114 protein-coding genes and 1 pseudogene (2 of these 115 running past the window's edge) are annotated in these 113,456 nt (G+C 66.1%); 58 read left to right on the forward strand and 57 right to left on the reverse strand.

Annotation, left to right across the window (positions count from 1 at the left end; genetic code table 11):
- Positions 1–441 carry the 3' portion of an esterase gene (locus EV641_RS08565; RefSeq protein WP_054713428.1) on the forward strand. The gene continues 159 nt to the left of window position 1, outside the view, so 441 of the gene's 600 nt are visible here — the last part of the coding sequence; its start codon lies beyond the left edge, outside the window; its stop codon occupies positions 439–441.
- Positions 442–493: 52 nt separating this feature from the next.
- On the opposite strand, the gene EV641_RS08570 is transcribed toward EV641_RS08565, so the two are convergent.
- Together EV641_RS08570 and glpX are read right to left on the reverse strand one after the other, a co-directional pair.
- Positions 494–1,912: a class II fumarate hydratase gene (locus EV641_RS08570; protein ID WP_132471483.1), complete on the reverse strand. Its 1,419-nt coding sequence runs from the start codon at positions 1,910–1,912 to the stop codon at positions 494–496.
- Between the two features lie 84 nt (positions 1,913–1,996).
- The gene (glpX, locus tag EV641_RS08575) at positions 1,997–3,034 is read right to left on the reverse strand and encodes a class II fructose-bisphosphatase (protein WP_054713429.1); all 1,038 of its coding nucleotides are present in this window, start codon (positions 3,032–3,034) and stop codon (positions 1,997–1,999) included.
- Positions 3,035–3,223: 189 nt separating this feature from the next.
- Here glpX and EV641_RS08580 point away from each other — a divergent pair, with 189 nt between their 5' ends.
- Positions 3,224–3,793 carry a DUF4245 domain-containing protein gene (locus tag EV641_RS08580; RefSeq protein WP_132471484.1) on the forward strand — a complete coding sequence of 190 codons (570 nt, stop codon included), beginning with the start codon at positions 3,224–3,226 and terminating at the stop codon, positions 3,791–3,793.
- 15 nt (positions 3,794–3,808) lie between these two features.
- Here EV641_RS08580 and EV641_RS08585 read toward each other — a convergent pair whose 3' ends face one another.
- The 3 genes from EV641_RS08585 to EV641_RS08595 are packed head-to-tail and all read right to left on the reverse strand — an operon-like array spanning position 3,809 to position 6,094.
- Entirely contained in the window at positions 3,809–4,051 is a 243-nt protein-coding gene (locus tag EV641_RS08585) for an exodeoxyribonuclease VII small subunit (RefSeq protein ID WP_054713430.1), read from the reverse strand.
- Positions 4,052–4,061: 10 nt separating this feature from the next.
- Positions 4,062–5,309, reverse strand: a complete 1,248-nt coding sequence (gene xseA / locus EV641_RS08590) for an exodeoxyribonuclease VII large subunit (RefSeq protein ID WP_132471486.1) — start codon at positions 5,307–5,309, stop codon at positions 4,062–4,064.
- Positions 5,306–6,094, reverse strand: coding sequence for a lipid droplet-associated protein (locus EV641_RS08595; protein ID WP_132471487.1), 789 nt, complete (start codon positions 6,092–6,094; stop codon positions 5,306–5,308). The genes xseA and EV641_RS08595 overlap by 4 nt, the downstream gene beginning before the upstream one ends.
- Positions 6,095–6,172: 78 nt before the next feature.
- Between EV641_RS08595 and EV641_RS08600 the strand changes: the two genes are divergently transcribed.
- Positions 6,173–7,171 carry a 4-hydroxy-3-methylbut-2-enyl diphosphate reductase gene (locus tag EV641_RS08600; protein ID WP_054720341.1) on the forward strand — a complete coding sequence of 333 codons (999 nt, stop codon included), beginning with the start codon at positions 6,173–6,175 and terminating at the stop codon, positions 7,169–7,171.
- 18 nt (positions 7,172–7,189) lie between these two features.
- Here EV641_RS08600 and EV641_RS08605 read toward each other — a convergent pair whose 3' ends face one another.
- The gene (locus EV641_RS08605; RefSeq protein WP_241996972.1) at positions 7,190–8,107 is read right to left on the reverse strand and encodes a DUF6542 domain-containing protein; all 918 of its coding nucleotides are present in this window, start codon (positions 8,105–8,107) and stop codon (positions 7,190–7,192) included.
- 24 nt (positions 8,108–8,131) lie between these two features.
- On the reverse strand, positions 8,132–9,295 hold the full coding sequence (locus EV641_RS08610) for a DNA recombination protein RmuC (protein WP_132471488.1): 1,164 nt from the start codon (positions 9,293–9,295) through the stop codon (positions 8,132–8,134).
- A 78-nt stretch (positions 9,296–9,373) separates the two neighbouring features.
- Here EV641_RS08610 and EV641_RS08615 point away from each other — a divergent pair, with 78 nt between their 5' ends.
- Positions 9,374–10,567, forward strand: coding sequence for an exonuclease SbcCD subunit D (locus EV641_RS08615; protein ID WP_054719487.1), 1,194 nt, complete (start codon positions 9,374–9,376; stop codon positions 10,565–10,567).
- Positions 10,564–13,542, forward strand: coding sequence for an AAA family ATPase (locus EV641_RS08620; RefSeq protein ID WP_132471489.1), 2,979 nt, complete (start codon positions 10,564–10,566; stop codon positions 13,540–13,542). The genes EV641_RS08615 and EV641_RS08620 overlap by 4 nt, the downstream gene beginning before the upstream one ends.
- A 7-nt stretch (positions 13,543–13,549) precedes the next feature.
- Here EV641_RS08620 and EV641_RS08625 read toward each other — a convergent pair whose 3' ends face one another.
- The gene (locus tag EV641_RS08625) at positions 13,550–14,791 is read right to left on the reverse strand and encodes an AI-2E family transporter (protein WP_132471490.1); all 1,242 of its coding nucleotides are present in this window, start codon (positions 14,789–14,791) and stop codon (positions 13,550–13,552) included.
- Between the two features lie 162 nt (positions 14,792–14,953).
- Between EV641_RS08625 and EV641_RS08630 the strand changes: the two genes are divergently transcribed.
- From EV641_RS08630 to EV641_RS08650, 5 genes are read left to right on the forward strand one after another with little or no spacing between them, the layout of a single operon-like run.
- Complete coding sequence (locus EV641_RS08630; RefSeq protein WP_241996973.1) at positions 14,954–15,382, forward strand: hypothetical protein; 429 nt, start codon at positions 14,954–14,956, stop codon at positions 15,380–15,382.
- A gap of 36 nt (positions 15,383–15,418) precedes the next feature.
- Positions 15,419–16,498, forward strand: a complete 1,080-nt coding sequence (ychF, locus tag EV641_RS08635) for a redox-regulated ATPase YchF (RefSeq protein ID WP_132471492.1) — start codon at positions 15,419–15,421, stop codon at positions 16,496–16,498.
- Positions 16,499–16,531: 33 nt separating this feature from the next.
- On the forward strand, positions 16,532–16,813 hold the full coding sequence (locus EV641_RS08640) for a type II toxin-antitoxin system RelE/ParE family toxin (RefSeq protein WP_054714993.1): 282 nt from the start codon (positions 16,532–16,534) through the stop codon (positions 16,811–16,813).
- Positions 16,788–17,108 (forward strand): HigA family addiction module antitoxin, encoded by a 321-nt coding sequence (locus EV641_RS08645; protein ID WP_054714990.1) that lies wholly within the window; start codon positions 16,788–16,790, stop codon positions 17,106–17,108. Before EV641_RS08640 ends, EV641_RS08645 begins: the two co-directional genes overlap by 26 nt.
- 42 nt (positions 17,109–17,150) lie before the next feature.
- Positions 17,151–17,456, forward strand: coding sequence for a GNAT family N-acetyltransferase (locus tag EV641_RS08650; RefSeq protein ID WP_277874485.1), 306 nt, complete (start codon positions 17,151–17,153; stop codon positions 17,454–17,456).
- 189 nt (positions 17,457–17,645) lie between these two features.
- Here the strand turns inward: EV641_RS08650 and EV641_RS08655 are convergent, their stop codons facing one another.
- Both EV641_RS08655 and EV641_RS08660 read right to left on the reverse strand, forming a co-directional pair.
- Positions 17,646–19,532 (reverse strand): ABC transporter ATP-binding protein, encoded by a 1,887-nt coding sequence (locus EV641_RS08655; RefSeq protein WP_132471494.1) that lies wholly within the window; start codon positions 19,530–19,532, stop codon positions 17,646–17,648.
- Positions 19,529–21,037 carry an ABC transporter ATP-binding protein gene (locus EV641_RS08660; RefSeq protein ID WP_132471641.1) on the reverse strand — a complete coding sequence of 503 codons (1,509 nt, stop codon included), beginning with the start codon at positions 21,035–21,037 and terminating at the stop codon, positions 19,529–19,531. Before EV641_RS08660 ends, EV641_RS08655 begins: the two co-directional genes overlap by 4 nt.
- A 279-nt stretch (positions 21,038–21,316) precedes the next feature.
- Here EV641_RS08660 and EV641_RS08665 point away from each other — a divergent pair, with 279 nt between their 5' ends.
- Entirely contained in the window at positions 21,317–21,676 is a 360-nt protein-coding gene (locus tag EV641_RS08665; RefSeq protein ID WP_054714984.1) for a zinc ribbon domain-containing protein YjdM, read from the forward strand.
- A gap of 11 nt (positions 21,677–21,687) precedes the next feature.
- On the opposite strand, the gene EV641_RS08670 is transcribed toward EV641_RS08665, so the two are convergent.
- Positions 21,688–22,665 (reverse strand): pseudouridine synthase, encoded by a 978-nt coding sequence (locus EV641_RS08670; RefSeq protein ID WP_054714982.1) that lies wholly within the window; start codon positions 22,663–22,665, stop codon positions 21,688–21,690.
- Positions 22,666–22,823: 158 nt separating this feature from the next.
- Between EV641_RS08670 and EV641_RS08675 the strand changes: the two genes are divergently transcribed.
- The 3 genes from EV641_RS08675 (at position 22,824) to EV641_RS08685 (ending at position 25,153) form a co-directional block, all read left to right on the forward strand.
- The gene (locus EV641_RS08675; RefSeq protein ID WP_199233187.1) at positions 22,824–23,114 is read left to right on the forward strand and encodes a zinc ribbon domain-containing protein; all 291 of its coding nucleotides are present in this window, start codon (positions 22,824–22,826) and stop codon (positions 23,112–23,114) included.
- A 39-nt stretch (positions 23,115–23,153) separates the two neighbouring features.
- Positions 23,154–24,407: a formamidase gene (gene fmdA / locus EV641_RS08680; RefSeq protein ID WP_054713994.1), complete on the forward strand. Its 1,254-nt coding sequence runs from the start codon at positions 23,154–23,156 to the stop codon at positions 24,405–24,407.
- Positions 24,408–24,865: 458 nt separating this feature from the next.
- Positions 24,866–25,153: an alpha/beta hydrolase gene (locus EV641_RS08685; protein WP_132471496.1), complete on the forward strand. Its 288-nt coding sequence runs from the start codon at positions 24,866–24,868 to the stop codon at positions 25,151–25,153.
- Here EV641_RS08685 and EV641_RS08690 read toward each other — a convergent pair.
- Positions 25,141–26,016, reverse strand: a complete 876-nt coding sequence (locus EV641_RS08690) for a chromosome condensation regulator (RefSeq protein WP_132471497.1) — start codon at positions 26,014–26,016, stop codon at positions 25,141–25,143. The genes EV641_RS08685 and EV641_RS08690 overlap by 13 nt on opposite strands.
- A 40-nt stretch (positions 26,017–26,056) precedes the next feature.
- Positions 26,057–26,857 (reverse strand): hypothetical protein, encoded by an 801-nt coding sequence (locus tag EV641_RS08695; protein ID WP_132471498.1) that lies wholly within the window; start codon positions 26,855–26,857, stop codon positions 26,057–26,059.
- 120 nt (positions 26,858–26,977) lie between these two features.
- Here EV641_RS08695 and EV641_RS08700 point away from each other — a divergent pair, with 120 nt between their 5' ends.
- Positions 26,978–28,600 carry a long-chain fatty acid--CoA ligase gene (locus tag EV641_RS08700; RefSeq protein WP_132471499.1) on the forward strand — a complete coding sequence of 541 codons (1,623 nt, stop codon included), beginning with the start codon at positions 26,978–26,980 and terminating at the stop codon, positions 28,598–28,600.
- 53 nt (positions 28,601–28,653) lie between these two features.
- Here the strand turns inward: EV641_RS08700 and EV641_RS08705 are convergent, their stop codons facing one another.
- Genes EV641_RS08705 through EV641_RS08715 form a run of 3 tightly spaced genes read right to left on the reverse strand, consistent with a single transcriptional unit; the run spans position 28,654 to position 30,055 of the window.
- Entirely contained in the window at positions 28,654–28,923 is a 270-nt protein-coding gene (locus EV641_RS08705; RefSeq protein WP_132471500.1) for a GlsB/YeaQ/YmgE family stress response membrane protein, read from the reverse strand.
- A 57-nt stretch (positions 28,924–28,980) separates the two neighbouring features.
- Positions 28,981–29,403 (reverse strand): hypothetical protein, encoded by a 423-nt coding sequence (locus EV641_RS08710; protein WP_132471501.1) that lies wholly within the window; start codon positions 29,401–29,403, stop codon positions 28,981–28,983.
- Between the two features lie 7 nt (positions 29,404–29,410).
- Entirely contained in the window at positions 29,411–30,055 is a 645-nt protein-coding gene (locus EV641_RS08715; RefSeq protein WP_132471642.1) for a DNA alkylation repair protein, read from the reverse strand.
- A gap of 153 nt (positions 30,056–30,208) precedes the next feature.
- Between EV641_RS08715 and EV641_RS08720 the strand changes: the two genes are divergently transcribed.
- Complete coding sequence (locus tag EV641_RS08720; protein WP_132471502.1) at positions 30,209–30,577, forward strand: hypothetical protein; 369 nt, start codon at positions 30,209–30,211, stop codon at positions 30,575–30,577.
- Here EV641_RS08720 and EV641_RS08725 read toward each other — a convergent pair.
- Entirely contained in the window at positions 30,557–31,156 is a 600-nt protein-coding gene (locus EV641_RS08725) for a helix-turn-helix transcriptional regulator (protein WP_132471503.1), read from the reverse strand. The two genes, EV641_RS08720 and EV641_RS08725, sit on opposite strands and share 21 nt — an antisense overlap.
- Positions 31,157–31,204: 48 nt before the next feature.
- Between EV641_RS08725 and EV641_RS08730 the strand changes: the two genes are divergently transcribed.
- Positions 31,205–32,044 (forward strand): class I SAM-dependent methyltransferase, encoded by an 840-nt coding sequence (locus EV641_RS08730; RefSeq protein WP_132471504.1) that lies wholly within the window; start codon positions 31,205–31,207, stop codon positions 32,042–32,044.
- Positions 32,044–33,006, forward strand: a complete 963-nt coding sequence (locus tag EV641_RS08735) for an NAD(P)/FAD-dependent oxidoreductase (protein ID WP_132471505.1) — start codon at positions 32,044–32,046, stop codon at positions 33,004–33,006. The genes EV641_RS08730 and EV641_RS08735 overlap by 1 nt, the downstream gene beginning before the upstream one ends.
- A 21-nt stretch (positions 33,007–33,027) precedes the next feature.
- Here EV641_RS08735 and EV641_RS08740 read toward each other — a convergent pair whose 3' ends face one another.
- Together EV641_RS08740 and zapE are read right to left on the reverse strand one after the other, a co-directional pair.
- Positions 33,028–34,530, reverse strand: a complete 1,503-nt coding sequence (locus tag EV641_RS08740; RefSeq protein WP_132471506.1) for an arylsulfotransferase family protein — start codon at positions 34,528–34,530, stop codon at positions 33,028–33,030.
- A gap of 65 nt (positions 34,531–34,595) precedes the next feature.
- Entirely contained in the window at positions 34,596–35,606 is a 1,011-nt protein-coding gene (gene zapE / locus EV641_RS08745) for a cell division protein ZapE (protein WP_132471507.1), read from the reverse strand.
- Positions 35,607–35,647: 41 nt separating this feature from the next.
- Here zapE and EV641_RS08750 point away from each other — a divergent pair, with 41 nt between their 5' ends.
- The 4 genes from EV641_RS08750 to EV641_RS08765 all read left to right on the forward strand — a co-directional run bounded on the left by EV641_RS08750 (position 35,648) and on the right by EV641_RS08765 (position 38,533).
- Entirely contained in the window at positions 35,648–36,241 is a 594-nt protein-coding gene (locus EV641_RS08750) for a TetR/AcrR family transcriptional regulator (protein WP_132471508.1), read from the forward strand.
- A gap of 16 nt (positions 36,242–36,257) precedes the next feature.
- Complete coding sequence (locus EV641_RS29695; RefSeq protein ID WP_132471509.1) at positions 36,258–36,812, forward strand: hypothetical protein; 555 nt, start codon at positions 36,258–36,260, stop codon at positions 36,810–36,812.
- A gap of 13 nt (positions 36,813–36,825) precedes the next feature.
- A complete protein-coding gene (locus EV641_RS08760) occupies positions 36,826–37,374 on the forward strand; it encodes a GNAT family N-acetyltransferase (protein ID WP_241996976.1) in 549 nt (182 codons plus the stop codon).
- Positions 37,375–37,507: 133 nt separating this feature from the next.
- Positions 37,508–38,533: an alpha/beta hydrolase gene (locus EV641_RS08765; protein ID WP_132471510.1), complete on the forward strand. Its 1,026-nt coding sequence runs from the start codon at positions 37,508–37,510 to the stop codon at positions 38,531–38,533.
- A 3-nt stretch (positions 38,534–38,536) separates the two neighbouring features.
- Here the strand turns inward: EV641_RS08765 and map are convergent, their stop codons facing one another.
- Entirely contained in the window at positions 38,537–39,307 is a 771-nt protein-coding gene (gene map / locus EV641_RS08770) for a type I methionyl aminopeptidase (protein ID WP_132471511.1), read from the reverse strand.
- A gap of 73 nt (positions 39,308–39,380) precedes the next feature.
- On the opposite strand from map, the gene EV641_RS08775 reads away from it, so the two are divergent.
- The 11 genes from EV641_RS08775 to EV641_RS08825 all read left to right on the forward strand — a co-directional run bounded on the left by EV641_RS08775 (position 39,381) and on the right by EV641_RS08825 (position 53,240).
- Positions 39,381–39,656, forward strand: a complete 276-nt coding sequence (locus tag EV641_RS08775) for a helix-turn-helix transcriptional regulator (RefSeq protein ID WP_132471644.1) — start codon at positions 39,381–39,383, stop codon at positions 39,654–39,656.
- Positions 39,657–39,746: 90 nt separating this feature from the next.
- Positions 39,747–39,953, forward strand: coding sequence for a hypothetical protein (locus tag EV641_RS08780; protein WP_132471512.1), 207 nt, complete (start codon positions 39,747–39,749; stop codon positions 39,951–39,953).
- Between the two features lie 96 nt (positions 39,954–40,049).
- Positions 40,050–40,553 carry a DUF2505 domain-containing protein gene (locus EV641_RS08785; protein ID WP_132471513.1) on the forward strand — a complete coding sequence of 168 codons (504 nt, stop codon included), beginning with the start codon at positions 40,050–40,052 and terminating at the stop codon, positions 40,551–40,553.
- 147 nt (positions 40,554–40,700) lie between these two features.
- Positions 40,701–41,915 carry an alpha/beta hydrolase gene (locus EV641_RS08790; RefSeq protein WP_158289138.1) on the forward strand — a complete coding sequence of 405 codons (1,215 nt, stop codon included), beginning with the start codon at positions 40,701–40,703 and terminating at the stop codon, positions 41,913–41,915.
- Between the two features lie 59 nt (positions 41,916–41,974).
- Entirely contained in the window at positions 41,975–42,187 is a 213-nt protein-coding gene (locus tag EV641_RS08795) for a hypothetical protein (protein WP_132471515.1), read from the forward strand.
- 96 nt (positions 42,188–42,283) lie between these two features.
- Complete coding sequence (locus EV641_RS08800) at positions 42,284–42,793, forward strand: SgcJ/EcaC family oxidoreductase (protein WP_132471516.1); 510 nt, start codon at positions 42,284–42,286, stop codon at positions 42,791–42,793.
- A 39-nt stretch (positions 42,794–42,832) separates the two neighbouring features.
- Complete coding sequence (locus EV641_RS08805; protein ID WP_199233188.1) at positions 42,833–43,108, forward strand: RNA-binding S4 domain-containing protein; 276 nt, start codon at positions 42,833–42,835, stop codon at positions 43,106–43,108.
- 108 nt (positions 43,109–43,216) lie between these two features.
- Complete coding sequence (gene recC / locus EV641_RS08810; protein WP_132471517.1) at positions 43,217–46,531, forward strand: exodeoxyribonuclease V subunit gamma; 3,315 nt, start codon at positions 43,217–43,219, stop codon at positions 46,529–46,531.
- On the forward strand, positions 46,531–49,845 hold the full coding sequence (locus EV641_RS08815; protein ID WP_199233189.1) for a UvrD-helicase domain-containing protein: 3,315 nt from the start codon (positions 46,531–46,533) through the stop codon (positions 49,843–49,845). Before recC ends, EV641_RS08815 begins: the two co-directional genes overlap by 1 nt.
- Positions 49,842–51,722, forward strand: a complete 1,881-nt coding sequence (gene recD, locus EV641_RS08820; RefSeq protein ID WP_132471519.1) for an exodeoxyribonuclease V subunit alpha — start codon at positions 49,842–49,844, stop codon at positions 51,720–51,722. Before EV641_RS08815 ends, recD begins: the two co-directional genes overlap by 4 nt.
- An 84-nt stretch (positions 51,723–51,806) precedes the next feature.
- Positions 51,807–53,240: a lipase maturation factor family protein gene (locus EV641_RS08825; protein WP_132471646.1), complete on the forward strand. Its 1,434-nt coding sequence runs from the start codon at positions 51,807–51,809 to the stop codon at positions 53,238–53,240.
- A gap of 24 nt (positions 53,241–53,264) precedes the next feature.
- Here EV641_RS08825 and EV641_RS08830 read toward each other — a convergent pair whose 3' ends face one another.
- The 8 genes from EV641_RS08830 to EV641_RS08865 all read right to left on the reverse strand — a co-directional run bounded on the left by EV641_RS08830 (position 53,265) and on the right by EV641_RS08865 (position 62,274).
- On the reverse strand, positions 53,265–53,849 hold the full coding sequence (locus tag EV641_RS08830) for a hypothetical protein (protein ID WP_132471520.1): 585 nt from the start codon (positions 53,847–53,849) through the stop codon (positions 53,265–53,267).
- Entirely contained in the window at positions 53,846–55,027 is a 1,182-nt protein-coding gene (locus EV641_RS08835) for an NAD(P)/FAD-dependent oxidoreductase (RefSeq protein ID WP_132471521.1), read from the reverse strand. The genes EV641_RS08830 and EV641_RS08835 overlap by 4 nt, the downstream gene beginning before the upstream one ends.
- 100 nt (positions 55,028–55,127) lie before the next feature.
- Positions 55,128–56,759, reverse strand: a complete 1,632-nt coding sequence (locus EV641_RS08840; RefSeq protein ID WP_241996977.1) for a response regulator transcription factor — start codon at positions 56,757–56,759, stop codon at positions 55,128–55,130.
- A gap of 79 nt (positions 56,760–56,838) precedes the next feature.
- Entirely contained in the window at positions 56,839–57,921 is a 1,083-nt protein-coding gene (locus EV641_RS08845) for an ABC transporter ATP-binding protein (RefSeq protein ID WP_132471522.1), read from the reverse strand.
- A gap of 57 nt (positions 57,922–57,978) precedes the next feature.
- Complete coding sequence (locus tag EV641_RS08850; RefSeq protein ID WP_132471523.1) at positions 57,979–58,869, reverse strand: carbohydrate ABC transporter permease; 891 nt, start codon at positions 58,867–58,869, stop codon at positions 57,979–57,981.
- Positions 58,866–59,795: a sugar ABC transporter permease gene (locus tag EV641_RS08855; RefSeq protein WP_132471648.1), complete on the reverse strand. Its 930-nt coding sequence runs from the start codon at positions 59,793–59,795 to the stop codon at positions 58,866–58,868. The genes EV641_RS08850 and EV641_RS08855 overlap by 4 nt, the downstream gene beginning before the upstream one ends.
- 32 nt (positions 59,796–59,827) lie before the next feature.
- The gene (locus EV641_RS08860; RefSeq protein WP_132471524.1) at positions 59,828–61,213 is read right to left on the reverse strand and encodes a sugar ABC transporter substrate-binding protein; all 1,386 of its coding nucleotides are present in this window, start codon (positions 61,211–61,213) and stop codon (positions 59,828–59,830) included.
- A 5-nt stretch (positions 61,214–61,218) separates the two neighbouring features.
- Entirely contained in the window at positions 61,219–62,274 is a 1,056-nt protein-coding gene (locus EV641_RS08865) for a sugar-binding domain-containing protein (protein ID WP_241996981.1), read from the reverse strand.
- A gap of 127 nt (positions 62,275–62,401) precedes the next feature.
- Between EV641_RS08865 and EV641_RS08870 the strand changes: the two genes are divergently transcribed.
- From EV641_RS08870 to EV641_RS08900, 7 genes are all read left to right on the forward strand, one after another.
- Positions 62,402–63,433 carry an NAD(P)-dependent alcohol dehydrogenase gene (locus EV641_RS08870; protein ID WP_132471650.1) on the forward strand — a complete coding sequence of 344 codons (1,032 nt, stop codon included), beginning with the start codon at positions 62,402–62,404 and terminating at the stop codon, positions 63,431–63,433.
- 7 nt (positions 63,434–63,440) lie between these two features.
- Positions 63,441–64,892: a mannitol dehydrogenase family protein gene (locus tag EV641_RS08875; protein WP_241997005.1), complete on the forward strand. Its 1,452-nt coding sequence runs from the start codon at positions 63,441–63,443 to the stop codon at positions 64,890–64,892.
- 13 nt (positions 64,893–64,905) lie between these two features.
- Complete coding sequence (locus EV641_RS08880) at positions 64,906–65,832, forward strand: carbohydrate kinase (protein WP_132471525.1); 927 nt, start codon at positions 64,906–64,908, stop codon at positions 65,830–65,832.
- Positions 65,829–67,232: an FGGY-family carbohydrate kinase gene (locus EV641_RS08885; protein ID WP_132471526.1), complete on the forward strand. Its 1,404-nt coding sequence runs from the start codon at positions 65,829–65,831 to the stop codon at positions 67,230–67,232. Before EV641_RS08880 ends, EV641_RS08885 begins: the two co-directional genes overlap by 4 nt.
- A 12-nt stretch (positions 67,233–67,244) precedes the next feature.
- A complete protein-coding gene (locus tag EV641_RS08890) occupies positions 67,245–67,865 on the forward strand; it encodes a hypothetical protein (protein ID WP_132471527.1) in 621 nt (206 codons plus the stop codon).
- A gap of 69 nt (positions 67,866–67,934) precedes the next feature.
- A complete protein-coding gene (locus tag EV641_RS08895; RefSeq protein WP_132471528.1) occupies positions 67,935–68,408 on the forward strand; it encodes a VOC family protein in 474 nt (157 codons plus the stop codon).
- A 40-nt stretch (positions 68,409–68,448) separates the two neighbouring features.
- Positions 68,449–69,768 carry an MFS transporter gene (locus tag EV641_RS08900; RefSeq protein ID WP_132471529.1) on the forward strand — a complete coding sequence of 440 codons (1,320 nt, stop codon included), beginning with the start codon at positions 68,449–68,451 and terminating at the stop codon, positions 69,766–69,768.
- A 28-nt stretch (positions 69,769–69,796) separates the two neighbouring features.
- Here EV641_RS08900 and EV641_RS08905 read toward each other — a convergent pair whose 3' ends face one another.
- From EV641_RS08905 to EV641_RS08915, 3 genes and pseudogenes are all read right to left on the reverse strand, one after another.
- Complete coding sequence (locus tag EV641_RS08905) at positions 69,797–70,219, reverse strand: VOC family protein (RefSeq protein ID WP_132471530.1); 423 nt, start codon at positions 70,217–70,219, stop codon at positions 69,797–69,799.
- A gap of 94 nt (positions 70,220–70,313) precedes the next feature.
- Positions 70,314–70,763 (reverse strand): annotated as a pseudogene (locus tag EV641_RS08910) (hypothetical protein); the annotation flags it as partial.
- A gap of 134 nt (positions 70,764–70,897) precedes the next feature.
- Positions 70,898–71,857 (reverse strand): ferritin-like domain-containing protein, encoded by a 960-nt coding sequence (locus tag EV641_RS08915; RefSeq protein ID WP_199233190.1) that lies wholly within the window; start codon positions 71,855–71,857, stop codon positions 70,898–70,900.
- 222 nt (positions 71,858–72,079) lie between these two features.
- On the opposite strand from EV641_RS08915, the gene EV641_RS08920 reads away from it, so the two are divergent.
- A complete protein-coding gene (locus EV641_RS08920) occupies positions 72,080–72,709 on the forward strand; it encodes an ATP-dependent Clp protease proteolytic subunit (RefSeq protein ID WP_132471532.1) in 630 nt (209 codons plus the stop codon).
- The gene (locus tag EV641_RS08925; protein WP_132471533.1) at positions 72,706–73,302 is read left to right on the forward strand and encodes an ATP-dependent Clp protease proteolytic subunit; all 597 of its coding nucleotides are present in this window, start codon (positions 72,706–72,708) and stop codon (positions 73,300–73,302) included. The genes EV641_RS08920 and EV641_RS08925 overlap by 4 nt, the downstream gene beginning before the upstream one ends.
- A gap of 20 nt (positions 73,303–73,322) precedes the next feature.
- Here the strand turns inward: EV641_RS08925 and EV641_RS08930 are convergent, their stop codons facing one another.
- Entirely contained in the window at positions 73,323–73,820 is a 498-nt protein-coding gene (locus tag EV641_RS08930) for a hypothetical protein (protein WP_054713229.1), read from the reverse strand.
- A 132-nt stretch (positions 73,821–73,952) separates the two neighbouring features.
- Positions 73,953–74,291, reverse strand: coding sequence for a helix-turn-helix transcriptional regulator (locus EV641_RS08935; protein ID WP_241996982.1), 339 nt, complete (start codon positions 74,289–74,291; stop codon positions 73,953–73,955).
- Positions 74,292–74,477: 186 nt separating this feature from the next.
- Here EV641_RS08935 and EV641_RS08940 point away from each other — a divergent pair, with 186 nt between their 5' ends.
- The 6 genes from EV641_RS08940 (at position 74,478) to EV641_RS08965 (ending at position 81,348) form a co-directional block, all read left to right on the forward strand.
- Positions 74,478–75,746, forward strand: a complete 1,269-nt coding sequence (locus tag EV641_RS08940) for an aldolase (RefSeq protein WP_241996984.1) — start codon at positions 74,478–74,480, stop codon at positions 75,744–75,746.
- A complete protein-coding gene (gene allB, locus EV641_RS08945) occupies positions 75,743–77,098 on the forward strand; it encodes an allantoinase AllB (protein WP_054713230.1) in 1,356 nt (451 codons plus the stop codon). Before EV641_RS08940 ends, allB begins: the two co-directional genes overlap by 4 nt.
- The gene (gene alc, locus EV641_RS08950; protein ID WP_054713231.1) at positions 77,095–78,063 is read left to right on the forward strand and encodes an allantoicase; all 969 of its coding nucleotides are present in this window, start codon (positions 77,095–77,097) and stop codon (positions 78,061–78,063) included. Before allB ends, alc begins: the two co-directional genes overlap by 4 nt.
- Before the next feature lie 126 nt (positions 78,064–78,189).
- The gene (locus EV641_RS08955) at positions 78,190–79,584 is read left to right on the forward strand and encodes a nucleobase:cation symporter-2 family protein (RefSeq protein ID WP_132471536.1); all 1,395 of its coding nucleotides are present in this window, start codon (positions 78,190–78,192) and stop codon (positions 79,582–79,584) included.
- The gene (locus EV641_RS08960) at positions 79,565–80,620 is read left to right on the forward strand and encodes a 2-oxoglutarate and iron-dependent oxygenase domain-containing protein (protein WP_132471537.1); all 1,056 of its coding nucleotides are present in this window, start codon (positions 79,565–79,567) and stop codon (positions 80,618–80,620) included. The genes EV641_RS08955 and EV641_RS08960 overlap by 20 nt, the downstream gene beginning before the upstream one ends.
- Entirely contained in the window at positions 80,617–81,348 is a 732-nt protein-coding gene (locus EV641_RS08965) for an alpha/beta fold hydrolase (RefSeq protein WP_132471538.1), read from the forward strand. The genes EV641_RS08960 and EV641_RS08965 overlap by 4 nt, the downstream gene beginning before the upstream one ends.
- Positions 81,349–81,464: 116 nt before the next feature.
- On the opposite strand, the gene EV641_RS08970 is transcribed toward EV641_RS08965, so the two are convergent.
- Genes EV641_RS08970 through EV641_RS08985 form a run of 4 tightly spaced genes read right to left on the reverse strand, consistent with a single transcriptional unit; the run spans position 81,465 to position 86,139 of the window.
- Positions 81,465–82,493, reverse strand: a complete 1,029-nt coding sequence (locus EV641_RS08970; RefSeq protein WP_241996985.1) for a BMP family protein — start codon at positions 82,491–82,493, stop codon at positions 81,465–81,467.
- Positions 82,494–82,550: 57 nt separating this feature from the next.
- Positions 82,551–83,513 carry an ABC transporter permease gene (locus EV641_RS08975; RefSeq protein ID WP_132471539.1) on the reverse strand — a complete coding sequence of 321 codons (963 nt, stop codon included), beginning with the start codon at positions 83,511–83,513 and terminating at the stop codon, positions 82,551–82,553.
- On the reverse strand, positions 83,510–84,586 hold the full coding sequence (locus tag EV641_RS08980) for an ABC transporter permease (protein ID WP_132471540.1): 1,077 nt from the start codon (positions 84,584–84,586) through the stop codon (positions 83,510–83,512). The genes EV641_RS08975 and EV641_RS08980 overlap by 4 nt, the downstream gene beginning before the upstream one ends.
- On the reverse strand, positions 84,583–86,139 hold the full coding sequence (locus EV641_RS08985; RefSeq protein WP_132471541.1) for an ABC transporter ATP-binding protein: 1,557 nt from the start codon (positions 86,137–86,139) through the stop codon (positions 84,583–84,585). Before EV641_RS08985 ends, EV641_RS08980 begins: the two co-directional genes overlap by 4 nt.
- 128 nt (positions 86,140–86,267) lie before the next feature.
- Between EV641_RS08985 and EV641_RS30095 the strand changes: the two genes are divergently transcribed.
- On the forward strand, positions 86,268–86,840 hold the full coding sequence (locus EV641_RS30095) for an XRE family transcriptional regulator (protein ID WP_054713233.1): 573 nt from the start codon (positions 86,268–86,270) through the stop codon (positions 86,838–86,840).
- An 85-nt stretch (positions 86,841–86,925) separates the two neighbouring features.
- A complete protein-coding gene (locus EV641_RS08995) occupies positions 86,926–87,885 on the forward strand; it encodes a 2-oxoglutarate and iron-dependent oxygenase domain-containing protein (RefSeq protein WP_132471543.1) in 960 nt (319 codons plus the stop codon).
- A 56-nt stretch (positions 87,886–87,941) separates the two neighbouring features.
- On the opposite strand, the gene EV641_RS09000 is transcribed toward EV641_RS08995, so the two are convergent.
- The 11 genes from EV641_RS09000 to EV641_RS09045 all read right to left on the reverse strand — a co-directional run bounded on the left by EV641_RS09000 (position 87,942) and on the right by EV641_RS09045 (position 99,627).
- The gene (locus EV641_RS09000; RefSeq protein ID WP_054713234.1) at positions 87,942–89,432 is read right to left on the reverse strand and encodes an aldehyde dehydrogenase family protein; all 1,491 of its coding nucleotides are present in this window, start codon (positions 89,430–89,432) and stop codon (positions 87,942–87,944) included.
- Positions 89,429–90,307: an aromatic ring-hydroxylating dioxygenase subunit alpha gene (locus tag EV641_RS09005; RefSeq protein ID WP_132471544.1), complete on the reverse strand. Its 879-nt coding sequence runs from the start codon at positions 90,305–90,307 to the stop codon at positions 89,429–89,431. The genes EV641_RS09000 and EV641_RS09005 overlap by 4 nt, the downstream gene beginning before the upstream one ends.
- Positions 90,304–91,854, reverse strand: coding sequence for a GMC family oxidoreductase N-terminal domain-containing protein (locus EV641_RS09010; protein WP_199233191.1), 1,551 nt, complete (start codon positions 91,852–91,854; stop codon positions 90,304–90,306). Before EV641_RS09010 ends, EV641_RS09005 begins: the two co-directional genes overlap by 4 nt.
- A complete protein-coding gene (locus EV641_RS09015; RefSeq protein WP_199233192.1) occupies positions 91,841–92,464 on the reverse strand; it encodes a thiamine pyrophosphate-dependent enzyme in 624 nt (207 codons plus the stop codon). The genes EV641_RS09010 and EV641_RS09015 overlap by 14 nt, the downstream gene beginning before the upstream one ends.
- The gene (locus EV641_RS09020; RefSeq protein ID WP_132471546.1) at positions 92,461–92,961 is read right to left on the reverse strand and encodes a thiamine pyrophosphate-binding protein; all 501 of its coding nucleotides are present in this window, start codon (positions 92,959–92,961) and stop codon (positions 92,461–92,463) included. The genes EV641_RS09015 and EV641_RS09020 overlap by 4 nt, the downstream gene beginning before the upstream one ends.
- Positions 92,962–92,981: 20 nt before the next feature.
- Positions 92,982–93,569 (reverse strand): glutathione S-transferase family protein, encoded by a 588-nt coding sequence (locus EV641_RS09025; protein ID WP_132471547.1) that lies wholly within the window; start codon positions 93,567–93,569, stop codon positions 92,982–92,984.
- Positions 93,566–94,228, reverse strand: a complete 663-nt coding sequence (locus EV641_RS29430) for a Rieske (2Fe-2S) protein (RefSeq protein WP_054719381.1) — start codon at positions 94,226–94,228, stop codon at positions 93,566–93,568. Before EV641_RS29430 ends, EV641_RS09025 begins: the two co-directional genes overlap by 4 nt.
- Entirely contained in the window at positions 94,225–94,500 is a 276-nt protein-coding gene (locus EV641_RS29180) for a hypothetical protein (RefSeq protein ID WP_158289140.1), read from the reverse strand. Before EV641_RS29180 ends, EV641_RS29430 begins: the two co-directional genes overlap by 4 nt.
- Before the next feature lie 209 nt (positions 94,501–94,709).
- Positions 94,710–97,424 (reverse strand): molybdopterin cofactor-binding domain-containing protein, encoded by a 2,715-nt coding sequence (locus EV641_RS09035; RefSeq protein WP_132471548.1) that lies wholly within the window; start codon positions 97,422–97,424, stop codon positions 94,710–94,712.
- Positions 97,421–98,248: an FAD binding domain-containing protein gene (locus EV641_RS09040; protein WP_241996987.1), complete on the reverse strand. Its 828-nt coding sequence runs from the start codon at positions 98,246–98,248 to the stop codon at positions 97,421–97,423. Before EV641_RS09040 ends, EV641_RS09035 begins: the two co-directional genes overlap by 4 nt.
- A 5-nt stretch (positions 98,249–98,253) precedes the next feature.
- Positions 98,254–99,627, reverse strand: coding sequence for an 8-oxoguanine deaminase (locus EV641_RS09045; RefSeq protein ID WP_132471550.1), 1,374 nt, complete (start codon positions 99,625–99,627; stop codon positions 98,254–98,256).
- Positions 99,628–99,768: 141 nt separating this feature from the next.
- Here EV641_RS09045 and EV641_RS09050 point away from each other — a divergent pair, with 141 nt between their 5' ends.
- The gene (locus tag EV641_RS09050; protein ID WP_132471551.1) at positions 99,769–101,253 is read left to right on the forward strand and encodes a PucR family transcriptional regulator; all 1,485 of its coding nucleotides are present in this window, start codon (positions 99,769–99,771) and stop codon (positions 101,251–101,253) included.
- On the opposite strand, the gene pucL is transcribed toward EV641_RS09050, so the two are convergent.
- Genes pucL through uraD form a run of 3 tightly spaced genes read right to left on the reverse strand, consistent with a single transcriptional unit; the run spans position 101,235 to position 102,987 of the window.
- Positions 101,235–102,155: a factor-independent urate hydroxylase gene (gene pucL / locus EV641_RS09055; protein ID WP_132471552.1), complete on the reverse strand. Its 921-nt coding sequence runs from the start codon at positions 102,153–102,155 to the stop codon at positions 101,235–101,237. The genes EV641_RS09050 and pucL overlap by 19 nt on opposite strands.
- Positions 102,156–102,157: 2 nt before the next feature.
- Entirely contained in the window at positions 102,158–102,484 is a 327-nt protein-coding gene (uraH, locus tag EV641_RS09060) for a hydroxyisourate hydrolase (protein WP_054719836.1), read from the reverse strand.
- A complete protein-coding gene (gene uraD / locus EV641_RS09065) occupies positions 102,481–102,987 on the reverse strand; it encodes a 2-oxo-4-hydroxy-4-carboxy-5-ureidoimidazoline decarboxylase (RefSeq protein WP_241996988.1) in 507 nt (168 codons plus the stop codon). Before uraD ends, uraH begins: the two co-directional genes overlap by 4 nt.
- A 264-nt stretch (positions 102,988–103,251) precedes the next feature.
- On the opposite strand from uraD, the gene EV641_RS09070 reads away from it, so the two are divergent.
- A complete protein-coding gene (locus EV641_RS09070; protein ID WP_054719840.1) occupies positions 103,252–103,644 on the forward strand; it encodes a hypothetical protein in 393 nt (130 codons plus the stop codon).
- A 103-nt stretch (positions 103,645–103,747) separates the two neighbouring features.
- On the opposite strand, the gene EV641_RS09075 is transcribed toward EV641_RS09070, so the two are convergent.
- Complete coding sequence (locus tag EV641_RS09075; RefSeq protein WP_132471553.1) at positions 103,748–104,638, reverse strand: sigma-70 family RNA polymerase sigma factor; 891 nt, start codon at positions 104,636–104,638, stop codon at positions 103,748–103,750.
- A gap of 78 nt (positions 104,639–104,716) precedes the next feature.
- Between EV641_RS09075 and EV641_RS09080 the strand changes: the two genes are divergently transcribed.
- Positions 104,717–105,178 carry a carboxymuconolactone decarboxylase family protein gene (locus tag EV641_RS09080; protein ID WP_054719337.1) on the forward strand — a complete coding sequence of 154 codons (462 nt, stop codon included), beginning with the start codon at positions 104,717–104,719 and terminating at the stop codon, positions 105,176–105,178.
- Between the two features lie 71 nt (positions 105,179–105,249).
- Here EV641_RS09080 and EV641_RS09085 read toward each other — a convergent pair whose 3' ends face one another.
- Positions 105,250–106,947, reverse strand: coding sequence for a fumarate hydratase (locus EV641_RS09085; protein WP_054719339.1), 1,698 nt, complete (start codon positions 106,945–106,947; stop codon positions 105,250–105,252).
- Positions 106,948–107,166: 219 nt separating this feature from the next.
- On the opposite strand from EV641_RS09085, the gene EV641_RS09090 reads away from it, so the two are divergent.
- The 4 genes from EV641_RS09090 (at position 107,167) to EV641_RS09105 (ending at position 110,203) form a co-directional block, all read left to right on the forward strand.
- The gene (locus EV641_RS09090; protein ID WP_132471554.1) at positions 107,167–107,916 is read left to right on the forward strand and encodes a CPBP family intramembrane glutamic endopeptidase; all 750 of its coding nucleotides are present in this window, start codon (positions 107,167–107,169) and stop codon (positions 107,914–107,916) included.
- 117 nt (positions 107,917–108,033) lie between these two features.
- The gene (locus EV641_RS09095) at positions 108,034–108,444 is read left to right on the forward strand and encodes a YciI family protein (protein ID WP_054715327.1); all 411 of its coding nucleotides are present in this window, start codon (positions 108,034–108,036) and stop codon (positions 108,442–108,444) included.
- 2 nt (positions 108,445–108,446) lie between these two features.
- Entirely contained in the window at positions 108,447–109,679 is a 1,233-nt protein-coding gene (locus tag EV641_RS09100) for a sigma-70 family RNA polymerase sigma factor (RefSeq protein WP_132471555.1), read from the forward strand.
- Entirely contained in the window at positions 109,679–110,203 is a 525-nt protein-coding gene (locus EV641_RS09105) for a 2'-5' RNA ligase family protein (protein ID WP_054715330.1), read from the forward strand. The genes EV641_RS09100 and EV641_RS09105 overlap by 1 nt, the downstream gene beginning before the upstream one ends.
- A gap of 18 nt (positions 110,204–110,221) precedes the next feature.
- Here EV641_RS09105 and EV641_RS09110 read toward each other — a convergent pair whose 3' ends face one another.
- Both EV641_RS09110 and EV641_RS09115 read right to left on the reverse strand, forming a co-directional pair.
- Entirely contained in the window at positions 110,222–110,437 is a 216-nt protein-coding gene (locus EV641_RS09110) for a hypothetical protein (RefSeq protein WP_054715336.1), read from the reverse strand.
- 88 nt (positions 110,438–110,525) lie between these two features.
- A complete protein-coding gene (locus tag EV641_RS09115; RefSeq protein WP_132471556.1) occupies positions 110,526–111,302 on the reverse strand; it encodes a helix-turn-helix transcriptional regulator in 777 nt (258 codons plus the stop codon).
- 87 nt (positions 111,303–111,389) lie between these two features.
- On the opposite strand from EV641_RS09115, the gene EV641_RS09120 reads away from it, so the two are divergent.
- Positions 111,390–111,728 carry a DUF1330 domain-containing protein gene (locus tag EV641_RS09120; RefSeq protein ID WP_132471557.1) on the forward strand — a complete coding sequence of 113 codons (339 nt, stop codon included), beginning with the start codon at positions 111,390–111,392 and terminating at the stop codon, positions 111,726–111,728.
- Here the strand turns inward: EV641_RS09120 and EV641_RS09125 are convergent, their stop codons facing one another.
- Positions 111,729–112,298, reverse strand: a complete 570-nt coding sequence (locus EV641_RS09125) for a mismatch-specific DNA-glycosylase (RefSeq protein ID WP_132471558.1) — start codon at positions 112,296–112,298, stop codon at positions 111,729–111,731. It lies immediately after the preceding gene.
- 9 nt (positions 112,299–112,307) lie between these two features.
- Positions 112,308–113,456, reverse strand: the 3' portion of a protein-coding gene (locus EV641_RS09130; protein WP_132471559.1) for a carotenoid oxygenase family protein. 246 nt of this gene lie beyond the right edge of the window; the window shows 1,149 of its 1,395 coding nt (coding positions 247–1,395); its start codon lies off the right edge, out of view; the stop codon is at positions 112,308–112,310.

Here is a 113,456-nt window from a genome sequence, read left to right on the forward strand (position 1 = left end):
CAGGGCGATGACGAGACCACCGGCGCCGAGGACACCACAGGCGCTGAGGGGGCGGAAGGCACCGAGCCTGCGGAGGATCAGACCAGTGCAGTTCCCGGGGCGGACGGCGAACCTGTCGAACTGAGTGGGGAAATCCTCGCCAAATACAACGAGGTCGGCGGTGAATCGAGCCCGCTCGGTTTGGCCACCGGAAACCAGGAGGACGTCGGCGACGGCAACATCGCGGAGTTCGAGGGCGGCATCATCGCGTGGAGCCCCGACACCGATGCACACGTCGTGTGGGGTGAGATCCGGGTTGCGTGGGAGGCCGAAGGTGGGGCCGGCGGCGAGCTCGGCTTCCCGGTCAGCGATGAACACCCGATCGAGAACGGGTTGCAGAGCGACTTCGCAGGCGGCAACATCACCTACATCGACGGCCAGACCGAAGTGACGGTGGGATGACCCGAATCCCGGCCCCGGACTTCGGGGCCGGGATGGTCCGTCCCGACATCGGTCACTGCTCGGGTTCGACCTTCGCCATCGCGAGCACGTCGAGGCGACTGTCGAGCTCGTCCTCGCTGAGATTCTCTCCGATGAGCCCGCGGTCGATCACCGTCTGCCGGATCGTTTTCCGTTCCTTCAACGCTTCCTTGGCCACCGCGGCGGCTTCCTCGTAGCCGATCGCCGAGTTCAACGGGGTCACGATCGACGGCGACGACTCCGCGAGCGTACGCAGATGCTCGACGTTGGCGGTCAGGCCCACGATGCACCGGTCGGCGAACAGCCGAGAGACATTGGAGAGCAGCCGAATCGACTCCAGGACATTCCGCGCCATCATCGGGATGTAGACGTTGAGTTCGAATGCGCCCGCAGCGCCTCCCCACGCGACCGCGGCGTCGTTACCGACGACCTGTGCCGCAACCTGCGTCACCGCTTCGGGCAGGACCGGGTTGACCTTTCCCGGCATGATGGAACTTCCGGGCTGCAGATCGGGCAGCTGGATCTCGGCGAGACCGGTCAGCGGACCCGACCCCATCCAGCGGACATCGTTGGCAATCTTGGTCAGCGACACCGCGATCGTGCGTAACGCGCCGGACACCTCCACGAGACCGTCCCGTGCGGCCTGCGCTTCGAACCGGTTCTGTGCCGGTCTCAGCTCATCGACACCGGTGGACTTGACGAGTTCGACGACGACCCGCGGTCCGAAATCGTCCGGAGCGTTGAGTCCGGTGCCGACGGCGGTCCCGCCGATGGGAAGCTCGCCGAGGCGCGGCAACGTGGCCTGCACCCGTTCGATGCCGGCCTCGATCTGGCGTGCGTATCCGCCGAATTCCTGGCCGAGAGTGACGGGCACGGCGTCCATCAGGTGGGTGCGACCGGATTTGACGACGGTCCGCCACTCGGTGGCCTTGTCCCCGAGCGCGCCCTGCAACTGCTCGAGTGCCGGAACGAGATCTGCCACGACTGCTTCGGTGGCGGCGACATGCGTTGCGGTGGGGAACGTATCGTTCGACGACTGCGACATGTTGACGTCGTCGTTCTGGTGAACTGTGACGCCTGCTCGGGCGGCGATCGACGCGATGACTTCGTTGGTGTTCATGTTCGAGCTTGTCCCCGAACCGGTTTGGAACACGTCGATCGGGAATTGGTCGTCGTGCTTACCGTCGGCGATCTCGTGGGCGGCGGCGATGATGGCCTCCGCCTTCTCGGCGTCGAGGAGACCGAGATCCTTGTTGACCTGCGCGCATGCGCCCTTGAGAAGTCCGAGAGCGCGGATCTGCGCGCGGTCGAGGCCGCGGCCGGAGATCGGGAAATTCTCGACAGCGCGCTGTGTCTGTGCGCGCCAGAGGGCATCGACCGGGACCCGGACCTCGCCCATGGTGTCGTGCTCGATGCGGTATTGAGGGGAAGACTGCTCGGAAGTGTCGGTCATACCCTTCACGGTAGGCCCGCCGAGCGCAGTTGTGGGGTGCAGAAACTCGAACACGTTCCCGCACCCCACAAGGGCCTGGTCAGATCACGGCAGCGGCGGCGCAGCGCCGTCGACACCCTGGAAATCGATCGAGGAGAACTCGCCGAGCTTCTTGAGCCGGTGGTAGGCCTCGACCATGCGGACAGTGCCGGACTTGCTGCGCATCACGATCGACTGAGTTTCTGCGCCGCCCGGCGTGTACCGCACACCCCGCAACAATTCGCCGTCGGTGACGCCGGTCGCACAGAAGAAGATGTTCTCGCCCGTCACCAGGTCGGTCGTGGTGAGCACGCGGTCGAGTTCGTGACCGGCGTCCAGTGCCTTCTGGCGTTCGGCGTCGTCCTTCGGAGCGAGCCGGCCCTGCAGCGCACCACCCATACAGCGCATTGCGGCTGCGGCGATGATGCCCTCGGGGGTACCGCCGATACCGAGCAGCATGTCGACACCCGAGCCGGGCCGTGCCGCGGCGATGGCACCGGCGACGTCGCCGTCGGAGATCAACCGGATGCGGGCACCTGCCTCGCGCACCTCGTCGATGATTCCTGTGTGCCGCTCGCGATCGAGGATCGTCACGGTCAGGTCCGGGATCGCGATGCTCTTGGCCTTCGCGACACGGCGGATGTTCTCCGCGACCGGGGCGGTGATGTCGATGACGTCGGCAGCTTCGGGGCCGACCGCGATCTTCTCCATGTAGAACACGGCCGACGGATCGAACATCGCGCCGCGCTCGGCAACGGCGAGCACTGCAATCGCGCCGGGTGCGCCCTTCGACATGAGGGTGGTGCCATCGATCGGGTCCACAGCGACATCGCACAGTGGGCCGTCGCCGTTGCCGACTTCTTCACCGTTGTAGAGCATGGGCGCTTCGTCCTTCTCGCCCTCACCGATCACGACGACGCCCTGCATGGACACCGAGCTCACCATGTGACGCATGGCGTCGACGGCGGCTCCGTCGCCGCCCTCCTTGTCGCCGCGTCCGACCCAGCGGCCTGCCGCCATCGCTGCGGCCTCGGTGACGCGAACCAGTTCGAGCGCGAGGTTGCGGTCGGGAGCTTCGCGGCGCTGTGGGGTGCTGGCCGTCATGGGCTACTGCCTCCTGATGAAAGTCGGTCGGCGCTCGAGTGGCGCCGGCACATATGTGGCCGCCGAGATCGGGGCCGCACGATCGGATGGGTGTATCGCGTGGTCATTGTCTCATCACCCGGGCCGCGATGACGTGTCGGACCCAGGGCAGGCGCACCGTTCATCGGGGTGGGCTGTCAGACTGGATGCGTGGCTTCCAAGAAACCTCGCATCCTGAACGACACCCGCGATATGGCCTGGTCGCTGATTCCGCTGGTTGTCGCAATGCTGGTCATTGCCGGAGTCGCGAGCCAATGCTCCTTCAGCCCCGGTGGGCCGACGGCCGGTCCTGCGCCGACCTTCGACCTCGATGCGGGTCTGAAGTACGACGCGAAGGAGCTGGGCTTCCCCATCCGGCACCCCGAGGTGCCGGAGGGCTGGCAGTCCAACTCGGGGAGCCGCAGCATCATCTCCGGCAACGAAGGCGGCGATTCGAGCACCGTCGGGTTCGTCACTGCCGACGGTCGCTACGTGCGCTTGACCCAGTCCGACGCCGGCGAGGACGAACTCGTCCGGTTCGTGGCCGGCGAATCGCGTCGCGTCACCGGTGCGCAGCAGATCGGCGCCCGGGACTGGACCGTCTACGGGGGCGACGGCGTCGAAGCGCTGTGGGTGTCGGACTTCGGTGACGTCCGCATCCTCGTCGGCGGATCGGGCACCGAACAGGAGTTCACCGATCTCGCCACCACGGTCGGCGTCGCCGAGCCGTTGACGCCCTGACCTGCTCGCACGCGGCTAGTCGTCTTCGTCGTACTCGTCGTCGGGGTCCTCTGCGTGCGCGAGCGTGTTCTCGACACGCTGACGTGCACCGGCGAGGTGCTCCTCGCACCGCTTGGCCAGTGCTTCACCGCGCTCCCACAGAGCGAGTGAATCGTCCAGGTCCAGGCCGCCCTGCTCGAGCATCTTGACGACATTCACCAGCTCGTCGCGTGCGCGTTCGTAGCCGAGTTCGGCAACGTCGGAATTCGTGTCGCTCACAGCGTGATCCTCACTTCTCTCGTCCCATGACGACGGCCCGCACGGCGCCGTCACCCACTCGCACCCGCAGCTGTGTGCCCGGCGGGGCATCGTCGACCGATCGCACCACCTCGGGATCGCCGTCGGCCACGACCCGCTGCACCACGGCGTAGCCGCGAGCGAGAGTTGCCGCAGGTCCGAGTGTGGACAGGCGTGCCCGCAGATGTTCGATGGTCGTTGCCTCCGAAGCAACCGTCCGCGAAATGTCGCGGCGCGCGGCCACCCGGAGTCGTTCGATCTCGTCGGCACGCCGGTCGAGTGCGGCGATCGGATCGGCCAGCACCGGCCGGTCCCGCAGCTGGGCGATCACGTGTTCTTCCCGTCGCACCCAGTTCCGCAGCGCACCGGCTGCCCGGGCTCGCAGGTCGTCGACGAGATCCTGCTCGGCGACGGCGTCCGGCACCACGCGTTTCGCGGCGTCGGTGGGGGTCGCTGCCCGCAGGTCCGCGACATAATCGGACAGCGGACCGTCGGGTTCGTGCCCGATCGCACTGACCACGGGCGTGGTGCACGCGACGATCGCGCGGCACAGGGCCTCGTCGGAGAACGGTAGGAGATCCTCGGGGCTGCCACCGCCGCGCGCGATGATGATGACATCGACGTCGGGGTCCTTGTCGAGCGCGGCGAGCGCGTCGAGGATCTGCGGTACCGCGGTCGGGCCCTGAACCGGGGTGTTGCGCACATCGAACTGCACGGCGGGCCACCGACGCTCTGCGACGGACAACACGTCGCGTTCGGCCGCACTGGCCCGGCCGGTGATCAGCCCGATGCGCTGGGGCAGGAACGGCAGCGGACGCTTGAGCCGCTGATCGAACAGGCCTTCCGCGGCGAGGAGTTTGCGCAGGCGTTCGAGGCGGGCGAGCAGTTCACCGATGCCGACGGGCCGGATCTCGGTGATCCGCAACGCCAGGCTGCCGCGACCCGGCCAGAACGTGATCTTGCCGAACACCACGACGCTGGCGCCCTCGGTGAGCGGGACTTCCGACGCGCGCAGCAGTTGCGGGTCGCAGGTGAGCTGCAACGACATGTCGACAGACGGGTCGCGCAGGGTCAAGAACGCGGTCCGGGTCCCGGGGCGGGCGTTGATCTGGGTGAGCTGCCCTTCCACCCATACGGTCCCGAGCTTGTCGATCCACCCGGAGATCTTCTGCGACACGGTGCGCACCGGCCAGGGGTTCTCCGCCGAGTTGGTGCGACCGCCGGTCTGAGCTGTGCTCACTTGCGTTCGGCGCTGGAGATCCGGTTGGACAGCATCGTGACGAACGGAGCGCGCCCTGCGTTCGCGTTCTCGTAGGCGAGGAGCGCGGTGAGATCTTCGACCGACAATGTGCGGAGCCGGGCGCGCAGCTGCGCGAGCGTCAGCGCGTCGTAGTCGAGGTACTCGGCGATCTCGGCCGGCTGCGTCGGCTTGGATGCCGAGGCAGGAGCCGCCTTCGCAGCAGGCTTGTCAGCCGACTTCTTCGCCGGTGAGGCTTTCGTCACAGCCGACTTCGCGGGGGAGCGTGTGGCGGTCGCCTTCTTCGCGGGAGTCTTCTTCGCTGGAGCCTTCTTCGCTGGAGCCTTCTTCGCCTCGGCCACGGCGGGTGCCTTCGGCTCTGCGGTCGCGGACGACTCCGTCGACGTGGGGGCAGTGGCAGGCCTGCCCTTGCCGGCGACCTCATCCGGCGGTGCGGAGTACAGTGCGAAGCGACCGGCCGCCGATGCGGATGCCGGGGAATCGACGGGCTTCCCGGATGCATCACTGCCGGTGAGAGGCTCTTCGTCCTCGTCGAACACTGCCCACTCGGGTTCCTCGGCCGGCGCCGATCCGAACACTTCGAACAGCTGATCGCCCTTGATCGCCAGACCGGTCATCACCTGCTGCATCCGCATCGCCGTCTGCAGGATCTGGCTCACCGTGGTCATCGGGAGCGCAACGGCAGTACTCGGAAGTCGGAGTGTCTCTTCGTACGCGGTGACGGCCACGCCGGCGGCCACCCGTGCCATGAACGGTGGACGGATCATTCCCTCACCCTGCCTCACGATTGGTGTCTTTGGTAGCCGAGCGGGTCGGTGTGACCGCTCGGCCCGTACTCTGGAGACATGTCTGCGCCTGTCCCGCTCGAAGTAGGAATCACACGGTCACCCGGTACATCGCTGCCGGGGAAGCGCGTCCTTCTCGCCGAGCCGAGAGGATACTGCGCCGGGGTGGACCGTGCAGTGGAGACCGTCGAGAAGACTCTCGAGAAGCACGGTGCTCCGGTCTACGTCCGTAAAGAAATTGTGCACAATCGTCACGTCGTGGAGACCCTTGCCGAGCAGGGCGTCGTGTTCGTCGACGAGACCGACGAGGTCCCGGAAGGATCCGTCCTCGTGTTCTCGGCGCACGGGGTCTCGCCGGCGGTGCACGAGGCTGCGGCCACCCGTAGCCTCCACACGATCGACGCAACGTGCCCGCTGGTGACGAAGGTGCACCAGGAAGCGAAACGATTCGCCCGCGACGACTACGACATCCTGCTCATCGGCCACGAAGGGCACGAGGAGGTCGAAGGTACCGCAGGAGAGGCACCCGACCACGTCCAGCTCGTCGACGGCCCCGACGCGGTCGACGCGGTGACGGTGCGCGACGAATCGAAGGTGATCTGGCTGTCGCAGACCACGCTGAGTGTGGACGAGACGATGACCACCGTGCAGCGCCTGCGCGAGAAGTTCCCACAGCTGCAGGATCCGCCCAGCGACGACATCTGCTACGCCACCCAGAACCGTCAGGTCGCGGTCAAGGCGATGGCACCCGAATGCGATCTGGTGATCGTGGTCGGCTCGCGGAACTCCTCGAACTCGGTCCGGCTCGTCGAGGTCGCGCTCGGTGCGGGCGCGAAGGCCTCGTACCTGGTGGACTACGCCCGCGAAGTCGACCCCGCCTGGCTCGAGGGGGTCGAGACCATCGGCATCACCTCGGGCGCCTCCGTGCCGGAGATCCTCGTCCGTGGCGTGATCGACCTGCTCGACGAGCACGGATTCCACACTGTGCAGTCGGTGACCACCGCGAACGAGACCCTTGTGTTCGCACTGCCGCGGGAGCTGCGGGACGCTCGCCGCTGAGGGAGACGTCACTTCGTCTCAGTCTTCGACGCGATCCCGGTAGCGCACGGCCGGCGGCCGGTACCCCGGGGTCTGCCTCGGCGCACCGGCCATAGGCGTGGGCTGCGGTGCGCGGAAGGAAGCTTCCTCGGGGCGGGGGCGCCGCCGCTGGGGAGCCTCCCGCCTCGGATCGACATCGCCACGGTGCGGCGCAGGTGTTGCGCGCGCCGCCGGGTCGCTCGCCGGGGGAGTCGTGCTCCGACGGCGGGGAGCTGCCGCACGGCCGCGTGAGTCGGCGACGTCGCGGACCGAGGCCTTCGCCATCGGTTGCTCGCCTTCTGCGCGCGCCGCGGGGTTGCGTACCGCGGACGTGCGCGGCGACGAGGCCTTACGGGGAGCGTCGGTCCGTGTGGGTGCGTCGGATGTAGGTCGTTTCGCAGTACTTCGGCGCGCGGTCCGGGCAGCGGTAGCGCGCGCCGGTGCGGCCCTGCGGGACTGCGGGGCGCGCGCACGGACACCCACGTTCTGCTTCGCGACGAAGATCCGTGCAGCACCGATCGCCAGCACCACCACGGTGGCCAGCAACATGGCAGGGAACCGGTTGACCAGTGGGTATGCGACATTCAACGCCAATTCCCTGAGGCCGCTCGTGCTGCCGGACGCAAGGATTTCCTGACCGATCGGTACCGCCACCAGCAGCAACAACGGCGGCTGGGCCATCGCGGTGAACAGTCCGCGATAGCGGACCGCGGCAACGGCCGCGATGCATCCGAGGACGTAGAAGACAGTGAATGTGGACGTCAACTGGTCGCCGCGGGTCGCATCGATCAGCAGCCCGACGAGCGTCACGCCGACAGCGATGAGCGGTGCACCCCACCAAGGGACACCGGGAAGCGACGGGACCAACGACCGCATGTCGAGCGGCACTGCCGAGCGAGCGCGTTGGGATGCAGACACAAGGTAAACAGTAACCCGACAGAATCAGCTTGCTTCGTCGACAGGACCGTCGGTTTCTGCACTTTCTGCGAATGTGCTGCGCCGCGGCCACGAGTCGACGCGCCGGACCTCGGGTACGTCGCCGTCGAAAAGTTCCAGCTCATTGAGCTTTCGGGCCGTGACACCCACCCGTGTCTCCATCGACGACACCGTGAGGTTGAACGAATCGACCGCTTTGCCCAATTGCCCGCCGAGCCGGTCGAAGTGCTCGCCGACCGTGCCGAGTCGTTGATACAGCTCTCTACCCAGCCTGTGGATGGTTGCGGCGTCTCGCGACAGGGCTTCCTGACGCCACGTGAAGGCGATCGTGCGCAGCAGGGCGACGAGGGTGGTGGGGGTGGCGAGGATCACGTTTCGGGCGAACGCGTACTCGAGCAGATCCGGGTCTGCGCCGAGCGCCGCGTCGAGGAACGGGTCGCCCGGCACGAACAGCACCACGAACTCCGGTGTCGGATCGAACGACTCCCAGTACGACTTGGCGGAAAGCTGGTCGATGTGGGTACGCAACTGCCGTGCGTGCCGGGTCAGATGCCGATCGCGCTGGGCCGGGTCTTCCTCCTGCGCTGCGTCGAGATAGGCAGCGAACGGCACCTTGGCGTCCACCACGATCTGCTTGCCGCCCGCGAGGTAGACCAGTAGATCGGGGCGCACACCCTCCTTCGACACCTGCGTGTCGAAATCGCAGTGCCGCACCATCCCGGCCAGCTCGACGACGCGTTCGAGCTGGATCTCGCCCCACCTGCCGCGCACCTGCGGTGCCCGCAGTGCGGTGACGAGTTGCTGGGTCTGCGTCGACAGCAACTGGGAGGTGCGGTGCATACCTTCCACTTGCTCGGTCAGGCCCGCGTACGCGTGGATCCGGCTCCGCTCGACGTTCTCGACCTGCCTGGACAGCGCGCCGACTGCCTCGTGCAATGGCCCGACGAGCCGCGACACCTGCTCGCCGACGGCTCCGGACTGTCGCCGTGCGGCGTCCTCGTTCACCGCGCTCAACGATTGTCGTAACTGTGACTCGTTGGCCTCGAGAGCAGCGAGCTTCGCCTCGGCGCGCGCTGCCCGGTCGCCGCTACGTGATGCGTGCAGCAGCCAGCCGAGCACTACCCCGAGGGAGAGTGCGACGACGAGACCCAGTGCCGTGAGAGCTGACATGAGCCGCATGATGCCGCACCGCGGTGACAACTACCCGGAACCGGAGCGTGTCGGTGTCCTCCTCTACCGTCTGACGACATGCGGATCCTGCACACCTCCGACTGGCACATCGGTCGCACCTTCCACGGTGTCGACCTGCTCGCCGACCAGGCCGCCGCGCTCACCGCCGTCGCGGAACTCGTCGCGGAGCGCGGTGTCGATGCGGTGGTGGTGCCGGGCGACATCTACGACCGCTCCATCCCGAGCGCCGACGCCGTAGCGGTGTGCAACGCCGGGCTCGAAGCGATCCGTGCCGCCGGGGCAGTGATCATCGCAACGTCCGGCAATCACGATTCGCCCGTCCGTCTCGGAGCGGGTGCGGCCTTCGCCGCGCACGGGGGGCTGCATCTGATCACGCGGGTGTCGCAGGTCGCTCGGCCGGTGGTGCTGAACGACGAGCACGGGCCGGTCGCGTTCTACGGCATCCCGTATCTCGAGCCGGAGATCACCCGCACCGAACTCGACGTGCCCGGTGCACGGTCGCACCAGGAGATCCTCGACGCCGCGATGGCCCGGGTGCAGGCCGATGCCGCCGAGAGCAGCGGCCGCACCGTGGTGCTGGCGCACGCCTTCGTCGTCGGTGGTGAGACGACGGAGTCGGAGCGGTCGATCTCGGTCGGTGGTGTCGAGACCGTGTCTGCGGCCACTTTCGACGGCGCCGACTATGTGGCCCTCGGTCACCTGCATTCGCCGCAGACGGTGTCCGAGCAAGTCCGGTATTCGGGGTCGTTGTTGCCGTACTCCTTCGGCGAGCGTTCGCACCGCAAGGCGGTGTGGCTCGTCGACCTCGACGAGACCGGGCTTGCGTCCGTCGAGCGCGTCGACCTTCCGGTGGTGCGAGAACTGACCCAGCTCACCGGCGACCTCGACGACCTGCTCGTGGATCCGGCTCACGAGGCGGCCGAGGACCACTATGTGGCCGCGGTCCTGACCGACCGGGCCCGCCCGGTCGATGCGATGCGGCGGCTGCAGGAACGGTTCCCTCATGCGGTGCACGTCCAGTGGGAACGCCCCGCGTCGGGCTCCGAGAGCAGCTACCGCGAGAAGGTGAGGGGACGCACCGACCTCGAGATCGCTTCGTCGTTCCTCACCGATGTCAGATCCGAGCCGTCCGCACGCGAAACGGGATGGTTCGAACAGTCCCTCCGCGACGGTGATCGCCGCCGCGGCATCGGCGACGAGTCGCGGCGTGACGATTCCGGTCGTGGGGAACGGGCGGACGTGCCGGCATGAGATTGCATTCGATCGAGATCACCGCTTTCGGGCCGTTCGCCGGCACTGTCGCCGTCGACTTCGACGAACTCGGCGCCGACGGGTTGTTCCTCCTGCACGGGCAGACCGGCGCAGGGAAAACGTCGGTCCTCGACGCGGTCGCGTTCGCGCTCTACGGGACGGTGCCCGGTTCCCGCGCCGACGGACGCAGGCTGCTGTCCGACCATGCGCCCGCAGGTGCCGCACCGCAGGTCTGCCTCGAGGCGACGATTGCGGGTCGGCGATTACGCATCGAGCGCAGTCCCGAGTTCGAACGCCCGAAGAAGCGCGGCGTCGGCACCGTCAAACAGCAGGCGAAAGCAACCCTGACGTGGCTCGACGGTACGGGGGAGAACCTGTCGCGCATCCCCGAGATCGGCGACGTGGTCAAGGGACTGCTCGGGATGAGCGCCGAACAGTTCTTCCAGGTCGTCTTGCTGCCGCAGGGCGAATTCGCGAAGTTCCTGCGGGCAGCCAGCGACGAGCGGGGCAAACTCCTCGAGCGCCTGTTCGACACCACGAGATTCGGCGACGTCGAGCAATGGTTCCGCGAGCGCCGCGGATCCGGCGCGAAGGCACTCGCCGAACAGCAGAAGGCCGTCGACGTGCTCGCCGCGAAGGTCGCTGCGGCCGCGGGTATCGAGGCCGGAGCCGACGCCGAGCCGGTCGAATGGGCCCGCAGGTTGCTTGCCGATGCCGCCGATGTTCGCGACGCTACCGCGGTCGTGCACGCGGAGGCCCGCGAACTCGACCGCAGTAACCGCGCAGCACTCGACAGCGCGATCGCGCTGCAGGAGCGGATCCGACGTCGTGGCGAAGCCCTCGAGATGAAGACCCGACTCGACGCCGGAGAGCCGGAGCGCGCAGCGATGGCCGTCGAACGCGACGCAGCGCATCGCGCGGCGCTGGTGGCGGTGCTCGATCGTGAAGCGGCCGGAGCCGCCGCTGAATCGGAGGTTGCGCGCAGTGATCTCGACTCCACCGCAGCAGTTCTCGAGAAGTCGGCCGAGGGCCGTGCGCTGCTCGACGAGGTGCCCGGACAGCCCGACGACAGCGACCGCGTACTGATCCGCCCCCGCTACGAGCAATGGTCGAGTGAGGTGACCAAGCTCGACTCCTTGATCGACCAGCAGCGACGAATCGCCGAGATCACCTCCCGCCGTGAGGTGTTGGCGGAGAGGCGACAGACCGTCGCTGCAGAACTCGAGGGTGTTGTCGCGGAACGCGCTGCACTTCCCGATCGAGTCGCGGAGGCGACGGCCGCAGTTGCGGAATCGGAGAAGGCTGCAGCGTCGCTCCTCGGACTCCGTGATGCCCGCGACCGGGCAGCCGACGCGCTCGCTGCCGCTCGTGAACTGCGCTCGCGCAGTGCAGAACTCGAACAGCTGGAGAAGGTGTCCGCGCAGCGCCATACGGATCACAACCTGGCGCACGAAGCGCTGCTCGATATTCGTGCACGCCGAATCGCGGGGATGGCCGCCGAACTGGCCGCCAGGTTGGTCGAGGGCGATCCTTGCGAGGTCTGTGGAGCGGTGGAACATCCGTCGCCGGCGCAACCCGAACCCGACGCCGCGACCGAGGACGACGAAGAACGTGCCCATACCGTCGAGCGACGTGCGGCGAAGGCGCTCACCGAGGCGCGTGCGGCGGTCGGCGATGCCACGAGCACGGTGGCGATCCTGCGACAGCGCAGCGGCGACACCTGCGAGGACGACCTGGCCGCAGCGCACGCCGACGCCGTCGAGGCGCACGACACCGCTGGGTCTGCGGCAGCACAGCTGGATCGACGTCGCCGCGCGGTCGACGATCTCCACGCGCGCGATCTCGCGCTTCGGTCCCGCGAGCGGGAGGCCGAGACCGTTCTGGCCGCCATCGCTCGCGACGATGCCGTATTCGCATCGGAGGCCGACGAGATCGGTCGCCGTATCGCAGCGGCAGTCGACGGCAGCGAGTCGTTGTCGGCCAAGCGTGAGCGCTTCGCTGCTCTGGTGGAAGCCGCCACCGCGTGGCTCGATGCCCGGCTGCGGGTCGCTCAGGTGCGTTCGGTCGCGCAGAAACGGGCGCGTGAAGCGGAGATCGCGGCCACCGAAGGCGGATTCACCGACCTGGTGCAGGCGCGTGCTGCTCTGCGTCCTGCGTCGAGAATCTCCGAGATCGATCGTGAGATCCGAGATGCCGAGAACCGCCGGGCGATCGTTGCCGCCGTGCTCGCCGAACCGGAGATCCATGCGCTCACCGGCGACGAGGTCGTCGACGTCGAGGCGACGCGTGCTGTGGTCGCATCCGGTGCTGCGGCACTCGAATCCGCACTCGCTGGCGCGACCGAGGCGCACCGCCGTCACACTGATATCGCGACCTATGCGGATCGGCTCGAGCGGGCCTACGAGGCACTGGTTCCGCTACGCGACGAGCAGGCCGAACTCACGGCACTCGCCGATGTCGTCGCCGGTGGGGGAGCGAACAACCGCAAGATGTCGTTGCGTTCCTATGTGCTCGCCGCGCGTCTCGAAGAGGTGGCGGAGTCGGCGTCCGACCGGCTGCGCAGAATGTCCGGTGGACGCTACGAATTCGTGCACAGCGATGCGGCCGGCAGTCATGGCAGGCGAGGTGGACTGGGCCTCGATATCCACGACGAGTACACAGGGGCGGTGCGCTCCACCAAGACGCTCTCGGGTGGCGAATCGTTCCAGGCATCCCTGGCGTTGGCCCTCGGGCTCGCGGACGTTGTCGCCGCCGAAGCTGGTGGTGTTGTGATCGACACCATGTTCATCGACGAAGGATTCGGCACCCTCGATGCCGACGCGCTCGATGCGGTGATGGGGGTCCTCGACGAATTGCGTGCCGGTGGTCGCGTGGTGGGTGTGGTCAGCCATGTCGACGAGCTGCGGCAACGAATCCCGAGCCGTCTGCACGTGCTGCGTGGTCGTACCGGCTCCACCGTGCAGATGGTGAGTTGAGCCGTTCCTAGGAGTTGGTAGGGGAGGCGTTCGGGTCGGGTGCCGAGGTGTCGCCCGGCGCGGGCAAGGCCTTCGTCTCGTCCTCGGTCTCGTCCTCCGCTGACTCCCGCTCGTGCGCACGCGCGTCGATCTGTTCACCGACGTAGCGGATGACCACCGCGGTGACCGCCGCTACCGGCACGGCGAGGAACGCGCCGACGATGCCGAACAGCGACGCCCCGGCTGTCACCGCGAGCAGGACCACGACGGCGTGCAGTTTCATGCTCTTCGATTGCAGCACCGGCTGCAGCACGTTCCCCTCGATCTGCTGCACCGCGATGATCAGGATCAAGACGATGACCGCCGTGGTGAATCCGTTCGCAACCAGTGCGACCAGCACAGCGAGGGCGCCCGCGACGAACGCACCGACGATCGGAATGAACCCACCGATGAACGTCAGGATGGCGAGCACAGGGGCGAGGGGCACACCCAGGATGACGAGGCCGATACCGATGAACAACGCGTCGATGAAACTCACCAGTGCCTGAGTTCGGATGAATCCGCCGAGCGTGGACCACATCCGCATGAGCACCTCTTCGAGGTGACGACCCGCCCGGCGACCGCTCACTGAGTGCAGCCACGGCAGGAACCTCGGACCGTCCTTGATGAAGAAGAACGTCAGCACGAGTACCAGGCCCAACGTGACCAACAGTGATCCCGCTGTGCTTACCCCGGAGAACACGCCACCGGCAATCGAGGCGGCACTGCCTTGCACACGTTCGATGACGACGTGTACCGCGTTGTCGAGCTGTTCGTCCTGCAGATTGATCGGTGGGCCCTGCACCCAGTCCTGCACGGTGTTGATGCCCTCGGTGGCCTTGTTCGCGAGGTCGGGAACCTGCGCCACGACGGACGGGACGATGCCGGCGATGATCCCGGCGACGACAGCGAAGAACAGCACCAGAGTCAGCCCGGCCGCTGCCGCGGGCGGAACCCCACGTTTGGTCATTCCCCGCGTCGGCGGCCACAGGATGGTCGACACGACGATCGCGAGGGCGACCGGCAGGAGGATCACCCACATCTGCTCGATGATCCAGCCGAGCACCACCGCTGCAGCAGCGATGAGAACCAGGCAGCCCGACCACTTCGCCAACCAGATTCCACCGACCCCGATCAAGGCCCCGCGATCGGGCTTGACGGCAGCCTTGTCGCCCGCCTTGTGGTCGGAGGTGTTCTTCGAGTCGCTCAACGGTGGTCCTTCCGCACGCATGTATTCATCGCCTCGATCGATATTCGCCAATCTACGGCCAGAGTGCAGGATCTGCCCTGGGTTGCGCGTTTGCCGGATACGCCCGTGTCCAGTGCGAACGCGTGGCATTCTCGACATATGTCGTTGTGCGTCGAGAGATCCCCTTTTCGCAGGGTTGTATGTGTGATCATCGCCATCGCATGTGCCGGAGTTCTCAGTGGGTGCGGCGAGGACGACTCGGCCACTTCGGAGGACGTGCGTACCTCGGCGGGTGTCGTGGTCACCTCCGTCCAGGACGGCGCGGAGGGTGCGGCTTCCTCCGTGCAGAGCGCGGCGTCCAGTGTCGCCGAACGGGCAGGGGACTGGTTCGACGACGCCAAACTCGGCGCATTCGTCACTGCGTTCCGTGCCGCCTACCCGAACCTGTCGGCCGACCGTGAAACCCAGTCGATCGAAACGATCGTCACCGAAACCTGCCCGCTTATCGAGAGCGGCGCCGACGACGCCGAGGTGAACGCGAAGGTCGGCGAACTCGCCACCAACGGCTCCGCAGAACCGACCGACGATCAGGCTGCGCGTATCGCCCAGTTGGTTCGGGTGGCGTGCGGATGACGCGGCATCGCAAGGACCACGTAGACTCCTGATCCTGTGAGCCTTACCCTCGGAATCGTCGGACTTCCCAACGTCGGCAAGTCGACGCTCTTCAACGCGCTGACCAAGAACGATGTGCTTGCCGCGAACTACCCGTTCGCGACGATCGAGCCGAACGTCGGTGTCGTCGAACTGCCTGATCCGCGGCTGAATCGGCTCGCCGAGATCTTCGGTTCGCAGCGCATCCTTCCGGCCACCGTGTCGTTCGTCGACATCGCCGGGATCGTCAAGGGCGCGTCCGAAGGTGCCGGGCTCGGCAACAAGTTCCTCGCCAATATCCGCGAGGCCGACGCCATCTGCCAGGTCGTGCGCGTGTTCGCCGACGACGACGTCGTGCATGTCGACGGTCGCGTCGACCCGCTCGGCGACATCGAGATCATCGAGACCGAGCTCATCCTCGCTGACATCCAGACCCTCGAGAAGGCTGTGCCGCGCCTGGAGAAGGAAGCGAAGAAGAACAAGGAACTCAAGCCGCAGCATGAGGAAGCGCTCAAGGCGCAGGCCGTGCTCGACGAGGGCGACACCCTGTTCTCGAAGAAGGGCACGCTCGACTTCGGGTTGCTGCGCGAGCTCAATCTCATGACGACCAAGCCGTTCCTCTACGTTTTCAACGCTGACGAGTCGGTGCTCACCGACGACGCGAAGAAGCAGGAACTGCGCGACGCCGTGTCGCCGGCCGACTGCGTGTTCCTCGACGCCAAGGTCGAGTCCGAGCTCATCGAACTCGAACCCGACGAAGCGCAGGAACTGCTCGACTCGATCGGCCAGGACGAAGCCGGCCTGGATTCGCTCGCGCGCGTCGGCTTCCACACCCTCGGCCTACAGACCTACCTCACCGCAGGCCCCAAGGAAGCTCGCGCCTGGACCATCCCGCAGGGCGCGACCGCGCCGCAGGCGGCCGGTGTCATCCACTCCGACTTCGAGCGCGGCTTCATCAAGGCCGAGATCGTGTCGTTCGCCGACCTCGACGACGCCGGTTCGATGGCCGAGGCCAAGTCGCGAGGCAAGGTGCGCATGGAGGGTAAGGACTACGTCATGGCCGATGGCGACGTGGTGGAGTTCCGATTTAACGTCTAGCGTTATTGACGATGTGCGTTATATGCTGGTCGTGTGATCAGGTCGTTCGGCAGCAAAGCCACCGAGCGCATCTGGCATGAGCAGTACGTCAAAGGCGTTGACCGGACGGTGCAGCGAGCGACCTTGCGGAAGCTCGAGTTGATCCATGCGGCGAAGGATGTCGAGGACCTGAGGATCCCGCCGGGCAACCGGTTGGAGCGGCTGGCCGGCGACCGGCGCGGTCAGCACAGCATCCGAGTCAACTCCCAATGGCGCATCTGCTTCGTCTGGAGAGAGGGAGGTGCAGATGATGTCGAACTCGTCGACTACCACTGAAACGGAGTTGATCGCGCCGATCCATCCGGGAGAGATCCTGATGGAGGACTTCATCGAGGGCTTCGGTATCACGCAGAACAAGCTCGCCGTGTCGATCGGCGTCCCGCCGCGGCGGATCAATGAGATTGTGCACGGCAAGCGGGGCATTACAGCTGACACGGCGATCCGGCTGGCGCGGTACTTCGGGACGTCCGAGGAGTTCTGGATGAACCTGCAGTCGAACTACGAGCTGCGGCTCGAGCGGCGTGTGCTGCGTGACAAGGTCGCGGCGATTACGCCGCTGCAGGTCGCGTGAGCGACTTGCCATCGACGCGCCTAGCGTGAAGCCGAGTGGCTGATCGCCGGGCTGACGGTCATTCCTAAGGCGCGCCGGCAGAAGGTCGCGGCCCGGCTGCTGAGCCAGGTGCTCCGAGATGCCTCGAAGCGAGCGCCCGGAGAGTCGATCTTCAGCGTAATCAACGCCAGGAGCCTCGCGTCGATCAATCTGCACCTGGAGCTGGGGTTCGTCGAGGCGTGGCGGTCGGCACGCTATGCGGGGATCGAGTTCACCGGCGGTGAGGGGGTGCTGTTGAGGCACGCGCGACCCCGGGTGTCAGAGGTTGATATGTGTGGCGACGCGGTGGAGTTCCGGTTCAACGTCTAGCAGTTATTGACTGCCGATTCGGCAGGCGGTCGACTTGCATCGGCTGCTCGGGACGTCGCAGGTCGACGCCCGGTCGCCGTCGCGCGAGAACGAGATCGCACTCCGGCAACAGCACGTCGGTCGTCTCCACCACGAACGACGCGAAGTACCGGCCCGCCGCGTCCTTCAGCCGGCTGAGCGGTTACGCCGTCACACCCGAGTGTGCGAGATCGGGGTCGGAATCTCTGCGGTGTGGCCGCCAACCACCTCCGCGTCCGCGGCACCGTGACCGACGTTGCCGACCTCGTGTCGGCCGGCAGTCCATGCGGACCACAATCGGTGGTAGATACCGCCACGAGCGAGCAACTGATCATGGGTGCCCTGTTCCACGACCTGACCCGAGTCCATGACGAGGATGTTGTCAGCGCTCGCCGCCTGGTCCAAGCGGTGCGCCACCACCAGGGCCGAACGATCACGGGTCACCCTGTCGGCTGCATCTTCCAATGCCCCCGCCCCAACCGAGCCCGCCTCGGCGGTCGCCTCGTCCATGATGACGACGGCCGGGTCGAGAAGCAGGACACGAGCCAGTGCCAGTTGCTGTGCAGCCACAGGATCCAGCTGGATGCCCCGCGCGCCGACCACCGCGTCGAGGCCCTGAGCAAGACGATCGAACCACGGGCGCGCATGAACCAGGTCGAGTGCCGAAAGGAGTTCTGCATCGGTGGCATCGGGCTTGGCGAGAATCATGTCCTGGCGCAGGGTTCCGGAGAAGACATGCACCTCCTGGCTGACCATGGCGAGACGGGCGATGCGTTCACGGTCGGACAGCGACGACACGGGGTATCCGTCGACGAGCACCTCACCCGCGTCGGGTACACGTAATCCCGCTACCAGCGCTGCCACCGTGGTCTTTCCGGCTCCGGACGCGCCGACAATGGCGACGGTCTCGCCCGGGTCGATGGTGACATCGATATTGCGTACGGCCCATGCTTCGCTGTAGCTGAAGCTGACGTCGCGCAGCTCGACCCGACCCCGCGGAGCATCGGCACCGCTGTCGGGTACCGGCACCGGCGGGTCGGTGACCACACCCACGACGCGTGCCAGTGAGGCGTACCCGGACTGTACGACGTCGAGCACACGCATGAACGTGTTCAAGGGACCACGCAACCGGATGATCATGAGCACCGCCCCGGTCACGGCACCTACTGTGAGGGCGTCGGTGGACACCAGGTGGTATCCCACCGACAGCGCGATCGTCAGCATGAGGAACTCGGCACCGAGCATCCACGCGTTGAGGCCGAGCATGGTGGTGCGGGCCCTGATGCCTTTGCGGACCACACCCCACGAGGCGTTCTCGATCTCGGTGTGCATGCGGTCCTCCATCGAGAACGCACGCACCGTCGCACGACCCCGGATGGCCTCCAGCACGCGGCGGGCGCGCTCGGCCATGGCAGCGCGTTCGTCGGCGTAGCGCTCGGGAGCCTTGGCGAGGTAGCGGTGCGCGGCGAAGTAGTACACCGGCGCGACGAGCACCGGGATGATCAGGAACTGCCAGTCCAGCGCGAACAGGGCGATGACGGTGGCGATGACCGTGAACAACGAGGTGGACAGCGTCGGCACGGTCTCGGTGACGGCGGCAGACAGCTCGGCAACATCGTCGGTGGAACGGCTGACCAGATCCCCTGTGCCGGCATCCTCGACTCGGTGGGTGGGCAATCCCAGAGCGGTGCCGACCATGTCCTGGCGCAGGTTCGCGATCACGCGCTCGGACAGCCGCGCCACCAGATAGAAGCCACAGGCGCTCATGACCGCGCCGGCGATCGCTGCGGAAATCAGACCGGCGCCGATCGGCCACAGTGATTGCTGGGTGTGTCCCATCACCACGTCCACGATCCGGCCCATCAGCTGTGGAACCAGCACACCGGCATAGGCGCCGAGCCCGAGCAGGACGAGTGCGAGCAGGAACAGCAGCTTCGCGTGGCGGACCCGGCCCAACTGACGCGTCACCTCACGCCGCACCTGCCTCAGCGTGGCCAGAGGGAATCGAAGAGCGGTGTCGGCCTTGACCGGTGGGGTCGTGCTCGTCGGCGAACTCATACGGCGGCCCCTGCCAGTAGTTCCTCGGCTGTGGCCCTCAGATCCTCCACACTCAGGTGGGTGGCCGCGACAGCGTTCCATGCCGGTGCCTCGGCGAGCACGAGCGTGATCTTGCCCGCCCGCTGGTGGGACACCCGTTCGGCGATGTTCTGCTCCGTCACCGAGTCCACCGCGGTGGTCGGATCCTGTAACACGAGGACCTCGGGATCGAAGGCGATGGCGCGCGCCAGGGCCACGCGCTGACGCTGACCGCCGGACAGCATGCGTCCGTTTTCGCCTACGCGCTTGTCGGGGCCTTCCGGAATGTCGTCGCAGCAGGCGACGCGGAGTGCCTCCTCGGCAGTGGCCCGGTCCGGGTAGACGTTGTCGGCGACGCTGCCGTCGAACAGGTCCGCCGCGTGCGGGACGACGATCACCTTGCTCCGGGGCAGCGACTCCAGTTGGGAGATCAGCCCGCGGTCGGTGCCGCGTACCACGGTGAGGCCGGTCGGCAGGGTCTCCATGAACCGGGCGGCTCTGGCGGCGTCGACCTCGGTGGTGCGTTCGAAGCCTGCACCGAGAACCTCTCGGATTCGCCGTCCGGATGCCTCGGCCGAGGCCCAGCGCGAGGCGAGGTTCCTGCCGAACATCGTCATCGGAGTGATGAGGAACTGGGTCAGTCCGACGACCGTGATGAGTTCGCCGATGGTCACGTGTCCGTTGAGTGCGAGCACTCCGGTGGCGATGCCGAGGGCGGAGACGAAGATCGCACCGGCCGCTTCGGTGGCACCGTTGAGGCTCGCTTCGGCCGCATTGGCGCGAATGGTCTTGTGATAGGCGATATCCGAGACCTCGTCATAACGACGCCGGACAGTGACGATCGCACCCAGACCCTTGAGGATGCGCAATCCCTGCACCACATCCGTGGCGGTCGCCGCAGCCTGCGCGATCGCTTGCTGACGTGCCACCGAACGGCTCTGAAGTGGGCGGGCCACCCGGAGGGCCACGACCACGAGGAGGGGGCCACCAATGAGGGTGGCCAGGCTCAGCCAGGGATTGATGGTGAACATCATGATGGCGCCGTAGGTGATGGCCGCCGCCTCGGCCACCGGCATGACCGTCATCATCACGATATCGCCGACCCGGCTGGTGTCGGACGACGCGATCGACAGCAAGCCGCCGGCGGTGCGCTCGCGGCCGGCGAACCCACGCGGATCCTGGATGCGGTCGGTGACCATGGTGCGCAGATCATGGCTGACCAGCTGTTGGCTGCGGATCAGCATGAAGCGTGCAATCCAGTTCACGCCGATGGCGAGCACGAAGAGAAAGCCCAGAATCAGAATCCAGAATCCCAGTCGGTGGGGTGACGAGGTGGCGATGGCTTCATCCACAGCCCGCCCCACGACGACGGGCGTGAGACCGTTGCAGACGAAGGAGACCGCCATGCCGACCGAAGCCACGAAGCTCCACGGCCGCTGCGAGAGCGCAACCTTCAGCGTCCACCCTCGTGCGTCGAGAGCAGGCATCTTGGACTTTCGCGCACCCGGCCCGGGTAGCGCCGAATAATCGACAACACTTCCCTGGTCGGAGGCCTCAGAAACGTCGAGCACAAGCGCAGATATTACAGCCGGACAACCGTAGCCCGGCTGTCGCTCCGCCTCTGGGGGTACAACGCGTGGACGTATCATCGCGTTCTTGGGGGGACGTGCGGTGAGGCCAGTCGACTGCTGGGTCGGCTCGGCCCTCTCAACACTGATTTCCCAAGTGGACGGGCCTTCTGGGTGATGTGATAGCGTCCCGTTCTTATGTCAGATCAGCTTCCGCCGTGCCCCGTCTGTGCCAGCGAGTTCACCTATGAGACCGGCGCGTTGTTGACATGTCCGATGTGTGGTCACGAGTGGTCCACAGACGGCGAGGTGCAGGTCGATAATGCCGAGCGCGTCGTCAAGGATGCTGTCGGCAACGTGCTTGCCGACGGCGACACCGTCCACATCGTGAAAGACCTCAAGGTCAAGGGTGCAGGCGGCGGGGTCGTGAAGATGGGCACGAAGGTACGCGGAATCCGGTTGATCACCGATGGAGTGGGTGACCACGATATCGATGCGAAGGTGCCGGGATTCGGTCAGATGCAGCTGAAGTCCAGCGTGGTGAAGAAGGTCGTCTGAATGCCCCCGAGTTATCGGTGGCGCTGTTCGACCGGCTCCGACTCGGGCGCCTCATCCAGCGTTCGGTGGGTGACGAATCTCCGCGTCGATCCGGATAGCGGATCGGTGAATTCCAGCTCCCGCGCGAGCAATTGGAGGGGGAGAGCATGATCGTCCGGAGCTTCGGGTAGGAGCTCGGGATACCAGCGGTCGCCCAGGATTCCGATACCGAGCGCGGCGAGATGTACTCGAAGTTGGTGCATGCGCCCGGTGCACGGACGCAGGATCGTATGGAGAACAGCGCGTCCCGAGGTGCTCATGCCGGACCCGAGTACGTCGACCACAGTCTGCGAGTTGGGTTCTCGGGCGTCGTCGACGATCACTCGCAACTTGCCTTTACGCGCCTCGATGTGATTCCGATAGGTGACAGGAACGGTGTGCCCCGCAAGTATCGGCGCGTCGGGATTCCAGTCTGCCGGTCGCGCCGACACTGCTTCGTAGACCTTCACGACCTGCCGCTTCTCGAACAGCGATTGATAGGCGCCGCGCGTCAAGGGCCGGGCCGAGAACATGACCAGGCCGGCTGTCGCGCGGTCCAATCGATGAATCGGCGTCAGATCGGGATTGTCCAGACGGATCCGCAAGCGGACGAGTGCAGACTCGCGCAAGTACCGACCGCCCGGAGTGGTGGGGAGGAAGTGCGGCTTGTCGACGACGACGAGGTCGTCGTCGATGTGCAGGATCTCCTCGTGGAACGGCACCGGGACTTCCACGGGCAGTTCGCGGTAGTACCAGATGAACCGATGCGTACCCAACACCGCGCTGCGATCGATCGGACTGCCATCGGCTGCCACGATCTCGCCGTCGTCGAACCGCTGATAGAGGGTGCCTGCGTCCATATGGTCGAATCTCGCCACGACGTACTCGGCGATCGTCGACCAGGGACCGGTCGTCGGCACCCGCAGACGTGTCGGTCCGACCCCGTTCTTGACGGGGAGCGGTGAGGGCATGGGCACGGAAAGATTCTCGCACTGCCGACAGCGCAGATGACCGACGGGACCGATTGCAGCGGCTTTTCCAGGGAGTTACGAATTTCGTCGACGCGGCGCGCGGAACCGCCTGGTCGGTTACGGTTTCGGCAGCTGATCCATTCGAAAGGCCGATGCCGATGCCGTTGTACGACTTCCGGTGCGCCGAGTGTGGTCCGTTCGACGCATCGATTCCGATGAACGACGTCGGCCCGTCCACTGCATGCCCCTCGTGCGGGCAGCACGCGCCCCGCGCGATCACCGCGCCGCGTCTCGGTCGCGGCGCATCCACCGCGATGCGCCTTCACGACGCTACAGCGCGCACGGCGTCCGATCCGGGCGTCGTATCGGGTGCGCTCCCCGGTGGCCCGCGGCGGTCGTCGCGTCCGGTGTCGACCGACCCGAGGCATCGGCTGCTCCCGCGCCCTTGAACGCGCCTTTGACCGAGATCGACCGACCCAGGAGGTCCAGTGCCCGACGTCGTCTTTCCCCTCGACTCGACCCGCCGCTTCACCGATCAGGACAAGATCGGCCACAACCGTTGGCACCCCGACATCCCACCTGTGGCCACGGTGAAGCCGGGGGAGTCGTTCCGGGTGCACTGCCGGGAATGGTTCGACGGGGAAATCCACAACGACGACTCCGCCGACGACATCCGCAACGCGCCGCTGCACACGGTGCATGCGCTGTCGGGGCCGTTCGCGGTCGAGGGCGCGAAACCGGGTGACCTCCTGATCGTCGACATTCTCGACCTCGGCCCGATCCCGCAGGAGGATTCCGGCCCGCTCGCGGGACAGGGCTGGGGCTACACCGGCATTTTCGCCAAGCCCAACGGTGGCGGCTTCCTCACCGACCAGTTCCCGGACGCCTACAAGGCGGTCTGGGATTTTTCGGGCCAGAAGGCGACCAGCCGTCACATTCCGCACGTGTCGTTCACCGGCATCGTGCACCCGGGGCTGATGGGAACGGCTCCGTCGCACGATCTGCTGTCCACCTGGAACACCCGTGAGGCCGCGTTGATCGCGACCGACCCCGACCGGGTGCCGCCGCTGGCGCTACCGCCGGAGCCGAACGGTGCGATCCTGGGCAGCCTCGCGGGGGCGGAGTTCGAGCGTGTCGCGGCGGAAGGTGCACGCACCGCACCTCCCCGCGAGAACGGCGGCAACCAGGACATCAAGAACCTGACCAAGGGTAGCCGGATCTTCTACCCAGTGTTCGTCGACGGCGCGAACCTGTCGGTCGGCGACCTCCACTTCTCGCAGGGCGACGGCGAGATCACCTTCTGTGGCGCCATCGAGATGGGTGGCTTCATCGATCTGCGCGTCGACCTGATCCCGGGTGGAATGGACACCTACGGGGTGAGCGAGAACGCGATCTTCATGCCGGGTAACACCGACCCCCAGTTCTCCGAATGGCTCGCATTCTCGGGGACCTCGGTGACGCTCGACGGTGAACAGCGCTATCTCGATTCGCAATTGGCATATCAACGGGCATGTCTGCACGCCATCGAATACCTCACGAAATTCGGATACAGCCCGGAGCAGGCGTACCTTCTCCTCGGTGCAGCACCGATCGAGGGACGTCTGTCCGGAGTCGTGGACATCCCCAATTCCTGTGCCACGGTCTATCTTCCGACTGCGATCTTCGACTTCCCGCTGTCGCCGACGGTGGACGGGCCGGCCCGGATCGATCCGGGTATGGGGGCGCCGCGTTCTCCTGCGTGAGTCGCGCGATTCCGATCGCGGCGGGATCCGTAGACGTATGGAGCGGCACATCCATGGCTCTACGGCTCACTCCGCGTCCTGGATATGTACGTCATGTAGTACGTGTGTGGAGCGTCGACTCGGCCACGGTGGCGTCACCATCCCGCCGGTCGATTCGGGAGTGATTGCGGTGGTCATGTGCCGCCGCCGGCCGAGTTATGTTCGTCGTATGGGTGAAATGGTCGGGAGGTTCGAGAACGCGCGGTCCGAGGAGCATTTTCTGGGTGCCTTCGACAAGGCGATGGCGAAGTGGCCCGATCGTGAAGATCGTTCGGTGGAGACGAGTTTCGGGTCGACCATGGTCTCGACGGTCTGCAGCTCGGGGACCGGGGACCCGCTCGTGCTGCTGCAAGGTGGGGGCAGCACCGTCGCGGTCTGGGATCGGTTCGCCGAGGGGGGGACGGCTTCCGGAATCCACGATGCTCGACCTACTGATGGCCGCTCGGACCGACTTCGTGCAGCGAGGAACGCCGCGCCCGACACGGCTGACGAAGGACCAGTGGAAAGGCATCCGAACGCCCTTGATGATCATGCTCGGAGGTCGGAGTCGGCTGGTTCCGTCGATCCCGGCGTCGAAGATGGTTCGCGACGTCTCGCCCCAGGCCGAGTTGCACATGCTCCCAGATGCAAGCCACGCGATGCTGGTGGATGAGCCGCAAGCGGTCATCGACCGGGTTCGCGAATTCGTCGCTCGTCACGATCGGTAGGGCTGTTGCGGATGAGGCCGAGATCTGGGTAGCCGGATGTCGTGCCATGCATCGACATCGCATCGACCATCCTTCGGACCACCCGCCGCAACGACTGTGCCATCGGCACGTAGACCGAGCGTATGAGTGGAGCCTGCCGCGACCGCGACGATGCCGTGCCACCCGTGGACGTCGCACTGCCCGTGACTGTTGTCGCCGACGGCGCGAACCCCGCCGCTCGCGAGCACGCCGACGGTGTGATGACTTCCTGCGGCCACCGACGTCACTCCGGCCCACTCGTCTACGTCGCACGCTCCCGACTTGCGTTGCCCGGCAGCGAGAACGGTTCCGTCGGTTCTCAGGCCGACGGTATGGAGGTATCCCGCGGTGATCGCTGTGAGGTTGCGCCAGTCGTCCATCTCGCACTGTCCGAATCGATTGTTGCCCGTGGCGACGGCAGTACCGTCGTTCCGGACGCCGACGGAATGCCAGTCACCGGCGGCGATGTCGACGACCTCGCGCCAGGAGCCGACCAGGCACTGCTGTTCGTTGTTGCGGCCGGCAGCCACAACGATGCCGTCTGTCCGCACTCCGAGCGTGCGGCGCCGGCCTGCAGCGACCGCGACGATTTCGTGCCACCTGCCCACGTCGCACTGCCCGTCGCCGTTCCATCCCGTGGCTACGATGGTTCCGTCTTCCCGCAGGCCGACGGTGTGAGACCTTCCGGTGTTCCGGGCGGTGTGCACATTCCCGGCAGCCACCGCGACGATGTTCCGCCATCCGAGAACGTCGCACTCGCCGGCAGAGCCGTTTCCTGCAGCGACGACGGTTCCATCGGCGTGGAGTCCAACGGAATGACGTCTGCCTGCGGCAAGTCCGGTCATGTGATTCGTGTGAATGGCCACGTGGGCGTATGCATCACGGTCAGCTGCCACGCAATCGGGATTCCAGTTCGTCGAGGAAGACCCGTGCTTGGTCGAGGATCGGGTCGTCGTCCGGTGCACGTCTCACGGCTCCTCTGAGGAGCTTTGCTGCTTGGGCGACGTCCCCCATACTGTCCGCCAGCACGATCGCATTGTGAAGTGCTTCCCCCAACCGGGGGTGCTCAGTGGGCGATTCCTTCGACCCTGATCTCGCCATGAACCGGATCCAGTTCCCCGCCGGATCTACGAGACTGAATCCGGACAGCCCATCCGCGTTCTTTCGTGGCCGTGGACGGGTCATACGTGGGAACCCGGAAACGGGAACACGGCCGTACTCCTCGCGGAGCCCGGTTGCGAAGGTTCCCCAGATCGGGCCGGTGTCGTCGACGGCGATGCCGCAGCTGCTGTGGGAGTTCTCCGGTGTGTGCCCGTCCAAGCCGTAATAGTGCAGATCGAAACCGTGGCCGTTGAGAGCCAAGTACGGATTCGGTCTGAGCTGGCGGTGCGCGACATCGAAACCGAGGGCAACGAAGAAGCCTTCGATCTCGTCGATATTCGAGCAGGGGAGCATCGGAATCGCGCGAGGATCTGCCACGCCTCCATACTGCCAGTGGCGAACGGTCGGTCGGTGCTCGAGGAACGCCGGCGGCTCATAGCAAGGTTCGTACAGCATGATGTTGCCGGCGCCCGGCACCGCGACATCGACGGTGAGACCGTAGCCGTCGTCCCGGACGTCGCGGAAGAACTCTCGTGTTGCTTCGGGCTCGTCGGTGTAGACCGGTGAATGCAGACCGGTGATCATTCCGTGACGCTATCCGGCCGATGCGTGAACTGTCCGTTCCACGGCGCAGCACACCTCGATGGTCCGAAATCGGGTGGCGTACGACACAATGGTCGCGAACCGATCGAAGAGGAGCGATTCATGTTGAGCACCATGCAAGACGCACCCTTGTCCATCGCGCAGATTCTGCGCCACGGCAGCTCCGTTCACAGTGGGGCGGAGGTGGTGACCTGGACCGATGCCGGCGCGCGCCGGCGTAGCTACGCCGAGGTCGGCCAACGGTGTGCGCAGCTGGCACACGCTCTGCGCGAACTCGGCGTCGACGGTGACGAGCGTGTCGCGACATTCATGTGGAACAACGGCGAACACCTCGAGGCGTACCTCGCCATACCGGCGATGGGCGCCGTCCTGCACACCCTCAACATCCGCCTGTTCCCGGAACAGCTGATCCACGTGGCCAACCATGCCGAAGACCACGTGATCATCGTCGATCCGACCCTCGTGCCGTTGCTGGCACCGCAGCTGCCGCAGTTGACCACCGTCAAGCATGTGATCGTGACCGGCGACTCGGACGCCGGACTCGAGGTCCCGGACGGTGTGCAGCTGCACACCTACGAGGGCCTGATCGCCGGCCGGCCCACCGACTTCGACTGGCCCGAGGTGGACGAGCGATCCGCAGCCGCGATGTGCTACACATCCGGCACGACCGGCGACCCGAAAGGCGTTGCATACTCGCACCGTTCGATCTACCTGCATTCGATGCAAGTGTGCACGACGGAAGGGCCTGCGCTTCGCCAGGGCGACCGGGCGCTGGCCGTGGTGCCGCAGTTCCATGCGATGTCGTGGGGGCTGCCGTATGCGGCGTTCATGATCGGTGCATCGCTCATCATGCCCGACCGCTTTCTGCAGCCCGAGCCGCTCGCCGCACTCATCGCTGCAGAGCGCCCGACCTTCGCCGCCGCCGTCCCGACCATCTGGCTCGGACTGCACCAGTATCTCGTAGAGCATCCGCAGGACATCTCCTTCATGAAGGAGGTGCTGATCGGTGGATCGGCGGTGCCGCCGTCGCTGATGCACGCGTTCGAGACCGACCACGAGGTGCAGGTTCTGCACGCCTGGGGAATGACCGAGACGTCGCCGCTGGGCTCGGTGGCGCGACCGCCGGTCGATGCCGAGGGCGACGAGCGGTGGCGCTACCGGTACACGCAGGGACGATTCCCGGCGTCGGTGCAGGCGCGGCTCGTCGGTGACGACGACGAGGTGGTTCCGAACGACGGCGTCAGCATCGGTGAACTCGAGGTTCGCGGGCCGTGGATCGCAGCCTCCTATTACGGTGTCGAGACGCCCGAGAAGTTCCACGACGGATGGTTGCGCACGGGCGACGTCGGGAGCATCACTCCGGACGGCTATCTCACGCTGACGGACCGCACCAAGGACATCATCAAGTCCGGAGGCGAGTGGATTTCGTCGGTCGATCTGGAGAACGCGGTCATGGGGCACCCGGATGTTCTCGAAGCAGCGGTGATCGGTGTGCCCGACGACAAGTGGGACGAACGTCCGCTGGTTGCCGTCGTGCTTCGTGCGGGGGCCGACGCGACCGTCGATACGCTGCGCGACTTCCTGTCGGACAAGGTCGCCAAGTGGCAGCTTCCCGAGAATTGGACCGTCGTCAGCGAGGTTCCCAAGACCAGCGTCGGTAAATTCGACAAGAAGCGCCTGCGGTCGCAGTACCACGATGGTGGGCTGGACGTCACTCGGATCTGACTCGGACCAGAAGGGCCTGTCGCACCGTCAGTGGTGTGACAGGCCCTTCGACGTCAGCCCACGGAGGAGCTCGTACGTCCCTTCCACCAGAACCACGCTGCGGTGACGATGACAGCGCCGACGATCGAGCCGATGATGCCGCTGGGACGGAAATGGAGACCGTCCCCGGCGAACAGACTGATGAGGAGGCCGCCGACGAAAGAGCCGCCGATGCCTGCGGCAAACGCTACTGTCCAATCGATTCCGGACGTGGACTTGCCCAGAATCAGTTGTGCACCTGCGCCGATGAGTATTCCGAACAGGATGATCCCGATGATCAGCATTGCCGGAGTATATGCAGCGTGTTCTTCCCGACGCGGTGTTTCTCGATCGGACGCCGTCTACGTCACCTGGAATGTGGCGATGCCGGGGGTGACCGGGCCGGCCGTTGCCGAGGTCAAGAGGACGGCGACCTGCCCGGCGCCGGTATCGATGGTAGCGAATGCCGGAATACCGTTGAGCCCGTCCGACAGGCGGGCAGATCCGGATTCGCCGGTCGACAGGTTCACCCATTGCACATCCGCGTAGAGGAGACAGCCCCAGCCATCCTCTTTCCCGCCGGTGATCGTCACGACGCCCGACTCTTCGCCGACCACCGCGACGCAGCGGATCGACGGCGCATCGAAGCTTCCGTTCGGATTCCCGTACGGTGCCGGATCGATCTGGAACGGGACGGTCACCGAAGCCGAAGCCACTCCTGCAGCGAGCAGGGCCGAGGTGGCAATGGTGGTGGCACAGACGCCTACGGCGCGCATCAGTTTCATGGTGGCCTCACTTGTCGGTTTTCCGGTTCACCATTTCGGTGATCCAGATGGGTGCGAACGGGGACGTACAGCCAGGGGAGGTCGGGTAGTCCTCGAAGACCTTCGAACGGTGACCGATATCGAGGGCCCGGGCGCGATACTCGGGGTGCTCGATCCCGATCTGGGCGAGACAGGTGTTCATGGCCCACTGCAGGCGTTCCGGAGCATTCCTCATCTGCATTTCGATGGTGTCGAGCAGCCCGGAGAGATCGAGACCCGCGGGCTTTTTCACCACTCGTTCGGATGTCAGGGCCCAACCTGCGCTCGCCACGACCTGGTCCGGATCGTCGAACCACAGCACGCGCAATTCGTCGGCGTGCGGGCTCTTCTTCACGACGTAGTTGACCAGCCAATCCTGGACTTTGGGTACGCGTGCTTCCCGCAACATCGTGTCCAGGGCGTCGCGTGTGAACGCTTTCGGCCGACTGATGAGGATTGCGAGCAGTCTCGCCGCGCTGTCGCCGGTCTCCCAGAGTTCCCCGGCGAGATCCTGCTGGATCTTCAGCCTCTTGGCGATCGCGCGCAGTTGGGTGAGGTTGACCCCGTGATCGTCGCCGTGCTTGACGTTCACCTCACGGATCTTCGGGTCTTCGAGCTCTGCCAGTTCGGCCATCAACTCCGTCACTGACGGCGGTTCCACCGTGGTTCCGGCCACCGTTCGCTCCGTTCTTCTCTGGTTCGGAAATCACACTACGTGCGTTGATCACCCGTTGATCGCGTTACGCTGCCACCGACCGCAATCCGTGGGGATCACGTGGGAGCCGAAATGAACCGGGACGAGCTCGCTCGGGTATTGCTCGGACTCGATGGCGTCGGGTGCGCGGCCGCCGCGGTGGCAGTGTCGGTGGACGAGCGGGCCGTAGGTTCGGTCGACCCGTCGCACCGTGTACGTGTATCTGTTGCTGTTGGACTGGGTGTGACCAGTGTCGTCCTGAGTTGTGCAGCTGCTCGTCGTCCGGTTCGACGCCGCGACCTCGGGATCGCCGGGGTGGTCAACCTCGGCTGGGTGGCAGCGTGCTGCGTCGGATTGTCGAGGGCACCGTCGCGGCTGGGTCGCGGCCTGCTCATCACCACTGCGCTTCTGGACGGTGTCGCGGCGGCTGCGCAGTGGTCTCTACGGCCGAGTGGTCGCTGACGCACTGTTGCCGTGCAGGTGCGCGCGTTCTCCGTTGTGATCGAGAATGGTGAGGATCTCGACGACGCCATCGTGGGCGCTGATCGCGTGCGGCGTCATCGTCGAGAACTCGGCTGCGCTGCCCTCCTGGATGAGGATGGTGCGTTCACCGAGCTGAAGGCGAGCGGTGCCGGTGAGGACCGTGAACCATTCGTGCCCAGGGTGGACCGGCAGCTTGTCCGTCGGGCTGGGGTTTTCGTTGGTGATGCGCATCTTCGCGATCGTGACTCCGTTGAGGGATCGTTCGCGTGAGAGAAGCCAGGTGGTGAAGCCGGGGGTGTCGCACGGTTGCGGCCGGATCACCACATCCTGGTCGTCATCGGATTCGACGAGGTGATCGATCGTGGTGTCGAGTGCGCGCGCGATCGGGACGAGCTGATCCAATGCAATCCTGCGACGGCCGGTTTCGATGCGGCTCAGGTTCGAAGGACTGATGTGGCACCGGGCTGCCAGTGCATCGAGTGTCCATCCACGTGCCAGTCGCAGACTCCGGATGCGCTGCCGGACGACCTGGTCCAGATCGACGTCTTCTTGCTCCATAGGCAAAATGATATGCCAAATCCGCATTGATCGCTATAGCGTGGAGGAATGCATCAGCACAGTCATCATCAAGCGCACCGGCACGGCGACTCCCCGGCAGACCTGCTGGATCTCGATGCGGAGGTGCACCGCGAGTACCTGGACGGCCTGGTCGACTGGGTCGCCGATCGGGTCGATCCCCGTGTCATCGTCGACGTGGGTGCCGGAACGGGGACAGGCACTCGCGCTCTCGCAACACGATTCCCCGAAGCAGAGGTGATCGCCGTCGATCGGTCGCCGGAGATGCTGTCACGAGTGCGCGACACAGCCGGTCAGCACGGTTTTCAGGACCGAGTGAAAACTGTCGAGGCAGATCTGGACGCCGGCTGGCCGGCGGTCGAGTCGGCGGATCTCGTGTGGGCGGCATTGTCGTTGCACCACGTCCAGGAACCCCACGCCTTCCTGCGGCAACTCCACGATTCGCTGAATCCTGGAGCGCTCCTGGTGGTCGTCGAAATGGAATCTCAACCGCGATTCCTTCCCGACGAGATCGGGATCGGCACACCGGGGCTCGAGGCGCGCGCTCACACGCTCGCGGGTGAACGCGGGTGGAACAATCACCCGGATTGGAGCGAGGACCTCGAACGTGCGGGGTTCGACGTCGAAGCTGTGCGCCGCACCGAGATCGACCTCGACGGCACCACACCGACCGCACGGACCTACGCCCGCACGGTGGTGAGCAAGCTTCGAGAAGGACTCGAAGGCGGCCTGTCTGCAGACGATCTCGACACCCTGGCGCAGTTGAGCTCGGAAAACGGGCCCCACTCGGTGATGAGCAGGAACGACCTGAGAGTCCGTGGGGGCCGAACCGTGTGGGCAGCAAGAAAACTCGACCGAGGAGGAAACTGATGAGTTCGACCACCGACCTGCCTGCTATTGCACACTATGACGTTGCGGTGATCGGGGGTGGCGCAGCAGGGTTGAGTGCTGCGACCGCGCTCGCCCGCTCGCGACGCTCGGTGCTCGTCGTCGACGCAGGAGAACCGCGCAATGCCCCGGCCGAAGGTGCGCACAACGTCCTCGGCCAGGATGGTGTTCCACCACTCGACCTGCTCGCCGCCGGACGCAAGGAAGCGCTCGGATACGGGGCAGAGATACGCGTCGACACCGCGATAGCGGCGCGACGCGAGGGTGATGCGTTCGAGGTGGACCTCGAGGAAAGCGGAACCGTCCGGGCACGACGGCTCGTACTGGCATCGGGACTCGTCGACGAACTTCCCGACCTGCCCGGCGTGAAGGAGATGTGGGGCAAGAAGGTGCTTCACTGCCCCTACTGCCATGGATGGGAAGTGCGCGATCAGCGCGTCGGCGTGATCGGGTCGAGCCCGATGAGTGTCCACCAGGCGCTGATGTTCCGGCAGCTCACCGGCGACGTCACGCTGTTCACCCACACGATGCCGGAACTCGACGCCGACGCGACCGAACAGTTGGCGGCGCGGCAGATCCGTGTGGTCGACGTCCGCGTCGAGGGACTCCGCGACGAGGGGGAGAGGGGCGTGACTGTCATGCTCGACGGCGCACCCGAGGCCGAGCAGGACGCGGTGGTGGTTGCTCCGCGGTTCCACGCTCGGGCAGACCTCTACGAACAGCTCGGCGGAACGGTGACCGACCACCCGCTCGGAGAGTTCATCGACTCCGACCCGATGGGGAAGACGGAGGTTCCCGGAGTCTGGGCTGCGGGCAATGCGAGTGACCTGTCGGCGATGGTGATGGTGGCATCGGGGGCAGGTGTGATGGCCGGTGCGGCAGTCAATGCAGATCTCATCGCGGAAGATGTTGCTGCCGCTGTCGATGCGCGCGCCGGACAGTGACGCCACATCGCCGGGCGTGCGTCAACGCGCATCCGACGCTTCGACGGTCTCGGAAGCGCCCAGGACCACACCTGCTTCGTCGAGCGCCTCTACGGTGACGAATGTCGGGGACGCGACATCGGTGGGGTCCGATTCGGCGGGGACAGTGGCAACTGTCTCGAAACCTGTTGCGGCCACCTCGGTGATACGGGTAGGGCCGTCCGATCCAGGCCCGGAGCTGATGCGCCACGCGGCGACCTCGGTGGCGCCGTTCCAGCTCATCGCGACCTCGATAGGTCCGGATTCTGCGGCTTCGTCCCGGTGGGCAACCACCGCGGGCGGCTCGCTCGGCGTTCCGGTCCAATCGAAGAGGTGCGCGCGGTACGAATACATGCCTTCGGGTAGGGATGCGTGCCACAGAACCGACCCGTCCGCGCCGAACTCGGTGGCTGTCGGAACCGAGCCCCAGCCCACGAAGCTGTGGCCGTTTGGCAGCACCTGATGGTTCGCCTGCGTCGCGCTGGTGACCGGGTCGGGGTTCTCGAATGCTCGGATGGTCCGAGCAGAGCGGTTCTGTTCGTCGAGTTCGAGGATGAGCGCACGGGACGGCCTTCCGGCGCTCTCGTCGTCCGACACATTGTCGAGCAGACTGATCCACCCGTCCGGGAGCCAGCGGGCATCGTGCTGCCACGCGAATCGGGCATCGTCGTCGAGTGCGAAATCACTGCGCGGGCCGCCCTGACGCCACAGCACGTCACCTGTACTACGGTCGATCTTGTACAGCGCGTGGGTGTGTCGAGCGGACAGCAGCAGATTGCCGTCGCCGTCCTCATCGACGGAGTTGATGTGGAAGTAGTCATAGTGCTCTTCCGGGTCGTCCGGTTCGGGCACCATCGATTCGGACGGATCGATATGGTCGAGGCTGTTCCATTCGAAAAGTACTGCGCCGGTGCCGATATCGATCTCCTGGACGATCGCCGAGAGGAATGGTCGCCCGCGGTGTTCCTGAACATACGAGGTGAGCAATGCGGTGTCACGCGGTGTGATCACCAGATCGTGGAAATCGGCGGCATGTCCGTTTCCCGTACCGACAGATGCAATGTGCCGGTATGACGAGTCGAGGATCCGGTACGTGCCTTCGCCCCAGCCGATGCCGGGCGATGTCCCCTCCCAGTAGGTGAGCACGGGTTGTCCACGGTAGGTCTGCACGTCGCTGTCGTTGACGTACGTGTCTCCATCCGGATCGTCGTGAGGCATCGTCCACAGCGGGTTGCCCGTGCGGTCCACGATCAACAGCCCGGTGTCCGGGTCGTCCTCGCCCTGCTCGTGGATCCGCGGGGTCAGGAAGACGAGCCCGTCCGAGTCCGTTGGTGGCGTCAGTACCTCGACGATCGGTGGGGCCAGGTCGGGGCGCGACATGTATCGGGAGGCCTGGTACTGAGTGCGGTCGTCGGCCGGGACGGGAGGATCGCCGTTGTTCGCGGTGCAGCTTGCCAGGATCAGGCAGGCGGATACGGGGATTGCCCATCGAGCGGCTCCGCGCACAGTAGATCACCGTCCCCAGTTGGGTAGGGCTGTGGTAAGTGCTGACTGTGAGTTTACGTATCGGATCACGGCTCGGCCAGTGTCGACAATGTGTCGAGTAGGCCGAGCCGGCTCATGATTCGCTCGATGTCGTGGGGGAGCAGTGCGCCATCGGTGAACTCGCTCAGTGGGACCGCCGAGATGAACGTGGTGGTGATGTCGCGGTCGTAGAGAACGTCGACGGCGTTCGCGAAACGCTGAGACGGTTCCCGGCCTGCGGCGCGTAGGTCGGGGATACCGCTGATGACCCAATGCCGGAACTTCTCGGTCAGGGCGAGATAGTCCGACGGCGCGGTGGTGTCGACGCACAGGTCGGAGAAGTCGATCCAGAGAGTGTCACCGGCGCCGCGCCGGAGGCGGATGGGGTGGCCGGCCGGTGTAACTGTCACCGCTTCGTCCGGTTGGGGGTGCGGCTGTGCGGAGTCCGGTGCGATCCATGATCCGGCCGCAAACCCGGTGTCGTGACTCGACACGGTGCGGTAGTCGACGGGACCGTCGACCGCCACGACTGTCAGATGCTGTTCGATCACCTCGATGGTCGGGACGAAATCTTCGTGGAACAACGGATTCGGCATGAGGGCCCGCGGGGGATAGTTCGACGTCAGGACGACTGTGACGCCACGGTGCAGGAGTGCGGGCAGCAGACGCGAGAGGAACTTGCCGTCAGCAGGATCGTGGACGTGGAATTCGTCGAAGCACACCACATCCACTCCGTCGAGCAGTTCGTCGAGAGCAGCGGGGAGGTTGTTTCGGTGGCGTCGGATGGTGGGGTGCAGGCTGCGGAAGAACTCGTGGAAGTGGACCCGACGCTTGCGGTGGGTAGGAAGTGCATCGAAATACATCGACATCAGCCGACTCTTACCGCGTCCGACCGGCCCCCACAGGTACACGCCGCCTTCGACGGTCGAGAGTTCGAGTGCGGCCTGTCGCTGCGCTGCATCCAGGGTGATTCCGAGTTTCTGTGCGGCGGAGTCGAATGCCTCAGGCCTCACCCCGTGAGGTCGGACTGTTCGGGCTGTCCGGCGGAACCATCCCATGGCCGATACTCTACTATCGTAGAGCCAGGAAGGATGGAGACATGCCCCACCGCTCCTCGCGTCGAGACCTCATCTGTGACGCAGCCCTGGATCTCGTCGCAGAGGGTGGAAATCACGCACTCACACACCGGGGTATCGACACCCGGCTCGAACTCGCGCGAGGTTCGACCTCGTACTACTACCGAACCCGTCACTCCTTGGTCTCCGCCGCGATCGCCCACCTGACACGGCGTTCGAGCGAATCCTTCCGCGCCGCGTTGCCCGCGGTACCGCTCCGGACGGTCGAGGAGGCCAGTGCGCTGATCACCGACCAACTCGAAACGCTGATCGTGGACCGGCGCCGAGATGTTCTCGCCAGGTACTCGTTGGCGGTCGATGCATCCGGCGACGACGAATTGCGTGCAGCGCTGGCGTCGTGTCTCTTTTCTCGACCCGCCGCAACGGTCCTGATGGACTCACTGGGAGCCGGGGATCCGGACGGCGCTGCGCGCGACCTGATCACCCTGCTCGAAGGAGTGGTATTCGATCTCACCTACGGGTCGCGGGCGCTCGCCGCCGACACCCGGTTCGCCGAACATCGGCAATCGGTGCAGCGGGCGATCGCGCTGTGGATCGGCGCGCTCTGCCACCGATAGCCCTAGCATCGGACCCATGACCACAGCGCGACAGGTGCGAAAGGCAGCGCTCTACCTTCCTGAGGTGGAGGAGGGGAAGCAATCCGCAACGATCACCTTTTCGGTGCGGAGCAAGCTCTTCGTCTCGATCGCCGACGGCGGTGTCGTCCAACTCCGGCTGCCCGAGAATGTGATCGTCGATGCGCTGGAACGTCATCCGTCCGGCGAGCGGCTCGTGCAGCGGGGCGCCGCGATCGGAATTCGGATACCGCTCGCAGACATCAACGGGCAGGAGCTCAATGGGCTGGTACGTCAGGCGTGGATCTCCCGCGCCCCGAAACGGCTGGCTGCCGCGCTGGTCGACGCCGACTCGGGAAGATTGCCGACCCACAGCGACCTGCCCATATCCATCGGGAAACCCGCGACACAGGCCCTGCTCGGCGCCGGAGTGGTGACGCTCGACGACGTCGCAGTCCGTTCGAAGGCCGAACTCGCGGCGCTCCACGGGGTGGGTCCGAAAGCACTGCGGATCCTCGAGGAGGCAGTGCGAGAGAGCAGCCGGATTCAGACATCGGAGGAGCGGCAGAGATGAAAGAGGATTGTTCGTGAAGATAGCGGCTGCAATCCCATGCGTCGAGGACGACGTCCGGATTCGAATGTTGCAACACGGGGATGCGCGTGCGTTCGCGACAGGCACGGAAGACGAGGACGTTCGCCTGTACGGGCATCTGCCATTGTCCGACTACACCCCCGCGATCGTGGAGGAGCAGATCGACGGGGTCATCGCGGATGGACTGGAGGACGGTTCTCTGGCCGTCCTCGCGATCGCGGATCGCTCCTCCGACGACTTCCTCGGCAGCATCGTGTTGTTCGATGTTCGTGGCGAGCGAGCCGAGGTCGGGTTCTGGTTGGCACCATGGGCGCGCGGTCGCGGTGTGGCGCGCAAGTCGTTGGCTGCAATCGTTCGAGTCGCGGCAGAAGCGGGGCTGTCCGTGCTGGATGCCCGAACGGTTCCGGAGAACGAGGCTTCGCGTCGTGTGCTGGAAGCGGCAGGTTTCGAGCGTAGATGCGATGCGCGCACGGGGACGTCGCCTTCCGGTGCTGCCGTCACGGCGTTGGCATTCGAGCGATCCGTGGTAGGTGGACCTCCCTGATCTCACTGTGGAGAAACTGCGACCTGTCGATAGCATCCCGACGTGTATGTCCGGCGCCCGAGCAGTTCTCCTGCAATGATCGGTTGATGCGCGACTCCTGCTCGTGGGGTCACATTCGGGGCAGGAGACTGCGATGACAGCCGAGCGAACTGTGGCTCGACGTCCGCGACGGCACGTTCTGAGGTGGACAGTGCTAGTCCTCGCGTTGGTGCTGGTGATCGCGGTTGCGGGGTTCGTGCTGAGCCCGACTCCCGGCGCGCTCGTAGTGCGGGCGGTGTTCGAACGCGGCGCCGAGGAGGCGACGGCGAACCTCGAAGAGGGAGCGCCGACGACGGATCTCGTGGCCGACATCGCGTACCGCGACGGCGATCCCGACGCTTACCTCGACGTGTACACGCCACCCGGTACGACGGAAGCACTTCCTACCATCGTGTGGACGCACGGCGGCGCATGGATTTCGGGTAACCGCACCAACTATGCCGGATACTACCGCCGACTGGCCGATGCCGGATTCACGGTGGTGTCCCTCGGTTACTCGCTCGCTCCGGAGCACCGCTATCCGACACCGGTCCACCAACTCGACGATGCGCACGCATACCTGCTCGCGCACGCCGAGGAACTCCATATCGACCCGGACCGAATCGTGCTCGCCGGGGACTCCGCGGGCGCTCAGTTGTCGGCGCAACTCGCCGCAGCGATCACCGGTCCGGATGTTGCTCGCGACCTCGGGCTGGAACCGGCGCTGTCTGCGGATGCACTGCGTGGTGTCGTGCTCAATTGCGGTATCTACAACGTGCCGGCCATGGACGGCGCGGGAGGACTGGTCGGTTGGGGAGTCCAGCAGGCGTTGTGGGCCTACACCGGCGACCGTGAGTTCGCGGCGTCGCAGGCGGCACGGCAGATGTCGAGTCTGTTCGTCGTCACGGAGAATTTTCCAGCGGCGTTCATCAACGGCGGCAACGCCGATCCGCTCACCGCCGATCAGTCGAAACCGCTGGCAGCCAAACTGTCCGAACTCGGTGTCACGGTGGACGAGGTGTTCTACCCGGACGACCACAAGCCCGAACTGGGGCACGAGTACCAGTTCGACCTCTCACTTCAGGACGCCCGCGATGCACTCGACCGCACGATCACCTTCGTTCGGAAGGTGACTGCATAGCCGTCAGGCGGCGGGAAGAGTCAGGACCTGCGCGACGTCGTCGGTGACGGCGATGGTGTGTTCGCTGTGCGCGGTGCGTGATCCGTCCGCTGATCGGATGGTCCAACCGTCGGGGTCGTACACGATCTTGTCGGTTCCCGCCGCGAACCACGGTTCGAGGGCGAGGGTGAGTCCGGGCCGCAGCATCAGGCCTCGTCCTGCTCGGCCTGTGTTGGAGACGTGCGGGTCCTCGTGCATGGTGCGACCCAGGCCGTGTCCACCGAACTCGGTGTTGACCGGGTATCCGTATTCGGCTGCGACCGCGCCGATGGCCGCGGAGATGTCACCCAGCCTGTTGCCCGGCAGCGCGGCCGCAATACCTGCGTCGAGCGCGTGCCACGTCGCGTCGATCAACCGTAGGTCTTCGGCCCTCGGTGTCCCGACGACGATGCTTCGTGCCGAATCGGCGACCCAGCCGTCTATCGAGACTGCGATGTCCATGCTCAGGAGATCGCCGTCGCGCAACGTGTAGTCGTGGGGGAGTCCGTGCAGCACGGCATCGTTGACGGACAAGCAGATGACATTGCGGAACGGGCCGCGCCCGAAAGAGGGAGAGTAGTCCCAGTAGCAGGACACCGCGCCACGCTCCGCGATGAGATCGCGGGCACGCTTCTCGAGGTCGAGGAGGTTCACGCCGGGCTCGGCCCTGTTCGTGAGGTCGGTGAGCAGGTCGGCGATGAATGCACCGGTGACGCGCATGGCGGCAACTTCTCCGGGTGTTTTGAGCTCGAGCATCAGCAGTCCTTCTGACGTAGTCGACAACAACAATACCGGTATTTTAATACCACTACAGTGTAGGATCATGCGTATGGTTCGTCTCCCGCTCACCCCGGAACAGCTTGCCGCCGGTCGGCGCCTCGGTGGCCGTCTTCGCGCGGCGCGCGGCGCGCGCACGCTCGCCGAGGTCGCGAGTGAGGCCGGAATCTCCCCCGAGACTCTTCGCAAGATCGAAGCCGGCCGCATGGCAACACCCGCATTCGCGACGGTTGCCGCATTGGCGCAGGTCCTCGCATTATCCCTCGATGAACTCGCCGAACTTGCGCTCACTGCTCCCGACGAGGAAGCGGTCCGGTCGGCCGGGTAGAACGCGGTCGCCCGTGTTTGGACGGCGCGACGACGGGGAACACGATGCCTCGAACCCTCAGTCGAATGAGTCGAAAGCAGGGATGAAGCGATGGCGACTGCAACACCCGTACGGATCGATACCGCGAGTCGGGAACAGGCTCTGACCGAGAGCAAGACGGCAGGCGTCGTACTTCTGGTGATCATGGTCGTACTCGGCGGCCTTGCAGTGGCCTTCGTTGCGGGTTCTCCGCTCCTGGGGGTCGCGGCGGCCGCGGCGATCGGTGTCGGTGCACCCGTCCTCGCCGCCCTGTTGTGAGGTTCTCGGGGTAAGGTGAGCAAGCGTCACGAGGGCCGGGGTCGAAGCGGTGATCCCGTGGCGGAGCTGTGATGTGGGCGGGCTATTGTTCCCGCCATGTCGAAAGCATTTACCTTCACCACCGAATTCGAGCACGGCGTTGACGCGGTGCACGCTGCCCTGACCAGCGAAGAGTACTGGAAGAGCCGCGTCGGAGCCGACGCCGAAGGCGGCTCGATCGCCGTGTCCGCTCCTGACGGCCCCGGAACGATTCGTGTCGAGATCAGTGGGCGGATGGATCCGGCAGGCCTGCCCGCCGTGGTTCGTGGCATTCTTCGCGGCCCGCTGGAGATGAATCGGGCAGATGAGTGGAGCGCACTCGACGGCGACCGTGCACAGGGCGCGATGACCGGCGGTTCCTCGAGCCTGCCAGTCTCGATCGAAGGGCGCTCCGAGCTGCGTCCGTCTGCATCGGGCGGTTCGGTCGTCGAGGTCACCGGTGAAGTCGCCGTGAAGATTCCGGTCGTCGGCGGTCAGGTCGAGGGTCTTGTCGTCCAGATGGTCGAGAGCATCGTCAACGCAGACCAGAAGGAACTGAACGACTGGCTCGCCGCCGAGTGACGAGGTGGGGCCGTTCCGGCGGCCCCACTTTCCGTATGTTGGGGTGGCATGGGATTTCGATCACGCACTACCAGGCCGCCTACTGATGCTCGACGAGCAGGACCGGAGCGCGCCGCGCACCGCATCGCACAACGGGACGGGCATCGGGTGGACCGACCCGTCGGCGACGGTACCGATACCCGTTTTCGCCTCACCTACGTTCGTACCGGTCCTCGGGGTCGGATCCCGGTTCTGATCCTTCCCGGTGGGCCCGGACTGGCGTCCGCAGTGCCCTACCGGCGGATTCGCGCGCTCGCGGCTCGCGACGGACTCGACGTGATCATGATGGAGCATCGTGGCGTCGGCTTGTCCCGTCGGGACGAACGCGGACACGACCTGCCGGGCGATGCGGTCACGATCGAGCGCGTCGTCGACGATATCGCTGCAGTCCTGGACCACGCAGACGTGCCGCGCGCAGTCGTCTACGGGTCCTCCTACGGGACCTACCTGGCTCAGGGATTCGGGGTGCGACACCCGACGCGTGTCGCAGGCATGATCCTGGATTCTCCGATGCTGTCCGTCGAGCAGGATCTCGAGATGGTGCGTGCGCACCGTCGACGACTGCTTCTGGAAGGCTCCGACCCGGGACTCGCACCGGTCGCGGCCGCGGTCCGGGAGGCGATCGATGCCCGCCTTCCGCAAGACGAGATCAGCGAAATTGTGCAGATCACCTACGAATTCGCCGGACCCGATGTGCTGTGTGCGCTCTTGCGTGAACGCACTCGCGGACAACTGCGTCGAACATGGCACACGGTGAGCCGGCTCGGTCGATCCGAGGTCGGCGGCGCGGGTGTGCCCTATTACGCGGAAACAGATCTCGTGCGGGGCATCATGTACCGCGAACTGGGGTTCGGTCTGCCGGTCGATGGTGAACCGCTCGATCCGCAGTCGATCTTCGCTGCGGCAGGACCACATCCGTCGTTCGTCGCCGAACCGTTCGACCTTCCCTCCCGGATCGCCGAGTTCACCTGGCCCACAGCGGTGCTGTCGGGTGAGCGCGACCTGCGCACACCGCGTCCTGTCGCCGAACGCATCGTGGCTCTCGTTCCCGGGGCGGTCCTCGTCCCCATCGAGGGGATGGGGCACAGCGCACTGGATACGCATCAGCTTGTGGCTGTCAGGGTCTCGGATTCCTGCTCGGAATCTGTGACCGCCAGGGGGTTCGAGAACCTGCGCGCGTTGACGCCCATGCTGTCGAGGTTGCCGAAGAGAGGGATGTCGAACACTCTCGGCCGGTCGATCGCCGCTGCGGTGGGTATAGGCAGACGCGCGGGCTCGGTTGCGGAGCTGATCCGCCCCCGGGGGAAGCTGACCCGGTTGTGATATGCGACACGCCGTTGTCGGTCGTTGCAGGTGGCGCGCAGCGGGAGCAGTATCGGGTCATGTCGGCACCGTGGGATGACGATGGCGGCTTCGCATGGGAGCAACGCGAAGCCGGTCGCACCTGGGATCAGATCGGCGCCGAGCTCGGATGCCCCGCACACGTGGCGCGCGAACTCGGCGAGCGGTACCACGCGGAATACACGGCGTTGGCACTGCGTGATCAGCTCCCACTGTTCGATGTTCCCGGCGGAGGTGGTTCCCGGATGACGTGATCTGGGGGCAGAAATGGGTATTGTCCCGGATGTCTCCAGGGGGTCGCGCGGCGCACAATCGACATCGAGATTCTCCGGCGGCCGAAGGGGTTCGCGATGTCGAAGCAGAGAAATGCACTGTCTGCGTGCGTGATCGGAGTAGCGATGCTCCTCGGTGGTGTTGCAACCGCGGGTGCGGCGCCGCCGTCTGCAGCGCAAGAACTCGCCTCCGACCTCCAGGCGATAGAAGACCTGCGGGTGCGTCAGCACGAGGCATGGAGGAACGGCGACGGCGACGCGTACGCCGCGATCCACACTCACGACGCCGATGTGGTGGCCTTCAGCGGCGACCTGCTGCACGGTCACGACGAGATCGCGTCGGGCATGCAGTACTACTTCGACACCTATGTCGGCGGCACCGAACTGAAAGAAGTCTCCGAGAACATCGCCTTCCCCCGCCCGGACATGGCGATCATCATCCGCACCGGGTGCGTTCTCTGGAACGGCGAGACGGAGTGCAGCAACGAGGCGTTGTCGCGTAATACGAGCCTCGCGCTGAAGACGGATGGACAATGGCTGATCCGTTCGTTCCAGAACACCCGTCTCGATCCGCTCCTGCATGGGTGAGCCCAGTTCGTTGCGAGTTCATCTGATCATCACCGGCCGGTGACCGTGTTGATGCATTGCCCCGCGACCATCGAAGACATGCAGGCACTCGTGCCCGACTCGCTGTTCGGTTTCCTCCAGGAAAGTGGCTTGGCCACCTCCGGAGGTGAGGCCGCGGCGCTCCTCATGGAAGGCGCTGTGTGCGTCAACCATCTTCCCGTGCGGAATCCACGGAAACGGCTGCAGGCCGGAGATGTGGTGGCGGTATCGGGCAGCCGTGTCGTAGCGGTGTTCGGCGCAAAGCCCCTAGCCCTGAAGAAGACAACGCAGTTCTGAAGAATACGCAGCCCCGACGAACGTTCGGACATGCGCAGGTCGGCGATTGTCGGCTCGGTGTGGTAAGCCGTAGCCGACGGATCGAACGACCCATGAGGGGGCCCACGCGTGCTCAGACTGCATCGTGCCGAGCGCACCGATACCTTGGCCGATGCACTCGCCGAACTTCTGTCCACCCCGCCCGCCGACCCGTTCGCTCGCGAGGTTGTCGCGGTACCGGCTCGCGGTGTAGAGCGGTGGCTCACACAGCGGCTGTCCACGGTGCTCGGTGCTGTCGCCGGCGACGGCATCGCCGCGAACATCGCCTTTCCTTCGCCGTCCCGCCTCGTCGACGACGCGTTGTCCGCGGCCGCGGGTACCACCCCAGACGATGATCCCTGGCATCCGTCGCGCGTGCTGTGGGCGCTGCTCGACGTCATCGACGAGAGTCTCGGCCGCCCGTGGTGTGCGGCGCTGACACGGCACCTCGGCCACGGCACCGACGACCACCGGGCCGGACGTCGCTATGCCACCGCCGAACACGTCCGCGACCTCCTGCGCAGCTACGGGCAGCAACGGCCACGCATGCTCACCGACTGGGCTGCCGGGCACGACACCGACGGCACCGGGGCCCCGCTCGACGAGCACCTGCGGTGGCAGGCCGAACTGTGGCGCCGCCTGCGCGACCGCATCGGTGTCGACAGCCCCGCTCAGAGGCTCGACGAGATGTGCCAGCGGCTGCGCGCAGAGCCCGACATCGTCGACCTGCCGGATCGGCTGTCGCTGTTCGGGCCGACCCGTCTCAACCGGGTCCAACTCGAGGTGCTGGCTGCGCTGGGCGCCCGCCGAGACGTCCACCTGTGGCTGCCGCATGCGAGCCCTCGGATGTGGGCCGACCTCTCGGTCTGCGAGCCGGTCTTACGGCGTGCGGACGATCGCAGCGTCGATCTGGTCGGCCATCCCCTTCTCGCCGCGCTTGCCCGCGACGTCCGCGAACTCCAGGGCAGGCTGTCCGGGCTCGGTGCGGTCGAGGTACAACACGAGGTGCCCGCGCCCCCCGACACTCTGCTCGGCAGGGTCCAGGCCGACATCCGGGCAGACCGCACTCCGGAGGCGGCGTCCGCCGAGGCCGACGGCACTGTGCAGATCCACGCGTGCCACGGGCCGACCCGCCAGGTCGAAGTGCTGCGCGAATGCCTCCTGCACCTGTTCGAGGATGATCCGACGCTCGAGCCTCGCGAGGTCATCGTCATGTGCCCGGATGTCGACACCTACGCTCCGCTCGTCGCGGCGTCGTTCGGCCAGGACATCGGTGGACATCCGGGGCACGGTCTGAGGGTCCGGCTCGCCGATCGCGGACTGCGCCGCACCAACCCGGTGCTGTCCGTCGTCGCGGCACTCCTCGAACTCGCGGATGCGCGGGTCACGGCGAGCGATGCACTCGACCTCGCCGCGTCGGCACCCGTGAGGCGCATGTTCTCGTTCGACGACGACGATCTCGAGCGGCTGCAGGAATGGACCGCCGAATCAGGTGCTCGCTGGGGGCTGGGCAAGCGTCAGCGCAGCGCGTTCGGACTCGCGGACTTCCCGCAGAACACTTTCGGCACGGCACTGGACCGGGTCCTGCTCGGCGTCACCGCCGACGGTTCCGGTAGTGAATGGCTCGCCCTCGCTATGCCGCTCGACGACGTCGAGAGCAACGACATCGACCTCGCCGGGCGATTCGCCGAATACGTCGATCGGCTCGACAAGGCGTTGTGGGTTCTGCGTCGGCCCCAGGATGCAGGGCAGTGGGCTGAGGCGCTCACGCACGCACTCGACCTGCTGGTGGATGTTCCCGCTGCCGACGCATGGCAACGCGCGCAAGCACATCGCGAGATCGGTGCTGCCGTCGAACACAGCGGAGATGCCGAGCTGCGACTGGCCGATGTGCGGGCGATGCTCGCCGGTCGATTGGCCGGCCGTCCCACCCGGGCGAACTTCCGCACCGGCGAACTGACGGTGTGCACCATGGTGCCGATGCGCTCGGTGCCGCATCGGGTGGTGGTGTTGCTCGGACTCGACGACGATGTCTTTCCCCGCAGCGCTCACATCGACGGTGACGACGTGCTCACCCAGAATCCCCTCGTCGGCGAGCGCGACCCTCGTAGCGAAGACCGGCAGTTGTTGCTCGACGCGATCATGTCGGCGGGCGAGAAGGTGCTGCTGTTCTACACGGGCGCGGATCCGGTCACGGGGGCATCGCGGCCGCCCGCGATTCCGCTCAGCGAGGTGCGCGATGTGGTCGCCACGATGATCGGCGTCGCAGACGCCGACGCGAATCCGGTGGTCCGCCATCACCCGCTACAGCCTTTCGATGCTCGGAACTTCCTGCCCGATGCGCCCTTCAGTTTCGACGAGACGGCGCTCGCCGGTGCCCGCGCGGCGCAGAACCTGGTCACGGTGGAAGCGACCCCCGCCCTCGCACAGGTGCATCTCGTGCCGTCACCGAACCACTCGCCCCGGTCCGAGCAGCGAGCCGATCTCGACCTCGCCGACCTCGTGTCGTATCTCGTGCATCCTGCTCAGGGATTTCTGCGGCAACGGCTCGGTATCCGGATTCCCGAACTCGACGAAGGCACGGCCGACGCGCTCGACATCGATCTCGACCCGTTGGCTCGCTGGAACCTCGGCGACCGGATGCTCGAATCCCGGCTCGGCGGTGTCTCCGCAGCAGACTTCCGGGCTGCGGAGTGGCGCCGCGGGACGCTCCCGCCGTACGCGCTCGGTGAGAGCGCACTCGACGACGTCACCCATGCGGTCGAAACTCTCGTCTCCGCGTGCGCACCCGTGCACAGTGGTCGGCCCACCACCGTCGATACGATGGTCGATCTCGGAAACGGACGACGCCTCACCGGCACGGTCGGCGGGGTCCACGGCAACGTGATCGCGCGTAGCGTCTTCTCGAAATTGGCTGCCAAGCACCGGATCACCGCATGGGTCCAGCTCTTGGCCGTCGCTGCCTCCGGTCATGACGGGAGGTGGCAGGCCGTGACCACCGGCCGCGGCCGCGGTCGGATGCCGGCGTGGCGTTCGACGATGGTCGCGCCCGACAACGCCCACGAACTGCTCCTGCAACTCGTCGATCTCCGCGACCGAGGTGTGGGTGCGGTGCTGCCGATGACGACCGGGGCGGCCGCGGCGTATGCGGAGCAGCGCGCCCGCGGTGGCTCCGTCGACATGGCACTCGACTCCGCCGGCAACGAGTTCGGTGGAAAGTTCGGAGACGGGAAGGACCGCCACGTGCAGTACCTGTACGGCAGCGGCGTCGGGTTCGGCGATCTCACCGCAGCAGAACCGCTCGCCGACGAACACACCTGGTTCGACGACCCGACCAGGTTCGGTGTGCTGTCACGCCGGTTGTGGGAACCGCTGCTGGCGTCGGAGAAGCAGGGGCGTCCGTGATGGGGAGTGGGATCGTGTCCGAACAGGCAAGAAGCTCGGCCGTGACCGGTTTCGACCTCCTGGGGGAGCTTCCGTCGGGGACGACGGTCCTCGAGGCGTCGGCCGGGACCGGGAAGACCTACGCGATCGTGGGCCTCGCGACCCGGTATGTCGCCGAAGACATCGCCGATCTGTCCGAACTACTGCTCGTGACGTTCAGCCGTGCAGCCACGCAGGAACTTCGGGAACGGACCCGCGCTCGCTTCGCCGAGGTGGTCGATGCCCTCGCCGATCCGGAGGCCGCCGCGGCCGGAAGCGACCGACTGATCCGGTATCTGGCCGCTCACGACGTAGAGAACCGCCGTACCCGCCTACGGCAGGCCCTGTCTGATTTCGACGCCGCGACCATCGCCACGACGCACGGGTTCTGCCAGCGGATGCTCGACGAGCTCGGCATCGCCGGCGAGCGCGAACCCCACGTCACGGTGGTCGAAGACGTCGAGGACCTCACGATCGAGGTCATCGCCGACATCTACCTGCGTCGGTACGGGCGAATCGAGCCACCCATCTCCTATGTGGAGGCCAGGGTCGCCGCCCGCGCGGCGATCTTCGACCAGCAGGCGGCGCTCGCTCCTGCGAGTGCCGACGGAACCCCGGCGGGGGAGCGTGTCGAATTCGCGCAGGAGGTGCGTGCCGAGGTCGAACGCCGGAAGCGGACGACGGGGCTGCGTGACTTCGACGACCAGCTCGCGTTGCTGCACCGTGTGCTGAGCGATCCCGAGCACGGCGCGGCTGCATGCCGGCGGATCCGAGCCCGGTTCGGCGTCGTCCTCGTCGACGAATTCCAGGACACGGACCCCAAGCAGTGGGAGATCCTCCACCGGGCGTTCCACGGCCACAGCACTCTGGTGCTGGTCGGCGATCCGAAGCAGGCGATCTACGCCTTCCGCGGTGCCGAAGTGCTGAGCTACCTCGATGCGGTGAACACCTCCGATGCGCACCGCGAACTCACCACCAACTGGCGCAGCGACGCCGACCTGATCACCGCGCTCGATCATGTGTACGGCGGTGCAGCACTGGGTGATCCGAGAATCGCCGTGCACCGGGTCGACGCCGCCCGCGACGGAACGCGCCTTGCCGGGACGGCTCCGGTGCGGCTGCGTCACCTGCCGCGCACGGGCGCCGGACCACTGGGCAAGTCGGGGTACCCGACGGTTGGGCCCCTGCGAGCCAACGTGGCGCGCGACGTCGCGGCCGATGTGGTGGCGCTGCTCGACAGCAATACAACCATCGAACGAGGCGGGCATCCGGAGCGGGTGGAACCCGGCCACATCGCGATTCTCGTGCGGACGCACGCGCAGGTGTCCCTCGTGTACGAGGAGCTGCAACGGACGGGTGTGCCGTGCGTCCTCGCCGGCGGGACGAGCGTGTTCACCACCCCCGCCGCCCAGCAGTGGCTGTGGACCTTGCAGGCGCTCGAGCAACCGCACCGCACGGATCGGGTGCGTCTCGCAGCGCTGACCCCGCTGCTCGGATACACCGCGGAGGATCTCGTGGCGCGCGGCGACGAACTGGTCGCGCAGGTCGGTGGGGTGCTCCGCGATCTCGCGTTGGTGTTCGCGCAGTCCGGATTCGCGGCCTTGTTCGAACGTCTCGCCACGGTGGGCGAACTCGAGGCGCGCCTGCTCCGAACAGTGTCGGGGGAGCGGCAGCTGACCGACCTGCGGCACATCGCGGAGCTGCTCGACGATGCGGCCACGTCCGACTCGTTCGGCATTGCGGCGCTGACGCGATGGTTCGAAGACCGGATGAACGATCCAGGACGCGGCAGCTCCGACCGCAGTCGTCGCCTCGACAGCGACGACGCTGCCGTGCAGATCCTCACGGTGCACGGCAGCAAGGGGCTGGAGTTTCCGGTCGTCTACGTGCCGTACGCATGGGATGCCGCCAAGAACCCGAACCCCGACACACTGCTGTTGCACGAGGACGGCCGCCGGATCCTCGACGTCGGCGGTGAGGGCAGCCCGGGCTACGGCGAGCGGCGCCGCACCCACGAGGCAGAGGAAGCGGGTGAAGAACTGCGCCTTCTGTACGTGGCACTGACCCGTGCTTGCTGTCAGGTCACTCTGTGGTGGGCGCCGTCCTACGGCACCGCCTGCTCGCCGCTGCACCGAGTGTTGTTCGCGCGTAACCCCGGCAGTGCCGAGGTTGCGCCCGCAGCGGGCATTCCCGCCGATTCGGTGATGGCCGAACAGTTTGCGTCGTGGGCGAAGGCCACCGGCGGTCTGATCTCCGTGGAAGCCACCGGAATCGTCGGCAAGAAGGAGATCACCTGGTCGAAGCCGCAGCAGGACGAAACATCCCTGGTCGCTGCACGGTTCACCCGCGTGCTCGACGGCGCGTGGCGGCGCACCTCGTATTCGGCGCTCACCGCATCGGCGCACGACGGTGTCGGCGTCGGCAGCGAGGTCGAAGAACCGGAGAAGGACGACGAGCCGGAGGAGCCGCCGTTGGCGACGCCCGACCCCGCGGCGGAGGGGATCCCATCGACCATGAACCACCTTCCCGGAGGCACGGTCTTCGGCACCCTTGTCCACGCCGTGTTCGAAATCGTCGACACTTCCGCCGTCGACCTCGAAGGCGAACTCACCGCATGCTGTCGCGACGTGGTGGCTCAGCGACTGTCCGACATCGATCCCGACGAGCTCGCGCAAGCGCTACTGCCCGTCCTGCACACCCCGCTCGGCCCACTCGCGCGCACGCTGGCGGACTTCCCACCGAAGGACAGGCTCGCGGAACTCGACTTCGAGTTGCCGCTCGCGGGAGGTGACGAACCCGCTGCCGTGACCGTCACCCTGGGACAGGTTTCCGACCTGCTCCGACGTCACCTCACACCCGATGATCCGCTGTTCGAGTACGCCGATCACGTGCGTACCCTCGAGCCGGTGCCGCTGCGCGGATACCTCACGGGCAGCATCGATGCCGTCCTGCGCGTCGACGGGCCGCAGTTCGTCGTCGTCGACTACAAGACGAACCGGCTCGCTCCCGGTGAGCTGACCACGGGCCACTACACCCGCGACGCGATGGCAGCGGAGATGATCCGTGCCCACTATCCGATGCAGGCGCTTCTGTATTCGGTTGCGCTGCACCGATACCTGCGGTGGCGCATGCCTGGGTACGATCCGGAGACTCATCTCGGTGGGTCGCAGTACCTGTTCGTTCGCGGTATGGCCGGACCGGGCAGTCCCCCCGGCAGCGGCGTGTTCGACTGGACGCCGCCCGCCGCGCTCGTCACCGACCTGTCGGATCTGCTCGCCGGAAGGGCACTGCCGTGATCGAAGCCCGAATTGCGCAGCGGGGCAAAGGCGCCCTGCGCGAGTTCAACGAGGCGGGGGTACTGGCCGCTGCCGACGTCCACGTTGCGCTGCGACTTGCGAACCTCGGAGGCGAACCGAACGCCGACGTGCACCTGGCCACTGCCCTCGCCGTTCGTGCCGTGCGCTCCGGTTCGGTGTGCCTCGACCTGACGCGGCTGCGCGACGTCACCGTCAACGAGGACGAGGACGGAAACCCGGTGGTCGACCCGGAGTCGTTGCCGTGGCCACACGACGGCGAGGTCCTCGGCGCCCTGCAGCGCAGTCCGCTCGTCATCGGCGGCGACCGCGGGTCGCTGCGACCGCTGCGCCTCGTCGACACCGACGAAGGGCCGTTGCTGTACCTCGACCGGTATTTCCGGCAGGAACAGACGATCCGGGAGGTCCTCGCCGCACGCGGCGACGGCTTCCCGACGGTCGACGACGACCGGCTCACCGTCGCACTCGACGAGTTGTTCCGCGACCAGTCCGACCGCACGAAGCCGTCCCCGGCGCCCGATCGTCAACGTGTTGCGGCTGCGCTTGCCGCCACGCACCGCACCACCGTGATCGCCGGCGGCCCGGGAACCGGAAAAACACACACCGTCGCGCGGATTCTCGCATTGCTCGAGACGATGGAAGGCCCTGGTCTACGCATCGGACTGGCGGCACCCACCGGTAAGGCTGCGGCACGTCTGCAGGAATCTGTACGCGAGCAGGAGTCGGTGCTGCCGTTGCCACCGGGGCTCACTGCCATGACGCTGCACCGCATGCTGGGCTGGCAACGCGGCCGCACCCGTTTCCGCTACCACGCCGACAATCACCTGCCGTACGACGTCATCGTCGTCGACGAGACCTCGATGGTGTCGCTGACAATGATGTGCCGACTGCTCGAAGCGGTCCGTCCCGATACGCGCCTCGTTCTGGTCGGCGACCCCGACCAGCTTGCCTCCGTCGACGCCGGTGCTGTGCTCGCCGACCTGATCGCGCGGCCGGTCTCCGGCGACGTCAACCCGGTGTTCATCAAGGCCGCGGCGCGCGACCTCGAGGCCTCCGACGATCCGGACGAGGCCGCCTTCAGGCCTGTCGAACACGACCGCTTGCGGGGCGGAATCGTGCGGTTGAGCCGCGGTCGCCGATTCGGCGGTGAGATCGCGCGGCTGGCGGTTGCGGTGCGTGACGGCGACGGCGACAAGGCCATGGAGATCCTGAACAGTGACGCGCCGGAGGTCTCGTTCCACCGGCCCGACGACGTCGAGTCGCTGCGCCGTGATGTTGTGGGCTCGGCCCAGGAGGTCACCGCAGCCGCTCTGACCGGCGACATCCACGCAGTTCTCGAACAGTTCGAGACCCACCGTCTACTGTGCGCGCACCGCGACGGCCCGTACGGAGTGCAGCGGTGGGCGCGGCAGGCCATGGAATGGATCGGTGCATCGACGGGTCGCCGGCTCGATCCCGAGCGGTGGTATCCGGGGCAGCCGCTGCTGGTCACGGCCAACGACCACGAGGCCCGCATCTACAACGGCGACACCGGTGTCGTCGTGCGCCGCGACGACGGTGAACTCGTCGCCGCCTTTGCACGCGGCGAGCAGCCGTTCGTGCTTCATCCGAGCCAACTGTCGGCGGTGCAGACCGTGTACGCGATGACGATCCACCGCAGCCAGGGCAGCCAGTACGGCACCGTGTCGGTGATCCTCCCCGACGAACGATCCTCCCTGCTCACCCGCGAACTGCTGTACACCGCGATCACACGTGCGCGGTCCAAGGTGCGGATCGTGGGGACGGAAGCAGCGGTGCGTGCGGGAGTGGAGCGTCAGGTGCTGCGAGCCAGCGGGTTGCGGCGCGAGATCCGGGTCTGACTCTCCGGTCGCCATCAGGCGTGCCATCCTGGAGTGAGACTGCACTCGGCCGACGCTGCGGACCGTCGGCGGGGAGCGACGACTGTGCACTGGTTGGATGCGGACGGATACGTGATCGGGCGACTGTTGGTCACCCGAGGTCTCGCTGCGCTGTATTTGGTGGCGTTCCTGGCCGCTCTGCTGCAGTTTCGTGCACTGATCGGCGAACGGGGAATGCTGCCGGTACCCGACTTCGTCCGCCGACGGTCGTTCCGCTCGGCGCCGAGTGTGTTCCACTGGCGGTTCACCGATCGCACGTTCGCAGTGGTGGCGATCGTCGGTGTCCTCCTGGCGGCGCTGACCCTCGTGGGTGTCACCGAGCGCCTGCCCCTGGTGGCCTGCATGCTCGTGTGGTTCACGCTGTGGGTGCTGTACCTGTCGATCGTCAATGTGGGACAGGTCTGGTACGCGTTCGGGTGGGAATCACTACTGCTCGAAGCCGGAGTGCTCGCGATCTTCCTCGGTAACGCGCAGACCGCACCGCAGTTCCTGGTGCTGATCATGCTGCGCTGGTTGCTGTTCCGGGTCGAATTCGGGGCGGGCCTGATCAAGTGGCGCGGCGACCGCTGCTGGCGTGACCTGACATGCCTGTACTACCACCACGAGACCCAGCCGATGCCCGGCCCGCTGAGCCGATGGTTCCACCGGCTGCCGCGTCCGCTGCATCGGATGGAAGTGGCCGGCAACCATGTGACACAACTCGTGGTTCCGTTCGGATTGTTCCTGCCGCAGCCGGGCGCGGGAATCGCCGCCGGAATCATGATCGTGACGCAGCTGTGGCTGGTGCTCAGCGGCAATTTCGCGTGGTTGAACTGGGTCACCATCGTGCTGGCACTCTCCGTGTTACCCGACAGTTTCTATGCCGCTCTCGCCACCGCGAACCACGATTTCGCTCCGACGCCTGAGCCGTTCACCGCGGCGGTTCTTGCGCTGACCGCCGTGGTCGCCGCTCTCAGCTATCGGCCCGTACGGAACTTGGTGTCGACGAGGCAGCAGATGAACGCGTCGTACAACCCGTGGCATTTCGTCAACACCTACGGTGCGTTCGGTAGCATCACTCGCACCCGTAGGGAGGTGATCGTCGAGGGCACCACCGATGCTGTGGTCACCCCGGCGAGCCAGTGGCACGAGTACGAGTTCAAGGGCAAACCCGGTGATGTGTTCCGCCGGCCTCGCCAATGCGCGCCCTACCATCGACGACTCGACTGGATGATGTGGTTCGCCGCGATCTCCCGGGACTACGCCGTCGGTTGGTTCCCGCGGTTCGCGGCGCGGCTCCTCGACAACGACCCCGACACCCTGCGGCTGTTGCGACACAACCCGTTTCCCGATGCGCCACCCGCCCTGGTACGCGCTCGTGTGTTCCACTACCGGTACACCACGCCTACCGAGCATCGCGCGACCGGAGCGTGGTGGGTCCGTACACCGGAAGGCAACTTCATGCTGCCGGTGTCGCGGCAGGACCTTGCGGGTTTCTGAATTCACCCACGACGACTCAGCGATTCACCACAGTTCGTAGTCGTCGGCGGACACGGTGAATCCGTGGGCGTCCGACTCGCACGTGACACCGGTGCTTTCGTCGATAGTGCAGGTGAACACGCTGATCTTCAACGCTTCCCCGTACGGGAGGACCTGTGCGGTCCGGTTCGGATCCATGAACGCGATATCGCCGATGTTACTGAATTGACCCTCTCCGGATGATTCCACGATCACGACGTTCGCCGGCACCGTCACATCCGCCGCTCCGCTGCCCGGTACGCGGGGCGCACTCGACGGCATGGTGCCCTGGCAGCCCGCGACCGGGTCGGTGTGAGTGAGGATCGCGCACTCGAACTTCCCGCTCTCGGACAGGAAGTAATACACGCCGGGCTGCGAGCCCGCGTACTCCGCGGGATCTACCTGAACCGGTGCCTTCGTCGTGGTGGCGGCCGTTGTCGTGGTCGTCGGTGCGGCCGATGTCGTCTGCGCAGCGGTCGCGGTCGGGTCGGCGGCGGTGGCCTCCCCCGAAACGGTGTCGCCGCAGGCTGTGACGGTGACGAGCGCTGCGGCGAGTGCGATGAACGATGCGGTGGTGCCCCGGCTGATCATGCCGGGAGCATAGCGACCCGTTCAGCCTGGTGTGTCATCAGATGCTGGACCACGAACTGCGCATCGGCGCCGGCCCCGCCGACAAACATGGACCGGAACGACGACTGGAATGCCAGACCGGTGAAGTACAGACCAGGGGCATCCGGGACCACCCCGCGCTGTTCGAGCGGCCAGCCGTCCTCACCGATGACGGGGAGGTCGATCCAGCTGTAGTCCTGATGGAACCCTGTGCACCAGACGATGTTTGTCGCGTCGACGAGCCGGTCGTCACCGAGAACCGCTCGACCGCCGCGGACTCCGGTCATACGGTCGGTGACGCGCTCGACGCCGGCGGCAGTGAGATCCGTCCGCTTGACGCGCAGCGCCGGTGCGCCGTGAAGCCGTCCGTGATTTCGGAGCTTTCTCCCGAGTGGAGTCCGCAGCGACATGACATGTCCCCACACGAACCAGAGGATGGGAAAGAGCACACGCATCCGACGGGATTCCAGCGGAACCGGAATCTGCCCGGTGTCGCGCCCACATAGGATGGTGCGGTGTGTGCTCGCGACTTCGAATGCGATGTCGCAGCCCGAATGCGAGGCGCCCACCACGAGAACAGGACCGTCCTGCAACTGTCCGGGGTTGCGGTATTCGCTCGAGTGCAGCTGGAGGATCGACGGGTCGAGTTCGTGCCCGAAATCGGGGACGGCCGGGGCCCGCCCGAAGGTGCCGGTGGCCACCACGACATTGTGTGCCACGAACTGCACTGCACCGCAGTTGACGAGGTACCGATCGTCGGACGGCATCGACGATGTTGTTTTCGGCAATGCCGTCACACGGTGTACTCGTGTGGAGGTGCGCACCGGCAGGCCGAAAGTCTCGGCGTAGGTTTCCAGGTAGTTCGCTACCTGATCCTTTCCGGGGAACGAATCGGGCTCCGCGGGAAACTTCAGACCGGGCAGACTATCGCGACCGGCCGGGCTGTACAGCCGAAGCGAATCCCAATGGCAACGCCAGTTGTCGCCGAGGCGTGGGTTCGCGTCGAGGATCACGAACCGTCGGCCATGTCGGGCGAGGTGGTATCCGGTGGCCAGGCCGGCTTGTCCCGCTCCGATGATGACGGTGTCGACCGTGTCGGCGGTGTGGGCAGTGTCGGTTTGCGCGGCTGCGCCGGTCGAGGGAAGCGGTGTAGTAGTCATGTTTCGACGGTATGAGCGGGACAGATGCCGCTGCATCGGGCTATGTGTGTAGATGCGTCCCCCGCAGCATGGGTAATTCTGTGTAGGGAACCTGTGTCCTTCACACGAGGTGGTGCTCGTACGCGTACGCGGTGGCGGCCGAACGCGACGAGACGCCGAGCTTGCCGAAGATGTTGCTCAGGTGACGGGCGACCGTCTTCTCGCTGAGGACCAGGCTCTCGGCGATCTCGCGGTTGGTTCTGCCCGCGGCGACCACTCTCAGCACCTCGACCTCGCGCGCGGTCAGTCCGGCGGGCGTCGACGGGCGCGGATCGTATTGACGGAGCTGCCGTAGATCCGGCGCCGCCCCGAGTTCTCGAAAGAGCATCGCGGCCGACTCGAACTCGATCTGCGCGGTGTCCTGGTCGCCGAGCGCGTCGCAGCAGCGTCCCTGCAGCACCCGGACATGTGCGCATGCATAGGGAGCGTCGAGTTCCTGCCACAGTCGCCACGCGGTTCGGAGCCGGTCGAGCGCCCGCCGGGGTTCGCCCTCTTCCAACAGTACGGCACCGAACGCGTGCGCGGTCATGGCGGTGAGCGCTGTCGACTCGGCTTGGGATGCCACCGCTTCGAGTTCTTCGGCGAAGCGACGTGCGCTCCCGACGTTGCCCTCTGCGAGCGCCACGTCGACGGCGGCCTCGAGCATTCGCGGGCGATACAGGGACGTCGACTCGGACAGTGCGCGATCGATTCCGGCGCGAGCACTGTCGAGGTCACCTTGTGCAAGCCGCAGCCGTGCCAGACCCGGATGAACCTCGTGTCCGGCAAGTGCTGCGCGACGATACGCGGCGTCGGCGGCAGAGAACTCACCGCGCACTCGGTGCAGTTCGGCGAGCTCGTAGTGGGCCATGCCGATCGCAGGATTGGCGACCGGTTCGGACAGTCTGCGGCACGCGAGCCGCACCTGCTCCATGGCGTCCTGCCATGCACCGTGGAGATGCAGCATCTCGGCCTGGTGGACGAGACATTGGCCGTGGAACGGCACGAGGTCGGGCTGAGCATCACACCAGTCACCGAGAGCGCGCGTCCACTCGGCGGCGCGGCGGAGCTGATAGGTCTCGTGGCAGGTGATGATCACGGCGCAGTACAGGATCCCGGTTGCGATGGGGGAGACCTCGCCGGTCGTCACCGAAACCATGGTCTCGTCGAGCACTGCCAGACCGGCACGGGCGTCGCCGAGCAGAATCCGTGCCTGACCGACGCCGACACCGCTGAGCGCAATGAGGTCGCGATGCCCGCACTCCACACCGACTTCGCGCGCTGCGGTAAGAGTGGGAAGGGCCGACTCCGGATCGCCTCCGAGCAAGGTTCCGATGGCCTGAGGCACCGTGAGGAGTGCTCGGACCGACCGGACGGCGTCTGTCGGCGGTTCGCCGTCGAGGGCGCGTCGGGCGCGTGCGAGCCACCCCGAGGCGCGTGCGGAGTCTCCCGAGCTCGACAGGATGTAGGCCAACCAGAATGTGCTCTGGCCTGCGGCAGGTCGATCGTCGACGTGTTCGACGACGGCGCGCTCGAGCAAGCGGATGCACTCGTCGTCGTTGCCGGTCAGGTATGCGCACTGCGCAGCGCGATCGAGATCGTCTGCTCCGAGCGGCCGGAGTTCGTCGGCCGCTCGAAAATGTGCGGCCGCATCAGCCCACATGCGATCTCGGAATGCGAGGTGTGCTCGCTCGAACGCGTCGGTAGCGTCCATCCGAGCTCCCATCGCCCATGGTCGCCGGAAAGCTGTCAGGTCCGAATTCTACGCGGATATACCGCGGCGATCACCAAGGTCAGTCGCCCACCCGCTCCCCGGTCTCGGGATGGAACAGGTGCACGGTGCCCTCGCGCTTGCGCAGATGGATTGTGTCCGCCAAACGGGCAGGGGTGCGGGTCAGCGAGCGCGCGACGATCTGATTTCCACTACCGGGTACCCGCGTGTGCACGTACGATTCGCTGCCGAGCTCTTCTACGAGTTCGACTACGGCCTCCACACCCGCACCCTCGGTGATCTCGAAATCTTCGGGTCGGATACCCGCCGTCACCGATGTGATGCCTGCCGAGTGGAGACTGGTGATCCGATCGCGCTCTACGGGGATCACAGTGTTGCCCACGAGAACTCCGTTGTCGGTGACGGTCGCGGGCAGCAGGTTCATTGCGGGGGAGCCGATGAACCCCGCCACGAATGCATTCGCGGGGCGATCGTAGAGTTCGGTGGGCGACGAGAACTGCTGCAGCTGCCCCCTCTTCAGCACCGCCACGCGGTCACCCATCGTCATCGCTTCGACCTGGTCGTGGGTGACGTACACGGTGGTGGTGCCCAGGCGACGCTGGAGGGCGGCGATCTGCGTGCGGGTCTGCACACGCAACTTCGCATCGAGATTCGACAGCGGCTCGTCCATGCAGAACACCTGCGGTTCACGGACGATTGCGCGGCCCATTGCGACACGCTGGCGTTGACCGCCGGACAGCTTGGCGGGTTTGCGATCCAGGTATTCGGTGAGGTCGAGGACCTTGGCGGCCTCCTCGACCTTCCGTCGACGTTCCTCGGCGCCGATCCCGCGCATCTTGAGAGCGAAGCCCATGTTCTCGGCGACAGTCTTGTTCGGGTACAGCGCGTAGTTCTGGAACACCATCGCGATGTCACGGTCCTTGGGCGGCACGTCGGTCATGTCGACGCCGCCGATGGAGATCGAGCCTTCGTCGATGTCCTCGAGGCCGGCGAGCATGCGCAGCGCGGTGCTCTTGCCGGACCCGGACGGTCCGACGAGGACGACGAACTCGCCGTCCTCGATGTCGAGGTTCAGCGAGTCGACGGCAAGCGAGTCGGAGCTCTCGTAGATGCACGAGGCGTTCCGGTAGGTGATCTCGGCCATGATGGAAACCCTTCGTATCAGCAGTGGTTCGAGTGAGGCGGTGCTTCTCGACGTCGGTTATTTGATGGCGCCGAAGGACAGGCCGCGCACGAGCTTGTTCTGTGCGACCCATCCGGCGAGGACGACGGGCAGAGCTGCCATGGTTGCCGCAGCCGACAACTGCGCCCAGTACAGTCCTTCGCCGGTGATGAAGCCGACCATGAACACCGGAATTGTCTGCGCTTGAACAGCAGTGAGGTTGACGGCGAAGAAGAACTCGTTCCACGAGAAGATCACGCAGATGAGCGCGGTCGCGGCGATGCCGGGGGAGACGAGCGGGAGGATCACCTCGCGCACGGAGGTCCACAGACTCGCGCCGTCCATGCTGGCGGCCTCGAGCAGTTCGCCCGGGACCTCGAGGAAGAACGACCGCATCATCCACACTGCGATGGGCAGGTTCATCGCTGTGTACAGGATGATCAGAGCCCAGATATTGTCGAGCAGCCCGATATTCGCGACGATCACATACAGCGGGATGATCGCGGCGACGATGGGCAGCATCTTGGTGCTGATGAAGAAGAACAGTGCATCCTGGGTCCTGCGGACCGGGCGCAACGACAACGCGAACGCCGCGGGAACTCCGAGCAGGAGCACGAACACGGTCGAGACGATGGTGGCGAACGCCGAATTGAGCAGTGCCGTGCTCGCACCGGTCTCGAACACCGACCGGAATTGGTCGAGGGTCGGTGTGAAGAAGAACTTCGGTGGATCGGAGTAGGCGTCCGACTCCTGCTTGAACGCGGTGAGCACCATCCAGAACACCGGGAAGAAGAAGCCGATCGCGGCGATCCACGCGATGACACCCCACGGGTTCATCTTGCGATTCTTGCGTTTGCGTACCGTCCGTGTGGTTTCCCCGGGCGGCAGCGTGGTGTCCGATGCCTTCGGACCCGCAGCTGTGGTACTCATGCTGCTTCCTCCTTACCGGTGAACGACTTGAAGATCAGGCGCAGAGCGAAGGTCGCGATGACGATCGTGGCGATCACGACGACCACGCCCATCGCCGCGGCCTGACCGATGTCGAAACCGAGGAACGCGCGCTGGTAGATGTAGAACGGTAGGTTCGCGCTCGCGGTGCCTGGCCCGCCTTGCGTCATCATGTAGATCGCGTCGAATGTGTTGATGAGATAGATGGCGCCGAGTACGGTGCCCAGTTCGATGAATCTGCGCAGGTGCGGGAGGGTCAGCTCCCGGAACAGTGAGAATGCGCTCGCGCCGTCGACGCGGCCGGCCTCGAGAATGTCGCGCGGCATGGACTGCAGTCCGGCGAGGATCAGCAGCATCATGAACGGGGTCCACTGCCAGATCAGGGCGACCATCACGGTGGGCAGCGGGTATCTACTGATCCAGTCGACTTCGCCGACGCCGAACGGCGACAACACCCAGTTCACGATGCCGAAAATGGGGTCGAACATCGAGGTCTTCCAGACCAATGCTGCTGCTACCGGTGTGACCAGGAACGGCGTGATCAGCAGGGTGCGGACGATTCCGCGTCCGAGGAAGGCACGGTCGAGCAGCAGTGCGAGCAGCAGACCGAGTATCACCGAGATCAGTACGGTTCCGACGATGAGGATCACCGTATTGAGTGCCACCTGCCAGAACTGACTGTCCTGGAAGACGTCCACGTAGTTCTGGAGCCCGACGAACCGGCGCGAGCCGGGATTGACGAGGTTCCAGGACTGGGTGGAGTAGAAGAGGGTGAACAGGAACGGTATCTGCGTCACCACGATCATGAAGATCAGCGCGGGCAGCAGTGGACCGCGCAGTCGCCATCCTTCGGCGCGGGAGACCTTCTCGTCTTTCGCTGCTTTGACACGGCGGATGCGTTCGGCCATATCCGGTGTCGGTTGAGGCACCTCGAGGGCAGTCACTGCGATTCCTCCCGATACGTTGCGCCGACGGCTTCGGCGTACTTCTGGGCTTGATCGAGCGCTTCGGCGACGGTTTGACGGCCGGCGATGGCAGCGCTGATCTGTTGGCTCACCCGGGTGCCGAGGTCCTGGAATTCGGGTATCGCCAAGAACTGGATTCCGGTGTAGGGGACCGGGTCGACCGTGGGGTTCGCTTGGTCGGCGCCCTCGATGGACTCGAGGGTGATGGGCCCGTACGCCTGCGAGGCCTCCTCGTATTCGGGGATCTCGTACGTCGAGAGGCGGCTACCGGGGGGAACACGCTCCCACCCGAGTTCTTCACCGACCAGGCGCATGTAGTTCTGATCGGTCATCCACGAGATGAACTTCCATGCGTCGTCGGCGTTCTCACTGCTCTCCGGGATGCCGAGCGACCAGGTGTACAGCCAGCCGGACGGATCCTTCTCCATGACGGGTGCGGGGGCATATCCGATCTTGCCGACGACATTGCTCGAGGACGGGTCTTCCAGAGTCGAGACCGCGGAGGTCGAGTCGTACCACATCGCGACACGGCCCTGCGCGAGTTGCGTGGCGCATTCGGTGAACCCGCTGGTCGCAGCGCCGGGCTGGCCGTAGGTGCGTACGAGGTCGACGTAGAATTCGACGGCACGCTGCACCTCGGGCGAGTTGAGCTGGGCGTTCCAGTCCTCGTCGAACCAGCGGCCACCGAAGGTGTTGATCACGGTGTCGAGCGGTGCCAGCAGTTCGCCCCAACCGGGCTTGCCGCGGAGGCAGATCCCGTTGATGTCGGGTCCGTCGAGTTGTGCTGCGGCGTCTGCGACCTCGGTCCACGTCGGTGGATCGGACAGGGTGATCCCGGCCTCCTCGAACAGGTCCTGTCGGTACATCAGGAAGGACGACTCGCCGTAGAACGGCACCGAGTACATGTCGCCGTCGTACGAGAGTGCCTCGCGCAGAGACGGAATGAAGTCGTCCTGGTCGTATCCCTCGGTGGCTTCGATGAAGGGGCCAAGGTTGGTCAGCCATCCGTATTCCGCCCACTGCGGCGTTTCGTAGTTGCTGATCATCACCACGTCGAATTCTCCGCCTCCCATGGCGGTGGATGCGGTGATCTTGGCGCGGGCTTCGTTCTCCGACAGGGTGACGAAGCGGAGATCGATGTCCGGATTCTCCGCCTCGAATTGCGACGCGAGCGAACGTGCGTCCGTCATCTGGGAATTGGACACCATCGCGATGGTGACGGTCCGGTCGGATGCGCCGAGGGATCCGGCTCCGGCGCAGCCGGAGAGCGCCAGGCACAGCGCTCCGGCTCCGGCTCCGGCTACCAGCTTTCCGGTGAAACTGAGAGTGCGGGTACTGCTTCCGGGTGGTTGCACGGCCATCTACCTCATTTCGGTGGGATCCTGCCCGAGTCATGCGGGTGGGTGGGGGATCGATCGAGGAGCCATTCTGCGCAGGCGATGTCGCAGACGAGCATGGTTGCGTAACCGCCGCAGAGGGCGCCATGGGCCGCGCGGTGCTTCGACGCGCCGCCGGCGACGAGGATTGTCGAGGGGCATGCGGCGATCTCGGACAACGGTGTCGACATCGTGCGGGTTTCGAGTTCGACGTGGGCGGGCGTTCCGTCCTCTCGGAAGAACCGGCCGCCGATTTCCCCGACCGCGCCCAGCTCGTCGAGCGTGTCGAGCATCGCGGTGTCGAGGAAGCTGCCCTCGAACAGGGTTGTGGAGGAGGACACTGCGCCGACTCCGAACATCATCACGTCGGCTCGGGAGCCCAATTCGAGCGTGCGAGAGATCACCGAGTCGGTGCGCATGGATGCGACGGTCGTGGCATCGGCGTACAGGGGAGTGGGGAGCCGAACCGGCTGCGCCTGAAGTTGTTCGGCGCACCGTCCGAGCACGTATTCGGTGCCGGTCTGGTAGGTGCTCGTGGTGACCGAGCCGTCCAGTTGCACGATTGTCTTGCACGTCGCCACACCGGTCGGAATCGCCTGGGCGACAGCGATGGTTTCGGGCCCCCAGGTGAATCCGAGGGTGTCGGCGGGCCGGAGGCGGCGGGTCAGGAGTGAGGCGGCCGCGCGGCCCAGCACGGCGAAGCTCGCCGAGTTGTCCACCGGCCCCCGGTCGTCGACCCGAACGCCGACGACGACGGCTTCGGTGAGTCCGAATCGCTTCTCGAGCGCGTGCTCGACATCGGCGTGCAGGTCGTCGCGGAGATGGGGAGGTGTGGTGACCTCGATGCGGACGAGGCCATGGGAGCGGGCGCGGGCCACGAGTCGTCCGGCGGTCGCGCGGGAGACGCCGAGTCTGTCCGCAACCTGGGCTTGGGTGAGCCCGTCGAGATAGTAGAGGGTGGCCGCGCGCAGTGCCAGGCGAAGGTCTTCGGGTGCGGCGGTGGTATCGCCGTCCGGTGCCTTCGGTACTGGACTTGGATTCGTCACGGAGGGGCTCCTCTATGCCCGGGCGCATCTGAAATCTAATGAGCAAATGCGCAGGGGTGCGTTCATGTGCTCAGTAGGTTAGCATCGAGGTGTGATCTACACAACAGATTCCACTCTTCCCGCGACGATGCGCGCGGCAGTCCTCGTCGAGCCGGGGCGGATCGAGATGGAGGAACGGCCTGTTCCCGAGCCCGCCCCCGGTGATGTGCTGATCCGCGTCGCCTCGGTGGGAGTCTGTGGATCCGACGCGCACTACTACCGTGAAGGCCGCATCGGCGAATTCGTGGTCGAGTCGCCGCTCGTCCTCGGGCACGAGGCGTCCGGAACAGTCGTTGCCGTCGGTGAGGGCGTACCCGCCGAACGCGTCGGGCAACGGGTGTCGATCGAGCCGCAACGCCCCGACCCGGGCAGTGCCCCGACCCGACGCGGCGACTACAACCTGTGTCCGCATATGCAGTTCTATGCGACGCCACCGGTCGACGGCGCCCTGTGCGACTACGTGACCATCGGCGCGCACTTCGCTCATCCCGTCCCTGACACGGTGTCCGACGACGCCGCGGCGCTGTGTGAACCGCTCTCGGTGGGTATCGCCGCGGTCCGGAAGGCTCGGGTGACGGCCGGGTCGAGCGTGCTGGTCAGCGGCGCGGGCCCGGTCGGCATCGTCACCGTCCAGGTCGCGCGCGCATTCGGGGCCGTCGACATCGTCGTGACCGACCTCGATGAACACCGATGCGAGGTCGCGCGGAGGTTCGGCGCCACCGCCACCTTCGATCCACGATCGGACGACACGTCGGATCTGCGGGTCGACGCCTACATCGATGCGTCCGGATCGCCCGCGGCGGTGGATTCGGGTATCCGTGCCGTCCGCCCCGGTGGCACCGTCGTACTCGTGGGGTCGGGCGCCGAGACGATGCCGATACCCGTGCAGGTGATCCAGAACCGGGAATTGGTGCTCACCGGCGTCTTCCGGTATGCGAACACGTGGCCGACGGCGCTGAGCCTTCTCGAGTCCGGCCGGGTCGACCTCGATTCGATGGTCACCGCGCACTTCCCGCTCGAGAAATCCGTCGACGCCCTCGAATCCGATCGGGTCCCCGGCTCGATCAAGGCAGTTGTACACGTATCACCCACTGTGGAGGCGCAACGTGGAACCGAGTGAAGCGACCCTGCCGGAACTGCGTGTACCTACGCCGACCTATTCCCGGGACGACGTGACCGTCGGCATCGTGCATTTCGGTGTCGGGGGGTTCCATCGTGCGCACCAGGCGATGTACGTCGACCGTCTGCTCGAGCAGGGCCTCGCGAAGGACTGGGGGATCTGCGGGGTCGGCGTGATGCCGGGCGATCGGCGCATGCAGGAGGCACTCGCCGCCCAGGACAACCTCTACACGCTGGTTCTCACCCACCCCGATGGAACGTGGGAACCCCGCGTGATCGGGTCGATCGTCGACTATCGGTACGCGCCCGACGAACCCGAAGCCGTCATCGAGCTCCTCGCCGCACCCAGCACGAAGATCGTCTCGTTCACCGTCACCGAGGGCGGATACAACATCCGCCACGACACCGGCGAATTCGACATCGACAACCCGGCCATCAAGCAGGACCTCAACTCCGAAGGCCCGCCTGCCACGGTGTTCGGTCTGGTGGTCGAAGCACTGGCGCGCCGACGGGCTCGGGGCGTTCCGTCCCCGACACTCATGTCCTGCGACAACATCGAAGGCAACGGCGTTGTCGCCCGCCGGGTGTTCACCTCCTACGCCCGCCTGGTGGACCCCGAACTCGCGGACTGGATCACCCAGAACACCCGTTTCCCGAACTCGATGGTCGATCGCATCACTCCCGTCACCACGCAGAGTGTGATCGACGAACTCTCGTCGCGTTTCGATGTTCAGGACCGCTGGCCCGTGGTGGCCGAGCCATTCACGACGTGGGTCCTCGAAGACGACTTCGCCGACGGGCGGCCGCCGTTCGAAAAGGCTGGTGTACATCTGGTCGGCGACGTCGCGCCGTACGAGCTGATGAAGTTGCGACTGCTCAACGCAAGCCACCAAGGTCTCTGTTATTTCGGGTACCTGATGGGCTACCGGTACGTACACGACGCCGCGCAGGATCCGTTGATCGCGCAGTTCCTCCTGAGCTACATGACCGACGAGGCGATACCCACCCTGAAGCCGGTCCCTGGTATCGACCTCGACGAATATACTCGGACGCTCATCGAGAGGTTCGCCAACCCCGAGATCCGAGACACCATCGCGCGATTGTGCGCCGAATCGTCCGATCGCATCCCCAAATGGCTGCTGCCGGTCATCCGGGAGAATCTCGACAGCGGCGGCCACATCGTCCGCTCCGCTGCGATCGTCGCGTCCTGGGCCCGCTATGCCGAAGGCGTCGACGAACACGGCACACCGATCGAGGTGGTGGACCGTCTCGCCGAGGAACTGGTGCCACTCGCTCGCAGGCAGTACACCCACCCGGCCGTGTTCATCGAGAACACCTCGGTGTTCGGGGATCTCGCTCGGAGCACCCGCTTCGTCGACGCGTACACCTGGGCCCTCAACTCCCTGCACAACGAGGGCGCGAAAGGCACCCTCGAAGCTCTACCTGTGGAGCCGGAATGAACGGGGCGTCGGAATGAACGGCCAGGCACTGATCGTCGGAGAAGCCCTCATCGACATCGTCCGTCGCGGCGACGACGAGCCCGTCGAACACGTCGGAGGGAGCCCGCTGAATGTTGCTGTCGGGTTGGGGCGGCTCGATCGGAAGGTCCGGCTCGCCACGAGCGTGGGCGCGGACGAACGCGGCAGGCGCATCGTCGGACATCTCGATGCATCCGGTGTCGCCCTGACCGACGGCAGCGTGTCGCAGACGAGTACAGCGACCGCGTCCGCGAAGATCGGCGACGACAATGCCGCCACATACGAATTCGATATCAACTGGAGGCCCGAGCTACCGTCGCCGTCCGCCGATCTGCTGCTCGTCCACACAGGTTCGATCGCGACCGTACTCGAACCGGGATGCGATGCGGTCGCCGATCTCGTCGAGCAGCAGGCGCGCACGTCGACGATCAGCTTCGACCCCAACATCCGGCCGGCGCTGATCGGAGACGACCAGCGCGGTCGGGAACGGATTGCGCGTCTGGCGGCACTTTCGGACGTCGTCAAGGTCAGCGACGAGGACCTGGCATGGGTTGCACCGGGACGCGACCCGCTCGACATCGCACGCGACTGGTTGTCGCGAGGGCCGTCGATCGTCGCTGTCACGCGTGGAGCGTCCGGTGCCGTCGCGGTATGCCGCGCCGGTGTCGTCGAGGTGCCTGCGAAGAAGGTCGACGTGGTCGATACCGTCGGTGCGGGCGACGCATTCACCGTCGGCCTGCTCGATGCGCTGTGGGAGCTCGGACTGCTGGGAGCGGAACAGCGCGAGAGGCTGCGCAAGATCGGCGTGGGCGACCTCGAATCCGTATTACACACGGCCTCTTCGATGTCGGCGCTCACCGTCGCCCGTCCCGGCGCGGACCTGCCCACGCGTGCGCAACGCGACCAGGCGGTGACACCATGACGTTCGTAGCCGGTGTGGATTCGTCCACCCAATCCTGCAAGGTGATGGTGTGCGACGCGGACACCGGCGCCGTGGTTCGGGAAGGCCGAGCGACGCACCCGGACGGAACTGAGGTGGATCCTCGCGCATGGTCGACGGCGCTCGACGAGGCGATCGCCGCGGCCGGAGGCCTCGAGGACGTCGCCGCGGTGTCGGTGGGTGCGCAGCAGCACGGAATGGTGTGCCTCGACTCCTCCGGCCAGGTGATCCGAGATGCTCTGCTGTGGAACGACAACCGATCTGCTGTATCGGCGGCGGATCTGGTCCGCGATCTCGGTGGGCCCGAGGCATGGGCGGACGCCGTCGGAGTAGTGCCGGTCGCCTCGATCACCATTGCCAAAGCCCGCTGGCTCGCAGACCATGAGCCCGACAATGCCGCGCGCACCGCTGCTTTGTGCCTACCGCACGATTGGTTGACGTGGCGAATTGCAGGCAGCTCCGACCTCGGCGCACTCGCCACCGACCGTAGCGACGCGAGCGGCACCGGCTACTTCGATGCCACTACCAGCGACTACCGTCGCGATCTGCTCGAACTTGCACTGCGACGGTCGAGTCCGGCGTTGCCGTCCATTGCCGGGCCTGTCGATTCTGTCGGGGAAACATCATGGGGTGCGCTGCTCGGTCCCGGAGCGGGCGACAATGCTGCCGCGGCACTGGCATTGGATGCCCGCGAAGGCGACGTCATCGTGTCGATCGGAACATCCGGTGTCGTATGCGCCGTGTCGGCCACTGCGCCTCGCGACCCCGACGGATACGTTGCCGGGTTCGCCGACGCCACCGGGCGACACCTGCCGCTGGTGTGCACGCTCAACGGGGCCCGGGTGCTCGACGCGACCGCGGCGATGCTCGGCGTAGAGCACGCACAACTGGCCCGGCTCGCGCTGTCTGCTCCCGCGGGCAGCGGCGGACTCGTGCTCGTGCCGTATCTCGAGGGCGAACGCACCCCGAACCGTCCCGACGCGACGGGCGCGATCCACGGTCTACGACTGACGAATTCGACGCCCGCCCACCTGGCCCGCGCTGCCGTCGAAGGGTTGCTCTGCTCGCTGGCCGAGGGTATCGACCACATCATCGGTCAGGGCACACCGGTGCGGCGGGTACTGATGGTCGGGGGAGGGGCAAGGTCCCAGGCCTTGTGCGAGCTCGCACCGGCGATCTTCGGTCTGCCGGTGGACGTACCCGAACCGGGCGAGTACGTCGCCCGAGGTGCAGCGCGGCAGGCGGCATGGGTGCTTCGCGGTGGAGACGAACCCCCGAAGTGGGCGGAGGGCGAGATTCGAGGCTACGAGGCCGACCCGACCCCGCATGTCCGTCAGCGGTACGCCGAAGTGCGAGACCTGACGGACGGTGTCGGCCCCTGAAGCAGGTTGCCGGTGGCAGACTGGGTAAGTATGGGTGCACGAGGCAGACTTCGGCGGGCGTGGGACGAATTCGTCGGACCCGAAGCGGGGCCGGTGGAGAACACCGTCACGGCGGGGTTGTCGGTGCTCGGCGCGGTCGCGGCACCGAGACTCTCGCGTCGATCGCGTGACCTGTCCACTGTCGAATCCCTGACGCTTCGCGCCGTCGCGGTCGACCTGTGGGGTGGGGCGTGGGTGAACAACACTCGTGCGTGTACCCGCTGGTACGAGCGTCCCGCCGCGTCCGACGTCGATCACCTGAAATTTGCTGTACTGCACGTACATCCGTTCTTGTTCGCGTTGTGGGATCGGGATGAGCCGCACCGCATGCCGGTGTGGCTGTGGGCGGGCGCGCACTACGGCTACATGATGGCCGCGACCGTCGCGATTCGTACCGCCCCACGATATCGACGCCCGCTCGGTGCAGCGCTGACCGTGGGCGGCATCGCTCTGGACCGGGTGCTCGGGCCTTCGCGAATCGCACCCTGGTTCGGGCCGGTGTACTACACCAAACTGCTACTCGGTCACGCCGGGGCGAGCCTGTGGCCAGACCGAGCCCTCTATGAGCCGCCTGTGCGAGTCGCCGTCGAGTGAGTGATGAGGTTTCGCTTCGGTGGCGGTCAGTCCATATGACAGCCCCATCGCCTATGAAGGAGCCTTGTGATGCCTGCCGTCACCCCGTGCCTGTGGTTCGATATGAAGGCCCTGGAAGCTGCCGAGTTCTATACCGGTGTGTTCCCCAATTCGAAGATCCTGAGCACCTCCTACTACCCGGAGGACGGGCCGTTCCCGCCCGGTACCGTCCTTACCGTCGAATTCGAACTCGACGGTTCCCGCTTCACCGGTCTGAACGGTGGTCCGCAGTTCACGTTCAGTGAGGCCGTATCGTTCAAGATCGACTGCGGTGACCAGGACGAGGTGGACCACTACTGGAACTCGCTCATCGCCGACGGCGGTGAGGAATCGCAGTGCGGTTGGCTCGAGGATCGGTTCGGGGTGTCGTGGCAGGTGGTGCCGCGACGACTCATGGAACTGCTCACCGACCCCGATCCGAAGGTCGCGGAGCGGGTCAGCGACGTGATGATGAAGATGCACAAGATCGAGATTGCGCAGCTCGAGGAGGCAGCGCGCGGCTGATTGCACCGCAACCGAGTCGCCGGGTGTAACTTCCCGATCCATGACCACGCGCACCCAGCGGCTCGACGAGCTGCCGTTCACCGCCAAACATCGTCGGCTGTTGGGCGGATCCGGCGTCGGGTGGGCGCTCGACGCGATGGACGTCGGTCTCATCTCCTTCGTCATGGCGGCGTTGGCGGTCCAGTGGAATCTGTCGTCCACCCAGTTGTCGTGGATCGGCTCCATCGGATTCCTCGGCATGGCGATCGGTGCGTCTGTCGGTGGTCTACTCGCCGACCGCATCGGCCGCCGGCAGGTGTTCGCCATGACGCTCCTCGTCTACGGGCTGGCGACGGGCGCCGCGGCGTTGTCCACGTCGGTCGCGATGCTCATCGCCCTTCGTTTCGTCGTCGGACTGGGGCTCGGCGCCGAACTTCCGGTCGCGTCGACACTGGTCAGCGAGTTTGCGCCGCGCAAGATCCGTGGTCGCGTGGTGGTGGCGCTCGAAGCCTTCTGGGCTGCCGGGTGGCTTCTTGCAGCACTGATCGGGTACTTCGTCGTGCCGTTGAACGACGACGGGTGGCGGTGGGCGCTTGCGATCGGCCTCGTTCCGGCCGCGTACGCGCTCGTCGTGCGTCTCGGGCTGCCGGAATCGGTGCGGTTCCTCGAGAGCAAGGGGCGCTACGCGGACGCCGAGGCCATCGTCCGTGACTACGAACGCTCGGCGGGAGTCGTGGCCCCGGGAGAGGGGATCGTCGACGCACCGGCCGAGCCCGCGCCGACCGAGGTGCCGCGGCGATCGATCTGGGACGAGGGACTGCGTGCTCGCACCGCCGCGCTGTGGATCGTCTGGTTCGGCATCAACTTCTCGTACTACGGCGCGTTCATCTGGTTGCCGAGCCTGCTCGTCGCACAGGGCTTCGATCTGGTCACTTCGTTCGGTTACACGCTGATCATCACCCTTGCCCAGCTACCCGGCTACGGCGTCGCCGCATGGTTGATCGAGGTGTGGGGCAGGCGCATCACCCTGGCGGCGTTCCTCGCGGGATCGGCCGTGTCGGCGGCCCTGTTCGGACTGGCCGACACACCCGCAACGATCATCGCCGCCGGCATGGCCTTGTCGTTCTTCAACCTCGGTGCGTGGGGTGCGCTGTACGCGATCGGGCCGGAGATGTACCCGACTCCGGTACGCGGATCTGGCACGGGTGCAGCCGCAGCGTTCGGCCGACTCGCGTCGATCATTGCCCCGCTCCTGGTGCCGTTGCTACTCGATGGCGGCGGCAACGCCCTGGTCTTCGGCACCTTCGCGGCGGCGTTCGTCGTCGCGGCAGTCGCCGCGTTCACACTGCCGGAACGTGCCCGGGTAGCGCTCGAGGACTGAGACGTGTCGTGAAACCCGAGGTCCGCCCTCAGCCAGTGGTTCGTGACCGCGACATGATGCGGGGCCGATGGGCTCGAACATCCACAGGGCGTCCATCGGGATCGAAGGTTGTCATCGTCCATTGCGTGGGCAGTGTCTCGATCTGGCCGACCGGCAACCCGGCGCGCAGGATCTGTTCGCGAACCTCACACAGCTGGGCGTGTGTCCGCACGCGCAACCCCCAACCTGCCTTGCCGAGGGAATCGAGGTCCTTTGTGGGGGCGATAGCAGCTTCGACGATCATCAGGTGGTCGTCCCCGCCGACATCGATGACTGCGATCCGAGGACCGGAAGGCGTTGCGGCGCGCTCGAATGCGAGCACTGCGCCGAGTAATTCCGTGTAATACGTCACGAGCCGGTCGAGGTCGTTCGTGGACAGCGTCAGATGGTTGATTCCGAAGAGATCGGGCATGGTGGGCCAACTGTAGTCCAGTGATGGACTGCTCGTGAGGCCCGATTCGGAACTGGTTGTACCGGCTGTCAAGGTGAGACTTCGGCGACGACGCGTCGGCCAGCGGGCGCGACGACGCCGGGTTCTGACCCGTGTACAGGCCTCGGTCGACCACCACGTGTGGTTCCCACGCATCGCCGGACGAGAACAGCGCGCCGGCCTCCTGGAGCCGGTCCTGCCGCACCAGGGGGCCTTGTCGGCGTACCTCCTCGAGGTTCGTGAAGGACGTCAATCGGTAGCCTTCGAACAATCAGCGCCCTCCTGACGCGAACGCGGGCAGCGGCGCTGCGGGTGCGTGGCATACCGTCGCGCCGATCTTGTCGGACTCGACGAAATGCCGCACGAGTTCACCGAATCGTTCGTCGACGGCACGGTGTAGCCGGCCTCGGTGAATGTGGGTGTAGGGCTCCACGAGTTCTTCAGCCCAGAAACCCGTGGGATGACGGGTGCCGTCCTGGAGAGTCCAGTGATCGGCTGCGCTGACGACGAACAGGACATCGGTCATGGAGTTTCCTTTCGCGGGGCGTACGGATGACGTACCCACTATGGGTTCCGGCGACACGGAACAGCCCGAGACGATCGTCGGGTCCGAACCGCAACCCGGCGATCGTGACGGAACTGCCGCTACGCGGGGGGCGATCAGACGCCGACCACGTCCTGCGCAATGGCAGCCAGACGGGTCTGAGCAGCCGAGACAACGCCGTGCCGCGCCTTGTGGGCTTCCTCGTATGCCACGATGGCGCGAATGTCTGCGGGCTCGGTCAGCTCTTTGACCGCCTCCACGGCCTTGGGGACGGTGAGATCGTCGTAGTCAAGGATCGGCAATTCCTCCGGGGCCAGAACTCCCGATTGGCTCCGGACCGTGTGCAGGGCGTCTGCCGCCCCCTGTGCCCCCTCGCGCCGGCTCACGCGCTCGGCTGTCTCGAGGGCCGCGTCGCGCGACGCACCGATCGTCGTGGCTGCGACGTCACCGGCATGCGCGCTGCGCGAGAGCAGCGATTCGATTCGGGGTCGCGTCGAGCGTGCGACATCGATCGCACGGTCGATTCCGCGGGCGGACCAGGTGACCGGCGTATTGACCAGCCGCACCGCCGCACCGGCCGCAGCCTGGAGGAGAGTGCGGCGCAGAGCCGTGGGGCCACCGAGGGCTTCCTCCGCGAGGACGGTGGTCAGCCATTCCACCGTGGCCGTGTGGGGCGTGATCAGGCGGTCGGCCAGCGACACGATGGGCATTTGGTTGTCCGCGGTGGCCAGCGCCTTCACGTATCGGGCACGGTCGAGCAGCTCATGCTCGAGCGCGAGGTCCGACAACAGCGCTTCGTCGAACGGCTGAGCCTGCTCTGCAAGGGTTTTCACCATGACGGCAGCTCGGCCGAGGAACGGCCCCACGACATCCGGGAACCCACCGAGGTCGCGGAGGGCTTCTTCGACGGCAATCGCGCGGATCCGGCAGTTCTCCGCGTTCTCGGTCAGTTCCTTGCGTACCGCTTCGGTACGGGCCTGAGCGACGCGGGTCTCGGCAACCTGAGTCTCGGCATGGGTCAGTTCGTGGAGTGTGCGCAACTGTGTGAGCAACGCGGCGGTACGGTTCTCGGTCATCGTGCGTTCGCCTCCTTCGCACTGGAAGAGTCGGTGATCTACCGACGAATTCACATCGATCGAAAACTCGACGTGACAACTCTCGACTACCCGGATCCGGGCCTCCCAACGCTTGTGTGACCGATGGCACATGTTTCGGGGCGGAGGCCGCGCTCCGGGGGCGCCGTCTGCCCTGGGCGGACAAACGGACCGATTCACGCCGACGGCGGCGAGGGTGGTTGCATGGCAACGAATGGAACATCCACGTATCGCGACACCCTCGTCGAAAGACTCTTCCGGCACCGCACTCTCCTCCTCACCGGCGAAGTCGACGACGAGATGGCCGAACGAGTCTGCTCGGAACTGGTGCTCCTCGCCAACGACGACGACAGGCGCGACATCGTCCTCCACATCAACTCTCCGGGAGGATCGGTCCTCGCCGGGATGGCGATCTACGACACCATGCGGCTGATTCCCAACGACGTCGTCACTGTCGCGGTCGGTTTCGCCGCGAGCATGGGTCAGGTGCTCCTGGCGTCGGGATCGAAAGGTAAGCGGCTGAGCTTGCCGCACAGTCGCATCATGATGCACCAGCCGTCCGCCGGGTTCGCCGGTACGGCAGTCGACATCGCTATCCAGGCCGAGCACCTCGAATACATGAAGCAGCAGTCGCAGCAGATCCTCGCCGACGCCACGGGGCGTTCGGTGGAGGAGATCACCCGCGACAGTGACCGCGACCGGTGGTTCACCGCAGATCAGGCTCGCGAGTACGGCATCGTCGACGCCGTCGTGGGCTCGCTGCAAGAAATCGCCCCGTTTGCGGCGACACGTCCGCTCGGGTTGTTCGCCGATCGGCGGGAGGGCGTCCGATGAACTCGTACACGATCCCCAACGTCATCGAACGCACGCCGGCGGGGGAGAGGTCGTTCGACGTCTTCAGCCGACTCCTCAACGAGCGGATCATCTTCCTCGGCACCGAGATCGACGACGGTGTCGCGAATGTCGTGATGGCCCAGATGCTGCACCTCGAAGCCGAGTCGCCCGACCGGGAGATCGGGCTGTACGTCAACTCGCCGGGTGGATCGACCACAGCGATGCTCGCGATCTACGACACCATGCAGTTCCTGCGGGCCGGGGTCGCGACCTACTGCATGGGGCAAGCTGCGTCGGCCGCGGCTGTTCTCCTGGCTGCCGGCACAAAAGGACGACGGCATGTGCTCGCGCATTCGAGAGTGCTGCTCCATCAGCCATCGTCGCAGGGTCAGGGCACCATCTCCGATCTCGCGTTGCAGGCCGCGGAGGTGATGCGGGTACGCGCACAGACCGAGGAGATACTTTCGGCGCACACCGGGCGCGACGTGGAGCAACTTCGCCGCGACACCGACCGCGACCGCATCTTCGTTCCGGAAGAGGCCGTCGCCTACGGGCTCGCCGACCACATCATCGTCAACCGCGACGATGGCTAGGACAGTGAGAACGAGGCGTGTCAGGGCACTGTGTACTCGGAGGAACAATCGAGTGTGGTGACGTCCTGCCCGTTGTCTGCAGTGTTGGTGACCCGTGCGACGGCGGTGATGCGACCCGGGCCCGTCTCCTGCACCGGCACGGTGAGGGTCGTCTCACCCGCTCCGACTCGTGCTGAGGTGTCGCCGACACCGCTGATCCCGCTGTCGAGATTCGCCCAGGTCACCGACGCGGCCTGTGTGTACGGTGCCGTGGTCTGCGACCGTGTGTGGAACGTGAACCGCACCAGCCCGCCCTCCTGAGAGGAGACCGTCACGTCGCTGGTGTCGGTGCGGTCGAATTGGTTGGGGTCGGGGTATTCGATGCTGCAGAACGGTGTTTCGACGGGATCGGCCGGTGGATCGAGGTCGAGGGACCCCAGAGGGTTCGCGTGGGCGGCGCCTGCGCTCAGTGTCAGAGCAGCAGCAGCGGTGGCGGCGACGAACGAGGTGACGACGAGACCGGGAGCCTTCCGGTACATGCCTCTCCTTCACGAGTCGGCAACGTGAGTTCTCACGTGTGGATGGTTGCTTGCCCTGCCGATTGTGACACTGTGCAACGAATCCGGAGACCGAAGTGTCGAAATCTGTTGATTCGCTTCACGGATCAGCAGTCAGGCCGCGCGCAGTTCCACGGTTGTCTGCTGCGTGGTCCCGATCGCGCGATGTGCAGACATGCGGCGAATTCCCTGCTCGAGGAGCTGCTCCACCGGCATACCCAGCGCATTGCAGACAGAACCGAGTATCTCCGACGACGGGTCTTTGCGCCCGCGCTCGATCTCGGACAGATACTGCTTCGACATCCCCACTGCGCGGGCGACATCGTCGAGGCTGCGGTCCTGGTCGCGCCGCTCGTTGCGGAGGACCTCGCCGTAGACCTGACGCAGAAGCCGCGGCTCCCGGGCGGCGCGCGCGGCTCCGAGATCGACGACGTTCCGTGGCTCCGGTTCCATGCGGTCCATTGTCGCGCCGCGGACCGCGAAGTGGGCTCACTTCCGCTCTCGACGAACACCGATGCACTTCATGACCACCCTGGCCGAGGCTGTAACCGGTCCGTAACGTCAGTTAACGGAACGCATGACCTGCCCTCGATACCGTCGGTGCATCACGCCGTATACAGCGGTGGATGCAGGACAGGAGTGGTCGGCTTGACCGAACTGGATACGCTCGCCGCTGCGCTCGACAATCAGCTCGTGGACGTCGACGCCGCATACGCCGCGACCTACCCCGGCGATACCGGCGCCCGACAACCGGTGCACACCGTGTACGTGCCCGCAGACCGGTACGACGCCGAGATGGTCTCGCGGTGGGGAGCGGAAGCACTCGGCACCCTCGATGCCCATATCAGTGGCCCTTCCGATCTCGCTGCCGTCACCGGCATCGAGCCGGAGATCGCCGACGCGGTCCTGCCCCTGGTCCGAGCGAAACTGCGGAGCGAGCCGATCGAGGACCTGCGGATCGACTTCGAAGACGGATTCGTCCAGCGCGGTGTCGCCGATCGCGACCGGAACGAAGACGAGCACTGCGCACGGGCGGCCGCAGCGCTCGCCGCCGACCCCGGCGTGACCCCCTTCGCGGGAATCCGGATGAAATCCTTCGAGGCCTCGACCCGACATCGCGGACTGCGCACCCTCGATGCCTTCATTGCTGCTCTTACCGAGAAGAATGCTCTCCCCGACGGTTTCATCGTCACATTGCCGAAGGTCACCACACCGGAGCAGGTGAGGGCCATGATCACCGTGTGCGAGTACCTCGATCGGACGTATTCACTCACCGCGCCACTCGGGTTCGAGATCCAGATCGAGACGCCCCAGTCCATCTGCGGTCCCGACGGAACCGCCGCGGTCGCGACGATGATCCGCGCCGCGAACGGGCGATGTACCGCTCTGCACTACGGCACGTACGACTACTCGGCTGCATGTGGCATCGCCGCCGAATACCAGGCGATGGACCATCCCGTCGCCGACCATGCCAAGGCGACCATGCAGGTCGCGGCGGCAGGAACCGGCGTGCGGCTGTCCGACGGCTCGACCAATCGGCTCCCCGTCGGCACCGAGGACGACATCCGCGCGGCCTGGGGACTGCACGCACAACTCGTCGACCGGTCGCTGCGCCGCGGCTTCTACCAGGGGTGGGACCTGCACCCGGCGCAGCTCCCCACCCGGTTCGCCGCGACTTTTGCTTTCTACCGTCGGTCGCTCCCTGTTGCGGGCGCGCGTGTCGGCGCCTATCTCGACCCCGGGAAGAGTTCGGGCTATCTCGACGAACCTGCCACGGCCCGCGCCCTCGCATCGTTCCTGCTCCGTGGGCACGCGTGCGGCGCGATCACCGACGCAGACATATCCGGACACGCAGGTGTGGGGCTCGGCGAACTCATCGCGCTCAGGGCGTCGGGGGCGGTGCAGTGAACACAGTCATCCGCACACGCCGCGCCGTCGTCGGCGATCAGGAACGCAGCTGTGCCGTCCACATCCGCGACGGCAGGATCACCGCTATCGACGAGTACGACAGCGCGTCACCTTCCGGTGCCCGCGAAGTGCTCCTCGCCGACGACGAGGTGCTGCTTCCCGGCCTGGTCGACACCCACGTGCATGTCAACGAACCCGGCCGTACCGAATGGGAGGGTTTCGCGAGCGCCACCCGTGCCGCCGCCGCAGGAGGCGTCACCACCCTGATCGACATGCCCCTCAATTCGATCCCGTCGACCACCGACGTCGGGGCACTCGAGGTGAAGCGGAAGGTCGCGGCAGACAGGGTGACGATCGATGTCGGATTCTGGGGTGGTGCTGTTCCCGGAAATCCGGATGAGCTGGAAGCGCTCTGGGATGCAGGGGTATTCGGGTTCAAATGCTTTCTCGCATACTCGGGACTCGACGAATACCCACCGCTCGACGGGCAGCAGATGCTCGACGCGATGCGCGTCATCGCAGGATTCGGCGGACTGCTCATCGTGCACGCCGAGGACGGCCCGACCCTCGATGCACAAACCCCGCCCGCCGGAAGGAAGTACGACGACTTTCTCGACTCGAGGCCGCCCGTGGCCGAATCCCGCGCCATTGCGCAGGTGATCGAAGGCGCTCGGGAGACGGGCTGCCGGGTCCACATCCTGCACCTGTCGGACGCCGGCAGCCTGCCGCTCCTCGCCGCTGCGAAGGCAGACGGCGTGCCGATCACGGCCGAGACCTGCCCGCATTATCTGTCGCTGTTCAGTGAGGAGATCCTCGACGGGTCGACGCATTTCAAATGCTGCCCGCCGATCCGTGAGGCACGCAACCGGGAGCGTCTGTGGCGGGCCCTCGCCGACGGCACCCTCGACTGCATCGTGTCCGACCACTCGCCGTGCACACCGGAACTGAAGAAGTTCGTCAGCGGCGATTTCGGGGCTGCGTGGGGCGGCATCTCGTCGCTGCAACTCGGTCTTTCCATCGTCTGGTCGGAAGCGCGCAGGCGTGGGCACACCCTCGTCGACGTGTGTCGCTGGATGGCCGGCAGTACAGCGGAACTCGTCGGTCTGGACGACCGAGGAGTCATTGCTGTCGGCAGCATCGCCGACCTGTGTGTCTTCGCGCCCGACGCCGCATTCGTCGTCTTCCCCGAGCGACTGCACCACCGCAACGCCGTGACTCCCTACGCGGAGCGCGCACTCGCCGGTGTCGTCCGGCAGACCTGGCTCGCGGGGGAGCCGCTGACCGTCACCCTCGACCCCACTCGCGACCCGGCGCCGCGCGGCGCCCTCCTGACTCGGAAGGACTACCTTTGACCACCGCGGAGTTTCTGCAGCTGCCCGACCTGGCTTCCCGTGAACTCGCAGGAGCCGTCGTCTACGCGAATGACGAGTTCTTCGCCGGCCGCGAGAATCTCATCTCTCCCGGCCTGCCGACATTCGATCCCGCGGAGTTCGGGCACAAAGGCAAAGTATACGACGGCTGGGAGACCCGCCGTCGCCGGGAGCCGGGCCACGACTTCGCCATCGTGAGACTCGGGGTTCCGGGAATCGTACGAGGAATCGTGGTCGACACCGCCTGGTTCACCGGCAATTTCCCACCTTTCGCGTCGATCGACGGCGTCGCTCTCGACGGGTACCCGACGGAGCAGGAACTGCTCGACGCGCCGTGGGGGCCGATCCTCGACCGTGTGCCACTCCAGGGTGACGCCGCCAACGCCTTCCCGGTGGAAGATGGGCGCAGGTGGACGCATGTGCGCCTCAACATCTTTCCGGACGGCGGGGTGGCACGGTTTCGGGTGCACGGGGAAGCTCGGCCGGACCCGGCTTTCCTGACCGGCACCATCGACCTGGCCGCGCTCGAGAACGGCGCCGACGTCGTCGCGTGTTCCAACCGTTTCTATTCGTCGCCGCGCAACATCATCGCCCCCGGCCGGTCTCGCCACATGGGGGAGGGCTGGGAGAACGCGCGCCGCCGCGACGACGGCAACGACTACGTCGTCGTGCGTCTGGTGGGGGAGGGCCGGGTCGAGCACGTCGAGATCGACACCTCCTACTTCGTGGGTAATGCCCCCGGCTTTGCACGGCTGAGTGGAATTTCCACGGAGGCAGAGCTGTCGGACGAGTCGGCATGGATCGAACTGATTCCTCGCACCGGGCTGCTACCGGATTGCCGACACCGGTTCCGTGTCGATTCCGACGTCCCGGTGAAGTTCGTCCGGCTCGATGTGTATCCGGACGGTGGCATCGCTCGCTTGCGGGTCAACGGGCACCTGAAATAGCCCCTGCCGGGTGGCGGTGAGCCCTTCCTTACGGTTACGAAACAATCGGACTCGAGTTCGAAAACTCCAGGGCCGACGATGTACTCGTCAGCGTATACGGCCCTGTATCCGAACTGGAGCATCCACATGGACACAGCAGTACACCCCGTCGACGCGAAGCTACCGTTCCTCCGGCAGTTCGCGTTCGGGCTCCAGCACGTCCTGATCATGTACACCGGGTGCGTCACGGTGCCGCTCGTGTTCGGTGCCGCAGTCGGACTCGACCGCGACACCATCGCAATGCTCATCAGCGCCGACCTGCTGATCGCCGGCCTCATCACCGTCATCCAGAGCCTCGGTGTGGGCAAGCTCGTCGGTGTGCGTCTGCCCATCATCTGCGGCGCCACCTTCGCCGGCCTGACACCGATGATCCTCATCGCGAACCAGTACGGACTGCAGGCCGTGTACGGGTCGATGCTCGTCGGCGGCATCGTGGGTCTTGCACTGGCCTGGCCGTTCGCCAAGATCGTCAGGTTCTTTCCGCCGCTGGTCACCGGCGCGGTGCTCACGGTGGTGGGCATCTCGCTCATCGGTGTCGCGGGTGGCCTCATCGTGGGCAACGACGTTTCGTCACCGGACTTCGCGTCACCCACCAGCATCATGCTTGCAGGTGTGGTGATCGCCGTCGCGGTGGGGTTCCTGTGTCTCGGCCGCGGAATCTGGTCGCAGCTCGGGGTGCTCATCGCACTTCTCGCGGGCACTGCGCTCGCGTTTCCGCTCGGCATGATCGATGTGGGCGGGGTCTCGGAGGCTGCGTGGCTGGGATTTCCTGCGCCGTTCCACTTCGGTGCTCCCGAGTTTCCCATCACTGCGGTCGTCGCGATGAGCATCGTCATGGCTGTCGTGTTCGCCGAGTCCACCGCGAGCATGCTTGCCCTGAGCGAGATCACGGGGAAGCGGTTGGGTAAAGCCGACATCGCTCGCGGACTCGCCGGTGACGGACTGTCCGCCGTTCTCGGCGGCGTCTTCAACGCCTTCGTCGACACGGTCTTCAACCAGAATGTCGGAGCGGTCGCCACCACACGCGTTCACAGCCGATACGTCACCGCCACGTCCGGCGTGATGCTCATCGTTCTCGGTGCACTACCCAAGGCGAGTTCGGTGGTCGCGGCCTTGCCTCAGCCGGTGATCGGAGGTGTCGGCCTCATCCTGTTCGCAACGGTGGCGCTCGTCGGCATCGAGACCTTGCGCAAGGTCGACATGTCTGACCGGATCAACTCCACCATCGCTGCCGTCGCGGTGGGTGTCGGCCTACTGCCAGAATTCGCCGAAGGACTGTTCGAGCATTTCCCCTCGGCCGCACAGATCATCCTCGGGAGCGGCATCACGCTTGCAGCGATCACCGCATTCTCGTTGAACCTGCTGTTCAACCACACCCGGCTCGGAACGTCGGCTCGCGCCGCCGTTCGTCGCGATACCCCCGTCCCCTCGCCCGAATCCTCTTCCCGGACCGGAGTTGCCAATGAACCCGCACACATCTGACACCTTCGATGTGCCCGCCGTCGACATCGGCCCGTACGTGCGTGCCGGCAGCGATGCCGATCGCACCCGGGTGGCCCGCGAGATCGACGATGCCTGTACGAGAGTCGGATTCGTTCAGATCCTCGGGCATGGAATCCCGGACGACGTAGTCGACGGATTGGCCGGCGCAGTCGACGACTTCTTCGGTCTGTCGCTCGACGAGAAGAAGCAGTACCGGGTCGAGGGCGCCAACCGAGGCTACAGCCCACCCAAGAGCGAAGCACTGAGTCTGAGCCTCGGCGTGGAGTCTGCAAGCAAGATGAACGACTTCTTCGAAGCGTTCAACGTCGGCACCGAGGCACGCTCGTTCGCCGACCTCGACCTGTCGGAGGACGACTACGGCCTCAACCTGTGGCCGGCGGTCGTAGGCTTCCAGGATCGGGTGCAGGCCTACTACGCGGAGGCGTCCAGGGTCGCCGGAACTCTCACGCACATCTTCTCGGATGCGCTCGGCCAGGAGCCGGACTACTTTGCACGGCTGACCGATCACTCGATCGACGTGCTGAGGATGAACAACTACGCACTGCCCGAAGGCACCGTAACTCTCGACGGGGATCTCACCGGTATGGGCGAACACACCGACTTCGGTCTGGTGACCGTCCTGTGGGCCGACCGTGTCGCGGGGTTGCAGGTTCTCGACGGCGCTGGTGTGTGGCACGACGTCGCACCGAAGCCGGGCGCGTTGCTCGTCAACCTCGGCGACCTCACCGCCCGCATCACCAACGACCGTTGGATGTCCACCCTGCACCGGGTCAAGCCGCCCATTGTGAACGGCACGATCCAGCGGCGACGCTCGGTGGCGTTCTTCCACGACGGCAACGTCGACGCGGTTATCTCCACGTTGCCGGAGTTCGTCGACGACGAATGCTACGAGCCGATCACCGTGCGCGACCACATCGAAGCGAAGCTCGCGGGATCGCGTCAGGGCAAGGCTAACACCGCTGCAGTGAGAGAAGCCGCCCGAGTTCTGGCGGCGACGGACGCGATGAACGCATGAGTCATGTCGTACTGGTGCACGGTGCGTGGGCAGGCAGCTGGGTGTGGGACACGGTCCTGGCCCCGCTCCGCGCCGCCGGGTGCACGCCCCACGCGCTGTCGCTACCCGGGGTCGGGGAGTGGGGCGCGGATGACGTCACCCTCGACGATGTCGCCGGAGTGGTCGCCGACTACGTGATCGAGCTCGACGAGGACGTGGTTCTCGTCGGGCACTCCGGCGGCGGCATCGTCGTCACGCAGGTGGTGGAGATGCTGACCGACCGCGTGACCGGTGTCGCGTACGTCGCGGGAATGATGCTGCCGTCCGGTGTCGATTTCGGAATGCTGTGCAGCGGGATGGGACTTCTTCCGCCTGTGGGTATCTCCGCGTGGCTCGAGCCCACACCGGACGGACGCGGCACCGTTGTCCCGCCGGAAGCGGGTGCGGCGGTGTTCTTCCATGAAGCGAGTGCCGCCGATACGATCGGTGCCGCGCGCCGGCTCGTTCCGCAACTCGAGACCGCGCGGCTCATGGCGCCGACGTGGACGGCCGAACGCTTCGGGAGCATTCCGCGCCTGTACATCGAAGCGACACTGGATCGTTCGGTTCCGATCGTAACCCAGAGGGAGATGCAGCGGCTCACACCCGGTGCGTCCGTCGTGACCCTCGAATCGGACCATGCGCCGCAGTTGTCTGCCGCCGATGAGCTTGCCGCCGCAATTGTTCGGTGGTGCTCCTCGCTCGCATAGCAGTCGACGAATTGCCCCCACTTGCCTGGTTTTCCGTTGGTTCGACCAACGGGACGCCGTGCGGGTGGGGGAAACCTTGTTTCCCCCACCCGCACGCCGAGCGGTGCTGAATTTCTCTACTCGCCGCCCTTGTACTCGACCTGGTACTCGCCGGACTTGATCTTGTCGCGGTATTCCTCGAACAGTGCCATCGCCTCGGGTGAGATGCGGTCGGCGAACGCCGGGTTGATCACGACGTCGACGCCGCCCTCAGCGAAGTCCACCTCGTAGTACTTCGCGGGATCGATATCGCCCGCTTCGACGTCGGTGATCATCGCGCGAAGCACTTCGTCGAGGTTCCACACGATGGACGACACGACGTTCTCCGGGGCGAGCGGAGTCTGGTCCATCGCGTATCCCGCGACGTAGGCACCTCGCTGCTTGGCGCCTTCGATGGTGGCTGCGTCGACGCCGCACGTGGTGAACTGGTCGGCGCCCTGGTCTACGAGGGCGTTGACGGCTTCGAGGGTCTGGGCTGCGGCATCGGACCATCCGCCGATGTATGCGGGCTTGAGCTGGATCTCGCCTTCGCCCTGATAGGTCAGCCGCGCGCCGTCGGCGAACGATTCGATCTGGGCCTTGCACACCGGGATCTCGAAACCGGCGGTGCCGGCGAGGATGCCCGATTCAGTGAGATCACCGGCGAGGATGCCGGAGAGGAAGGCGCCCTCGTAGAACGGCTGGCTGTAGTCCGCCAGGTTCTCGGTGATGTCCCCGAAACCTCCCGCATACGCAAACAGTACGTCCGGATAGTCGGCGATGATGCCCTTGATGGGTTCGCCGTAGTTGAACGAGTGCCCGACGATGAGCTGATTACCGTCCTCGGCGAGGTCGGTGACGATCTGTGCGATCTGCTCGGACGTCGCACCCGAATCCTGCTGGACTACCGTAAGATCCAAGAGTCCTTCGGCTTCGAGCTTCTCGGCGCCCTCGACCATGCCCTGATTCCAGCCCAGATCGTTCACGGGGCCGGAGGTGACGATGGCAGCCTTGACGACACCATCGGAAGACGTCGACGAATCGTCGCCGGAATCGGAACTCGAACATCCCGTGACGGCCACACCGACAACGGCTGCTGCGGCGATGGCGGTACCCAGTTTCTTCACTGATTCTCCTAGAGGGGCACGACGGATTCGACGGTGTGAATCCGATTGACGGGACATCTATTTGGCAGGAACGAAAGGAACCCCGAGTGCTTTCGGGGCATTACCGCGGGCAAACCACACGGTGGTCACGACGACGGCGAGCAGCGTCACCACGTACGGCATCGCTTGGAACAACTCGTAGGGCACCGATGTGGATTGTCCACCCGATGCGGCCTGAACCCGCAGCTGGAACGCGTCGACGAGACCGAACATGAAGCCTCCGGCCATGGCGCCGAGCGGATTCCATCGGGCCAGGATCACGACACCGAGTGCGATCCAGCCGCGACCCCCGGTGATGCCGTCCTGGAAGAAACGTAGGCCGTCGACGACCAGGGCGCCGGCCATGCCGGCTGCCGCACCGGAGATCAGCAGCGTGATCCACCGCGTACGCGCAACGGAGATGCCGACCGAGTCGGCGGCATCCGGGCTCTCACCCGCCGCGCGCACCGAGAGACCGAACGCCGTGCGGGAGAGCAGCCACCACAGCGCGACGACCAGCAGCAGCGCGATGTGCACGAGCGGGGATTGTGAGAACAGGATCGGGCCGAGGACGGGAATGTCGGACAGCACGGGCAGATCGAGCGGTGCGGTGCCTTCGATGCGAGGCGGCGTGCCGGTGATGCCGAACACCTGGAGATACAGGAAGGCTGCCAGACCCGAACCGAGGATCACCACTGAGATGCCGGTGATGATCTGGTCGATCGCCATTGTGATGGTCAGGTATCCGACCAGCACAGCCGTGAGCAGGCCCGCCACAGCACCGGCCACGGCTCCGATCATCGGTTGCCCGGTGTAGTAGGTGGTGATGAAGGCCGCGACCGCACCGACCATCATCTGTCCCTCGATACCGAGGTTCATCAGGCCGGAACGTTCGGCGAGGCAGGCTCCTGCCGCAGCGAGAATGATGGGGGCGGCCAGCCGCAGTGCCGCGGTGAGCAGCGGGACGAGCGCACCGACGCCCAGGACCTCGGACCAGTTCATCGGGCACGCTCCACGATTCTGTTGGCGAGCAGCACCGTCACGATCATCACGGCCTGCACGACGGTTCCGATGGACGCCGGGATCTCCTGGGTTCGCTGCACGGCCTGGCTGCCGAGGGTGAGCCCCGAGACCAGAGCCGCCGCGAGGACGATGCCGAAGGGATTGCGTCGGCCGAGCAGCGCCACCACGATCGCGGTGAACCCTATGCCCGACGACACCGCCAGCGACAGACGGAACTCGCTGCCGAGCAACATGATCGCCCCTGCGATGCCACCGAGTGCGCCGCTGACCAGTGCGGAGGTGATGATGATCCGGGACACGGGGATGCCGTTGGCTGCGGCGACAGAGGGACTCTCGCCGACCACCTGCGACGCGAACCCGAACCGCGTCGAGCGCATGAGCCACCACACGAGCGGCACCGCGGCGATGGCCACGAACACTCCGAGGTGGATGCGGGTGCCGGGAATGGTCGCGAGCATCGCCCAATCGGGGATGCGTTCGGACTCCGGGGTGAATCCGTTCGGATTGGCGAGCGGTTTCCGTACCGCCCACGCGAGGCCGTAGAAGACCAGGTAGTTGAGCATGAGCGACGAGATGATCTCGTTCACGCCCAGCCTGGCCTTGAGGACGCCGGCGATCCCACCGACGAAAGCACCCGCGGATGCCGCGAGGACGGCGACGACGGGGATCGCGACCCAGCCCGAGTTGAGCGGGACTGTGAGTACCACCGCCGCGGCCGTGATCGCACCGATGTCGTAGTGCCCTTGCGCGCCGATGGTGATGAACCCGGTGCGGTAGGCGATCGCGTATCCGAGGCCGATAAGCACGAGGGGAGTCATCCCTGTCAGGAGGCGCCCGAGCTCCGTGTCGCCGCCGAGTGCCGCGTCGAGCATCGTCGCGTAGGCGTCGATCGGATTTCCGCCTGCGAGAAGGATGAGGACGGCGCCGACGGAGAGGCCGGCCGCCACGGCGAGCAGCGGGATTGCGGCCGAGGCGGCGAACCTCTTGGGTCGCGATGTCGTTGCGGGATCGGTGACCGGCGCCGATCCCGGTGGAGTGAGAGTGGCGGTCATGCAGCAGCCTCCTGGAATCCGCCCATCGCGGAGCCGATGGCTTCGCGATCGAACGGTCCTTCGTCGAATTCGGCGACGATGCGCCCGCGGTAGAGGACGACGACGCGGTCGGCGAGACTGCAGACCTCGTCGAGGTCCGAGGAGATCAGAAGGATCGCGGCGCCGCGGGAGCGGTGTTCCACGAGGGTGTCCCACACGAATTCGGTGGCGCCGATGTCGAGGCCTCGGGTGGGCTGTGCGACGACGAGGACGTCCGGTTCGCCGTCGAGGACCCGGCCGAGCACGACGCGCTGGGCGTGGCCGCCGGACAGTGTTCCGGCGAGGGTGCGCGGGCTCGGGGCTTTCACCGACAATGCCGAGATGATCCGCTCGGCGTGTTGTCGAATGACGGTGCGCGACACACGTCCCCACCGCTGTGCCAGAGGGGGCGTGGTGTAGCTGTCGACGGCGAGGTTGATATCGATGCCGAGGGACTTGACCAGTCCACGGGTATAGCGGTCGGCGGGCACGACGCCGACACCGGCCTCTCGGAGGTCGCGCGGGCTGGACGTGTCGATCTCACGCTCGTCGATGCAGACTGCGCCGGACGAGTCGGCCGCAAGGCCGGAGAGCACGTCCTCGAGCGCGGACTGGCCGTTGCCCTCGACCCCTGCGACCGCGACAAGTTCGCCTGCGCGGACCCGCAGGTTCACATCGTCGAGCTGACCGGGCACCGACACGCTCACGAGTTCGAGCATGCGGTGACCCGCCGGCTCGGCGGCGGCTCGGCGGATTCCGAGCCCGACATCGCGGCCCACCATGTCGCGGGCGAGTTCCGCGGTCGTGACATCGGCGACGGGCTTCTCGGAGACGAGCTTGCCCCCGCGCAGCACACCCACGCGGTCGGCGGCCTCGATGACCTCTTCGAGATGGTGCGTGATCAGCACGATTCCTACACCGAGATCGGTGGCAAGGCGTCGTACCTGCGCAAGCAGTGAATGTATCTCTGTGGGAGCAAGATTCGCGGTGGGCTCGTCGAGGAGTAGGTAGCGGGCCCCCAGGTGCAGGGCGCGGAGGATCTCGACACGCTGCTGCTCGCCGACCGACAGCGTCTCGACGCGGGCGTCGGGCGTGCATGCGAGACCGGCGTCGTCGGCCAGCGCGGCGATGTCCTCGCCCATCCTGCGCAGGCGACTCCGCCCGACGACGCCGCGAGACCGTCCGAGCAGGAAGTTCTCGGCCACGGTCATGCTGGGCACGAGCATGAAGTGCTGGTGAACCATGGCGATGCGGTCGCGCCCGCCGGCGGCGAGGGGCAGGCCGTCGACAGCGATGTCGCCGGTATCCGGGGGGAGCAGGCCCGTGAGAATGCGCATCAGCGTGGACTTTCCGGCGCCGTTCTCACCGAGAAGTGCATAGACCTCGCCAGGATGGATGTGCAGCGACACGTCGCGCAGGACGACGTTCTCGCCGAACGAACGATGGATGCCGTGCATGACGACTCCCTCGGCGTGGCCGGGGCTCTCGATGTCGAGGGTGTCGGTGGTGCCGGCCGGGGATACTGCTGTCACCATGCGATGAGACCTTCCAGGTAATCGCTATTCGTTAAGTTGGAACTCTGCAGGTGCATAGTTGACCGGCGATGACCGAATCGTGACGATTGTGTTTCGGACGTCATGTGCGGATGAAGCGGAGGGGTGTTGTGCCGGAAGAGGATCGCGTCGCGCGAATCGGAGTTGCGATTCGCGCCGCCCGTAAGCGGGATGGTCTCAGTGCCAGGGCATTGGCGGAGCGGGCGGGCGTCAGTCAGGCCTTTCTCAGTCAGGTGGAGCGGGGACTGAACGCGCCGTCGCTCGCGACCCTGTACAAGATCGCCGATGCGCTCGGGCGATCACCGTCGAGCTTCCTGGACCCCGCGCCCGACGCGGATGTCCTGGTGGTGCGCGCAGAGGGGCGCATTCCGCAGGCAGTGACCGGTACTCCGACCGCACCCGTGACGTGGCTGGCGCGCGGGAACGGCGTGATCTCCGAGGTCTACCAGTATCTCATCGGATCGGACGACGACGTCAGCGGCTGGTTCCGTCGCGCGGACGACCTCGTCGTGGTGGTGACAGGTGGCAGTCTCGAGGTGCAGGTACGAGACCGTGAACCCGTCGTTCTCGTCGCGGGGGATTGCTTGTTCGCCGCGGCTGGAACCGAGATGCAATGGGCCCACAGGGGTGCGGAACCCGCGCACGTCGTGCTGTGCGTGGGAGCGGCACCCGAACATCCGTAACGCGGATCTCACAGGAACGAGACGAGGCGGTAGCGCCGCAAGAATTAACTGATAGCGATCATTCGCCTCGTGTCTGGAGAACGCCATGGACTCGCTTCCCATCATCGATCTGCGCCCGCTACGCGACGGGGCTGACCCCCTCGCGGTTGCCGATACTCTCGATGCAGCCTGCACCGACCTCGGATTCTTCGTCGTGACGGGTCACGGACTCGCCTCCGAGCTCCGCGCTGCGATGATGGAGCAGGCGCGACGGTTCTTCGCGCTGCCGGCAGACGAGAAGATGCAGATCTGGATCGGTAAGTCGTCCTGCCACAGTGGATACGTTCCTCCCAAGGCCGAAACTCTCAATGCTGCACTCGGAGCGGACAGCAAGGAAGCGCTCGACATCACCATCGACCGCGGCCCGGACCATCCGGACGTCATGGCGGGCACACCCCTGCACGGACCCGCCCAGTGGCCTGACTCGCTGATGCCAGAATTCAAGGGAGTCGCCGAGGAGTACTCGAATGCCTGTCTCGATATCAATGCTCACCTGATGCGTGGACTTGCCCTCGCCCTCGGCCTGGAAGCCGATACGTTCGAGCCGGTGTTCACCGATCCCATTGCCTCGCTGCGGATGCTGCATTATCCGCCCGCCCCTGCCGGCGATCTCACGCCGGCTGCCGGTGCACACACGGACTACGGCTCGCTGACCCTGCTCGCGCAGGATGACATCGGCGGATTACAGGTGGCCGCACGGGGAGGGGGATGGATCGACGTCGTCACCCCACCCGACGCCCTGATCGTCAACCTGGGGGACATGATCGCCCGGTGGACGAATCACCGCTACGTATCGACACGCCATCGGGTACTCAATCCGGTGGGTGCGCATCGGTATTCGATCCCGTACTTCGTCGCCCCGGACTTCCACGCCGTGATCGAAGCGATACCGACCTGCGTCGAGCCCGGGGCAGAACCGATCTACCCTCCGATCGAAGCGGGTGAATACATGCTCTCGCGTTTTGATGCGACGCATGATTACCTCAAGGACAAGCAGGATTCGTAGAGACCTGTCGCGGCCCGGCGCGCGTTGTGCCGGCTCGGCCCGGAGGGGGCGACGGATCAGACCGTGAGGCAGACGGTCTTGGTCTCGAGATAGTTCTCCAGCCCCGCTGCACCGTTCTCGTAACCCCACCCGGATTCCTTGTGCCCGCCCTTGACCAGCTCGGGGGAGAAATAGGAGTGGCAGTTGATCCACACGGTTCCGGCACGGATCGCGTCGGAGACGTGATGGGCGCGTGAGAGATCCGACGTCCACACGCTCGCGGCCAGACCGTAGTCGGTGTCATTCGCCCAGGCGATGACCTCCTCGGCGTCGTCGAACGGGGCGACGGTGACGACGGGGCCGAAGATCTCTTCTCGCATCATCGGCAGGTCGGGGGCGGCATCGACGACGACGGTCGGCTCGTAGAAGCTGCCGATCTCACCCACCGCACGACCCCCGGCGACGACCGTCGCCCCGCCGCGCACACCGTCGTCGACATACGACGCCACGGTGTCCCGGTGCCGCCGGCTCACGAGTGGACCGAGGTCGGTGCGCTCGTCGAGCCCATGGCCCAGACGAAGTGACCCCGCAGCAGCGGACAGGCCGTCCACCACCTGCTCGTACACCGACCGCTCGGCGTAGACACGCGATCCGGCGACACACACCTGGCCGCAGTTCGAGAAGATGCCCCGCGCGATACCGGGGACGGTCGTGTCGAGGTCGGCATCCCGGAAGACCAGGACGGGAGACTTTCCGCCGAGTTCGAGCGTGAGCCGCTTGAGGTTGCTCGCGCCGGATACAGCCGTCAGTGCCCGCCCGGTCGCGGTGGACCCCGTGAACGTCACCTTGTCGACATCACGGTGGGACGCCAACCGCGCGCCGACGGTGCCGTCTCCGGTGAGAACCCCGACGACGCCGGCCGGTACGCCGGCCTCGACCAGGAGCTCACCGAGACGCAGTGCACTGAGCGAGGTTGCTTCGGCCGGTTTGAGGATGACGGCGCATCCCGCCGCGAGGGCCGGTGCGAGCTTCATCGCCGCCATGAGCATCGGCGAATTCCACGGGACGATCGCCGCGACCACCCCGACCGGTTCGCGCACCGTCTGCGCGACCACCCGTTTCCCGAGTGGCTGGTAGGTGATCGACGGTGTGATCGTGGTGCCGGTGATCTTAGTCGCCCATCCGGCGTAGTACCGGAACTGTTCTGCTGCCGAGGGAATCTCCGCGAATCGGGACGTCGCCCACGATTTACCCTGGTCGAGGGTCTCGAGTTCGGCCAGTTCGTCGGCATGAGCATCGATGGCATCAGCGATGCGCCACAGCACCCGAGCGCGCGCAGCGGGTGTCCACCTTCGCCACTCGCCGTGCAGCGCGGCGTGTGCCGCTGCGACCGCTGCGTCCACATCGTCGGGGCCGGCGGAGGACAGTGTGGCGAGGACAGTGCCAGTGGCGGGATCGGAGGTCTCGAATGGCGGTCCCGCTCCTGCGATCCACCGCCCGTCGATGAGCAGGCGCTTGTCGTCGCCGAGGAATGCGGCGCTGTGCCGAGGTGCGATGCTGGTGGTCATGGCTGTACTCCTGCGGTGTGGACGGGCCGGAACGGGAGGGCTCCCCATCGCAGCCCTTTGGCCTTGAGCCAGCGACGGTAGGTGACCGAGGACGCGTCTGCCCGGGTGGGGATCTCGTCACGGGGATCGAGCGGAAGCAACAGCGGCCGCTGGTTCTCGACGATGATGCGGTCCTGCAGAAAGATCACCTGCTCGAATTGGGTCAGGTCGGTGTGGGTCGAATCAGGATCGACGAGATACATCACCGGCTGTGCACGACACAACGTTTCCGTGATCGGCTGGATGAACAACGCGATGGCATCGCGACGTGTCTCGTCGGACGGTGAAATCCGATACAGCATCACCTGATATGGATCCGGTACGCGGTAGGTCAGATGCGCGAAGGTGCCTTCCGACGCCGCGGACATCTGAGGCTGGAAGAACTTGCAGTCGGTGGCCCAGACTTCATCGGTGTCCTTGCGGATCTCCCAGTTGTAGCGGGCAACCTCGGTGGCGGCCTCACCGCCGAGGATCCCGGTGTGCACGAACGGGAAGTGGGCCATGTCGAGGAAGTTCTCGACGACGCGGCCGGGGGACGATCTGAGTGTCACCCATCCGCACGCGACGTACCGACGGTCGGGCTCGTCGGCTTCGTCGATCGTGAAGACGTCGCGGACAGGCGTACCGAGTGTGGTCCACACGAATCCGAACTTCGTACGCACCGGCAGTTCACGTTCCGCCGTGTGGACGACGGGATGGCCGTCCTGATCGTGTCCGCAGGTGAGGTCGACGCCGAGTAGTGTCGTGGCGACTGTGGCGGCCTCGAGTTCGTTCTCCGCGCAGACCGGGTACCAGCGGTCGAGGACTACGGGATCGTCGCACAGTGCCGTGGTCATGACGGGGTCCTCCCGTATCCTCTGATCAACGCGGCGGCGCGTTCCGCGAGAGCGATGACGGGTGCGTTCGTATTGCACGACGGCAATATCGGAATCACGGATGCGTCGACGACGCGCAGCCCGTCGAAACCGTATACCCGCAGCTCGGGATCGACGGCCGCATCGGGCCCGACACCCATCGCGCAGGTGCCGCCGACGTGGAAGAACGTCGAGCAGCTTGCTCGGACGAACGCTTCCGCCTCGGCCCGGCCGAGTCGACGCTCGGGCGCAGCGGGTGCGTCGATCAGGCCACGCAATGCTGCGGTGTCGGCGAGGTCGAAGATGCGATCGAGGCCCGAGACGAGGGCGTCGAGGTCGCGTGGATCGGATAGGTAGCGGGGGTCGATGTCGGGTGCGACCTCGGAGTCGGCGGAACGCAAGGACAGTCGCCCGACGCTGCGGGACCGCATGAGCCCGGGGGAGAGGGCGAAGACGTCACCGGCGACGTCGTACCGCTTCGCCACCTCCGGGGTCGCGTGCGGCCCCTGCACGATGAATGCGTGTAGATCCGGCAGGTCGAGGGACGGGTCGGATCGCCAGTTCAGGATCGCTCCGCCGCCGTTGTCCCGCACCGGCCCCAGCGGAACGCGGGACCGGAAGTTCACGCCCATCAGCAGAGGGTGATCCTGGAGATTGCGTCCGACACCGGGCAGATCCGCGCGGACAGTGACACCGTGTTCACCAAGGTGTTCGGGATCGCCGATGCCGGCGAGGAGCAGCAGATGTGGGCTGGTGATCGCGCCCGCGCACAGCAGCGTCTCGGCGTGCGCGCGGACCTCGACGTCGATACCGTGAGAGCGGTATCGCACACCGGCGCACCGAGTCCCGGCGAACATGAGTTCGGTGACGGTCGCGTCGGTGCGGACCGTGAGATTGGGCCGGGCCCGTACCGGATCGAGGTAGGCACGGGCGGTGCTGCCGCGATGCCCGTCGTCGATGTTGAGGTTCGCGAGGGCGGCACCCTCGATGTCGGGACCGTTGCAGTCGTCCAGTACGGTCATACCGAGTTCGGCTGCGGCGTCCAGCAATCCGGTGGCAACGGGGTGGGGCTTCGTCGGCGTGGTGATGCGGATCGGGCCGCCTGCGCCGCGCTCCGCGCTCGCACCGCCCTCCCAGTCCTCGGCGCGCCGGAAGTAGGGAAGCAGCGACGCGTAGTTCCAGCCCTTCGCGCCCGCCGTCTCCCACGCGTCGTAGTCCGACGCGTGTCCGCGGTACCAGAGCATCGCGTTGATACTGCTCGAGCCGCCGAGCACACGTCCCCGCGGGATCGGCACTTCGCGTCCGTCGAGCAGCGGATTCGCGGTGAAGTGGTAGCCCCAATCGTATTCACCACCGAGAAGGGATGCCCAGGCCCCGGGTGCATCGAGCGAGTCGGCTCCGGCGTGGTCCGGACCGGCCTCGAGCAGCAGCACCGTGACGTCGGGATCCTCGGTGAGGCGGGCCGCGAGGACGCACCCCGCGGACCCGCCCCCGACGACGACGTAGTCGTAGCCGTCAGTTGTGTTCACTGGGGCCCATGATCGTGATGTTCTCCGTCGCCTCCACATGGCGGACGAAGATGTACTTGTCCTCGCGGCCGTCGCTGTGCTTGCGCTTGATGCCGGGCTGGACCGTGCTCGAGACCTTCGCGACGAGCACATACGGCGTTTCCGCGGCGAGGCCCGCCACACAATGCTTCTCGAACTCTTCGAGAGTCGTTGCCGTGTAGGCCTGTTCCACTCCGGATCCGCGTGCGATGGCGGCGATGTCGACATTTCCGAGCGCGGTGTGGGTGGGCGGGCCGCCGATCGATTGGTAGCACTCGTTGTCCCACACCACCGTGAAGAGGTTGCTGGGCCGCTCGTTGCCGAGTGTCGCGAGAATACCCAGGTTGAACAGCATTCCGCCGTCGGTGTCGAGAGAGATGATCCGGCGGTGGGGCAGGCCCACCGCGAGTCCGAACGCCTGCGGGGTGACGCAGCCGAGCTGCTGCTGGAATAGGCTTGCCTGTCGCATGTGTGGTGCGGCGTTGTACCACTCGTCGACGCTGGCACCCAGGGACAGGATCACCAGTTCGTTCTCGAGTCGGTTTGCGAGCGCCTGCATGCACTCGAATCGGGTCATGCGCATGGTGGTCATCGGACGAGCCCTCCTCCGAGGGCGATGGCGGAATGGTGGTAGGCCGAGTAGGACCATTCGAATGCGTCGTGGATTGCACGTTCGATCGCATCCTCTTCTCGGACGATGCGGTACGGGATGCGCAGCGCGTCGAGGATCGGCTCCATCGTGATCCCGTGTGGCACTGCCCACCAGTTGTTTTCGCCGAGTTCACCACGATAGCTCATGAGCATGATGACGGGGATCCCCGCTCCGAGACCCATCCGGGCCAGCGGTTCGACGGAGGCGCGGAGACCGGAGTTCTCCATGATGAGCACGCCGCGTTTGCCGGACAGGAACAGTCCACCGCAGATGGCGGCGCCTTCACCTTCGTTGGTGACTTGGACGGTCCGGATGGTCGGATGCGCATCGAGCGCGGGGTACAGCTCTTTGAACAGGGAATCGGGGAGGTAACACACGGTGCTGACACCGGCCTTCTCGAGGCCGCGGATCACCGCGTCTACGGTCGACTGTTCCATGAGGATCCTTCCGTGGGAAGTCAGGGGAAGACGGGAATGCCGGGCATTTCGACGAACCCGGGGAGTTGCTTGATGAGGCGCATCCAGCGGCGGAGTGCAGGGTATGCGTCGTGATCGATGCCGATGTCCCGGCTCAGCGCGGCAGCCGGGTAGACGGCCAGGTCGGCCGCAGTGGGCCGGTCTCCGGTGAGCCAGTCGCCGTCAGGACGCGAGACGGCGAGGTGGTCGTCGACCTCCTGGAGCACCGTCCGGGCAGCGTTATCGTCGATGGGACCTGTGGTGAACAGTGACCTTTCGCGACAGGAATACACCTGCTCGAGTGGTTCGGATGCGAACCGCAGCCACCGATCGTCGGGTGGCGTCCACACGGTGCCGGCGACGACGTGCTCGAGGATCGTCTCCATACCGACAAGCACCTGTTCCCCGGTTTCGAGTACCGGCAGGACACCGGTCGGAGTGAGTTCGCGGTATCGACCTTCGAGATGCTTCGCGCCCGGGAGCACGTCGACAGGCACGGTGGTGTGCTCCAACTCCATTAGCGACAGCGCGAGGCGCACCGAGTAGCACCTTGGATCGAGTGGGAAGTCGTGCAACACGGGGTATGTCATAACTGCACCGCCTCGGCCGTCGCGGTCACAAAGTCTCGAATATCATGCAGGCGACGTACCAGACGGGACACGGTCTCGACAGGAGGGTTCCCGACTGCGACGACATGCACTGCCGTCGTGGTCTCGTCGATCTCCTGGATGCCGGCGCGGATCTCCACGCCGTCGATCCGCCCCGCGGCGACGTGCCTGTCGAGGACGAGATCGTCCACCTCCGAGCGGAGCCGGTCGATCACGCGACCGGTTCCGGCGGTGATCCACACCGACCGGATCGGTTCCGTTGCGGCCTCGAGGGCGGGACGTTCGGGGAGGGCGGTGTCGCTGGAGTCGGCCGTCGACACCCAAGCGATTCCGCTGTGCTCGACAGCCCGATAACAGACGGGCGACACGGTACTCGGCGGGGTCATCTTCGGGTGGGCCGGCACGTGCCGGCACGCGCCCTCTCCGTCGAATTGCCAACCATGATAGAGGCATACGAGTCTGTCTCCGCGGACGAATCCGAGGCTGAGGCGCATTCCCCGGTGCGGGCATCGATCCGCCCACGCGTGCAGCGCGCCGTCGGCGCCGCGCCACAGTGTCACGGGTGCACCGTTCACCGCGGTGCCGGTTGCGGAGCCGGGTTCGATATCGCGGGTGAGAGCAACGGGAACCCACGGGGTCACGGCGCTACCTTTCTCTCGGGCGATGTGGACTGAGGGGCTGTGCACTCGAAGACGACGTTGTCGCCTGGTGCAAGTGCGCAAGCAGCTTCGAGGGCGCCCACGAGGTCGGGGTCGCCGCGCGTGTGGAGCGCGATTCGATGTTCCGTCGCGGACAGGACGGTTGCGTGCACCTGAAGTTGTTCCGCTCGTGCAGCAATGAATGTGTTCATGACGTCGGGGTCGAAGCGTCCCACCAACTCGAGGGTGGGTGGGAGCATTGCCGAACAGGTCATGTGGTCCTCCGGAGACGCGGGGTGGTCGTCTGGGACGGCCCTCACACCCGTCTCCGGAAAATCCTCCTCCGGAGGGGAGCTCCGGATCGTTCACCGGCGGAGTCCTGACAGACAATCGCGCGGGCGGACTGCATCGGTTCGAATACCGTTGCAGGAAATTATGTTACACGTGAATCGGTGCGATTCGTCCGGACTGTGTCAACGTTGAGTTACGACTGTGTGGCATTCTGCAGCAGTCGCCACACGCGGTCGCGGGAGAGCGGAAGCTCGTGCGGACGCACACCGATTGCGTTGCGGACGGCGTTGGCCAGCGCGGGCGAGATCGGATTGAACGGAGCCTCGCTCATAGACTTCGCTCCCATCGGGCCGAGTTCGTCGAATGTGTCGGCGAAGTACACCTCGGTGCGGGGAAGGTCGGCGTATTGCGGGATGTGATAGTTCCGCAGCACGTCCGTCGTCACCCGCCCGTGCTCGTCGGTGATCAGCTCCTCGAACATCGAGACACCGATCGCCTGCGCGACTCCGCCTTCGATCTGCCCACGGCACTGTTCCGGATTGAGAACGGTGCCGGCGTCGGCGGACTGGATGGAGCGGAGGATGCGAACCTCACCGGTGCGGACATCCACCGCGACCCGGAAGGCCTGGACGTTGAAACACAACGAGCGAGGAAGGCCGCCGTGGCGGCCTTCGCCACGCAGACGGCCGCCCGATGCGTCGAGCAACTCGGCCGGCGTGACGAGCGTGTCGCCGCACCGCACGCCGTCCGGGGTGAGTTCGGCAGCGTCCGGGTCGGTGCCGGTGAGTTCGGCTGCGGCCTTCGCCATGCGGTGATGCAATTCCCGTGCCGCCGCCAGCAGGGATTTCGCTGCAACGACGGTACCCGCGGAACCGAACGCGCCGGTGTCGTGCGTCGTGACGTCGGTGTCGGATTGCCGGATCTCGACGCGGTCGGGGACGGTACCGAGTTCGGTGGCCGCGATCTGCGTATGCACGGTGGTGGTGCCGTTACCGAATTCCGCGGTCCCGACGTGAGCGACGAACCGCCCGTCGGGGAGCAGTTCGATCGACGTGTCGGCGATGTGCCCGTTGGGTGGGTTGGTCGCGATCATCGCGAGAGCCATCCCGTCGCCGATCCGCCAGTGGTCGCCCACGGGCGCGGGCGCGCCACCGCTCCTCGACATCGCGCGCTCGGTGAGGTCGAGGCACTGATCCAGCCCGTAGCTGCCGTACATCAGGTCGGCGCCCTCCGGGTGGGCCGCGACGAGCGGATCGCCCGGGACGACGATGTTCCGGCGCCGGAGTTCGTAGGGGTCCACGCCGAGCTTCACAGCGAGTTCGTCCATCGCCGACTCGACCGCGAAGATCACCTGCCCGAGCCCGTAGCCGCGGAACGCTCCGGAGGGGCGGTTGTTCGTGTACACGGCGTGGGCGTCGACCCGCTTGTTCGGGGATCGGTACACCGCAATGGATTCGGTGCAGCCGTGGAACATCACGCCGGCCGAGTGGTTGCCGTAGGCACCGGCGTCGGACAGGACGTCGATTGCGAGGGCAGTGAGGATTCCGTCGGATCCCGCAGCGAGGGTGACGCCGACGCGCATGGGGTGCCGGCACGGTGCGATTGTGAGCTGATCGGTCCGGGTGAACTCGAATTGCACGGGACGGCCGGTGCGCAACACCGCAGCGGCGACGACGTCTTCGACGAGCATCTCCTGCTTGGCTCCGAATCCGCCGCCGACCCGGGTCGCGAACACCCGGACCCGGTCCCGGGCGAGCCCGAAGATGTGGCACAGTTCGTCGCGGACGAGAAACGGGACCTGTGTCGAACTGCGGATGACGAGCCGTCCGTCGTCATCGAGGTATCCGATAGCGCCGTGTGTCTCGAGATGTGTGTGTTGCACACGATGGGTATCCCACCGACCCTGCACCACGACCTCCGCAGCTGCGACTGCCGTGTCCACGTCCCCGGTCTCACCGTGGAGTTCGGCGACGAGGTTGCGGCCGGGATCGGCGATGCGCGACTCGGGTCCCTTGTCGGCGTGGAGCAGCGGCGCCCCCGGACCACGTGCAATGTCGGGGTCGAGGACGAACGGCAGTTCCTCGTAGTCGACCCGGATCAGCCCGATCGCCCGCTGCGCGACGGTGGTGCTCTCCGCGACGACCGCAGCGACCCGCTGTCCGCGGAACCGCACGATCCGGTCGAACAGATAGGTGTCGTCGGGGTCGTCGTCGCGCAGTTCGTGCCGCGCTGTCGAGTACGCGGTCGCGGGAGCATCGCGGTGATACAGCACCGCGTGCACGCCGGTAAGCGCCTCGGCCGCGGCCGCGTCGACCGAGAGGATGCGGGCATGCGGATACGGGCTGCCGAGCACGGCGATGTGCAGCAGGCCTTCGATCTGCGTATCGAGGGTGTAGCGCTCGACTCCGGTGACGACTCGGGCCGCGGCGGGCGCACGCTGCGACCGGCCGCACGACGCCCCCTCGACGACCTGTTCGGTGTTCCGGGTACCGCGCAACGCGTCGTCGATCGAACGATAACCCGTGCAGCGACACAGGTTGCCTTTCAGCCGGTTCGGCAGGTCATCGAGGTCGTCGTCGGTGAACGTGGATGCGGTCACGATCATACCGGCGGTGCAGAACCCACACTGGAAACCGGCGGCGTCGACGAACTTCTGCTGCATCGGATGCAGGTGGTCGAGGGTGCCCAGACCCGACACGGTCGTCACGTCGTGCCCGTCCGCACGTGCCGCGGGATAGATGCAGGAATGGACGGGCTCGCCGTCGACGAGGACGGAACATGCGCCGCAGTCGCCGGCGTCGCAGCCCTTCTTGACCTCGAAATGCGTATTTTCCCGCAGCAGTGTGCGCAGGCATTGGCCGGGACGAGGCTCGGTGTCGAGTTCGGTGCCGTTGACGGTGAATTTCACGCCGGGTACTCCCTGTTCGACAGTTCGATACGGACCTCTTCGGCGAGTACAGCGGTGACGGCCTGTCTCCAGTCGGCAGTTCCGTGCGAGTCGGAGTGGTAGGCATCGGCCGGGACGAAGCGAGCAAGCGCCTCCGACATGTCCGGCTCGGACGGGAGTTCGTGAAATTTCAGGACGTACGGCCGCACGGTCGAGGCGGTCACCGACAGCGCAACCCCGCCGTTCGTGTCGCGGCGTCCGATGACGATCGCACCCGAGCGGCCCAGCGGCGACAGAGCGATCTTTCGGAACGCAGTGGGGGCTTCGAGCGCGGAGAGCGGGACGCGGATGCTGCGCAGCACATCGCCGGGGGCGAGCACGTTGGTCGCGGATCCGGTGACGAACTCGGTGATCGGATAGAAGTTTTCGCGTCCATCCGAGGTCCAGACCACCGCGGTGGCGTCGAGCGCCGCCGCGAGCGAGATCATCGCACCCGCCGGGAAAGACAGGCAGATGTTGCCACCGACCGTGGCCCGCTTCCAGATCTTCCACGACGCGAGCAATGCCTGCGCGCACTGCCGGAACAGCGGCGCGGCCCGCCACCGCTCGGTGGTCGAGAGGACCGACAGGCGTTCGACCGTGCACGTGGCTGCGATCTCGAGGTGGTCGGCGGTGAGCGTCACTGCGGGCCAGTCGAGTCCGGTCAGATCGACCAGCCTGTGCAGATGCAGCTGGGGTTCGGAGAACATCCACGTCCCCCCGGCGACGAACGCCTCACCGGGCCCGATGGCGAGGTCGCCTCGTTCGTGAGCCAGGTCGTACGCGGTGATCGTGTGGAGATCCACGGCACTCACCCCGCTTTCGCGACGAGCTTGACGTGTTCGTCGGCGACCTGCCGGGCGACGACCTCTTCGTCGACGGTGCACACTTCGTTGCGGCGCACCACATCGCGACCGTTGACGAGTAACAGTTCGAGCGGCGGCCGACTACCGAGGACGAGCGCCGCGACCGGGTCGGTGATTCCCGAATGGGCCAGACCGTCGATGCGCCACAACGCCAGGTCGGCGAGCTTGCCGACCTCGATCGACCCGATCTCGTTCTCACGGCCGAGCACCTGTGCACCGCCGAGGGTGGCCAGCTCGAGGCTCTGCCGCACTGTCATGGCTCGCGGGCCGCTGCGGGCACGGGCGAACAATGCTGCGTGGTGGGCTTCTTCGAGCATGCAGCACGACTCGTTGCTTGCGGCACCGTCGACGCCGAGTCCGAGCGGAACACCCGCTGCATAGAGATCTGCGGCGCGCGCGATGCCGGCACCGAGACGCGCGTTGGACGTGGGGCAGTGCGCGGCGCCGGTACCCGACGCGGCCAGCACACCGATGTCGTGGTCGTCGAGATGTACCGCGTGTGCGTACCAGACGTCCGAGCCGGTCCAGCCCAACGACTCCATGTACTGCACCGGCCGGCACCCGAACTTCTCGAGGCAGAAGTCCTCCTCGTCGAGGGTCTCGGCGAGATGGGTGTGCAGCCGGACCCCGAGATCGCGCGCGAGCAGCGCCGACTCGCTCAGCAGATCGCCGGTGACCGAGAATGGTGAGCACGGTGCGAGAGCGATCCGCAGCATCGAATCGAACGACGGATCGTGCCAGGTGTCGACGGCCTCGCGGCTGCCCTCGAGAATGGCGTCGAGTTTCTCCACGATGTGATCCGGCGGGAGACCGCCGGCGCTCTCTCCGAGATCCATCGAGCCGCGGCACGGGTGGAATCGGATGCCGACCTCGGCTGCCGCGGTGATCTCGGCGCCGAACACGTCGCCACCGTCGCGCGGCACGACGTAGTGGTGGTCGGTACTCGTGGTGCACCCGGTGCGGACGAGGTGCGCCAGCGCGCCTTTCGCTCCGACGTACACGGCATCGGCGTCGATGCCACCCCAGATCGGGTAGAGCGTGGTGAGCCATTCGAACAGCGTGTGGTCGACCGCGAGCCCGCGGGTGATCCATTGGTACAGGTGGTGGTGGGTGTTGATCAGGCCGGGAGTGAGCACGCACCCGGTGCCGTCGATAATCTGCGCATCGTCGTAACCGACCGGCTCGCCCTCGCCCACCGCGACGATGCGGTTGCCTTCGATCACGACGTATCCGGTGCGGTATTCGGCCCGTGAGGAGTCCATCGTCACGATGTGCGCACCGCGGATCACACGCTGCGGTTCGGTGGGGTTCGGATGCATCGTGACTCCTCGAAACTCGTCGGAGCCTCCAGTCAACGCCGCCCGAGGCCGAAACCTCTCCGGCAGCACACACGAAACGCTCCGGAAATCTTGCGCTCCTACTGTTCGATCATCCAAGACGATCAACGGGAGGTGAACAGCATGCTTCTTCACGATGTGGTCAACGTCCCGGACCTGGGAATTCGGGTGCTCCACGGCGACACCGATGCGCTCGCGCGGCCGGTTCTGAGGGCGTGCACGACCGACATGCCCGATCCCACGCGCTATGTGACGGCCGAATCGCTGGTGTTCACGGGTCTGGTGTGGCGTCGTTCGGCGGAGGACACCGACCTGTTCGTCAAACGTCTGGTCGCGGCGGGCGTCGCGGCGATGGCCGCGGGTGAAGCCCTGCACGGCGGGGTGCCCGACGATGTCGTCGATGCGTGCGTTCGGCATCGGTTGCCGCTGCTAGCGGTGCCCGACCATGTGCCGTTCAGTCGGGTGATCGAACACATGACCGGCCGGATGGCCGGGGCACGCATGGACCGTCTGCAGACGGGACTCGCGCGGCAACGGCAGTGGCTCTCTGCAGTCGCCGACGGCCGTCCCGTCGAGGAGTTACTCGATAGACTCGCGCAGCAGTTCGGGGTGCAGACGTGGCTGATCACCGCGACGGGAGTGACGGTGACGTCCACCCCATTGCCCGACGACGCCGTCCTCGACGGCATCACCGCGACTGCGCTGACCGCCTCACGGTTTCCGGCCGCGACACCCGACGGGTTCACGATCCTGCCGGTGGGCCGGGGTCTTGTGGACCGGCTCGACTCCTGGTTTCTGGTGATCCGGAACCGGGACGTGCGCACGGAGGTCGGGTCCGAGTGCGTCGAGGCATTCGGTGAGCTCGCGACGGTGGTCGCGTTCGACAGGGTGCGCCGCGACGAGCGACGTCGGGCAGCGTGGGAGATCGCCGAGCATTCGGCTCTTGCCGTACCGGTGGGGGAACGGGTTGCTGTGGTCGCCGAGTCCGAGGGCCACATCCCTACGGACATGCTTCGCGCGCTGGTCGAGGACGTGCTGGGGCCGTGCGTCACCTCGGTGGACACGTCGGGGCGCGTGGTCGCGCTCACCGGTGGCACGGAGGAGACCATCGCTGCGCTGCTGCGGCGGCGCCTGGGCCGGTTGACGCCCGCACTGCGGCACGACCGCGTGTTCGTCGGGGTAAGTGACCGCTGCACCGGGGACAACGTCGACGGCGGAGTCCGGGCTGCAACTGCGGCGGCTGCTGCGGCCCGCAACCTCCCTGACACGGTCTCGGTGCGCCGCTCCGAACTCGATTCGGCTCTCGGCCTGATGTCGACGTTGCCCGCCGACCTGCTTCGCTCCTATGCAGACCGGATCCTCGGTGAGGTCATCGAACACGACCGTTGCACCGACGCCAGGCTGCTCGAGACCCTCGAGGTCTTCCTGGAGTGCGACGGATCGTGGCGGCGAGCCGCCGATCGGCTGCATGTGCACCTGAACACCGTGCGGTACCGCATCGGCAGGGTCGAGGCGCTCACCGGACGTGATCTCGGCCGTACCGGCGATCGCCTCGACGTCTACTTCGCGCTCCGTTCACGGGGCGACTGTCACACGGCGCCCGTGTAGGGCTCCCACGCGATTCCGGCATCGGGTGCGTCCTCGCGCAGCACGCTCGCCTGGATCAGGCCGTACGGCCGGTCGTCGGCGTGGAAGACCTCGTTGTTGTTCTCGACTCCGAATCGCGCGAGGTCGTAGACGAGGTGGTGCTTGTTCGGTGCCGACAGCCGGATCTCGGCGATGAACGGGTACTTCTCGAGTACCGTACGACCCATCTCGAAGAGGGTCTGCTGCAAAGCCCTCGACTGCAACGTCGCGAACACCTCGAGCATCGTCGCTCTAATCCCGTCGTAGGTGACGTCCCAGTCGGCATAGGAGGTCGTGAAGCGCCACTGTGCCACGAGACTCGTTGCCATGACACGGTCGTGTGTCGGTTCGAGAACGGTGTAGGGGTCGGTGAGGAAGCCCGCGAACTCCGAACCCGTGGACTTGAGAACGATGAGATCCTTCAGTCCGCCGATCACCCATTCCTTGCGGTCCGCGCCGGAGCCCTGCACGGTGATCGCGGCGGTGCGCACCTCGGATCCCTTGCGGGTCCACGTGTGATTGTGTCCGGCACCATCGACGACGACGCGCTCCCACGTGTATTCCTCGATCTCGATGCGCGCGGCCTCGACCGGGTCGACGTCGTCGACGAAGTGTCGTGCGAGGGCGAGGCCGTAGTCCTCGATGAAGGTGACGCCCTTCTCCTTGGCGTAGGCGTAGATGGTCTGCTTCTGGGAATCGGTGGGCAGCACTGTGGCCTGATCGCCATCGAGGTGTGCCGCATCGAAATCGCCTCGCAAGCAGGACGACACGTTGAGGTCGCGGATCTCGTGGCGGGGGGTGTCGCGCACGATGCGCACCACGCGATTCTCGGCCTTGCCGTAGCGGTGCGGGCCCAGGACGATCTTGCCGGTCAGTTCGGTCATGCTCAGCTCCCGCGGTAGGTGGAGTACGAAAACGGTGACAGGAGCAGCGGCACATGGAAGTGGCTCTGCCCGTCCGGGATACGGAAAGTGATGCTCACTTCCGGATAGAAGTTCTCGACGGCGCGGACGGCGAACCAGTCGCCGGTCGCGAAGGTGAGGGTGTACGTCCCCGTGGGGAGGGGAGATTCGGTCACCGAAGTGATCCGGCCGTCGTCGTCGGTGACACCGGCGCCGAGCACCGCTCCGTCGGAGTCGGTGAGCGTGACCTCGAGTCCGGTCGCGGGTGCGCCGGCGGTGGCGTCGAGGACGTGGGTGCTGAGCGTGTTCATTCGGTGCCTTCCGATGTGTCGACGATCAACCGTTCGAGGCGCAGGCAGGTGATGTCGGTGAGGGCGGAGCGGACCTCGTGCTGCTCGGCGTCCGGCTCGTTGTCGAGTCGACGTTCGAGAATCTCGAGCAGTTCGGCCGCCGAGCGTCCGGCGGCGCGAACGAGGTAGACGTGCCCGAACTTCGCTTCGTACGCGCGGTTGCCTGCGGCGATCCGCTCGAGGAGATGGGCATCGGAGGTCGCCACGGCGGCCTGCTCGCGTCGTGATTCAGCGTTGTCTGCGCGTTCACCGATCCGCGGGTGACCCGCGAGCGCGTCGTCGAGGGCGGCACCGGTGAGCTGTTCGAGAGCGGTTTTCGCTGCGACGATCAGCGCCGATCGTGATTCGTAGGGTCGGGTGGCAGCGACTGTGTGTGCCCAGGATGGGCTGGAGCAGCACTCGAGCAGTACTGCTGTGGCTGCATCCTCGGGCAGCGCGTCGAAGTCGGTGATCGAATAGTGCACGGAACCTCCCCTCGCGGTGCTCGTCGGTGTGTCCATCATGTCGGCGCGGGGGAGTCTCGCGCAGCAACACCGAATACAGAGTCGGCGCTCGGGCCGGGCGCGGTATTTGGACCATCCGCCAACGTCCGACGTCGACGTGACGCATGCCTCGGGTCGTGTGATTGCGACAAACACCTTTTTCTGGAATAGTTCCAGTTATTGGATTGATTCCAGAAAAAGCCCGGTCGGAGTACGATGGCCGGAGAAGCGCAAGGAGAGATTCGCATGTTCACCGCCGACCGTTCCCGCACCGTGACACTTCCGCCGCTGGTGCTCGGCGGACTGCGGCCGCTCCATCGTCAGATGCTCCGAAGCAACGTAGCGTCCGCGTCCTTCGAACACGACGCCGCCGGTGCCGAATTCGAAATCTGTTTGACCGAGTGCGAACACGGACCCGAGTTGCTGGTGAGCTCCCGTAGGCACGGAATCGGATTCACGCTGGCGATGACCACGCACTTCCGCGTGGCGCCCGCGCTGAGCGTCGACACCTATCGCCGGCTGTGCGAGATCCTCGCTCCGGGTGAGGAACCCGCACCGACTGTCGTCGCAGACTTCCTGCAGAGTGTCGTCGCGCAGTCGCCGGCTGTTCTGTCCCGCACGCACTCCTGCGCGGCCTGACGGGCGCTCGTTCCCGCGACCTTCCCAGCTTCCCGCGCGGGTAATTGCTGTAGCGGGAAGCGAATTCAATCGCGGGAAGGGGTCGCCTGAGAAACCGGGGTGATCAGAGTAGAACGACGTCGAGCGTTCCGATCGACTCCGGATCGCCCACGACATCGAGGGCGACGATCCGCCCGTCGATCACGGAGAATCGGAACACCGTGCGCAGTGCCCCGCTCGGCGCCCACGCCGCACCCGCCCGGCCGTCGATCGTGGCAGGTGCGGCGCCGCGCGCTCGACCCCGGAACGCATCTGCCACCGCGACAGCACCGTCGAGCTCGGCAACGATCTTCGGGCCTCCGAAAGCCGCACCGATCTCCGCCCCCTCCACGGCCACTGTGTCGGCGCGGAGTGTCACGTTCGGATCGAGAACCTCGAGCAGGTCGTCGAACCTTCCTTCGCGTGCGGCGACGAGGAACGCGTCGACCACCCGACGTGGGTTCCTGCTCTCCGAATGATCGGCGGATGTACCTCGGACCCGGCGTCGGGCGCGGCTGGCGAGTTGCCGCGTCGCGGCGGGGGAGCGGCCCACGATCGGGGCGATCTCGTCGAACGGCATCCCGAACATGTCGTGCAGTACGAAGGTGAGGCGTTCGGCGGGGTTCAGAGCCTCGAGGACGACCATCATTGCGATCCCGATCGAATCGGCAAGTACTGCTTCGTCTTCCGGAGCTGGTGAGCTGTTGTCCCGTGAAGCCGGTTCTGCGGGCTCGTCCAGGATGATCTCGCGGCGCGCCTTGCGCGACCGCAGCATGTCGAGGCACACGCGACTCATCACCGTGGTCAGCCACCCGCCGAGGTTCTCGACGGCGTCGGCGTCGGAGCGGCTCAACTTCAGCCATGTCTCCTGCACCGCGTCATCGGATTCCGCTGTGGACCCGAGCATCCGGAAACCCACTGCGCGCAGATGCTCGCGGTGGGTCTCGAACTGCTCGGCCAGGATGTCGTCGCTCATGGTTGTCACATTCTCTCGTCGCGCTCCGTCATAAGGATGACGAACGGACCGAATCCGATGTGACAGGAGAGAGTAGATATGAAGGCACGAATGAACCATCCCGCATTCGTACTCCCGGGTACGCTCGACGCACTGCAGGCGCTGTCGAAGACGCTGGAGGACACCGGGCTACCGGACAGCACCGTGCATCTGGTGCATCTGAGGGCGAGTCAGATCAACGGCTGCAGCTTCTGCGTGGAGATGCACACGAAAGAGGCGGTGGAGGCCGGGGAATCCGTGGAGCGGCTGTTCGCGGTTTCGGCGTGGCGCGAGTCGCTTCGCTTCAGCGCCGCGGAACGCGCCGCGCTGGCACTCACCGAAGCCGCCACCCGGATCGCGGATCGGTCGGAGGCGGTGTCCGACGAGGTGTGGGATGCCGCCGCCGACCACTACGACGAGAAGCAACTTGCCGCGCTGATCATGCAGATCGCGACGATCAACGTGTGGAACCGGATCAACGCGACCATCCAGCAGCCGGCGGGTGCGGCGCCCGGCGAGTAACCGGCCGGACGACGAAGCGGTCCGGCACATTCACTGCTGGACCGCTCCTCGCGTTCGGATGCGCTGGGTGTCTAGAGACCGGGTCGCTTACCCACCGTGAGGGTGACCTCGCCGGTGTGGGCGAAGAAGTCGTTGCCCTTGTCGTCCACGACGATGAATGCCGGGAAGTCCTCGACGTCGATCTTCCACACGGCTTCCATTCCGAGCTCTTCGTACTCGACGACCTCGACGTTCTTGATGCAGTCGAGCGCGAGACGCGCGGCGGGTCCGCCGATCGAGCCGAGGTAGAAGCCGCCGTGGGTGTTGCACGCGTCGGTGACCTGCTTCGAACGGTTGCCCTTCGCGAGCATCACCATCGAACCGCCCGCCGCCTGGAACTGCTCGACGTACGAGTCCATGCGACCGGCGGTGGTGGGGCCGAACGATCCGGACGCCAGACCCTCGGGGGTCTTGGCCGGGCCGGCGTAGTACACCGGGTGATCCTTGAGGTACTGCGGCATCTCCTCGCCGGCGTCGAGGCGCTCCTTGATCTTGGCGTGGGCGATGTCGCGGGCCACGACGAGCGGGCCGGTCAGCGACAGGCGCGTCTTGACCGGGTGCTTGGACAGCTCCGCGAGGATCTCCGGCATCGGCTTGGTCAGATCGATCTTGACCGCCGCGCCATTACCGGTGCCCGAGACGCCGGAGGTCTCGGCGTCGAGCTGGCTGTCGGTGACCTCGGGCAGGAACTGGCCGGGGTTGAACTCGAGCTGTTCGAGGAAGACTCCCTCGGGGGTGATCTTCGCCTTGGCCTGACGGTCGGCGGAGCAGGACACCGCGATGGCGACGGGCAGCGACGCGCCGTGGCGGGGGAGGCGGACGACGCGGACATCGTGGCAGAAGTACTTACCGCCGAACTGCGCGCCGATGCCTATCTTCTGGGTGAGTTCGAAGACCCGCTTCTCGAGCTCGTGGTCGCGGAAGCCGCGGCCGGTGATCGCGCCCTCGGTGGGGAGCTCGTCGAGATAGTGCGCCGATGCGTACTTCGCCGTCTTGAGTGCGAACTCGGCGGACGTGCCGCCGACGACGATCGCGAGGTGGTAGGGCGGGCAGGCCGCAGTGCCGAGCGACCGGATCTTGGCCTCGAGGAACTGCATCATCGAGTCCGGGTTCAGGATCGCCTTGGTCTCCTGGTACAAGTAGGACTTGTTGGCCGACCCGCCGCCCTTGGCCATGAACAGGAACTTGTAGGAGTTCTCGTGGCCCTTCGCGGTGTCGGCGTACAGCTCGATCTGCGCGGGGAGGTTGTTGCCCGTGTTCTTCTCCTCCCACATGGTGAGGGGAGCGTTCTGTGAGTAGCGGAGGTTCAACCGCGTGTATGCGTCGTACACGCCGCGCGCGATCGATTCTTCGTCGTCGCCGGGCGTCAGGACGTGTTGTCCGCGCTTGCCCATGACGATGGCGGTGCCGGTGTCCTGGCACATCGGCAGTACACCCGCTGCGGCGATGTTCGCGTTCTTCAGGAGGTCGAGGGCAACGAACTTGTCGTTGTTCGACGCCTCGGGATCGTCGAGGATGCTTGCGAGCTGCTTCAGGTGATCCGTGCGCAGGTAATGCGAGATGTCGTGAAGCGCGGTCTCGGTGAGCAGCCGCATCGCCTCGGGTTCGACCTTCAGGAAGGTGCGTCCGTCAGGCCCTTCGACGGTGGACACCCCCTCGCTGGTCAGCAGCCGATATTCGGTGGGGTCTTCCCCGATCGGCAGGAGGTCCTCGTAGAGGAAGTCGGCCATTGTTTCTCCTGAGAAGAGGCTGAGGTTCGCTAAACAGATTAGTCGCGTCAACGCAAGGCCTTGACAACGGGGCGTGTGACGCATCCCTCGGGCTCTCGAATCGTGACGTGCATCACGGGAGTGGAGACGTCGGTTCCGTACACTGAAGGAGATGTTTTCGAGCAACCCGCACGGCACCACCCGTTCCCCTGAAGTACACCTGGCCGAGGGGGTTCGCGCGTGACCGTCGAAGCCGAACGGATCGTCCCGCTCGTCCGACGGATTCCGCAGTTCCATGCGTGGGTCGACGTCTCCGTCGTCGTTGCAGTACTCGTCGCCACGAACCTCGTCGCGCACTTCACCACGGTATGGGCGTCGATCGCCACGGTGCCCATTGCCGCAGGTGTGCTCGTCGCGATCATGCGGCAGCGCGGCATGCACTGGAACGAACTCGGACTGTCACCGCGGCAGTGGAAGCGCGGCACGCTCTACTCGGTGGGCGCGATCGGACTGGTCCTCGCTGTGGTCGCCATTGGGATCGCATTGCCGTTCACCAGGCAGTTCTTCCTGTCCGAACGGTACGCGACCGTGTCCGGCGCACTGGTCGCGTCGATGATCATCATCCCGTTGCAAACCGTCATCCCCGAGGAACTCGCGTTTCGCGGTGTCCTGCATGGCACCCTCGAACGTGTGTGGGGAGCCCGAGGTGTCTTCGCGGTCGGGTCGCTGTTGTTCGGGCTGTGGCACATTGCGTCGTCGTTCGGGCTGACCGCGGGCAACGCGGGACTGAGCGCCTTCCTCGGCGCCGGAATCTGGGCGCAACTCGCTGGGATCGCCGGCGCCGTGATCGCGACCGCAGCGGCAGGGTTCGTGTTCACCTGGCTCCGCCGGCGCAGCGGCAGCATCCTCGCACCGATCGCGTTGCACTGGTCGCTCAACGGCGCCGGGGCGCTCGCGGCTGCACTGGTGTGGCACGTGTCCGTGTCCTGATCGGCCACGAAGTTCTCTCCGTGCGCCGATAATTCTCCGTGGGATGTCCGGACCCGCCCGCCGGCTCCGACGTATCCGATGCAGCACCCATCCGGGTGCCACGGAGGAGGAACGGCCATGAAATTCATGATCCAGAGCTATGCCACCCAGCAGGAATACGACGGCATGGCAGGTAAGGACACCGACACTCCCGCGTGGTCGCAGGACGACTTCGCGGCGATGGTCGAGTTCATGACGACACTCAACGCGGAACTCGAAGAATCCGGCGAACTCGTGGAGACACGAGGTCTGGCGGCGCCCATCCACACGCGACGTATCGGACCGGGCGCACTCGTGACCGACGGCCCCTACGCCGAGACCGAGGAAGTGCTCGCCGGGTACTGGATCGTCGAGTGCGACAGCTTCGACCGAGCCACTGAGATTGCGATGCGGCTCGGTGAATGTCCTGCCCCGCCGCACGTCGTGGACACCGCGTACGCCGACGTCCGTCCCATCGACGAAGGCCCACCTCCGGGGCCTGAACTGTAGAGATGCGCGACGCCGTGATCGAGGACCTGCTGCGCTCGTCGGCGCCGCAGATCCTCGGTGCGGTCGTGCGACGGTTCGGGCACTTCGATCTCGCCGAGGACGCGGTGCAGGAAGCGCTGCTGGCGGCCGCCACACAGTGGCCGCGCTCAGGTACTCCCGACGACCCGCGGGCCTGGCTCGTCACCGTCGCGTCACGACGCTTGACCGATCTGTTGCGCAGTGAGCAGGCGAGGCGACGTCGCGAGGAGGAGGTAGCCCAGTGGGTCCCGTCCGACGGCCGGCACGCACCCGGCGCCGACGTACATCCACAGGTGGACGACACGCTCGTTCTGCTGTTTCTGTGCTGTCACCCGTCGCTGACACCGGCGTCCCGGATCGCGCTGGCGCTGCGTGCTGTCGGGGGCTTGACCACACGTGAGATTGCGCGGGCGTTCCTGGTCTCCGAAGACACCATGACCAGACGGATCACCCGAGCCAAGAAATGCATCGAGACCAGCGGCGAGCCGTTCCGTATGCCCGTACCCGAGGAGCGCGCCGACCGGCTGGCTGCCGTCCTCCACGTGCTGTATCTGGTCTTCACCGAGGGCTACTCCGCGACTGCCGGCCCGCACCTCGTCCGCCTCGACCTGTCCTCCGAAGCGATCCGGCTCACCCGCATCGTCCGTCACCTGCTGCCGTCCGATGCGGAAACCGCGGGTCTACTCGCACTGATGCTTCTGACCGACGCGAGGCGTAAAGCTCGGGTCGGTGCCGAGGGAACACTGATCCCGCTGGCGGAACAGGACCGTTCGCTATGGGACCGCGACGCCATCGAGGAGGGAACCGCACTGGTGACGGAGGCGCTCCGACGTGGAGACGCCGGGCCGTATCAAGTGCAGGCTGCGATCGCGGCGTTGCACGCTCGCGCTCCGCGCGCGGACGAGACCGACTGGTCGCAGATCGTGAGGCTCTACGAAATCCTGCTGCGCATGTCCGACAACCCGATCGTTGCGCTCAATCACGCCGTCGCCGTCGCGATGGCTCGCGGTCCCTCGGTGGGTCTGGATCTTCTCGCGCGACTCGTTGCCGACGATCGTGTGTCGGACGATCGACGATTCCACGCGGTGCGGGCGCATCTCCTCGAGATGACAGGCGACGATGCGACTGCGCGTGAGGAGTACGACGAGGCGGCCCGGCAAGCCACAAGCGTTCCCCAGCAGCGGTACCTGCGCGCGCGAGCCGAACGCCTCGGCTGATGGCACTCGCCGTCTGCCTCCTCTTCGACTCCCGTGCCGACCGGGCGGTGCGGACACTGTGGGGCAGGCTCGAGGACGCCGGCATCCCGACGCTGCTCACGCACACTCACTGCAGGCACGTGCCGCATCTGTCGTATGCGGTGCTGCGGACCTACGACACGGACCGAGTCCTCGCCGTGCTCGACGCGCTACCCGAGGCCGACCCGATCCCACTGAGGCTCGATGCCGTGGGCCTGTTCCGCAGGGGCCGGGCATCTCTGATCCCGGCGCCGACCGCGGATCTGCTCGTCCGGCAGGAACGCGTGGTGCGTGCGGTGGAGGGCATAGGCGCCGAACTGCACCGCCACTATCGGCCGCGGTCGTGGACGCCGCACTGTTCGCTGAGCCCGAGGACCCGGCGCGACGAACTTCCGCGGTTGACCGCCGCCGTCTACGACGTGCTGCCTCTCGAAGCCACCGTGGTCCGTGCAGCACTCATCGACACCGTGACCGGCGAACACCGTCGGTTACGGACTCTGCCCTGACGATCTACCCGGGCGAGGTCAGTCGTCCGGGTTCTCGACCCAGTGCCCGTACGGTGGCGGTCCCTCGCTCTGGATCTGGATGCCGAACACCGGCGAGTGCTTCCACACATACCCGTGGAGCACGTGCTCTTCGGACGAGGACTTGTTCGTGACCACGATGTCCCCGGTTGAGCGTTCTTCGACGGCGTATCCATCTTTCCGCCCGTCGATCACCCACCACTTCGCAGTGCTCATGATCGGTCGCCTCCGGATCAGTTCGAACAGCTTCATCTCGAACCGTACGCCCGTGTGGACCGGTGAGAACAGGGTTCGCGCTACGCGCTCAGCCGTGCAGAGCGGCGGCGGTCGCGTCGTCGGCCGGATAGAACGCTTCGATCGCGAGTTCGGAGACCGTCACGTCGAGCGGCGTCCCGAACAGGGTGGTGGTGCTCAAGAATGACAGCTCGCCGTCGTCGGTGCGTATCCGCAAGGGAACTACGAGCGAATGAGAATCCGCCGGCTCGTCCGGGTCGTCGCACGGATAGCCGGACAGTTCGTCGTACAGGCGCAGGAGAACGGGGTCGGCGGTAGCGCCGATCTGATGACGGAGCCGGACCAGCACGTGTGAGCGCCACTGCCCCAGATTCGTGATCCGCGGGGCCAGGCCGTTCGGATGCAACGACAGGCGCAGCACATTCACCGGTGGTTCGAGCAACTCCGGTGAGCAGCCCTCCACGAGCGCTCCGATGGCGTCGTTGGCGTCGATCATCGTCCAGTGCCGATCCACGACCAGCGCGGGAAACGGCTGGTGTGACCGCAGGATTCGCGTGATGGCGTCGGACACCGCGGACATGGGTACGTCGCCGAGTCGATGCTCGGGGTAGGCGGGTGCCAGGCCCGCGGCTATCAGGATCGAATTCTGCTCGCGCAGGGGTATTTCCAGCTCCTCACAGATCTTCAACAGCATGTCGCGGGACGGGTGTGACCGGCCGGTTTCGACGAAACTCACGTGCCGCGCAGAGATGCCCGCACGACTCGCGAGCGTGAGTTGGCTGAGTCCTCGACGTTCTCTCCAGTGTCGGAGCATCGCGCCGGCCGGTTCTGACTGCAGCGTCGTCATGCGTCCGACATTAGAGGTGCGAGGGAAGTGTCGCCATTACCTCACGGGTAATCGAACTATCGCACCCGAAGGCGCAGAGTCGACGGCATGAGCGCATACGCAATCGCACACCTTCGTTCCGTCGACTTCGGAGCGGACATCATCCGATACATCGAGAAGATCGACGACACCCTCGTTCCTTACGGCGGCCGATTCCTCGTCCACGGCGTAGACCCCGAGGTCATGGAAGGACCGTTCCCCGGGAATGTGATCGTCATCGAATTCCCCGACATCGAGCGAGCCCGCCGGTGGTACGACTCACCCGGGTATCAGGAGATCCTCCCGCTCCGCACGGAGAACTCCGACGGTGTCGCCGTCCTCGTCGAGGGGACGGCAGACGGTTACCGCGCGACCGAATACCTAGCGAAGGTGACCGGGCGCGCCTGATCACTGCGCGAGGATGCCTGCCGCCCGAGCGGGCGCTGCATACGCCTCGGCCAGGGAGTCGACGGTGTCGTGCGCATTGAGGCCGCTCGGATTGGGGACCACCCACAGCGGAACGCCGACGATCGTCTCCTCCTGCGCGCCGGAAACGGCTTTGCGTCGCCCGAAGGCTGCGCGGTACGCGGTGATTCCCGCAACCGCGACGACGCGGGGATGCCATCGCGTGACCACCTCTCCCAATCGCTCAGGGCCGGCACGCAATTCGTCGGTGGTGAGTTCGTCCGCGCGCGCCGTTGCGCGGGGTGCCAGATTGGTGATGCCGATACCGCGCTCGAGCAGGTGCGCGGTATCGGCTTCGCCGAGGCCGGATGTGGGGTCGACGGCGCGGGTGAGGATGCCGGCCCGCAGCAAAGCAGGGTAGAAGCGGTTGCCCGGTCGCGCGAAATGGGCTCCGGTCGCGGCTGTCCACAGTCCGGGATTGATGCCGACGAACAGCAGACGGCAGCCGTCGCCGATCAAGTCGGGGACGACGGTATCGCGGAAGGACTCGAGCTCGGCGCGTGTGAAACCCACATGCTCACATTAGGAGATCTCGGGTAGCCACGCTCCGTGCAGCCCCGAGGGCACCCGGATCGGTAGCTGTACCTGCGCCACCGGACCGGTTGCGGGATCCTCGGCCGGGAAGATCAGGAAACGACTGGTCATATCGGTGCGGTCGGTGGCGATCGTGCCCCAGTAACCCGGTCCTCCGGACGAGCTCGACAGGTATGCGGGTTCGCCGACGGAGTAGTTGCCCGCGTCCCACGTCGTATCGGTGCCGGCGACCACGTCGAACCAGCACAGTGCGTCCGCGTCGCCGGGCGGGATGTGGCGCTCTCCGGTCTTGCCGACCGTCGCCACCGTCCGGTGCTCGCCGGTCAGGAGGCGGTCGTCGACGCGGGGGAACTCGATGGTGCGTTCGACGAACGGCGTCCGGGTGACCCCGGAGTCGGAGATCACCGCGCGTGTGAGTGAACCGGGGTTCGGCTCGTTCGACTCGATGATTCCGCCCGGATACCGCCATTCGACGTAGTCGAGTGTGACATCGCCGTTCGGCATGTCGAAGGCGTTGGCCGTGTGCCAGACCCAGAACGTGTCGGTCGTGTGCCAGCGCACCGGGCTGCCGTCGCGGGGGATGAGCGCGATTCGGGTGCCGAGGTCCGGCAGCCAGGTCAGTGGCGAAGCACCGGAGAAGATCCGCTCCATCTGGAACACACATGGGGAGAGGATGAGCACGATGTAGCGCGACGTCAGTGCCATGTCGTGGATCATCAGAGGTCGGTCGGCCCCGGCGACGGGCGTCGGTGGGCGTATGACCGTGCCCTCGGCGTCGATCACCGACCAGGTGAGATAGGGCGCTTCGAACATGTAGCAGAACGCCACCATCTCGCCGGTGTTCGGGTCGACCTTCGGGTGGGCGGTCAGACCGACGGGCAGGCCACCGTCGAAGGTGTCGCGGGCGAGTGTTTCGAGCTCGGAGCCGAGTGTGTACGGCGGCGCGCCCTCTGCGAGTGCGAACAATTTGCCGCCGTGCCGGATCACGTTGATGTCGGGGAGTTCGCGCATGGTGTTCGCGAGGTCCGGGCCCACCTCGTCTGCGGGCGGGAAGTACGGGTCGGTGATCCCGGCCCACAGCGCCCGCCCGGCTTTCTCCTCCGCGACCACGTTGGGAGTGCGGACGAACCTGTTGGT

It is taken from the genome of Rhodococcus sp. SMB37 (genome assembly GCF_004345605.1).
Taxonomy (GTDB): domain Bacteria; phylum Actinomycetota; class Actinomycetes; order Mycobacteriales; family Mycobacteriaceae; genus Rhodococcus.

Excerpts from the sequence above, each read along its gene's own strand:
- EV641_RS09045 (WP_132471550.1), bottom strand. The coding sequence starts at position 99,627 with ATGCATCCGAACCCCACCGAACCGCAGCGTGTGATCCGCGGTGCGCAC.
- EV641_RS09075 (WP_132471553.1), bottom strand. The coding sequence starts at position 104,638 with ATGAGCGACGACATCCTGGCCGAGCAGTTCGAGACCCACCGCGAGCAT.
- EV641_RS08780 (WP_132471512.1), top strand. The coding sequence starts at position 39,747 with ATGGCGACTGCAACACCCGTACGGATCGATACCGCGAGTCGGGAACAG.
- EV641_RS08975 (WP_132471539.1), bottom strand. The coding sequence starts at position 83,513 with ATGAACTGGTCCGAGGTCCTGGGCGTCGGTGCGCTCGTCCCGCTGCTC.
- EV641_RS08835 (WP_132471521.1), bottom strand. The coding sequence starts at position 55,027 with ATGACTACTACACCGCTTCCCTCGACCGGCGCAGCCGCGCAAACCGAC.
- EV641_RS09000 (WP_054713234.1), bottom strand. The coding sequence starts at position 89,432 with ATGACCACCAGCATCGCACCTCGGCACAGCGCCGCATTCCTCGGCGAC.
- EV641_RS08920 (WP_132471532.1), top strand. The coding sequence starts at position 72,080 with ATGGCAACGAATGGAACATCCACGTATCGCGACACCCTCGTCGAAAGA.
- EV641_RS08665 (WP_054714984.1), top strand. The coding sequence starts at position 21,317 with ATGTCAGATCAGCTTCCGCCGTGCCCCGTCTGTGCCAGCGAGTTCACC.
- EV641_RS08965 (WP_132471538.1), top strand. The coding sequence starts at position 80,617 with ATGAGTCATGTCGTACTGGTGCACGGTGCGTGGGCAGGCAGCTGGGTG.
- EV641_RS08715 (WP_132471642.1), bottom strand. The coding sequence starts at position 30,055 with ATGGCCGAACTGGCAGAGCTCGAAGACCCGAAGATCCGTGAGGTGAAC.
- EV641_RS08765 (WP_132471510.1), top strand. The coding sequence starts at position 37,508 with ATGACAGCCGAGCGAACTGTGGCTCGACGTCCGCGACGGCACGTTCTG.
- EV641_RS08720 (WP_132471502.1), top strand. The coding sequence starts at position 30,209 with ATGAACCGGGACGAGCTCGCTCGGGTATTGCTCGGACTCGATGGCGTC.
- EV641_RS08675 (WP_199233187.1), top strand. The coding sequence starts at position 22,824 with ATGCCGTTGTACGACTTCCGGTGCGCCGAGTGTGGTCCGTTCGACGCA.
- EV641_RS09020 (WP_132471546.1), bottom strand. The coding sequence starts at position 92,961 with ATGGAACAGTCGACCGTAGACGCGGTGATCCGCGGCCTCGAGAAGGCC.
- EV641_RS08725 (WP_132471503.1), bottom strand. The coding sequence starts at position 31,156 with ATGGAGCAAGAAGACGTCGATCTGGACCAGGTCGTCCGGCAGCGCATC.
- EV641_RS08710 (WP_132471501.1), bottom strand. The coding sequence starts at position 29,403 with ATGAAACTGATGCGCGCCGTAGGCGTCTGTGCCACCACCATTGCCACC.
- zapE (WP_132471507.1), bottom strand. The coding sequence starts at position 35,606 with ATGGGATGGTTCCGCCGGACAGCCCGAACAGTCCGACCTCACGGGGTG.
- EV641_RS08925 (WP_132471533.1), top strand. The coding sequence starts at position 72,706 with ATGAACTCGTACACGATCCCCAACGTCATCGAACGCACGCCGGCGGGG.
- EV641_RS08935 (WP_241996982.1), bottom strand. The coding sequence starts at position 74,291 with ATGGAACCGGAGCCACGGAACGTCGTCGATCTCGGAGCCGCGCGCGCC.
- map (WP_132471511.1), bottom strand. The coding sequence starts at position 39,307 with ATGCTCGAGCTCAAAACACCCGGAGAAGTTGCCGCCATGCGCGTCACC.
- EV641_RS09115 (WP_132471556.1), bottom strand. The coding sequence starts at position 111,302 with ATGACGACGCTGCAGTCAGAACCGGCCGGCGCGATGCTCCGACACTGG.
- EV641_RS08785 (WP_132471513.1), top strand. The coding sequence starts at position 40,050 with ATGTCGAAAGCATTTACCTTCACCACCGAATTCGAGCACGGCGTTGAC.
- EV641_RS08870 (WP_132471650.1), top strand. The coding sequence starts at position 62,402 with ATGCGCGCGGCAGTCCTCGTCGAGCCGGGGCGGATCGAGATGGAGGAA.
- EV641_RS09015 (WP_199233192.1), bottom strand. The coding sequence starts at position 92,464 with ATGACCACCATGCGCATGACCCGATTCGAGTGCATGCAGGCGCTCGCA.
- EV641_RS08885 (WP_132471526.1), top strand. The coding sequence starts at position 65,829 with ATGACGTTCGTAGCCGGTGTGGATTCGTCCACCCAATCCTGCAAGGTG.
- EV641_RS08985 (WP_132471541.1), bottom strand. The coding sequence starts at position 86,139 with ATGGTGACAGCAGTATCCCCGGCCGGCACCACCGACACCCTCGACATC.
- EV641_RS08610 (WP_132471488.1), bottom strand. The coding sequence starts at position 9,295 with ATGTCAGCTCTCACGGCACTGGGTCTCGTCGTCGCACTCTCCCTCGGG.
- EV641_RS29180 (WP_158289140.1), bottom strand. The coding sequence starts at position 94,500 with ATGACCTGTTCGGCAATGCTCCCACCCACCCTCGAGTTGGTGGGACGC.
- EV641_RS08685 (WP_132471496.1), top strand. The coding sequence starts at position 24,866 with ATGCTCGACCTACTGATGGCCGCTCGGACCGACTTCGTGCAGCGAGGA.
- EV641_RS08960 (WP_132471537.1), top strand. The coding sequence starts at position 79,565 with ATGAACCCGCACACATCTGACACCTTCGATGTGCCCGCCGTCGACATC.
- EV641_RS08730 (WP_132471504.1), top strand. The coding sequence starts at position 31,205 with ATGCATCAGCACAGTCATCATCAAGCGCACCGGCACGGCGACTCCCCG.
- EV641_RS08845 (WP_132471522.1), bottom strand. The coding sequence starts at position 57,921 with ATGGCCGAGATCACCTACCGGAACGCCTCGTGCATCTACGAGAGCTCC.
- pucL (WP_132471552.1), bottom strand. The coding sequence starts at position 102,155 with ATGACCGAACTGACCGGCAAGATCGTCCTGGGCCCGCACCGCTACGGC.
- EV641_RS29695 (WP_132471509.1), top strand. The coding sequence starts at position 36,258 with ATGACCACAGCGCGACAGGTGCGAAAGGCAGCGCTCTACCTTCCTGAG.
- EV641_RS09105 (WP_054715330.1), top strand. The coding sequence starts at position 109,679 with ATGGCACTCGCCGTCTGCCTCCTCTTCGACTCCCGTGCCGACCGGGCG.
- EV641_RS09005 (WP_132471544.1), bottom strand. The coding sequence starts at position 90,307 with ATGACCACGGCACTGTGCGACGATCCCGTAGTCCTCGACCGCTGGTAC.
- EV641_RS08645 (WP_054714990.1), top strand. The coding sequence starts at position 16,788 with ATGTCGAACTCGTCGACTACCACTGAAACGGAGTTGATCGCGCCGATC.
- EV641_RS08795 (WP_132471515.1), top strand. The coding sequence starts at position 41,975 with ATGTCGGCACCGTGGGATGACGATGGCGGCTTCGCATGGGAGCAACGC.
- EV641_RS09110 (WP_054715336.1), bottom strand. The coding sequence starts at position 110,437 with ATGAGCACTGCGAAGTGGTGGGTGATCGACGGGCGGAAAGATGGATAC.
- uraH (WP_054719836.1), bottom strand. The coding sequence starts at position 102,484 with ATGAACACGCTCAGCACCCACGTCCTCGACGCCACCGCCGGCGCACCC.
- EV641_RS08915 (WP_199233190.1), bottom strand. The coding sequence starts at position 71,857 with ATGACCGAGAACCGTACCGCCGCGTTGCTCACACAGTTGCGCACACTC.
- EV641_RS08735 (WP_132471505.1), top strand. The coding sequence starts at position 32,044 with ATGAGTTCGACCACCGACCTGCCTGCTATTGCACACTATGACGTTGCG.
- EV641_RS08625 (WP_132471490.1), bottom strand. The coding sequence starts at position 14,791 with ATGCGTGCGGAAGGACCACCGTTGAGCGACTCGAAGAACACCTCCGAC.
- EV641_RS08995 (WP_132471543.1), top strand. The coding sequence starts at position 86,926 with ATGGACTCGCTTCCCATCATCGATCTGCGCCCGCTACGCGACGGGGCT.
- EV641_RS08980 (WP_132471540.1), bottom strand. The coding sequence starts at position 84,586 with ATGACCGCCACTCTCACTCCACCGGGATCGGCGCCGGTCACCGATCCC.
- EV641_RS09050 (WP_132471551.1), top strand. The coding sequence starts at position 99,769 with ATGCTTCTTCACGATGTGGTCAACGTCCCGGACCTGGGAATTCGGGTG.
- EV641_RS08830 (WP_132471520.1), bottom strand. The coding sequence starts at position 53,849 with ATGATCAGCCGGGGCACCACCGCATCGTTCATCGCACTCGCCGCAGCG.
- EV641_RS09085 (WP_054719339.1), bottom strand. The coding sequence starts at position 106,947 with ATGGCCGACTTCCTCTACGAGGACCTCCTGCCGATCGGGGAAGACCCC.
- EV641_RS08615 (WP_054719487.1), top strand. The coding sequence starts at position 9,374 with ATGCGGATCCTGCACACCTCCGACTGGCACATCGGTCGCACCTTCCAC.
- EV641_RS09025 (WP_132471547.1), bottom strand. The coding sequence starts at position 93,569 with ATGACATACCCCGTGTTGCACGACTTCCCACTCGATCCAAGGTGCTAC.
- EV641_RS08855 (WP_132471648.1), bottom strand. The coding sequence starts at position 59,795 with ATGGCCGAACGCATCCGCCGTGTCAAAGCAGCGAAAGACGAGAAGGTC.
- EV641_RS08860 (WP_132471524.1), bottom strand. The coding sequence starts at position 61,213 with ATGGCCGTGCAACCACCCGGAAGCAGTACCCGCACTCTCAGTTTCACC.
- EV641_RS08600 (WP_054720341.1), top strand. The coding sequence starts at position 6,173 with ATGTCTGCGCCTGTCCCGCTCGAAGTAGGAATCACACGGTCACCCGGT.
- EV641_RS08690 (WP_132471497.1), bottom strand. The coding sequence starts at position 26,016 with ATGACCGGACTTGCCGCAGGCAGACGTCATTCCGTTGGACTCCACGCC.
- EV641_RS08750 (WP_132471508.1), top strand. The coding sequence starts at position 35,648 with ATGCCCCACCGCTCCTCGCGTCGAGACCTCATCTGTGACGCAGCCCTG.
- EV641_RS08655 (WP_132471494.1), bottom strand. The coding sequence starts at position 19,532 with ATGAGTTCGCCGACGAGCACGACCCCACCGGTCAAGGCCGACACCGCT.
- EV641_RS08570 (WP_132471483.1), bottom strand. The coding sequence starts at position 1,912 with ATGACCGACACTTCCGAGCAGTCTTCCCCTCAATACCGCATCGAGCAC.
- EV641_RS08700 (WP_132471499.1), top strand. The coding sequence starts at position 26,978 with ATGTTGAGCACCATGCAAGACGCACCCTTGTCCATCGCGCAGATTCTG.
- EV641_RS08620 (WP_132471489.1), top strand. The coding sequence starts at position 10,564 with ATGAGATTGCATTCGATCGAGATCACCGCTTTCGGGCCGTTCGCCGGC.
- EV641_RS08955 (WP_132471536.1), top strand. The coding sequence starts at position 78,190 with ATGGACACAGCAGTACACCCCGTCGACGCGAAGCTACCGTTCCTCCGG.
- EV641_RS09080 (WP_054719337.1), top strand. The coding sequence starts at position 104,717 with ATGAAGGCACGAATGAACCATCCCGCATTCGTACTCCCGGGTACGCTC.
- EV641_RS08930 (WP_054713229.1), bottom strand. The coding sequence starts at position 73,820 with ATGTACCGGAAGGCTCCCGGTCTCGTCGTCACCTCGTTCGTCGCCGCC.
- EV641_RS08880 (WP_132471525.1), top strand. The coding sequence starts at position 64,906 with ATGAACGGCCAGGCACTGATCGTCGGAGAAGCCCTCATCGACATCGTC.
- EV641_RS09100 (WP_132471555.1), top strand. The coding sequence starts at position 108,447 with ATGCGCGACGCCGTGATCGAGGACCTGCTGCGCTCGTCGGCGCCGCAG.
- EV641_RS08900 (WP_132471529.1), top strand. The coding sequence starts at position 68,449 with ATGACCACGCGCACCCAGCGGCTCGACGAGCTGCCGTTCACCGCCAAA.
- EV641_RS08695 (WP_132471498.1), bottom strand. The coding sequence starts at position 26,857 with ATGATCACCGGTCTGCATTCACCGGTCTACACCGACGAGCCCGAAGCA.
- EV641_RS08595 (WP_132471487.1), bottom strand. The coding sequence starts at position 6,094 with ATGATCCGTCCACCGTTCATGGCACGGGTGGCCGCCGGCGTGGCCGTC.
- EV641_RS08850 (WP_132471523.1), bottom strand. The coding sequence starts at position 58,869 with ATGAGTACCACAGCTGCGGGTCCGAAGGCATCGGACACCACGCTGCCG.
- EV641_RS08815 (WP_199233189.1), top strand. The coding sequence starts at position 46,531 with ATGGGGAGTGGGATCGTGTCCGAACAGGCAAGAAGCTCGGCCGTGACC.
- EV641_RS08800 (WP_132471516.1), top strand. The coding sequence starts at position 42,284 with ATGTCGAAGCAGAGAAATGCACTGTCTGCGTGCGTGATCGGAGTAGCG.
- EV641_RS08895 (WP_132471528.1), top strand. The coding sequence starts at position 67,935 with ATGCCTGCCGTCACCCCGTGCCTGTGGTTCGATATGAAGGCCCTGGAA.
- EV641_RS08775 (WP_132471644.1), top strand. The coding sequence starts at position 39,381 with ATGGTTCGTCTCCCGCTCACCCCGGAACAGCTTGCCGCCGGTCGGCGC.
- EV641_RS09120 (WP_132471557.1), top strand. The coding sequence starts at position 111,390 with ATGAGCGCATACGCAATCGCACACCTTCGTTCCGTCGACTTCGGAGCG.
- EV641_RS08705 (WP_132471500.1), bottom strand. The coding sequence starts at position 28,923 with ATGCTGATCATCGGGATCATCCTGTTCGGAATACTCATCGGCGCAGGT.
- EV641_RS08670 (WP_054714982.1), bottom strand. The coding sequence starts at position 22,665 with ATGCCCTCACCGCTCCCCGTCAAGAACGGGGTCGGACCGACACGTCTG.
- glpX (WP_054713429.1), bottom strand. The coding sequence starts at position 3,034 with ATGACGGCCAGCACCCCACAGCGCCGCGAAGCTCCCGACCGCAACCTC.
- EV641_RS08660 (WP_132471641.1), bottom strand. The coding sequence starts at position 21,037 with ATGCCTGCTCTCGACGCACGAGGGTGGACGCTGAAGGTTGCGCTCTCG.
- EV641_RS09070 (WP_054719840.1), top strand. The coding sequence starts at position 103,252 with ATGTTCACCGCCGACCGTTCCCGCACCGTGACACTTCCGCCGCTGGTG.
- EV641_RS09095 (WP_054715327.1), top strand. The coding sequence starts at position 108,034 with ATGAAATTCATGATCCAGAGCTATGCCACCCAGCAGGAATACGACGGC.
- EV641_RS08905 (WP_132471530.1), bottom strand. The coding sequence starts at position 70,219 with ATGCCCGATCTCTTCGGAATCAACCATCTGACGCTGTCCACGAACGAC.
- EV641_RS08840 (WP_241996977.1), bottom strand. The coding sequence starts at position 56,759 with ATGGACGCTACCGACGCGTTCGAGCGAGCACACCTCGCATTCCGAGAT.